Origin of the sequence: Leptolyngbya sp. PL-A3 (assembly GCF_039962325.1) — a bacterium.
Classification (GTDB): Bacteria; Cyanobacteriota; Cyanobacteriia; order Elainellales; family Elainellaceae; genus Vacuolonema.
In genome coordinates, this window is sequence record NZ_JAMPLB010000003.1 from 56,738 (window position 1) to 172,080 (window position 115,343).

At 49.7% G+C, this 115,343-nt stretch carries 89 protein-coding genes, 1 tRNA gene and 2 pseudogenes (1 of these 92 cut by a window edge); 48 read left to right on the forward strand and 44 right to left on the reverse strand.

Translation table 11 applies throughout. The features are described from left to right. The first annotated feature begins 57 nt into the window (after window positions 1–57). A complete protein-coding gene (locus tag NDI52_RS03740; protein ID WP_190773908.1) occupies window positions 58–513 on the forward strand; it encodes a hypothetical protein in 456 nt (151 codons plus the stop codon). A 209-nt stretch (window positions 514–722) separates the two neighbouring features. On the opposite strand, the gene NDI52_RS03745 is transcribed toward NDI52_RS03740, so the two are convergent. Continuing rightward, window positions 723–2,234: a UbiD family decarboxylase gene (locus NDI52_RS03745; protein ID WP_190773923.1), complete on the reverse strand. Its 1,512-nt coding sequence runs from the start codon at window positions 2,232–2,234 to the stop codon at window positions 723–725. Window positions 2,235–2,467: 233 nt separating this feature from the next. On the opposite strand from NDI52_RS03745, the gene NDI52_RS03750 reads away from it, so the two are divergent. Together NDI52_RS03750 and NDI52_RS03755 are read left to right on the forward strand one after the other, a co-directional pair. After that, entirely contained in the window at window positions 2,468–2,944 is a 477-nt protein-coding gene (locus tag NDI52_RS03750; RefSeq protein ID WP_190773907.1) for a Dps family protein, read from the forward strand. A gap of 168 nt (window positions 2,945–3,112) precedes the next feature. Further along, on the forward strand, window positions 3,113–3,856 hold the full coding sequence (locus NDI52_RS03755) for a hypothetical protein (RefSeq protein ID WP_190773906.1): 744 nt from the start codon (window positions 3,113–3,115) through the stop codon (window positions 3,854–3,856). A gap of 117 nt (window positions 3,857–3,973) precedes the next feature. Here NDI52_RS03755 and NDI52_RS03760 read toward each other — a convergent pair whose 3' ends face one another. Both NDI52_RS03760 and NDI52_RS03765 read right to left on the reverse strand, forming a co-directional pair. Continuing rightward, a complete protein-coding gene (locus tag NDI52_RS03760) occupies window positions 3,974–4,942 on the reverse strand; it encodes a glutathione S-transferase family protein (protein WP_277874455.1) in 969 nt (322 codons plus the stop codon). Between the two features lie 83 nt (window positions 4,943–5,025). Further along, the gene (locus NDI52_RS03765) at window positions 5,026–5,724 is read right to left on the reverse strand and encodes a pirin family protein (protein ID WP_190773905.1); all 699 of its coding nucleotides are present in this window, start codon (window positions 5,722–5,724) and stop codon (window positions 5,026–5,028) included. A gap of 522 nt (window positions 5,725–6,246) precedes the next feature. Here NDI52_RS03765 and NDI52_RS03770 point away from each other — a divergent pair. The 5 genes from NDI52_RS03770 to NDI52_RS03790 all read left to right on the forward strand — a co-directional run bounded on the left by NDI52_RS03770 (window position 6,247) and on the right by NDI52_RS03790 (window position 10,771). After that, a complete protein-coding gene (locus NDI52_RS03770; protein WP_190773921.1) occupies window positions 6,247–6,573 on the forward strand; it encodes a helix-turn-helix domain-containing protein in 327 nt (108 codons plus the stop codon). Then, window positions 6,570–7,364, forward strand: a complete 795-nt coding sequence (locus tag NDI52_RS03775; protein WP_347280080.1) for an SAM-dependent chlorinase/fluorinase — start codon at window positions 6,570–6,572, stop codon at window positions 7,362–7,364. Before NDI52_RS03770 ends, NDI52_RS03775 begins: the two co-directional genes overlap by 4 nt. 333 nt (window positions 7,365–7,697) lie before the next feature. Beyond that, window positions 7,698–8,357 (forward strand): DUF2301 domain-containing membrane protein, encoded by a 660-nt coding sequence (locus NDI52_RS03780; protein WP_190773904.1) that lies wholly within the window; start codon window positions 7,698–7,700, stop codon window positions 8,355–8,357. Between the two features lie 153 nt (window positions 8,358–8,510). After that, a complete protein-coding gene (locus NDI52_RS03785; protein WP_190773903.1) occupies window positions 8,511–9,731 on the forward strand; it encodes a M20 family metallopeptidase in 1,221 nt (406 codons plus the stop codon). A gap of 341 nt (window positions 9,732–10,072) precedes the next feature. Then, on the forward strand, window positions 10,073–10,771 hold the full coding sequence (locus NDI52_RS03790) for a DUF3318 domain-containing protein (RefSeq protein WP_242035954.1): 699 nt from the start codon (window positions 10,073–10,075) through the stop codon (window positions 10,769–10,771). Window positions 10,772–10,823: 52 nt separating this feature from the next. Here NDI52_RS03790 and NDI52_RS03795 read toward each other — a convergent pair whose 3' ends face one another. After that, window positions 10,824–13,211, reverse strand: coding sequence for an ATP-binding protein (locus NDI52_RS03795; protein ID WP_190773902.1), 2,388 nt, complete (start codon window positions 13,209–13,211; stop codon window positions 10,824–10,826). Between the two features lie 1,112 nt (window positions 13,212–14,323). Between NDI52_RS03795 and NDI52_RS03800 the strand changes: the two genes are divergently transcribed. The 5 genes from NDI52_RS03800 (at window position 14,324) to NDI52_RS03820 (ending at window position 18,204) form a co-directional block, all read left to right on the forward strand. Beyond that, window positions 14,324–15,658 (forward strand): hypothetical protein, encoded by a 1,335-nt coding sequence (locus NDI52_RS03800; protein ID WP_190773901.1) that lies wholly within the window; start codon window positions 14,324–14,326, stop codon window positions 15,656–15,658. 117 nt (window positions 15,659–15,775) lie between these two features. Then, window positions 15,776–16,486: a type II secretion system protein gene (locus tag NDI52_RS03805; protein WP_190773900.1), complete on the forward strand. Its 711-nt coding sequence runs from the start codon at window positions 15,776–15,778 to the stop codon at window positions 16,484–16,486. A gap of 85 nt (window positions 16,487–16,571) precedes the next feature. After that, on the forward strand, window positions 16,572–16,970 hold the full coding sequence (locus NDI52_RS03810; RefSeq protein WP_242035953.1) for a hypothetical protein: 399 nt from the start codon (window positions 16,572–16,574) through the stop codon (window positions 16,968–16,970). A 151-nt stretch (window positions 16,971–17,121) separates the two neighbouring features. Next, window positions 17,122–17,748 (forward strand): prepilin-type N-terminal cleavage/methylation domain-containing protein, encoded by a 627-nt coding sequence (locus NDI52_RS03815; RefSeq protein ID WP_190773898.1) that lies wholly within the window; start codon window positions 17,122–17,124, stop codon window positions 17,746–17,748. An 84-nt stretch (window positions 17,749–17,832) separates the two neighbouring features. Then, the gene (locus tag NDI52_RS03820) at window positions 17,833–18,204 is read left to right on the forward strand and encodes a hypothetical protein (protein WP_190773897.1); all 372 of its coding nucleotides are present in this window, start codon (window positions 17,833–17,835) and stop codon (window positions 18,202–18,204) included. A 149-nt stretch (window positions 18,205–18,353) separates the two neighbouring features. On the opposite strand, the gene NDI52_RS03825 is transcribed toward NDI52_RS03820, so the two are convergent. Further along, window positions 18,354–19,079 carry an HAD family hydrolase gene (locus NDI52_RS03825; protein WP_190789522.1) on the reverse strand — a complete coding sequence of 242 codons (726 nt, stop codon included), beginning with the start codon at window positions 19,077–19,079 and terminating at the stop codon, window positions 18,354–18,356. A 187-nt stretch (window positions 19,080–19,266) separates the two neighbouring features. Beyond that, window positions 19,267–22,950 (reverse strand): hypothetical protein, encoded by a 3,684-nt coding sequence (locus NDI52_RS03830; protein ID WP_190775105.1) that lies wholly within the window; start codon window positions 22,948–22,950, stop codon window positions 19,267–19,269. 558 nt (window positions 22,951–23,508) lie between these two features. Here NDI52_RS03830 and NDI52_RS03835 point away from each other — a divergent pair. Then, window positions 23,509–24,207: a phosphatase PAP2 family protein gene (locus tag NDI52_RS03835; RefSeq protein WP_190775104.1), complete on the forward strand. Its 699-nt coding sequence runs from the start codon at window positions 23,509–23,511 to the stop codon at window positions 24,205–24,207. A gap of 80 nt (window positions 24,208–24,287) precedes the next feature. Here NDI52_RS03835 and NDI52_RS03840 read toward each other — a convergent pair whose 3' ends face one another. The 3 genes from NDI52_RS03840 to NDI52_RS03850 form a co-directional block, all read right to left on the reverse strand. Further along, window positions 24,288–25,487 carry a BMP family ABC transporter substrate-binding protein gene (locus NDI52_RS03840; protein ID WP_190775103.1) on the reverse strand — a complete coding sequence of 400 codons (1,200 nt, stop codon included), beginning with the start codon at window positions 25,485–25,487 and terminating at the stop codon, window positions 24,288–24,290. A 387-nt stretch (window positions 25,488–25,874) separates the two neighbouring features. After that, entirely contained in the window at window positions 25,875–27,644 is a 1,770-nt protein-coding gene (locus NDI52_RS03845; RefSeq protein ID WP_190775102.1) for a macro domain-containing protein, read from the reverse strand. Beyond that, a complete protein-coding gene (locus NDI52_RS03850; protein ID WP_190775101.1) occupies window positions 27,641–28,285 on the reverse strand; it encodes a MerR family transcriptional regulator in 645 nt (214 codons plus the stop codon). Before NDI52_RS03850 ends, NDI52_RS03845 begins: the two co-directional genes overlap by 4 nt. 640 nt (window positions 28,286–28,925) lie before the next feature. Between NDI52_RS03850 and NDI52_RS03855 the strand changes: the two genes are divergently transcribed. Beyond that, window positions 28,926–30,071: a hypothetical protein gene (locus NDI52_RS03855; protein WP_190775100.1), complete on the forward strand. Its 1,146-nt coding sequence runs from the start codon at window positions 28,926–28,928 to the stop codon at window positions 30,069–30,071. Between the two features lie 984 nt (window positions 30,072–31,055). Then, entirely contained in the window at window positions 31,056–32,258 is a 1,203-nt protein-coding gene (locus NDI52_RS03860; protein ID WP_190775099.1) for a glycosyltransferase, read from the forward strand. A 221-nt stretch (window positions 32,259–32,479) separates the two neighbouring features. On the opposite strand, the gene NDI52_RS03865 is transcribed toward NDI52_RS03860, so the two are convergent. Together NDI52_RS03865 and NDI52_RS03870 are read right to left on the reverse strand one after the other, a co-directional pair. Continuing rightward, a complete protein-coding gene (locus NDI52_RS03865; protein WP_190775098.1) occupies window positions 32,480–32,656 on the reverse strand; it encodes a DUF4278 domain-containing protein in 177 nt (58 codons plus the stop codon). A gap of 277 nt (window positions 32,657–32,933) precedes the next feature. Then, entirely contained in the window at window positions 32,934–33,110 is a 177-nt protein-coding gene (locus NDI52_RS03870) for a hypothetical protein (protein ID WP_190775097.1), read from the reverse strand. A gap of 47 nt (window positions 33,111–33,157) precedes the next feature. On the opposite strand from NDI52_RS03870, the gene NDI52_RS03875 reads away from it, so the two are divergent. The 4 genes and pseudogenes from NDI52_RS03875 to NDI52_RS03890 all read left to right on the forward strand — a co-directional run bounded on the left by NDI52_RS03875 (window position 33,158) and on the right by NDI52_RS03890 (window position 38,942). Then, the gene (locus NDI52_RS03875) at window positions 33,158–34,528 is read left to right on the forward strand and encodes an AAA-like domain-containing protein (RefSeq protein WP_190775096.1); all 1,371 of its coding nucleotides are present in this window, start codon (window positions 33,158–33,160) and stop codon (window positions 34,526–34,528) included. Then, window positions 34,525–37,308: pseudogene (locus tag NDI52_RS03880) on the forward strand (PAS domain S-box protein); the annotation flags it as partial. The gene NDI52_RS03875 and the pseudogene NDI52_RS03880, both read left to right, overlap by 4 nt. Window positions 37,309–37,323: 15 nt before the next feature. Next, window positions 37,324–38,553: pseudogene (locus NDI52_RS03885) on the forward strand (AAA-like domain-containing protein); the annotation flags it as partial. An 83-nt stretch (window positions 38,554–38,636) separates the two neighbouring features. Next, window positions 38,637–38,942 carry a PadR family transcriptional regulator gene (locus NDI52_RS03890; protein ID WP_190775094.1) on the forward strand — a complete coding sequence of 102 codons (306 nt, stop codon included), beginning with the start codon at window positions 38,637–38,639 and terminating at the stop codon, window positions 38,940–38,942. A gap of 236 nt (window positions 38,943–39,178) precedes the next feature. Here NDI52_RS03890 and NDI52_RS03895 read toward each other — a convergent pair whose 3' ends face one another. Continuing rightward, window positions 39,179–40,177, reverse strand: coding sequence for a SpoIID/LytB domain-containing protein (locus tag NDI52_RS03895; protein WP_190775093.1), 999 nt, complete (start codon window positions 40,175–40,177; stop codon window positions 39,179–39,181). 710 nt (window positions 40,178–40,887) lie between these two features. Between NDI52_RS03895 and NDI52_RS03900 the strand changes: the two genes are divergently transcribed. Further along, window positions 40,888–42,087, forward strand: coding sequence for a chromate transporter (locus NDI52_RS03900; RefSeq protein ID WP_190772367.1), 1,200 nt, complete (start codon window positions 40,888–40,890; stop codon window positions 42,085–42,087). A gap of 134 nt (window positions 42,088–42,221) precedes the next feature. On the opposite strand, the gene NDI52_RS03905 is transcribed toward NDI52_RS03900, so the two are convergent. Both NDI52_RS03905 and NDI52_RS03910 read right to left on the reverse strand, forming a co-directional pair. Further along, window positions 42,222–42,689 (reverse strand): orange carotenoid protein N-terminal domain-containing protein, encoded by a 468-nt coding sequence (locus NDI52_RS03905; protein WP_190772366.1) that lies wholly within the window; start codon window positions 42,687–42,689, stop codon window positions 42,222–42,224. A gap of 435 nt (window positions 42,690–43,124) precedes the next feature. Beyond that, window positions 43,125–44,954: an ABC transporter ATP-binding protein gene (locus NDI52_RS03910; RefSeq protein WP_190772365.1), complete on the reverse strand. Its 1,830-nt coding sequence runs from the start codon at window positions 44,952–44,954 to the stop codon at window positions 43,125–43,127. 1,523 nt (window positions 44,955–46,477) lie between these two features. On the opposite strand from NDI52_RS03910, the gene NDI52_RS03915 reads away from it, so the two are divergent. Then, window positions 46,478–49,102 carry a DUF4347 domain-containing protein gene (locus NDI52_RS03915; RefSeq protein WP_190772364.1) on the forward strand — a complete coding sequence of 875 codons (2,625 nt, stop codon included), beginning with the start codon at window positions 46,478–46,480 and terminating at the stop codon, window positions 49,100–49,102. A gap of 325 nt (window positions 49,103–49,427) precedes the next feature. Here NDI52_RS03915 and NDI52_RS03920 read toward each other — a convergent pair whose 3' ends face one another. Together NDI52_RS03920 and NDI52_RS03925 are read right to left on the reverse strand one after the other, a co-directional pair. Further along, a complete protein-coding gene (locus NDI52_RS03920; protein ID WP_190772369.1) occupies window positions 49,428–50,414 on the reverse strand; it encodes a glycoside hydrolase family 43 protein in 987 nt (328 codons plus the stop codon). 151 nt (window positions 50,415–50,565) lie between these two features. Next, on the reverse strand, window positions 50,566–50,739 hold the full coding sequence (locus tag NDI52_RS03925) for a hypothetical protein (RefSeq protein ID WP_190772363.1): 174 nt from the start codon (window positions 50,737–50,739) through the stop codon (window positions 50,566–50,568). Between the two features lie 123 nt (window positions 50,740–50,862). Here NDI52_RS03925 and NDI52_RS03930 point away from each other — a divergent pair, with 123 nt between their 5' ends. Then, window positions 50,863–53,235, forward strand: coding sequence for an NACHT domain-containing NTPase (locus tag NDI52_RS03930; RefSeq protein WP_190772362.1), 2,373 nt, complete (start codon window positions 50,863–50,865; stop codon window positions 53,233–53,235). Window positions 53,236–53,301: 66 nt separating this feature from the next. On the opposite strand, the gene NDI52_RS03935 is transcribed toward NDI52_RS03930, so the two are convergent. Beyond that, a complete protein-coding gene (locus NDI52_RS03935; RefSeq protein ID WP_190772368.1) occupies window positions 53,302–53,943 on the reverse strand; it encodes a type I restriction enzyme HsdR N-terminal domain-containing protein in 642 nt (213 codons plus the stop codon). A gap of 240 nt (window positions 53,944–54,183) precedes the next feature. Between NDI52_RS03935 and ureC the strand changes: the two genes are divergently transcribed. Next, entirely contained in the window at window positions 54,184–55,893 is a 1,710-nt protein-coding gene (gene ureC / locus NDI52_RS03940; RefSeq protein WP_190772361.1) for an urease subunit alpha, read from the forward strand. Window positions 55,894–56,120: 227 nt separating this feature from the next. Here the strand turns inward: ureC and NDI52_RS03945 are convergent, their stop codons facing one another. Next, window positions 56,121–57,263, reverse strand: coding sequence for a DUF4034 domain-containing protein (locus NDI52_RS03945; protein ID WP_190772360.1), 1,143 nt, complete (start codon window positions 57,261–57,263; stop codon window positions 56,121–56,123). A gap of 315 nt (window positions 57,264–57,578) precedes the next feature. On the opposite strand from NDI52_RS03945, the gene NDI52_RS03950 reads away from it, so the two are divergent. The 9 genes from NDI52_RS03950 to NDI52_RS03990 all read left to right on the forward strand — a co-directional run bounded on the left by NDI52_RS03950 (window position 57,579) and on the right by NDI52_RS03990 (window position 67,392). Continuing rightward, window positions 57,579–58,769 carry an MFS transporter gene (locus tag NDI52_RS03950; RefSeq protein WP_190789520.1) on the forward strand — a complete coding sequence of 397 codons (1,191 nt, stop codon included), beginning with the start codon at window positions 57,579–57,581 and terminating at the stop codon, window positions 58,767–58,769. Window positions 58,770–58,919: 150 nt separating this feature from the next. Continuing rightward, a complete protein-coding gene (locus tag NDI52_RS03955; protein ID WP_190770907.1) occupies window positions 58,920–59,084 on the forward strand; it encodes a hypothetical protein in 165 nt (54 codons plus the stop codon). A 47-nt stretch (window positions 59,085–59,131) separates the two neighbouring features. Continuing rightward, entirely contained in the window at window positions 59,132–60,220 is a 1,089-nt protein-coding gene (locus tag NDI52_RS03960; RefSeq protein WP_190770908.1) for a class I SAM-dependent methyltransferase, read from the forward strand. Between the two features lie 655 nt (window positions 60,221–60,875). After that, a complete protein-coding gene (locus NDI52_RS03965) occupies window positions 60,876–61,466 on the forward strand; it encodes a hypothetical protein (RefSeq protein ID WP_190770909.1) in 591 nt (196 codons plus the stop codon). A gap of 16 nt (window positions 61,467–61,482) precedes the next feature. Beyond that, a complete protein-coding gene (locus tag NDI52_RS03970; protein WP_190770910.1) occupies window positions 61,483–62,460 on the forward strand; it encodes a leucine-rich repeat domain-containing protein in 978 nt (325 codons plus the stop codon). A gap of 202 nt (window positions 62,461–62,662) precedes the next feature. Continuing rightward, window positions 62,663–64,141, forward strand: a complete 1,479-nt coding sequence (locus NDI52_RS03975; protein ID WP_190770911.1) for a calcium-binding protein — start codon at window positions 62,663–62,665, stop codon at window positions 64,139–64,141. Between the two features lie 182 nt (window positions 64,142–64,323). After that, entirely contained in the window at window positions 64,324–66,030 is a 1,707-nt protein-coding gene (locus NDI52_RS03980; protein ID WP_190770912.1) for a hypothetical protein, read from the forward strand. Window positions 66,031–66,179: 149 nt separating this feature from the next. Next, window positions 66,180–66,656 carry a shikimate kinase gene (locus tag NDI52_RS03985; protein WP_190770913.1) on the forward strand — a complete coding sequence of 159 codons (477 nt, stop codon included), beginning with the start codon at window positions 66,180–66,182 and terminating at the stop codon, window positions 66,654–66,656. A 439-nt stretch (window positions 66,657–67,095) separates the two neighbouring features. After that, complete coding sequence (locus NDI52_RS03990) at window positions 67,096–67,392, forward strand: WGxxGxxG family protein (protein WP_190770914.1); 297 nt, start codon at window positions 67,096–67,098, stop codon at window positions 67,390–67,392. Window positions 67,393–67,591: 199 nt separating this feature from the next. Here the strand turns inward: NDI52_RS03990 and NDI52_RS03995 are convergent, their stop codons facing one another. The 4 genes from NDI52_RS03995 to NDI52_RS04010 form a co-directional block, all read right to left on the reverse strand. Then, the gene (locus tag NDI52_RS03995) at window positions 67,592–67,846 is read right to left on the reverse strand and encodes a hypothetical protein (RefSeq protein ID WP_190770915.1); all 255 of its coding nucleotides are present in this window, start codon (window positions 67,844–67,846) and stop codon (window positions 67,592–67,594) included. A 475-nt stretch (window positions 67,847–68,321) separates the two neighbouring features. Next, complete coding sequence (locus tag NDI52_RS04000; RefSeq protein ID WP_277874832.1) at window positions 68,322–68,444, reverse strand: hypothetical protein; 123 nt, start codon at window positions 68,442–68,444, stop codon at window positions 68,322–68,324. Continuing rightward, a complete protein-coding gene (locus NDI52_RS04005; RefSeq protein WP_190770916.1) occupies window positions 68,431–68,649 on the reverse strand; it encodes a hypothetical protein in 219 nt (72 codons plus the stop codon). The genes NDI52_RS04000 and NDI52_RS04005 overlap by 14 nt, the downstream gene beginning before the upstream one ends. A 695-nt stretch (window positions 68,650–69,344) precedes the next feature. After that, on the reverse strand, window positions 69,345–69,491 hold the full coding sequence (locus tag NDI52_RS04010) for a hypothetical protein (RefSeq protein ID WP_190770917.1): 147 nt from the start codon (window positions 69,489–69,491) through the stop codon (window positions 69,345–69,347). A gap of 574 nt (window positions 69,492–70,065) precedes the next feature. Here NDI52_RS04010 and NDI52_RS04015 point away from each other — a divergent pair. Continuing rightward, complete coding sequence (locus NDI52_RS04015) at window positions 70,066–70,425, forward strand: hypothetical protein (RefSeq protein WP_190770918.1); 360 nt, start codon at window positions 70,066–70,068, stop codon at window positions 70,423–70,425. A gap of 645 nt (window positions 70,426–71,070) precedes the next feature. Here NDI52_RS04015 and NDI52_RS04020 read toward each other — a convergent pair. Together NDI52_RS04020 and NDI52_RS04025 are read right to left on the reverse strand one after the other, a co-directional pair. Then, entirely contained in the window at window positions 71,071–71,289 is a 219-nt protein-coding gene (locus tag NDI52_RS04020; protein ID WP_190770919.1) for a bromodomain-containing protein, read from the reverse strand. 2,199 nt (window positions 71,290–73,488) lie between these two features. Beyond that, window positions 73,489–73,623 (reverse strand): hypothetical protein, encoded by a 135-nt coding sequence (locus NDI52_RS04025; RefSeq protein ID WP_277874833.1) that lies wholly within the window; start codon window positions 73,621–73,623, stop codon window positions 73,489–73,491. 1,642 nt (window positions 73,624–75,265) lie between these two features. On the opposite strand from NDI52_RS04025, the gene NDI52_RS04030 reads away from it, so the two are divergent. Continuing rightward, entirely contained in the window at window positions 75,266–75,481 is a 216-nt protein-coding gene (locus NDI52_RS04030) for a hypothetical protein (RefSeq protein WP_190770920.1), read from the forward strand. 362 nt (window positions 75,482–75,843) lie between these two features. Here the strand turns inward: NDI52_RS04030 and NDI52_RS04035 are convergent, their stop codons facing one another. Together NDI52_RS04035 and NDI52_RS04040 are read right to left on the reverse strand one after the other, a co-directional pair. After that, window positions 75,844–76,089, reverse strand: a complete 246-nt coding sequence (locus tag NDI52_RS04035) for a hypothetical protein (protein ID WP_190770921.1) — start codon at window positions 76,087–76,089, stop codon at window positions 75,844–75,846. Beyond that, window positions 76,086–76,709, reverse strand: coding sequence for a hypothetical protein (locus NDI52_RS04040; protein WP_190770922.1), 624 nt, complete (start codon window positions 76,707–76,709; stop codon window positions 76,086–76,088). The genes NDI52_RS04035 and NDI52_RS04040 overlap by 4 nt, the downstream gene beginning before the upstream one ends. Window positions 76,710–76,736: 27 nt before the next feature. Here NDI52_RS04040 and NDI52_RS04045 point away from each other — a divergent pair, with 27 nt between their 5' ends. Next, a complete protein-coding gene (locus tag NDI52_RS04045) occupies window positions 76,737–76,907 on the forward strand; it encodes a hypothetical protein (RefSeq protein WP_190770923.1) in 171 nt (56 codons plus the stop codon). Here NDI52_RS04045 and NDI52_RS04050 read toward each other — a convergent pair. The 4 genes from NDI52_RS04050 to NDI52_RS04065 form a co-directional block, all read right to left on the reverse strand. Next, window positions 76,872–78,206 carry a hypothetical protein gene (locus tag NDI52_RS04050; protein WP_190770924.1) on the reverse strand — a complete coding sequence of 445 codons (1,335 nt, stop codon included), beginning with the start codon at window positions 78,204–78,206 and terminating at the stop codon, window positions 76,872–76,874. The genes NDI52_RS04045 and NDI52_RS04050 overlap by 36 nt on opposite strands. Before the next feature lie 10 nt (window positions 78,207–78,216). Next, window positions 78,217–78,741: a hypothetical protein gene (locus tag NDI52_RS04055; protein ID WP_190770925.1), complete on the reverse strand. Its 525-nt coding sequence runs from the start codon at window positions 78,739–78,741 to the stop codon at window positions 78,217–78,219. Between the two features lie 100 nt (window positions 78,742–78,841). After that, window positions 78,842–79,069, reverse strand: coding sequence for a hypothetical protein (locus tag NDI52_RS04060; RefSeq protein WP_190770926.1), 228 nt, complete (start codon window positions 79,067–79,069; stop codon window positions 78,842–78,844). Between the two features lie 92 nt (window positions 79,070–79,161). Then, the gene (locus tag NDI52_RS04065) at window positions 79,162–79,761 is read right to left on the reverse strand and encodes a hypothetical protein (RefSeq protein ID WP_190770927.1); all 600 of its coding nucleotides are present in this window, start codon (window positions 79,759–79,761) and stop codon (window positions 79,162–79,164) included. Between the two features lie 184 nt (window positions 79,762–79,945). On the opposite strand from NDI52_RS04065, the gene NDI52_RS04070 reads away from it, so the two are divergent. From NDI52_RS04070 to NDI52_RS04080, 3 genes are all read left to right on the forward strand, one after another. Beyond that, window positions 79,946–80,152 (forward strand): hypothetical protein, encoded by a 207-nt coding sequence (locus NDI52_RS04070; RefSeq protein WP_190770928.1) that lies wholly within the window; start codon window positions 79,946–79,948, stop codon window positions 80,150–80,152. Between the two features lie 516 nt (window positions 80,153–80,668). After that, a complete protein-coding gene (locus NDI52_RS04075) occupies window positions 80,669–81,376 on the forward strand; it encodes a hypothetical protein (RefSeq protein ID WP_190770929.1) in 708 nt (235 codons plus the stop codon). A 406-nt stretch (window positions 81,377–81,782) separates the two neighbouring features. Then, a complete protein-coding gene (locus NDI52_RS04080; RefSeq protein WP_190770930.1) occupies window positions 81,783–82,820 on the forward strand; it encodes a hypothetical protein in 1,038 nt (345 codons plus the stop codon). A 24-nt stretch (window positions 82,821–82,844) separates the two neighbouring features. Here NDI52_RS04080 and NDI52_RS04085 read toward each other — a convergent pair whose 3' ends face one another. Beyond that, window positions 82,845–83,204: a hypothetical protein gene (locus tag NDI52_RS04085; protein ID WP_190770931.1), complete on the reverse strand. Its 360-nt coding sequence runs from the start codon at window positions 83,202–83,204 to the stop codon at window positions 82,845–82,847. 195 nt (window positions 83,205–83,399) lie between these two features. Here NDI52_RS04085 and NDI52_RS04090 point away from each other — a divergent pair, with 195 nt between their 5' ends. Beyond that, entirely contained in the window at window positions 83,400–83,795 is a 396-nt protein-coding gene (locus tag NDI52_RS04090; protein WP_348250368.1) for a hypothetical protein, read from the forward strand. A 29-nt stretch (window positions 83,796–83,824) separates the two neighbouring features. Here NDI52_RS04090 and NDI52_RS04095 read toward each other — a convergent pair whose 3' ends face one another. The 6 genes from NDI52_RS04095 to rplS all read right to left on the reverse strand — a co-directional run bounded on the left by NDI52_RS04095 (window position 83,825) and on the right by rplS (window position 90,409). Then, a complete protein-coding gene (locus NDI52_RS04095) occupies window positions 83,825–84,742 on the reverse strand; it encodes a hypothetical protein (protein WP_190770933.1) in 918 nt (305 codons plus the stop codon). 87 nt (window positions 84,743–84,829) lie between these two features. Then, window positions 84,830–87,841, reverse strand: coding sequence for a hypothetical protein (locus NDI52_RS04100; RefSeq protein WP_190770934.1), 3,012 nt, complete (start codon window positions 87,839–87,841; stop codon window positions 84,830–84,832). Window positions 87,842–87,845: 4 nt separating this feature from the next. Then, window positions 87,846–88,085, reverse strand: a complete 240-nt coding sequence (locus NDI52_RS04105) for a helix-turn-helix domain-containing protein (protein WP_190770935.1) — start codon at window positions 88,083–88,085, stop codon at window positions 87,846–87,848. Window positions 88,086–88,543: 458 nt separating this feature from the next. Then, on the reverse strand, window positions 88,544–89,722 hold the full coding sequence (locus NDI52_RS04110; protein ID WP_190770936.1) for a tyrosine-type recombinase/integrase: 1,179 nt from the start codon (window positions 89,720–89,722) through the stop codon (window positions 88,544–88,546). Window positions 89,723–89,878: 156 nt separating this feature from the next. Then, window positions 89,879–89,951 (reverse strand) — tRNA-Trp (locus NDI52_RS04115). A gap of 95 nt (window positions 89,952–90,046) precedes the next feature. Continuing rightward, window positions 90,047–90,409 (reverse strand): 50S ribosomal protein L19, encoded by a 363-nt coding sequence (gene rplS, locus NDI52_RS04120; RefSeq protein ID WP_190770937.1) that lies wholly within the window; start codon window positions 90,407–90,409, stop codon window positions 90,047–90,049. A 286-nt stretch (window positions 90,410–90,695) separates the two neighbouring features. Here rplS and NDI52_RS04125 point away from each other — a divergent pair, with 286 nt between their 5' ends. The 3 genes from NDI52_RS04125 (at window position 90,696) to ppc (ending at window position 96,364) form a co-directional block, all read left to right on the forward strand. After that, the gene (locus NDI52_RS04125) at window positions 90,696–91,613 is read left to right on the forward strand and encodes an alpha/beta fold hydrolase (protein WP_190770938.1); all 918 of its coding nucleotides are present in this window, start codon (window positions 90,696–90,698) and stop codon (window positions 91,611–91,613) included. A 118-nt stretch (window positions 91,614–91,731) separates the two neighbouring features. Next, window positions 91,732–93,168 (forward strand): TldD/PmbA family protein, encoded by a 1,437-nt coding sequence (locus NDI52_RS04130; RefSeq protein WP_190770939.1) that lies wholly within the window; start codon window positions 91,732–91,734, stop codon window positions 93,166–93,168. A 166-nt stretch (window positions 93,169–93,334) separates the two neighbouring features. After that, window positions 93,335–96,364 (forward strand): phosphoenolpyruvate carboxylase, encoded by a 3,030-nt coding sequence (gene ppc, locus NDI52_RS04135; RefSeq protein ID WP_199308020.1) that lies wholly within the window; start codon window positions 93,335–93,337, stop codon window positions 96,362–96,364. A gap of 172 nt (window positions 96,365–96,536) precedes the next feature. Here ppc and NDI52_RS04140 read toward each other — a convergent pair whose 3' ends face one another. From NDI52_RS04140 to NDI52_RS04155, 4 genes are all read right to left on the reverse strand, one after another. Beyond that, window positions 96,537–97,880, reverse strand: a complete 1,344-nt coding sequence (locus NDI52_RS04140; protein ID WP_190770941.1) for a hypothetical protein — start codon at window positions 97,878–97,880, stop codon at window positions 96,537–96,539. Between the two features lie 232 nt (window positions 97,881–98,112). Next, window positions 98,113–100,344, reverse strand: a complete 2,232-nt coding sequence (locus NDI52_RS04145; RefSeq protein ID WP_190770942.1) for a GAF domain-containing sensor histidine kinase — start codon at window positions 100,342–100,344, stop codon at window positions 98,113–98,115. Between the two features lie 753 nt (window positions 100,345–101,097). Beyond that, a complete protein-coding gene (gene glmU / locus NDI52_RS04150; RefSeq protein ID WP_190772629.1) occupies window positions 101,098–102,459 on the reverse strand; it encodes a bifunctional UDP-N-acetylglucosamine diphosphorylase/glucosamine-1-phosphate N-acetyltransferase GlmU in 1,362 nt (453 codons plus the stop codon). A gap of 148 nt (window positions 102,460–102,607) precedes the next feature. Next, the gene (locus NDI52_RS04155; protein WP_190772628.1) at window positions 102,608–103,633 is read right to left on the reverse strand and encodes an HD domain-containing phosphohydrolase; all 1,026 of its coding nucleotides are present in this window, start codon (window positions 103,631–103,633) and stop codon (window positions 102,608–102,610) included. Window positions 103,634–104,075: 442 nt separating this feature from the next. Here NDI52_RS04155 and NDI52_RS04160 point away from each other — a divergent pair, with 442 nt between their 5' ends. From NDI52_RS04160 to NDI52_RS04180, 5 genes are all read left to right on the forward strand, one after another. Next, complete coding sequence (locus NDI52_RS04160; protein WP_190772627.1) at window positions 104,076–104,948, forward strand: sulfurtransferase; 873 nt, start codon at window positions 104,076–104,078, stop codon at window positions 104,946–104,948. A gap of 443 nt (window positions 104,949–105,391) precedes the next feature. Next, entirely contained in the window at window positions 105,392–105,910 is a 519-nt protein-coding gene (locus NDI52_RS04165; RefSeq protein ID WP_190772626.1) for an NYN domain-containing protein, read from the forward strand. 396 nt (window positions 105,911–106,306) lie between these two features. Further along, window positions 106,307–107,929 (forward strand): 2-isopropylmalate synthase, encoded by a 1,623-nt coding sequence (locus NDI52_RS04170; RefSeq protein ID WP_190772625.1) that lies wholly within the window; start codon window positions 106,307–106,309, stop codon window positions 107,927–107,929. Between the two features lie 419 nt (window positions 107,930–108,348). After that, window positions 108,349–109,116: a carbohydrate ABC transporter permease gene (locus tag NDI52_RS04175; protein ID WP_242035959.1), complete on the forward strand. Its 768-nt coding sequence runs from the start codon at window positions 108,349–108,351 to the stop codon at window positions 109,114–109,116. Between the two features lie 736 nt (window positions 109,117–109,852). After that, window positions 109,853–110,377 carry a hypothetical protein gene (locus NDI52_RS04180; protein ID WP_190772623.1) on the forward strand — a complete coding sequence of 175 codons (525 nt, stop codon included), beginning with the start codon at window positions 109,853–109,855 and terminating at the stop codon, window positions 110,375–110,377. 85 nt (window positions 110,378–110,462) lie between these two features. On the opposite strand, the gene NDI52_RS04185 is transcribed toward NDI52_RS04180, so the two are convergent. The 3 genes from NDI52_RS04185 to btpA all read right to left on the reverse strand — a co-directional run. Then, entirely contained in the window at window positions 110,463–113,657 is a 3,195-nt protein-coding gene (locus tag NDI52_RS04185; protein WP_190772622.1) for a tetratricopeptide repeat protein, read from the reverse strand. 418 nt (window positions 113,658–114,075) lie between these two features. Further along, a complete protein-coding gene (locus tag NDI52_RS04190) occupies window positions 114,076–115,056 on the reverse strand; it encodes a vitamin K epoxide reductase family protein (protein WP_242045925.1) in 981 nt (326 codons plus the stop codon). A gap of 129 nt (window positions 115,057–115,185) precedes the next feature. After that, a protein-coding gene (gene btpA / locus NDI52_RS04195; RefSeq protein ID WP_190772631.1) for a photosystem I biogenesis protein BtpA crosses the window boundary here: on the reverse strand, window positions 115,186–115,343 show its 3' end. Its footprint extends 700 nt past the window's final position; only the last 158 of its 858 coding nucleotides appear in the window; the start codon falls outside the window, past its right edge; its stop codon occupies window positions 115,186–115,188.

Genomic DNA, 115,343 nt, shown 5'->3' on the forward strand with positions numbered 1-115,343 from the left:
ACCTGCCAGTGGGGAGTGGTCCCTCATCCTCAGATATAGAACACTATCCTGATTGCCATGTTGCGAGAACTCAAAGCCCGGATCCCTGACTTCTCTCTTCTAGAACTGCGTCTCCTCAAAATAGGCGCTCGATTTGAGCAAGAGATTGAAGGGGTTGAAACCTATTTCAAACAGCCGGAAGGACAGGTGTTGAAAATTGTGGAGGACAACACAGGTACCTACCTGCTGCAACTTCAAGCGCAAGATGGAGGTTTTGTGATTTTGGAAGAGCGATCGGTTTCAGATCCCTTTCCCATCAGTCTTCAGCTAACTCAGGAATATGGTATTCGCCGGATTCTGAAGAAACGCCGTCGTCTCTACCACTTCCGCCAATACACCATCGATATGAGTTTGATTGATGATGTAGGAGACTTCATTATTCTCGTCAGCGAAACCCCAATGGAAGCCGACATGGAGCAAATTCTGGGGATGTCGGATCCGGAGTATATTCGGGTGCCGTTCAGCGAGTTGTAAGTGGGATTGCTAGTAGGCTGCGGCCTAAGTTCGCAACCTATGTTTTGTGTGGGGTGCTTCGCACCCCACACAAAACATAGGTGATGGATTTCTGCCTCAGCGTACTAGTCTCGGTGGTGCTGTCCTAGACATGTGGATGGTTATGAGAAGGAACTTCGCGTCCCTTCTCATAACCACACTTTTGAAGCATGACCGTGTTCCTATTTCTGTTAACGAATGTCGTAACCAAATAGGTTGGGATCAACGTCGTCGAGTTTCAAGTCAGCCAGCCCGTATTCAGCCCAACGGCGAGTGACTAGTTCAGCCGTGGCGGGATCAGGCTTCAGTTCTTCATTCCAGGGGCGATCGGTTTCGGGATATACCTTAGTCGTGGCATCGATCCCCATCTTGCTACCCAGACCTGCTCGCTCTGTCGCAAAATCCAAACGATCGAATGGATTATCGGGCAGGATGAACACGTCTCGCGCCGGGTCTACCTTGGAGGTTACGGCCCACATGACCTGACGGGGATCACGAACGTTGATTTCCTTATCCACCACAATGACAAACTTCGTATAGGTGAACTGAGGCAGTGCACTCCAAAAGGCCATGGCTGCTCGTCGTGCCTGACCAGGATAGGCTTTGTCGATGGAGAGGATAGCGGCTTTGTAGCTCAATCCTTCCATTGGCAGGAAGAAGTCAACGATTTCGGGTACCTGTTGGCGCAGGATGGGGTTGTAGATGCGGTTGAGGGCGATCGCCATCATCGCATCCTCTTTGGGTGGCCGACCACTGAAGGTCGTCATATAAATCGGATTTTTACGGTGGGTCATGCAGTGGAAGCGGATCAACGGGGCTTCCTCGTTGACGCCACCATAGAAACCCATGTGATCCCCGGCTGGGCCATCAACAGCAGTCTCACCAGGAGTAATCGTCCCTTCCAACACGAACTCTGCATCTGCTGGGACTTCCAGATCCACCGTTTTGCACTTGGCCAGGTGAACCCCTTCGCCACCATATAACCCGGCAAAGAGCCATTCGGAGAGGTCAATGGGCAAGGGAGTAGCAGCGGCCATGATGACGAGGGGATCAACACCGATAGCCATTGCCACTTCCAATTTCTCGCCCCGCTCAGCGGCCTTACGCAAATGCCGAGTTGCCCCCCGCACAGAGAGCCACTGCACCGTCATGGTATTTTTGCTCTGCAACTGGAGGCGATACACCCCGACGTTGACAATTTTGGATTCGGGGTCTTTGGTAATCATTAGCCCCAGGGTTAGCACTCGCTCAGCATCGCCAGGGTAGACCTTGAGCAGGGGAAGCTTGGTTAAATCTACGTCGTCTCCTTTGAGGACAACTTGCTGGCAGGGTGGCAGGAAATCTCGATTGGGTTTGGCCTTGATCACGTCAAATAGCACTTTCCCCAACTCCACCGCCTGGGAAATTTTCTTAGGAGGGCGAGGTTGATACAAAATCGCCAGTTTTTTGCCCAGTCCTTCTAAATCTTCGGGCTTCTCCATGTTCATCGACCAGCAGACGCGTTCGACGGTGCCCATAACGTTGATTGCCAGAGGATGCGCTGCTCCCTTTACGTTCTCAAATAGCAGCGCTGGGCCTCCTCCCTGCATAAGCCGATTGCTGATCTCAGCAATTTCTAATTCCGGGTCTACCGGAACGGTAATGCGCCGCAATTGGCCGCGCTGTTCAAGGAGCTTGAGGAATCCCCGCAGATCTCGTGGCATGGTGAAGAACTGTAAACCATCTTTCTCATTATCGGGGATGAGGGGATGGGGTGGGGCGATCGCTTGAGCAAAACCGAAAACTCTTGTGTTCGTTGTTCGGGCGCGAAAAGTCCGAACAACGAACACAAGAGTTTTTAGAGCCCAATCCGCAAACATCTATCTAACGGTACTATCGGCAAGGGCTACTTTACCAACTAAGGTGGAATTATTATCGGACAAGGAGATACCTCAAAATGCAGGCTATGCCCATCAATATCGGAATCGAAGAGAATGCTCGTCAAGAGATTGCTCAAGGGCTCTCCCGACTCCTGGCAGATACCTATACGCTCTATTTAAAAACCCATAATTTTCACTGGAATGTGACCGGGCCGATGTTCCAAACATTGCATTTGATGTTTGAGACGCAATATACCGAACTAGCACTGGCAGTAGATCTCATAGCCGAACGAATTCGTGCCCTTGGCTTCCCGGCTCCGGGCACCTATCAAGAATTTACGAACCTCTCATCTATCAGCGAGGAGGCGGGCGTACCCCCAGCAGAGGAAATGATTCGCAAGTTGGTAGAAGGTCAGGAAGCAGTAGTTCGCACGGCACGATCCATTTTCCCAACTGTGGAGCAGGCGAACGATGAGCCGACTGCGGATTTGCTCACCCAGCGGATGCAGGTGCATGAGAAAACTGCGTGGATGCTGCGGAGCTTGTTAGGTTAAGGTTTCTATATTTCTAACTCTGCTTAGTTCCAAACCCCTGGTATTACCGGGGGTTTTAGATTTGTTAGAATAATATATGGTATTCAAAAAAGCTTTTCTCGTGTCATCACGTAAGTTATGTAAAGTGAATATAGATAAATCCGACCCAGAAATTACGAACTAGAGAAGATGTTTGAAGGCCAAGTAGTATTTCAGGGTAACTTTTCTGGATTAGTATTCGAACCAACTGAAATTCAATATCCAGACAAGGATGTTGTAGGTGTTACTATTGCATCCTCTATTGTGCAAGGACTAACTTTAATAGTCAAAATTAAAAATCAAAATAGTCGTGATTTTGCGCTTCTTAAGGCTGAAGAAGTTGCTTTTGAACTAATAAAGCTCATCGCTTTTCAATTTAGTTCGTTTCACCAAGTGACTAGAAAAGAAGTAGTAGAGTTTTCAGCGAATAAAACTTCTGAAATTGTTGCTGGGAGCTCAGAACTCAATCAACAGTTTCACACTAGAGTGATTGGAAGTTGCCTACTTTCAGCAGCAGCACTCAAGCCTCTGAGAGCACTACTGGAGAGGAGAGATAATCCTAACTACATGTATTATGACTTCTTCTACTTTGCTATTGGCCTAGAAGATCCACTCGCTCAATTCATGGCTTTATACAATATAATTCTTTCACTTAAGGGAGATAAGCAAGAGCAAGTAGACAAATTTGTTATTACTAAACAACCCAATATACATACTAACCTTCCATTCTATTCAAGAAAATCAGGTATGCCTGAAACGATTTATACGAAGTTGCGAAATCAGATAGGGCACTCCCGCTCGGGAACTACAGTTCAAAGTACTAGAGAAGCAATGAGAAAAAATTTGCCTGGATTGATTGAAGTCGTAAGAGAAGTTATTAGAACTAGCATGTAAGACTTATAAAGTTTATAGCTGAAATTGGATAATCACTTAGAGCTATACAACGTAGGTTGGAGATTAGATTTTACTTCGTCCAATTCAATCTCCAACTTACGTATTCAGAAAGAGTTGCTAATGGTAAAGGCGATCGCGCCCATGTTCACGATCCAGATCCATCACCGGACCTAGTGGAACAATTCCATGAGGATTCACGCCCGGATGGCTGCGGTAATAGTGTTGCTTGATGTGATCCAGATTGCAGGTTTCCTTAACACCAGGGGTTTGGTAAATATCCCGCAGGTAACCAGACAAATTGGGATAATCCCAAATGTGGCGCAGGTTGCATTTGAAGTGAACATAGTAGACCGGGTCAAAGCGAAGCAGCGTCGTAAACATGCAAACGTCTGCTTCCGTTAACTGGTTGCCGCAGAGGTAGCGTTGTTTGCCCAACACCTGATCCCAATGATCTAGCGCTTCAAAAAGTTCGGTAACGGCTTCTTCGTAAGCCTCTTGTTTAACAGCAAATCCGGCGCGGTAAACCCCGTTGTTAATTGGCTGGTAAATGGCATCGATGGTTTCATCAATGCTCTGGCGTAAGTCTTTGGGATACAAGTCCACATCGGGTTTTGCGAACTCGCTAAACTCGGTGTCGAAGATACGAATAATTTCGCGAGACTCGTTATTAACGATGGTGCCTGTCTGCTTGTCCCAGAGAATAGGAACGGTGACGCGCCCAGTATAACTGGGCTCTGCTTTGATGTAGAGATCACGGAGATACTGTGCTCCATTCACATCATCAGAAATGGCACCCGGATAATCTGAGAAGAACCACCCATCATCCCCCATAAACGGATCGACAATGGAAACGGTGATGATGTCGGTAAGCCCTTTAAGCGATCGCATAATCAATGTACGATGTGCCCAAGGACACGCGAGAGAAACGTAGAGGTGATAGCGATCGCGCTCCGCTTTATACCCACTTGAACCATCGGCAGTGATGTGATGACGAAAGGTTGTGGAAGGACGAACGAACCGTCCTTGTTTGTCTTCTTGTTCACGTTTGGATGTCCATTTGCCATCCACCAGCATTCCCAGGGCCATAGATCTTCTCGGCTTACATCATCTTTACAGTAGGACGGAAAGGGGGGCGATCGCCTCACCCCCCTGGTGGTTATTGGGCTCGATTATGCCAGGTCAAACAGCAACACTTCCGCATCACTATGGGCTTGCAACTCTAACAGCGTTTTATCGCTAACCGCCGCACCATCTCCGGCTTCCATGGATTGACCATTGAGGGTGATTTTGCCTTGCGCGACTTGTACCCAAGCATAACGATCGGGGCGCAGTTCAAAAGAGCGGGTTTCGCCCTCCGTCAGCACGGTCGCGTAGAGATCCACATCCTGATTGATGTGAACAGCTCCATCCGCTGGATTGTGGCCCGCCATCTGCCGCCATTGCCCTTGCTTCACTTCCGTTGGGAAGGACTTCTCGTCGTAGCTGGGGGGTAGGCCAGTGGTATCCGGCAGAATCCAAATTTGCAGGAAATGAACGGGGTCTTGATCGGAAGGATTGAACTCGCTGTGGGCGATGCCCGTACCTGCTGTGATGCGTTGCACTTCGCCCGTGGTAATGGTGGCGGCATTACCCATGCTATCTTTGTGAGCTAACGAACCAGATAGGACATAGGAAATGATTTCCATATCGCGGTGGGGATGAGTGCCAAAGCCTCGGCCAGCGGCGACGCGATCTTCGTTGATGACCCGCAGGGCACGGAAGCCCATGTGCTCAGGATCGTAATAGTTGGCGAAAGAGAAGGTGTGATAGCTATCTAGCCAACCGTGGTTAGCATGACCGCGTTCGTTAGAAGGACGGAGCGTAATCATTGAGAAAAGCCTCCTGAAGGGTTAAGGAATGATTTAAGGAATAGACTTGTGGATTGTTTAAGCAGTCGAAGATTCAAGCTGGAAGAAACAAATTGAGTCGATTAATCGAGGCGATCGCTGTCACTCAAACATCTATGAAACGACCAGTGAAATAGCATTAGACCAATTGGAAGACCTGCTGAATCAGCTCCAGACGTGTGAGGGTTTACGGGAGAAGAAACGCGGAACTTTTGACCGTCAGTCTGTAGAAATCATCAAACTATGAAGAACGAAGGTATGCACCTGAGCAGTTTGTATGTCTACGAGTGCATCACCACTGCCTGGGTGTATCGGATTGGAGTGAAGTAAATATTCATCTTTGTTCCGATGTATTTGAGTTTATAGTAAGTACATCAGATAAGGGAAGTATGCACTTAAAAGTAAGGTACTACCCAAAAAGATACTATTCGAGTTTCCTGAGGTTTTCGAGCGATGGAAAGCACCTATGAGGTTTCCGTTCAGGCTATTGGTGACCAACCGTTGATGACAGGGGGCGATCGCCTCACCTGCGCCGTCGAAACCACCCTCGACATCATTGGTGGCCGCTGGAAAGTGCTGATTCTCCACGAACTCTTCAACGGCGTGAAGCGCTTTAACGAACTGCACCGTTCCCTCAACGGCGTGACACAAAAAATGCTGACTCAGCAACTCCGCGAGTTAGAGGATGATGGCATTATTCACCGAGAGGTTTATCCCCAGGTGCCGCCTAAGGTAGAGTATTCTCTGACACCCCTGGGCCGCACTTTGGAACCGATTCTGGATGCCATGCACGCCTGGGGGCAACGATACCACCAGGAGCGAGTTGAGTGAGGCGCGGCGGATCACGACTGCTGACTTTGCTAACAGACTTTGGTTTGAAAGACGCTTATGTGGGCGTCATGAAGGGAGTGATTGCGGACATTAACCCCACGGTGCAAGTGGTTGATCTGACTCACCAGATTCCACCCCAAGATATTGCCGCTGGGCGCTTCAATCTGATGAATGCGGTGCCCTTTTTCCCGGCTGGGACGGTACATGTGGCAGTGGTGGATCCGGGGGTGGGAGGAAGGCGGCGAGCGATCGCTCTCCAAACCACCCGCAACTTCCTTGTCGGCCCCGACAATGGCCTCTTCAGCGGTGTGCTGGAACAAGAGCCCATTGTCGCAGCCGTCGAGCTAACCAATCTGTTCTATTGGCGCACCCCCGACCCCAGTGCTACCTTCCATGGGCGAGACATCTTTGCCGCGGTGGGGGCGCATCTGGCACGCGGGGTGCCGTTGGAAAACTTGGGGGAGGCGATCGCCCCCGCCAGCCTCATCCGCTTACCCATCCCTCCCTGCGAGCAGGAGGGAAATGGTTTAGTGGGCTGTATCCAATACATTGATGGCTTTGGCAATTTAATTACCAACATTCCTGCCCAACTCGTGATGAATCCCACGTGGGTTCTACAAATCCACAATCACCAGTTGCCTCGAAGCACCGCTTACAGCGCTGTTCCCGCTGGTAATCTGGTTGCACTTGTCGGTAGCCACGGATGGGTCGAAGTGGCAGTGAATGCTGGCAATGCGCAAGAACAGTTGGGAGTTGCCGTAGGAGATCCAGTGCAACTTCAATTTGGTTAGAGGAAAGACTACTAATTTATCGCTCTGGCCTAGATAGCAATATTACAGTGCTTTGCGCTTGAATTAGCCACGGTTGTTTTTGTGAGAGTCGCACTCCGCGCGGCTCTCACAAAAACAACCAGATTTTCAGCGCTTTAAAGGCGCTGAAGCCTACAGGGTTATGAAAGAAGCCGTTTGAAACGCTAGTGAAACGGCGTGTTTTCTGGGTTTTCTGGCCACGAAAAAGCGCCCTTTTCAAATGACCCCTCATGCTTCCTACTATGATGGGAGATATGACAGGATGATGCGAACGCCCATCCACCAACTCTATAAAATGCTAAGGGAAATAGCGCTATGCAAGATTCAATGACGCCAATCCCAGTGATGTATCAGGGGCAGTTTGGGGAGTTTACGATTACCGATGACGATCGCAAAGGCGTCCTCATCTATCGCTCGGCTCTGATGGTGGCAGCTTTGAGTTTTGCGATCGCCACCACCCTCGTACTCCGTCAGCCTGACTCGGAGGTAGTGCAACATGCTATCTCAGCCCTCTACACGGTGTTTACCCTGGCGTTGGGGGTGAGTTTGTTCACCATTCATATTTATATGGCGGCGTTGCACCGGGCGTTGCAAGCGTTTTGGGTGGTGGGAGTTGTGGCGGCGATCGCCATCTCTCATCTCTACCCCGAACCGTTTGCCGTCACAGTTTATGAGCATCCCATCACGATCCTGGGGATTGGTTTTACCTTTGCGGCCTTAACAGGGATCTTCTTTAAGGAAGCCTTCTGCTTCAACCGTTTGGAAACAAAGGTGTTGACGCCCGTTGTTCCCTTTTTACTGGTGGGTCACATGGTTGGCTTACTTCCCCCTTTAGCCGAGCAAATTCTCCTTTCCGTCTGGGCTATGTTGATGTTGGTATTCGCGGTACGCAAAGCCTTTCAAGACATTCCTGCCGATATTGGTGACAAGAGTGTTTTCGATTATTTGCATAAGAAACACACGAAGAACACATAACTAATTTCAGATCCCCGGTTTTTCCTAGAAAAATCGGGGATCTTCGTCTCACAATAAATCTACGGCTTTTCCAAATAGTCATCAATTTAACTTTCCGCATCGCCATCATTAAAACGCTAGATTGTATACAATCCCTTATTCACTCGTATCCTTATGGTCGCAACTACTCTGAAACCCTTGCCCATCGAAGCATCTCGTATTCGGCTTGAGATTCGTTCGTTGCAGGCACAGCTCGTGGAATGGCGGCGAGGGCTGCACCAAAAGCCAGAATTAGGGTTTAAGGAGAAATTGACTTCGGCGTTTATTTCGCAGAAGTTGCAGGAGTGGGGGATTCCTCACCAGACTGGAGTGGCAGAGACAGGGATTGTGGCGCTGATCGAAGGGAGCCAATCAGGGCCGGTGTTGGGCATTCGGGCCGATATGGATGCGCTACCGATTCACGAGGCGAATGAGGTGCCGTATCGATCGCAGCATGAGGGACGAATGCATGCCTGTGGTCATGATGGGCATGTGGCGATCGCCCTGGGTACAGCCTATTACCTGATGCAACATCGCGAGCAGTTAGCGGGTACGGTCAAATTCATCTTCCAGCCTGCGGAGGAGGGGCCAGGAGGAGCCAAGCCGATGATTGATGCGGGGGCGCTAGAGAATCCGTCGCTGGATGCTATTATTGGGCTTCATCTTTGGAATAACCTGCCTCTGGGGACGGTAGGTGTGCGAGCTGGCGCTTTGATGGCGGCAGTTGAGCAGTTTGATTTGGTGGTGCAGGGGCGGGGTGGTCACGGGGCCATGCCCCACCAGACGGTGGATGCGATCGTAGTCGCATCGCAGATTGTCAACGCCCTGCAAACCGTTGTGGCACGCAATCTGGACCCCATCCAGTCGGGTGTGGTGACAGTAGGCAAATTTAATGCGGGGAGTGCTCGCAATGTCATCGCTGATTCTGCCAGCCTTAACGGTACGGTGCGCTACTTCGACCCGAAACTGTCAACCTTCTTCGAGACGCGCATTCGGGAGCTGATCGGCGGCATCTGTCAGGGTTTTGGGGCAACGTATTCGCTGGATTATCAGAGGCTGTATCCTCCTGTTATGAATGACCGGGCGATCGCCGATCTCGTTCGCTCTGTTGCCGAGTCGGTGGTGGAAACTCCCGTGGGTGTGGTGCCAGAGTGCCAGACCATGGGGGGTGAGGATATGTCTTATTTCCTGCAAGAGGTACCAGGGTGCTACTTCTTTCTCGGCTCAGCCAATGTGGATAAGGGGTTGGCGTACCCGCACCATCATCCTCGCTTTGACTTTGATGAGACAGCCTTGGGGTTGGGGGTTGAGATGTTTATACGCTGTGTTGAAGCATTTAATCACTGCACATTTTAAGGGCCAATCCGAAAGCCCAACTTATATGGTTCTTCAACCGGATTTGATATGAGGGAGAGCGGGTGCATACGCACCTTACTCTCCCTAAATTCGGCTTTCGGATAGCTTTTAAGAAGCCATTTGTAAATCTCGTTTGGCAGGGAGCCAGTATAGATACAGAAGGGTAATCAGTACCTCAGTTGTATAGCGATTCTTGATCGTCTGGCATCTACAAATTTTCAGGACTTACGCATTTGTGTTGTGGGTGGGGTGCGAAGCACCCCACCCACAACACAAATGCGTAAGTCCTGATTTTGTGAGAGCCGGGCTCCGTGCGGCTCTCACAAAATTTGCTGTGGCCTATGCAAACGAGAAGTGCTGTAAAAGTCGATTTGGGAGATCGTAGACTTAAAACTGTAGTCTGCCGTCGCGATCGCCCATCCTCTAAAATGCCCGCCATGAATCCCGATACTGAAATGGCACACCTGATCGACCTGATGCCTGCCTCTGGTCGTATGTACTGCAAGCTGGTGAGCAAACCTGACCAGACGCAGATTATTGCAGCATCCCCGCCGCTTCCCTGGGATCGGAATCGGGCGATCGCCATTAATTTTGACCTGTGGGCCGATTTGCCTCAATCCCAGCGAGACATGTTACTGCTGCGTACTGTGGTGTGGGCAACCGCTGCTCGCTGGTTCAAGGTGGATTGGCAGCGCGGGCTGGCTTTAGTGGGGGCTCTGGGAAGTGTGGTTGAGCTAGTACAGGGGGATGCCGTGGGTGTGGTGGCAGCCGGTGCCTTGACGGGTTGGGCGGGCTGGCAGATCTGGAAGGAGAATCAAAGCTCCAAGCAGGAAATTGAAGCGGATGAAACAGCCGTTCAGTTTGCATTGCGGCGCGGTTATTCAGAGCAGGATGCAGCCCGGCATCTGATGGGAGCGATTGAATCCGTTGCACGCATTGAGAACCGCTTTCCGCTGAATTTTGTGGAGTTGTTGCGGGTACAGAATTTACGGGCGATCGCTGGCCTCTCAGCGGTTTCCATCCCTGACGATTTACGGTGATTGCTTTGAAAATTGAGTGTCCCATATCCTCTGGATGTGGAACGCTCCGGTTTCAACCCAGTTCTAAAGCCTGACGAATGGCCAGTGATAACTCATTAGCGGTAAAGGGTTTGGCCAGTATTTTGGCGATTGTGGCATCCGATATACCTGACAGATCTGGGTTAGTCACTAAGCCACTCATAATGACAAATTTGAGTGCCGGATTGAGCCTGTATAGGGATGCGATTGTCATCACGCCGTCCATTTCTGGCATCATCACATCCACTAGCACTAACCCAATGGCATCACCATATTGGGGATACAGCCGAAGTGCATCGGCTCCTGAACGGGCCGTGATGACTTGGTAGTGGCGGCTTTGCAAAGTTGAGCGGGCCATTTCGCAGATAGCGGTCTCATCATCAATAACCAAGATGAGTTCGCCCTGACCGTCGTGCAATGGCGCTGTGGGAGCGATCGCCTGCACTCCCTGCTGCGTTGCGGGTAAGTAAACCTGAAATTGAGTGCCCTGATGCAGTTGGCTGGAGACGGTGATCAGCCCCTGATGGCTTTTAACAATGCCCATGACCGTAGATAGCCCCATGCCGGTGCCTTTGCCGAAGTCTTTAGTCGTGAAGAAAGGCTCAAAAATGCGATCGAGGATGCTTGGGGGAATACCCATGCCAGTATCAGAGACAGTTACTTCCACATAAGCACCGGGCTGGAGATCGGGTTGGTGGCGAGCGTCGAGCTGCTCAATCCATAGATTTTTGGCAGCAATGGCCAGGGTGCCACCCTGAGGCATGGCATCTCGGGCATTAATGCAGAGGTTCATAAATACCTGATGCAACTGAGTCGTATCGCCTAACACGGGCCATAGGCTATCAGCAAGATCCAGGTGAATCGTCATGTCCTTGGGAAAGGTTTCATCTAGAATCTGTTTGATTTCGTGAAGCACCTCGCTCAGTTGGAGGACGATGCGATCGCCCTCTGTACCCCGGGCAAAGGCTAAAACCTGCTTAATCAGATCGGCACCTCGCTGGGCACTGCCTGCCATAATCTCAAGCCACTGTTGCGTTTCCTCATCCTGCTCTTTTTGTTTCAGAAGCTGTACCGCCATCATGATGGGGGAGAGAACATTGTTCAGGTCGTGGGCCATACCTCCGGCTAAAGTGCCAAGGCTCTCCATACGCTGAACTCGCAAGAACTGCGTCTCTAGAAGTTTTTTCTCGGTAATATCGATGCTGATGGCAATAAATTGAATGGGTTCTCGCTGATCGTCTAGCAAAGGAACGATGGTGGCATCGACCCAAAAAAGATCGCCCTGCTTCGTCCGATTGCACATTTCACCATGCCACACCTGCCCGTGCACAATTGTGGTCCACAGGTGAGCAAAAAAATCAGGGGGATGATGGCCAGAATTGATAATTTTATGGGTTTGCCCTAATAACTCGGCACGGCTGTAGTGAGAGATTTGACAAAACTTTTCGTTGACATATTGAATGATGCCATCAGCATTGGTAATAGCCACGATGGATGATGCATCCAGCGCAAACTTAAAGTCAGCGAGACGTAGGGCACTAGTATGGGCTGTTTTGGCTGCGCGATCGCTACTTTGCGCTAAATAAATGGCTAAGGCCAGTAACCAGGACAGGCTTAATCCTGATAGAAGCGAAACTGCAGGTAAATACGTTTGGGAGCGAATCCATGAAGCCCGTGTCGGAGCAACCTGTAATTGCCAGTTCAAGTTATGCAGGGTAATCGTCGTTTCTTGAAGCAAGCTTGGATTATTGACCTGCTTGCTGGTGTGGTGGCTATACAGTTGCCGATCCTGACCAAAAATCTGCACAGCATAACCTTGAACATCCCCATCATCGAGCAAGGTGCTAAATAGCGTTTGTGCCTGAAAAATGCCAACAATGTAGCCATCGATAGGGGGGGAGCATTGCTCTGGCACCAATAAAATCTGCTGTGTACAAATAGCGTTTGGTTGTGCGGGAACCCTGGGGAAACCTAGGATGGGAACAATGACAAAAAATTCATCCTGGCCGCCTATCCAATCCACATAGGGGGTGATGGCTAAGTTTCCAGTGATACGAGCTTGCTCCAGAGCCGCACTTAAGGCAGGCTCTGCGTCAAGTTTTAACGGTGGCAGTGGAGTTCTCGTTTCGGTAGTGACGGTCCAGCGAATTTGAGAAGTTGAGTCTGCCCAGGCGATCGCTTCATATCCCCGAAAGTCTTCAAGATTCAACCGGGCTTCCAGTTCCCAGTTTTCGCGGCTGAGGCCATGCTCCTGTTCCCAGTGTCGAGCCATGCGAACTAAGGCCAGAATCTTGGGCTCAATCTGTTCGGTAATTTCAGCGCTCAACGCTACTGTTTTTTGTTCAATAGATTGTTGAATGTGAGATTGTTCAGCCTCGTACAGAGCCCACCAAAGAAACAGACTACCTGTAGATAAACTCAAACCTATTGTTAGAGGAAGCGATGATACGCTGATATAATTTCGTAATTTTGAGAATGTTGGGAATATTCTAGAAGTGTTAACACGTTCTACACGGTGTATGAACTGCGTTGGGAATTTTAGTGTATTTTTATTTAAATTTAACTTAAGCTTATTCATCACCAATAGCGTATTCTCTGATATCAATAACTTCACTAAATTTTGAGAGTCTAATACTCTGGACAGTTTTTCTGAAACCCTTGATTTTGCGTGCGCGAAGCGCACGCAAAATCAAGGGTTTCAGAAAAACTGTCCGAACTAATGAATGGTGTAGGTTTGACAAGTTAAGGTTAAAGCCAATGCCTTGCTCATGAAGTGATTATCTTCAACCAATAAGATTCGCATTCAAATGACCTCATTCTCCTTTATGTGATCTCTTTCCTGGCCTTAGAAAAGGTATAGATAGTGCAAAGCGATCGCCAATACTCTTCCCAATAGCAAGAATACTAACAATCGATCCAGCAAAATTTTCGTTTTTAAGAATGCTTGAAAGGCTAATCTTTCATGCTTAGAGGGCCGAAAAGAATTGCTTTTTTGAAATTTTTCAAACATTCTTTTCAGGCTAGACAGAGCCTATTCCCTTTTCAAGGAATGATTTAAGATTCCGGAAAAAATGAATTTTTTATCTGCTATACAGCGCTTTACGCTTGAATAAAATGCAGTCATTTTTGTGAGAGCCTCGCTCTGCGAGGCTCTCACAAAAATGACTTGTACCTCATAGACTTGAAAAGTGCTGTATATAGCAAAAATTAGAATTTTTCAGAATGATTCAGGGGTTATGAGACCCCGCTACAGGCGGTGTATTAATTGTATGTGAAGGGTTGTGGCCACTCTGACATTTCTACTGTGCTTTGCTCCATCTCGCTTTCAGGAAATACAAGAGTAACTTAGGAAACTCTTTATATGTTGAATCGAGAAAATTAAGCATTGATGAAATGCCACCTAACTCTGCTTTATCTTTTGAAGTTCTTAATTATTTCGGTTTAGTCTTGTAATCGCAAGGAAAAAATCAGTCAGTGCCATCTCCCAGTCGTTAGAAGTGCAGTAGGAAAGTTTGGGCGGAGAGAAAGGTACCCATGAAAGTTTTAAAGCGAGGCTACGCAGTAGGGCGTCATTTAATTGGGAAAAATGGCGATCGCGGCTATGCCATGCCTATCGCCATAGGTTTTGGGCTGGCGATCATGATGGTTTCTGCAGCATTGTTGTTGCGATCGCAAAATGACGATGTGACCGCCAATCAACAGGAAGCCACAGGTAGCAGTCTTAACGTTGCGGAAAGTGGCTTGGCTCGCATCCAATCCTTCATCAATAACAACCGCTCCGTTTCGACCTATAACCTGAGCGCTTGGTCAAACTCGCGCGCCACTGTCAGCACTGGTAATCTATGTGGTCCAACCAGTACTACCGATATTGCGGCGTTTGCCGCTGGTGCCCGCAACTGGCAGAACGTTGATCCGGCTAGCCCCAGTAAAGGCCAGTTTCGAGTGGTGGACTATACATATCAGGCCAATGACGCAACTCGCCCTAATAGCGCACCGGGCATTGGCACATTACAGGTAGAAGGACGGTTAACCAACCGCAGCAGTATCAATAGTCTGCGAGTGACCATTCCAGTGCAATCGGGAGATATGAGCGGAGTACCCATTCCGGGTCTCTGGCTCAACAGTGGGCAAACGGGAGGAAACACCGTACAGGGAAATGTTCTGACCAATGACTGTTCGGTTCCCCTCAGTGCCTTCTCAACGACGGGTGTTGACCCAAATACCAGTGAACCGTATCGGGCCTACTACACCACGATGCAGATGCCTGCTCTGCCGACAATGCCCACCGGAAATTCACTCAATAGCTTACCCAACAACGCTTTCACTGGAAATAACAATGACGTGGTGCTGCCTCACCCAGGAGCCCAGGCCACAACCAAAACTCTGAACAACGGCCAAACGGTTCAGGTGTATGAGTATGGCATCAATAACCTGAACATTCCTCAAAATGGAAGCCTGACGATTACACCTGGTACCCGCGTCACGATTTATCTGGCAGGCAATATCAGTCGGGGTGGAGACATCATCCATAACTGTACTGGTGTTCCTACCTGCCGACCGACTAACTTCCAAATTTATGGGTATGGCGGGACTGGTAGCACTATCTGCTTAAACGGAAACAACTATATCGATATGTTTGTTCTGGCTCCCAGATATGCGGTGGGGGTTGCTGGAGCGGGCGGTTCAGGCGGTATTCGCGGTGCGGTATGGGTTAACAATTGGAGCAATAGTGGCGGTTGCGGTTCTAACACCAGCAACATTACCGTTTTGCAGACCGCTGACTGGGATCTGATGAGCGTTATGCCTCAAAACTTACCGCCCCGTTTTTCGCCCATCCAGACATGGCAGCGGCAGGATGCACAGCCTTAGGTGAGATAAGCAATGCAAAACTATACTTCTCTTTCACAACCTGCTTCTACGGCAGCATCACACCCATGCCTAATCAAACTCAATAGGCAGAAGCGCTCTAATCTCATTCAATTGTTCATGGTTTGGATGCGGGCTGCTCCAAAACCAGTAGGGACACGTGCGCTGTTACAGTCTCAAACGGCAGGATTTACTTTGATCGAGGTGATGGTCGCTATCCTGATCCTGTCTATGTTCATTGGGATTGCGATGACAAGTTTTAGCTTGTCAGCCCTGCTCAAGGTTCGCGCTCGCGTTAACACCGAAGCGACGAACTGGATTCAGCAGGATTTAGAAGCAGTGCGATCGCGCGCCTCACAAATTAATTACACTCTGGCTTCGAATGCTTTAGCGGGGGCAAACACCCTAACCTTAACGTCAGTCACTGGATTAAGTCCCGGTGAACGGATCACTATAGGCCGCAGTGTCTCGGCCTACACCATTAACACAGTGAATACGGGGACAAATACCGTTCAACTCTCCGCATCTTTGCCAGGGGCGCAAACAGCAGGAACCACAGTGTATAACGTCAGCAAGTGTACAGCTACCGCTGCTGCCAATGGCTATGCCAATATCGTGCTGCAAAATCTGCCAACGTTGCCCAACGGGGGAAGCCGTACGATTGCCGGAAAGTCTTACACCCTGACGCGCAGTGCCGTAGTACAGGCAGCAGCACCCTTTGAGGTATTGCAAATTACCTATGGGGTGCAGAGGGCAGGAGAAACAACCCCGATCATGTCAATGTATACGGAGGTGATACCCAATGTGGCGTTTCAATGCGCGCGTAACTGAGGCCGGCTTTTCGCTAATCGAAATGGTCGTGGTGGTCCTCGTTGTTGGAATCTTATCAGCCATTGCTGCCCCAGGATTTCTGGGCATGTATTCTAGAACCCGAGTCAATCAATCCTTAGTGGAAATACAAGGGGCACTTCAGGAGGCGCAACGGCAAGCGATGCGTACCAGTACTCCCTGTAATCTCTCGTTAAATACGAGTACCTCTGCTATCACGGGAGCCTGTTTAGTGACAGGAAATCGCACTTTGAGCCGTGTTGCCATTCGCTCATCTGCAACAGCTATGCGATTTAACATCAAGGGCGCTGTTTCTAATACGGACGGGAGTGCAATGACCCAGCCTGTTACGGTTGTGATTTCATCTCCCACAACGAGTCTGCAACGGTGTTTGGTGATGTCGGTGCCTCTAGGGCTAATTCGAACAGGCGTCTATAGCGGTACGGGTACCCTTGAGGCCAGTTGTGTGCCGAGTAACGGGTCGTGATTTCCATCCTTCCTGACTTCCCTGTTTTTTCTTTTCGTCTTTGAATAGTTCCCTCGATTTTCTTGAATTTTCCCTGGATACACAAACGAAGAAACTCGATTCACACCTTCGTTTGTTCCGACTCGGCTAGATACCTTGCAGGAGAACGGCCATGAAGCGGCTTTTACGATTTCTACACTACTCTCCAACAACCGCTGGATTTACCATCGTTGAGCTCATTATTGCCATGGTGGTAACCAGCATCATGATTACCCTGGCGGGTTATGGTCTCACAACCATGCTGCGGGCAAATCAACAATCAGGGTCAGAAATTTCACGGCGGGCCAACCTGAACCGCGCTCTTGACTTCATGGCTGATGAAGTACGCATGGCAAGAACCATTACCGTCCCAACCTCGACGGATGTACCCAGTCAGTCGTGCGGCCCAACGACTGGGGTGATGACCCTCGTAATGCCCGATAGTTCTCGTATTGTTTACTACGTTCATGAAATTAATGGGTGCTCTGGCAATTTATGGACCGCCACAACGATTCGCCGCCGAGTTGTAGGAGGCGCTGACACTCTGTTAGTGGATGCTCTAACGGCTCCCAGTGCAATGCCTAGCGGCTGTACGGCTACAACACAAACGCTCAGAGGTACGAATGGCTTTTATGCCTGCTTAGATAGTGCGAATACCCAATTAGTCACGTTGTTTTTATATGGCAGGCTGACGGATGCCCGAGGTAATACAACAGGTACCTACCCCGTCAGTGGCCAGGCTTCGGCTAGAAGTTTTTAGCGTGGATGGTTTGGATGCCGGCATCCAAACCATCATTTCGGTTGATTGATTTTCACTTCCCTGAACTTGATTGGAGCCCCACCGATGACGTCTTCATGGCCTACTGTGCTTGAACTCACTGATGCAGAACCTGAGTTTAATGGGATTTCGCAGGATCAGATGAGTCTGGCAAAATGGCTGATTTTTGCTATTGTAATGGCCGGTAGTAGCCTGGTGGCGATCGCCCCTACAATCCGCCCCAGCGCTGCTATTTATCTTCCTCCCACGACTGCTGAAGAATATGATTATTACCAACAACAAATTCGCCAGTACAGTGAAGCGGTTGCCCAACCCAACCATACCATTGCCGACCATCTCCGGTTAGCGGATGCGCTGGCCAATGCAGGGGAACGGGAATCCGCGAGCCGAGCCTATTTGGCTACGATGACTCACAGCCCAAAATCCCACACGCACTAATTTAAGTAGAGTGATGTTGACTGCGTGATACGCAGTCAACATCACTCTACTTTAGGGCTTACACAGTTTTTGTTGTGTGTGATGTGCGTCGTACTCTACACGCAGCAAAAATGCGTTGTATCAAATTAACGCATTCAACCTCTTATGGTTTATGTATTTAACAGGCGATCGATTAACTCTACGACGCCTGCTCCCCGCTCTGCATGAGTTACCCAGTCAACCTGAGACTGCACTTCGGGTAGCGCATTCGCGACCGCTACGGCATAGCCGCAAACGTTGAGAAAAGGCAAGTCATTCTCTGCATCCCCCACCCCCACGATCTCGGTCAATTCCACCTCTAATTCCTGCGCGGCGGCGGCCAATCCTGAGGCTTTATCGATGCCCGTTGGCAGCATCATGACAGCACCTTTGTTCAAAATAATTTGTAGATCTAATCCCATTTCCTCAATCAGCGATCGCGCTTCCACACTATGAGGCTCCCAGGTGGATACGATGATCCGGCCCTGCCCTACCAGAGGGTACGCCTTCTTGAGCCGCTGCATTTCTTCAGAGAGGGGGGCGGTGTTGGTACGAGCAGCTGTGTAGACGCGATCGCGCAACGCCTCCACAAACTCCTGTGGAGGGCCTTGGGTTAGAGGCTTTTCTGTCTGGGTAGCAGGATGATACAGCATCGCCCCATTTTCAGTGACTACCCAATCAAATGCATCAATGAATGAGCAAATCTGAAGGGTGTCTTCAAACTCACGCCCGGTGATTAGCACAAGCTTGCGACCGGCTTCACGCCATCGGTAGAGCGATCGCACAGTTGCCTCATCCACGGCCCCATGCAACGCCAGCGTTCCATCGTAATCCGAAGCCAGCACCGAGTAGGTCATGAGCTGCACCTGCACCCTTGCGACTCACCTATGTTAACCTCAGTTCGGGTTAAGGGCTTTTTCGAGTGCCGCGCTTCGCGCGGCACTCGAAAAAGCCCATTATTGCGTGCGCGTCGCGCACGCAATAATGGGCGGTTCGGCTTATCCCGAACTGACGTTATGTTACACGACATCCAATTTAAGAACATTATGCAACCACTGTAAAATCATTACGCGTTAACGCAGGTGCTTCCTGAAGGGTCGCAAACTGTCCTCCTGTGCCGAATCCTGCAGCGCTACCGTTAGCGTTGTAGAACAGGCGACCATTGGTGCGGTTATAGGCGATCGCTGCTCCCACCCGTCCTGCTGCAGCATCGCTGGTCACGCTGGCAAACTGGTTGCCATTGAGGCTGCGCCCCACCGAATTGCCGAGGAGCGTAAATGCGCGGGCTGAGAGCGTAATGCGATCCTGGCCCCGCAGGAAGTCGGTGATGCGATCCACGCCAAAATCGGCGCGGCGGAAACTGCGAGAAGAGGCGAATTGGAAGCTGTCGCGTCCGCCCCCGCCCGTCAGGGTGTCGTTGCCGGCACCGCCGTTGAGGGCATCTGCTCCCAAACCACCGAGGAGGCGATCGCTTCCCGCTCCACTCGTCAGGGTGTTATTCCCACGATTGCCTGTCATTCTGTTGTTACGAGTGTTGCCCAATCCGTTAATGTTGCCGCTTCCAGTCAGGACTAAGTTTTCTAGATGGTTGCCCAGGGTCCAGGTGATTGAGGAGCGCACGGTATCGATGCCCTGGTTGAGCCCTTCAGTGAGGCGATCGCCAACGTTATCGACGGTATACAGATCATTCCCCAGGCCACCATTGAGAGAGTCTGCCCCCAATCCGCCATTCAAAACATCATTGCCGCCCCCACCAGCCAAACTGTCGTCACCGCTGGCCCCAATTATGGTGTCATTGCCTGCACCCCCCAGCACAATATCCGCCAAGGCGCTGCCCTGTACTGTGAGCCGTCCTGCAAAGTTGCTTAAGTCGAACTGCTCAAAGTTCTGCACCGTCAGGCCATTGATGCCTTGCAACTGGTTGGTTGGTTGAGTCAGGTTAAGGGTGAGGGAATCGGTGGAGACCCCAGCGGAGAGGGTGAGGCGATCGCTGCCATCTCCACTATCCAGAACATCGTTCTGGCCGAGGTTCGCCACAGTTGCGGTGACGATATCTGCGCCTCCCCCGGCTAGAATGCGATCGAAGAGTGGGGATGCAACAAACGATTCAGCAGCGTCTGTCCCGCCCACGGACAAGTTAAACGGGGCGGTGAAGGTTAACGCTACATCCGTAGCATCGGTTGCCGTTACGGTCAGGGCAAGTTGTCCATTGGTTAGCTCGTTGTAGGTTAATGCCTGCCCATCCAGTAGTTTTAGTTGCAGTGTGTTGTTGGTGTTCACGACTTCGAAGCGGTTGTCGCTTACCGTCAACGTGTTGTTGCGGAAGGCGGCAAGGGCATCTGGATCTGTTACTGTTAGTGTGCCAATTACGGCTCCAGTTACATTCTGCGGAATGATAGTGTTGCTGAGGGCGATCGCCGTTACAGCTTCATTGGCATTGGTAACTGTAATCGTTTGAGGGATTTCAATACTGTTACCGGCTGCATCCGTTGCACGAATCCGAACGTTGTAGGTCGCTTGATCTTCAAAATCAGCGGGGACATTCAGATAAAGCTGGTTATTCTCAATCCGAAAGGCGTTGTTATTGTTGTCTCCGTCGCCATTGACAAAGCTAAACGATACGTTGCTAACATCTGTTGCCAATAGCGTTGCAACTGCTGTATTAGCTGAGCTATTTTCAAGAACGCTATTGCTACTCAGAGAGACATTCGCGGGTGCGACCGTATCAATATCAAACAGCGGAGAAACTGTAGGTGTTTCGGTTCCAGCCGCATTACGGGCGGTGATCGTAACACTCTTTCCAGTGCCCTGACCCAGGTTTGTTAAATCTGCACTGGTCAGGGTATACGTCCAGGTCGTGCCATTCACCTCGGCTGTGCGGGTTGTGCCTGCCACATTAAGGCTAACGGTGGTACCTGCATCGGTGGTGCCGCTGAAAACAATGCCAGCGCTGGCTTCTGTGGCATTAATAATATTGTCAGTGGCGATCGCCCCAATCGTGGGTGCCGCTGGCGGTTCTGTACTAATGGTGAATGATTGGGATTGGATGACAGCCGTATTGCCCGCTGCATCCGTAGCGGTGATACTGACGGTTTTTCCTGGCCCCTGTTCTAAATTTGAGAGATCAGCGTTGCTCAGCGTGTAGCTCCAGGTCGTGCCATTCACTGTAGCCGTGCGGCTTTCCCCAGCTACAATCAGCCTGATGGTCGTGCCTGTATCGGTGGTGCCACGAAGCACGACACCAGCGGTCGCTTCAGCCGCATTAATGATGTTGTCAGTGGCGATCGCCTCAACGGTGGGGGCTGACGGGGCAATTGTATCAATCGTAAAGGGTTGCGATACCTGGCTTCCGCTGACATTCCCAGCAGCATCGGTGGTGACGGCTGTAACGGTGCGACCTGACCCCTGGCCCAAATTGGCGATGTCCTGAGGGGTTAGCGTGTAGCTCCAGGTTGTACCGTTAGCGGGGACGAAATAGGTTTGGCCTGCAATGGTGAGGCTAACAGTGGCTCCGGGTTGCGTGGTGCCGCTAATGGTAGCCCCGGTCGTGGCTTCTGTGGCGTTGATAATGTTATCTGTGGCGATCGCCCCAATGGTGGGTGGCAGGGGGATGACAGAAATCGTCGCCGTTTCAAGGTTGCTGCTGTAAGCCGTATTCCCTCCGACCACCCCAAGATTAACGGTGCTGCCGTTGAGGCTACCATCGGTGCTATCCCACGCCCGGAAACCAATTGTAGCTTTACCACTAAATCCGGCGTTGGGTACAAACCGAAGGCGTGTTGCCGTCTGTACGGCCACATCTCCCAGTTCAAATTGACCACTGGCCGAGGTGGTGTTATCCCCAAAAAATACGAAGTTGGGAAAATTGTAGGGGTCGGGAATCAGGGGGTTGGAGGGTGTGAAATTGGAGTAGTCCCGCAGGGGACCCGTTAAAATTTGTGTGCCATTAGCAAACAACACATAGTTGCTGCCCACAACCTCCAGCCGATAGCTGGTTAAAACGTTTGTGTTGAAACTGACGCTTTCTGCCTGGGTAAAGAGGCCCTGAAGTTGCCCATTTGGGTTGACTGTTCTGTCATCTGACTGGGCAAAAATAAGGCCCGTATTTGGAGTGAGGGTCTGGAATGCTAACTCAATGGCTCGCGTCCCATCACTGCTGACGACAGTGACACTGAAGCCCGCGCGATTACTATTCACCAAGTTATTTAAGTTGATACGGGTCTCAAACGCCAGGCTATAGCCCTGCTGCCGATCGAGAGTAGGAAAACTGGAATTTTTGATTCCGGTTAGGCTGTAGTTGCTATAACCTGCGTATATAGCTGAATTGGCACTGGTGTCCAGGATGGTACCGTCTGTACCCGCTGTCTGCGTGGCTCCTGTAGGATTATTGTAGAACAGCCAGGATTGGGTACCGGGTGCTGGTGGCGTTCCACTCACCCCTGGCACATAAAGGGCTTGTGCCCCCAGAACCAGGGCGTTGTTACCGTTAATTCCTGTGGGAAAGTTCTGCCAATCGGTGCCACCGTTTGTGGAATACTGCCAGGTGCCGTTGGTGCTATCAGCTCCGGTGATAGCGATCGCCTCAAACCCATTATCGGCATCAGTAATCAAACTACCCGCCAGATCGAGAAGAGAGATACCGGTATTCGTTTCGCTGGAAATGTCTTGAAGAATGTTGGGTAGTGTCGGATTACCCGCTGTATTTAAAACTGGTGCCGTATTAGCCATCGCATCCAAATCAAAATTTAAGGGAACAGCACAAAATGAGTAACGACGACATGGGGAGGATTCAAAGAATGCGCCCAACCCCTTCGTGTACTGTTTGTCCTGCACTATAGCCTTGTTTTGAAATGATGACATCTAAAGAATTTATCTTTTAAATACTTCTCATAAAGGCTTTTCACAGAATTCATGTAGATCTCTTGATGCCCGTTTCTGGGGATATAGCATGGGGCGTAGAACAATGGGTTCCCGCCCTGGCACGACTGAGCCAATCGCGGGCATGAACTTATTACCCTGGCAACTTAAGAGAATACTCTGCGTGGGGCGCAACGCACCCCACGTAGAGTATTCTCTTAAATTCCTGAATTCCCTAACATTGCTGAGGCAATAGATAATAGAGTTGTCACCCAAAACTAGAGCTCCTTTTGGCATCGCACTGCGATGCCAAAAGGAGCTCTAGTTTTTCTGGCACAGCAATATAATATGTAACTTTTTCTAGAGTAAAGCCTTTTTTGAGTGCTTTAAGCTGAAGGCACTTTACATGAAGGATGCGACATTGTCGGCATGATAGAGGCTAAGTTGAAGCGGCATCTTCGTTCATTTTGGGCGGTTTCGAAAACATGGGTCATCAGCCACCGCGCTAGCTTGTTGCTTCTGCTCGTTGGTGTATTTCTGCCTCTTCAGGTGTTTGGCGAGTTGGCAGAGGATGTTTGGGAAAATGAAGGGGGCTTTTCCTGGGATGTTCCGATTCTGCTTGCCATTCATGCCAGAGCAAATCCTCAGCTTGATGCTGTGGTAACCATCTTGACCCGCTTCGGGGTGTTCTGGGGGGTCTTTCCTGCTGCCATCATTATTTCAATTTTTCTCCTGCTCCGACGCCGCTTGCACCGCTTAACCTATTTTTTGATTACCCTGCTGGGCGCTACTGTGCTCAACCGAGTTGCCAAAGCCATGCTGCATCGGGTACGGCCTCAACTATGGACATCCCCCGCTCCCGAATTGGATTATGGTTTTCCCAGCGGCCATGCCATGGCAAGTATGACGCTGGTGGTGGCTCTGATCGTTTTGACCTGGGGCAGTTATTGGTGCTGGGTTGTGGCTCTTGCTGGTGGTGCATTTGTCCTGATGATTGGATGGACCCGGCTGTATTTAGGGGTACATTACCCCAGTGATATTTTGGCGGGTTGGGCCGCTTCTATTGCCTGGGCGATCGGGGTCAAAATGCTGATTAGATTCCCGTCTCCACCGAAAATCCAGAATTAAATTTACAGCTGCTTTAGCCTATACAACAGAAAAGGGTGAGTGCTTTGCACTCACCCTTTTCTGTTGTATAGGCCTGTTGGTTAGATGGTGCCAATAACGCCTTCTACCAGGTAATTCATTTGCTCCAAAACTGGATCTTGTTGCTTCAGTTCTTGCCCGGCCGCAATGACGACATTCCCCTGGTTATCCTTAATCTCGCCCTTGTAGATCACCATGCTGCCATCCATGAACTTGGCCATGGCTTCATCCGCCTTAGCTTTCGTGTCAGAGCTAACCGCAGGGCCATAGGGGGAGAGTTTACAGAACCCTTCCTTCAGACCGCCTCGCACCAGATGGGGAATGCTTCCATCCATCAGCTTTTTGCCAGCCAACAGGTCTTCGGTAAAGCGGGAGTAAATATTCACCCAATCCCACTCGGCCCCCGTTAGATAGCCCTTAGACGCCAGGGCAGATTGGTTTGCATGATAACCCACGGAGTAAATATTGCGCTTCTCGGCAGTTTCCATCACGACTTTGGGGCTGTCTACGTGGCAGGTGACGACGTCGATGCCCTGGTCTGCCATGCTGTTGGTGGATTCCGCTTCTTTAACCGGTTCAGCCCAGTTCCCAGTAAACACGACCTGGGTCGTTACATCTGGGTTTACGCTGCGAGCCCCCATAGTGAAGCTGTTGATGTTGCGAAGTACCTGGGGAATAGGTTTGGCCGCTACAAAGCCCAGTTTGCCCGTCTTAGAAGTTAAGGCCGCTACAATTCCGGCAACATACTGTGCTTCGTCGATGTAGCCAAAGTAGCTGCCTACGTTTTTGGGGGTTTTCCCTTCTATGTATAGACCACCCGCGTGGAAGAACTGCACATCGGGGTACTCTGTCGCTATTTTGAGGATGTGGGGGTCAAAGTATCCGAAGGAGGTGGGGAAGAGGGCGATCGCACCATCAATGTCGATCATGCTTCGCATCGACTCGGTGACGGCTGTGGTTTCGGGGATGCTTGCTTCTTCCACAAGCTTGACATTGGAGAACTTGCTGGCCATTCCTGCAGCCCCCTCGGCATGGGCCTGGTTATAGCCATAGTCGTCCTTAGGCCCAACGTAAATAAAGCCAATTGTGATAGGCTCACCACTGGCCGCCGGTGATTCCCCGGCCGCAGTGACTTCTCCACCAGAACCCTTGCTAGCCGTACATCCGGTTCCCAATTTGGCCGTTACCCCAAAAGCGCTCGTTGCAAGCAGGGTACGGACAAATTGACGACGGGATAAACCAAAAATTCTGCGCTGACTCACGATGACATAGCTCCGATGATAAGAGGGGACACAGAAGGGAATGAAATACCGTAGAACTGCAAACTAAAATTTCTACTATGTGGCTTTAACGTACTCAGACCTCGTGTTTCGAGTGGTATCTATCACTACAAAACATCTTTCAAATCTCGGAGACGTATGCTCATACTCTCAAGAAGCTCACCGTTTCTTTCTGTATTAGGGGAAGGGGCGATCGCTGGAATCCTTTCTAAACCAGAATTAAGAACCGTTGTTTTCTCGTCGCTTTGCGACGGGAAAACAACGGTTCTTAATTCTGACGCAAGATACGAGTAAACCTAAAATGCTGTGTCGCCCACCTTGCGAGCAGCACAGCATTTCAGGTTTTATGTTGAACTACGCATCACCTATTTACCAACTGGAAAACCGGCTGAATTGAGCTTCATAAACCTGCAACGTGTGCTCATCAAAACAAACAAATCGTACAGTACCAATGGTGCTTCGGCTAAATAAGTAATGGCTAACTGTTTCAAATGCGATACGTGCAGCCAGTTCAACGGGAAACCCCAAAGCACCGATGCCAATGGCGGGAAAGGCGATCGAATAAATTCCTTGCCTGGATGCCAGGTCGAGGCAGGCACGATAACACTGGGCCAGCATAGCATCCTCCCGATGGTTGCCCCCGTGCCAGGGAGGACAGACGGTATGAATCACCCAGGGAGCCGCTAACTTGAATCCAGGGGTAATTTTTGCCGACCCTTCAGCACATCCATTTAATGCCTGACAAGCTTTGAGTAACTCAGGGCCAGCGGCACGATGAATTGCCCTGGCAATAGCTCCACTATCCGATAAATAACAATCTGTGGAATTGACGATCGCATCAGTCGTTTGCTGGGTAATGTCTCCCAACAGGGGACCTCGATCAAAGGCATAGAACAGGTTGCTGTGCCCTCGACTGCGTCGGCTGCCACGACTGTAGGATTGATGCGACGAGCGCTTTCGGTAGCTAGAGATCTTGCGGCTTTGAAGTTCCTGGTCCAGGTCTTCCAGAGCAGCTGCCTCGGGAACAGACATGGGGAGGTTGTAATCCAGCATTTGCTGCCGAGTCTTTTGCAAAATCTGGCTGGCTGTGTCGTAATCTCCTTTGTCTACCAGATTGACGGCCTCTTTTTTAGCACGGGCTGTCATCATCAACGCAACTTGCTGCTGCACGTCAGTATTAAGCGGAAACTCATTCAGTTGGTGATGAAGAACGACAGGAAGTTGCAACGGAATGGTGAGTTCCTGAAGTTGCTGTTCTGTATCCGTCCAGCTTAAATGAAAGACGCAGAGTGGCGCTTCCTGCGTTATGGCAGGAACCTTTAGCCGCACGACAAAATCTATGGGATTGCCAAACATCAAATTGGGCAGCTTATACTGTCCGTCGGCATCCTTATCCAGGTCATTCAGCACATCAGCAAGCACCACATCCCCCTGAGGTTTAACCGCCATGGTGACCGCTTTACCAATAGTGATGGCTAACCCCTGAAGTTCCTGCTCAAAGATGCTGGGGAGCTGTTCCGCAGCTTCGATGTAGTAGTAATTGCCATCGCCACTACGGGCCATGGCTTCTAACAAGTCTTCGTTATAGTCATCCCCCAAGCCCATAGTAGAGGTGCTAACGCCCCGTTGCGCGAGTCCATGAACATCCGTGGCGATCGCATCAGGGTTCGTCTCCCCGAGATTCGCTAACCCATCAGATAGCACAATGACGCGATTGAGTTCGGCTGTAAGCGACTGGCTCACCTGAATCCCGCCCTGTACCCATCCGGCATGGAGAGCTGTACTACCCCTCGGTTGGATCTGGTTGATCAGACGCTTAAAGCTGGTTTTGTTGTTTGCTGGAGTGTTGGGAATAAGGGTTTCCACATGGTTGTCGAAAATGGTGACGCTGAGGCGATCGCTCGGCAATAATTGCTCAATGGCGTAGCAGACTGCCTGACGAGAGTACTCAATTTTTTTGCGATGGCCCATAGAGCCTGAGCGATCGATTACAAACCCGACATTAAGGGTGGGGCGGCGGGCATCAATCGTTTCAGGCAGGTCGGGGGGGATAATGCGTACTACCAGATCAAGGGTCGTAGGGCGATCAGAGCAAACAGCAGCCCGCAGGGGGATGAGGTCAATATGCGGTTGGTTCATGAGCGGGAAGACCTCCGTTTTGAGGAAGCAAGAGATGTCAGAATGCGTAAGATATGCTGGAGCAGGTTTTGTTGCTCTTGGGATGTTGTCGGTAAAGTAAAGTCGCTGCGCACGTGCAACTCCAGGCCGGGTAAAACCTCCAGCCGAGTCCACTGTGTTGTGCTTGGGGATGGGGATGGAATGGGCGGCGGTGATACAATTGGGGGACTGAACGGGGCCTGGCGAGCTGCGTCTGGTTGCCGTTGTTGAATTTGTTGCAAAAAGGCCAGGGCCGGGTTTGCTGGAGTGACGGTGAGTTGAGCGCCGCCCTGAAGTAATGCCTCCAGGTCTGGGTCAGGTTTTGAACGCGCCAGGGTATCAATCACACTGGCTCCGTAACCTTCTGTTAGTAACCGTCGTACTAACAACACTTGCAGTAAGTGCCGGTAAGTATAACGAGCTTCTCGCCCCTCCTTCAGCGGTTCATCCAACATGCCCTGACTGGTGTAATGCCGTACAAGGCGAGGTGTGACCTCTTCCCGTACACGGGTATGAGCCTTTTCCTCCGGTAAAAACTGGGGTAGTAGTTCGTTTGCTATCTGCACCAATTCTTCCAGTGACCAGTGGGGATCTAGCTGGGCAACCTGCTGTAATGTTCTCATGCACCCATGCTAATTATGACAACTGAACTTGTCAATATCAACTCGCGCTGTAAGTTTGGATTGCTAGCAATTCTCATTATGAGCTTCAAAGCCGAGAGTTCGTGCCCTACAGGCACGAACTCTCGGCTTTGAAGCCCGAAAACCGCTCGCTTATGGCGAGCGGTTTTCGGGCTGGATTTCAAAATGAGAATTGCTGTTGGATTGCCGAATTATAGGAGTCATGAATGGGGTGTGAGAAGCTGCTTGAAAACTATTGAGAAGGTTGCTTCTTCGTGTGCGAAGGGCACGAAAAATCAACCTTCTCAAACCGGTTCTAAAAATTCGAGTCAATTCCGTCCAAGAGCCTGCTTGAAAAGTTGCGGTACGAATGTCTGACCTAAGCTGGAGGATCTCCGCTGTCCATGCTTCAATTGGAGTTCAGATGTAGCTCGCTGTGCTCTTTAACACGCGAAAGTCTCTCGAGGTGTCATTGAAACATAAACGGTTGCTTTGGATAATTCTGAATTTGTCCATTCATCTTGGGTTGATAGCCTTTGCTCAGTCGGCTACTGCGAAACCGTGGGTGCAGTCGACTGAACGTTCATCTTCAGGGAGCTCATTTCAAGAAATTATGTTGGGTGCTTTCACCCCGGCTTGTCCATTGCCACCAATACCGGTCTCGGAAGCCACCCTGAACGATTTAATGGGGTTGTCTTCTACCGTGCTGCTAGCGTTGTTAGATAGCGCGGGGGAAAGCGATCGCTCTAACATTCAAGGAAATGGTTCTGATCCTGGGTTGCATCCAGGAGTCAACGAATTATTAGCACAGGGTAATTTAGCGGCAGCGGTTGAATTTGCCAGGACTTTAGAAGATGCCTCACAACGCAACGAAAATCTCTTTGCGGTTAGTCGGGCCTTTTCCATTCAGAATCGTACAGATGAAGCTCGGGAAGTCGCGTTGACCCTGACAGAAACACCTCCAGAAAAGCCCTATGCTGCGTTTAGTGGTGCACGTTCTATCCGGGATCAGGCATTGTTTTATGTTGCTCAGGGCTACTGGAATGAGGGACAGCTAGAAACTGCATTAGAACTGGTTGGCCTAATGAATGAGGAGGCTCAGTTATCACCCCTCTTGCGAATTGCAGAGAAGTATTGGGATCAGGGACAACAGGCCGCTGCTTCGGCCACTTTGGAGCGGGCTACCGCTGTGTACAAAAATTTGGCAACCAGATCTGAGGCGGAGTATGTCTTACAGTTCTGGGCTTTGGCCAGATTAGTGGGAGTTTATATCCGGTTTGATCAGGAAGAGGGGCGATCGCAAGCCGCTGATTTAACGTCAGAATTGTTTGAGTTAGCGCAAACTTTCCCCACTCAGGAATACGGAACGCTCAGTCTTCTAACGGGTGCTGTTATTACCTATGTACGCGCCGGGCAAACAGAATCTGCCACTACAGCACTTTCTTACATCCTGAACAATGTTGACGTCGTGACAGAGCCCTATCTCAAAGCCATGATAGTGGCAGGGGCCGCAAATCAATATGCTGCTTTAGCAGAGGGTACTTCTTCGGGGGACGCATTTCACGAACGCGCTGCCGATCTCATGGCGCAAGCCGAAGATTTAGCAAACACAGAAGATGACAGTGCTCAACGTAATGTCATTGCTGCTGCCTTTTCCCTGGTGTACTACGAAATGGGCCAAGCTGACAATGCCTTACGAGTAACGAATGTAGTAGAACCTCCTGCTCTACGCGACCAGATTCAACAGGCGTTAGCCTGCGCCAACAGCTCTCAACAAAGACAGAATTAGAGAGGATAGATTTAGATTTGCTCAGATCCACTCCGATTAAAACATCCCAATTTGAAACGTAATCTCAAATTCACCCTGATTCGTAACTGACATCAAATCCGATTAAAGAATCATAGTATGCAGTGGTGCGGCGCACTATACGCCGCACCACTGCATACTAGGGTTCTTTAACTGGGCATACAGCACTATGTGCGTTGATTAAGTACAGAAGATAGTGTGTGGCGTGACGTGCCACACACTATCTTCTGTACTTAATCAACTTGGATACCGCTATATGAGTAGGATATTCTCATCAAAGAATTAAAGCCTCTAAAAATTGGGAACACTAAACCTGAATACCTCGAAGGGTTATGTGCCGCCATCTTAGGATGGCGGTTTTTTACTACGGTTCAAGACGAAAAGCGTTTTCTGTAAATATCCCAAAAGGGTTCACTACCAAAGAGAGTCCAATTTGATCCAATGGACCTTATTCCAACGGGAGCGACTTCGTTTTAAGGCTCCTGGCATGGACTTCAGTTTTTGAAAATCTGCTCAATTAAACATCAAATTGCAAAGCTATGCTGCCTACAGAATGGGTAGAGCCGCTCTTGGAGTTCGGTTAATTTTGTTCGTCTGCTTGTCAGATTTGTATACCAAGAGCAAACGTCTCAGTACAGGGTGGAACCGTAACACCCGCAAAAGAAATGTGTGCAATTCCAAAGGCTGCGCGGATTTCTAGCCAGTTACTGAGTGAATCTCATACCTAAGATACTAGACAAATTTATATTTATATTCTCCAAGTTTATATCCCCTTTATAGTTTCTATGCAAATATACTCTCCATACGTAACGAAACGATCGCCCCCACCCTTGGAACCATCAATTCCCTCAGGCCCTCTACTCAATAGAGGTTTAGAGAGAACTCATGATTCTAACGTCATAGCTGTTGCTAGATTACTGATCCAAAATACTGAAAGTACTCCTAATAAAGACAAACACCAAAGTTATGCATAGCCATAATCGGCCTACCCTGGCTTTAATACCCAACTTTAAGATCAAACTTTTACCTAATGATCAAATTATTATTACACGTAAGTTTATTGAAGCCGTTTTGATGTATGAAAGCCTGTGGAATGGGCGAGTCAAGGTTCTGATTGAAGAAGAGAAAAACGGAGTTGACGAAGTTGATCAAAAGGTCATGAACCGTCATGATTTACCTTTTGAAATGGAGTTTGTCCCCTATGATTCGCCAAACTTAATTGAGTATCTAAAAGGTTGTGTTGTTATCGGTAGCGTTGACTATCACCAAAATCACCTCAGCCAACTGTGCCGGGAGCATGGAATTCCCTGCATTTACACGGCTGAATACACCCTCAAGACTCGACAGCAAATCATTGCAGTGAGCACTACAAATCCGCTGAAACGGTTGCGGCAGAATTTATGGGCACAGCAGCAGGAAAAACGCCAACGACGGGCGATCGCCTTAGCCGACGGGCTGCAATGTAACGGTTTTCCAATTTTTGAGGAATATCGGTCTATCAATTCCCATCCTATGCTTTATCTGGATACCCGGATTACCGAGGATATGATGGCAACGCAGGATGATGTTGAGAAGCGGGCATTCTATCGATCTGACACAGAACCCCTACAACTGGTATTTTCCGGGCGCTTAAATCACATGAAGGGGGCTGATCACCTCATCGAAGTTGCCCAGCAACTGAAGCGCCTGCATGTGCCATACCATCTTTACATCAGCGGGGCCGGGGTTTTAGAAGAACCGATGAAACAACGGATCCAGCAGGAGTCGTTGGGTAATGAGATTACCATGCTAGGGGTTCCAGATTTTAAGTCTGAGTTCTTCCCCTTTGTCAAATCCAAAATGGATTTATTTATTTGTTGCCATCGGCAGGGAGACCCGTCCTGTACCTATATCGAAACCATGTCAGCCGGTGTTCCAATTGTCGGTTACGGTAATGAGGCATTCGAAAAACTGAGCAACAATTCGCATGCCGGTTGGGTTGTACCCTTAAACCGCCCCGACCTGTTGGCTCGGCAGGTTGCTAACTTGAATAAAAATCGAGAAGAAATCACCACGAAGGCAATGACTGCACAGAAATTTGCCCAGGAACACACATTTTTAGAAACCTTTCGGCGGCGGGTAGAACACGCAGAAGCCGTGTATACAGATGTAGCAGCCCGCCAAAACTAAAACTTACTGGAGGGGTTGTTTTTCGTGCACTTCGCGCATGAAAAACAACCCTTTAAAAGGCTCTCACGTTACAGCGCTTGCACCAGGATAGAGACAGGGTTGCCCTCACCTCTATCCTGGTGCAACAGACTTCCTGGGTATGATTTCACGCCATTATTTGCAAAAGAGCTGTTCGGATTCAAACAGGAACTTCGAGCCAAAGGCTTCAAGAAATCTTAACCTCATGCACGGTAGTGAATGCCACGGTATTTGAGTGACACGGGGGTGTAGTGTTGGGTAACTTTACCCTGCTGGATTTTGTAAGCTCTACCCAGGAAACGACCTTCATAGCCACTATCTATCATTTCCACCTCAGGATTCACTGATTCATGGGGGGCGCCACGATAAAACAGTTCCATTTTTGACTCCTTTAGAAAATGGGGGTTTTCTTTCAGGTCTTGGGCCAACCCCCTTTGGGGGCCTTGGCTTCCTTTGACCTTGACCTCAGTTTGCGGTTTGGCTCGCAGTTAAACCACCGATGTTTAGGGTATTAGGAGGAAGATAAGGCGCAAGGGAAGCGGAAAATGGAAGCACGGCACTCCTGCCGCCCCAGGTAAAATCTACAAAAACTAACGATTTTGAGGGTTTTTTAGCCTGATATAGGAAGCGATCGCCCTCAACCTTAGCAATAAGAAGTCAGATGAACATAGCGTTGTTTGCAATACCAAAGTAAGATTTCTCTAAGCTGAAAAAAAGTTCGGAGTTGCGGATTTTGTCCTTTTTGTAGCGGACTTGGGTGATGCCTTCGCCATAACAAACAGTTCCGGCAAGCCCTGCCATACTGTTTCTAAGGTATCCGGTGGCTTCTACCAATACATTTCCGTCGTTAGCAACCCTATTTTGCTTAGGACTGCGCCCCCATGTCTTTTTCGTCTAATCAGTTTACGACCTCGACCCAGGCCCCAAAACGACGGCGGCGGCGTGGGGTGGTTCTGACCCCACAGGGGTTTCAAAAAGTGCAGCAGGCTAAAACCGATGCCGAATTTGCTGATAACTTTGGCAATCGTTACACCCTGGAGGCATTGAGTGAACGGACAGGACTCGCAGTAGACACCTTAATGAAGGTCATGGCCTGTGAATCGGGTGTCGATAAGCAGACCTTAAAGATTTTGTTTCGGGCGTTTAACTTAACCCTGGAACCCGTTGACTTCACTCTGCCTCAAGTTTCTGTCGAAGAGATGAATGATGGGGGTGAGCCCGATGATGCTCCAGAGTTGCCGGGAGGGCAGGTACCTCTCGATTCAAGCTTCTACATCCAGCGGGCCACGACAGAAACAGAATGCTACAAAGTGGTGCTACAACCCGGTGGGTTGATTCGTATTAAGGCCCCCCGACGGATGGGCAAAACCTCGCTCATGAGCCGCATTCTGGCCCAGGTATCGCAGCGGGGTTGTCAGACCGTATCTCTGAGTTTCCAACTTGCAGACAAAGCCATCTTTCAAAACCTGGATCAATTTCTACAATGGTTCTGCGCCAATGTAGGCCTCGGGTTACAACTGCCTCGACGCATTGATGATTACTGGGATGATCTGTTTGGTAGCAAAATCAGTTGCAAAATTTACTTTGAACAGTATCTTCTGCCCGGTGCAGAGAAGCCTCTGGTGCTGGCTCTGGATGATGTCGATCGCCTATTTGACTATCCAGATCTAGCGGATGAATTTTTTGGGTTACTGCGCACCTGGCATGAAGAGGCCAAAAACCGTGACATCTGGAAACAGTTACGGATGATTGTGGCCCATTCTACAGAGGTTTACATTCCTCTCAATGTGAACCAGTCTCCCTTTAACGTGGGCTTGCCTGTTGAACTGAAGGCGTTTACTCTGGAGCAAATTCAAGATCTGGTGCAGCGCCACGGCCTCGATTGGCCCCTGGAGCAAACACAGCAATTAATGAACCTGGTGGGGGGATCACCCTATCTGATACAGACGGCGCTCTATCACATCTGGCATCAGGATGTGACGTTGGCAGAGCTTCTCGATCCGAAAACGATCCCGGTTGGCATTTACAGCGAACACCTGCAACGTCAGCATTGGGCACTACAGCAGAACCCAGATCTGGCGGCGGTATTTTCTAAAGTGGTCACGGCCTCTGAGCCGATCCCCATAGAGTTAGTGCAGGGATTCAAACTTCAGAGCTTGGGTCTGGTGCAGATGCAGGGGAATTTAGCTCGTAGCAGTTGCAATTTGTACGCTCAGTACTTCCGCGATCGCCTCCAAGGATCCACCCTATGAAGCTGCCCTCAGCCCTAAATAAGCCGTTGCGCGATCGCCTCCACCGCACGTCCCTGCGACAGGTGTTGATCATTCCCTTCGTGCTGCAACTGGCAGGGGTGGTAGGGTTAATCAGTTACCTGGCCTTTCGTAATGGTCAGGCGGCTGTCAGGGATTTGTCTTCGCAATTGCGCAATGAGGTTACTGCTCGCATTCGGCAGCAACTGGAAACCTACGTTGAAATTCCCCATGCGATTAATCGTATCAACGCCAATGGTGTATTGAGTGGGGATATTGATATTGTCAATGCTCAAGGATTTGGTCAGCTCTGGGAGCAGGCCAAAATTTATCCCAACACCAACCTGATCTATTGTGGGAGTGAGCAGGATGGCTCCCTATTGGGAGTGGGGCCACGGGAGGGCGATCACGCCCTGCAACTGGTGGTTTACAACAGAGCATCGAACTGGGTCGCCAACTACTTCACCATTGATGAAGCCGGACGTCCCGGTCCCCGGTTCAACGTGGGCAAAAACAAGTATGACGCTCGCGTACGCCCCTGGTATAGAGCAGCGAAAGCCCGCATGGGGCCTGCCTGGAGCGAGATTTACCTGGATTTTGATACCGACCTGCCAACCATTACGGCGAGCAAACCTGTTTATAACCTGAGTAACGGGAAACTGCTGGGGGTCTGTGGCACCGATTTTATTCTGCCTGCTGAGATGAGTACCTTTCTGCGCACTCTGAATGTAGGTACGCACGGCCAAACCTTTATTATGGACCGCGAAGGTACGTTGGTCGCTACGTCAACGGGGGAGACCGTTGTTTCGGGGAGTGGAGAGCGAATTAACTATCGTAAAGCCATTGAGAGTGAGGCTCCGCTGGTTCAAGGTACTGCCGTCTTTTTACAGAAATACTTCGGCAACTTTCGCAGCATTCAACGCGAGCAACAGTTGGCCTATAAAGATGGGGAGGGCGATCGCCAACTCGTCCAGGTGCTCCCCTTCCGGGATGGGCGGGGAATTGATTGGTTAATTGTGGTCGTTGTGCCCGAAGCCGACTTTATGGGCCAGATTCAGGCCAGCACCGAACAAACTCTGTTCCTGTCTCTGTTATCTTTAGCGGTTGCTGTTGGAGTGGGCGTTCTCACCGTTCGTTGGATTACTCGACCCATTCTGCGACTCAACCAGGCGGCTCGGGAACTAGCCCAGGGGTACTGGCAGGAACCTGTAGATGTAAATCGTCCGGATGAGGTGGGTGAGCTGGCCCAATCGTTCAACCAGATGGCTCGTCAGTTGCAAGACTCGATCGCAGCTCTAGAAGCGCGTAACGCCGACCTGCAAGCGACCAAAGACGATCTAGCGAAGGCAAATGAACAACTCGCTGCGGTGCTGGATGCCGTCCCTGGTCCCATTTCCTGGATTGCCGCTAATGGCACCTATTTGGGGATCAATTCCTATCTGGCTCAGAATATGCGCATTGCCCCTGAGTCTGTTGTGGGTCGTGCTGTCGGGGTGGTTGGAAATAGCCCTGACTTTGTAAGTTTCATGGTGTCGTTCTTAGCCAGTTCTATGACCTCCACATCTCAGGAGGTTTCCATTCAGGTAAATGGGCAAGAACGCAGCTACTTGATGGCGGCGCAGAAGTATCAGCAGAGCCGTGCCACCGTTGTTGTGGGGATCGATATTACAGAATGGCGCAAAACCCAATCGGCTTTGCGGAAGGCAGAAGTTGCCAACCAGGCCATTGTGAGTGCGATTCCGGATCTACTGATGCGGTTACGGCGGGACGGCACTTACCTCAGCTTCAATGCCACTAAGGCCATGAAAGTGCTGAACCAGACCATTATGCAAGCGGGTACCCACATCAGTGACTCCATGCCGCTCGATAAAGCTGCGGAGCGGATGCATTACGTGCAGCGAACCCTGGAAACTGGGGAACTGACCGTTTACGAATATGAGCTGGAAATTGAGGGGGAAGTGCATTACGAAGAGGCCCGATTGGTTCCCCTGAATAAGGACGAAGTGCTGGTGATGGTGCGCGACATGACCCAGCGGCGCCAGGCAGAGGAAGCCCTGCGGCAGAGTGAGGCCAATAATCGTGCCCTGATTGCGGCGATTCCTGACTTACTCATCCGGGTGAGCCCGAATGGTACTTACCGCGAAATTCAAGGCCGTAGCCGTGTTGCGCTCTACGATGGAGATGATTTTTTGGTAGGCACCAATGTCTACGATTCGCTGCCTCCCCTGGAAGCCCAACGGCGAATGCAGTATATCCAGAAGACTCTGCAAACGGGAGTAATGCAGGTGTATGAGCAACAACTCAACATTGATGGGCAGATGCACCACGAAGAAGTTCGCATGGTTGTGACTGGCCCCGATGAGGTGTTGATGATCATTCGGAACATCACCGAGCAGAAGCGGGCAGAGGCTGCCCTGCGCATTGCCGAAGAGAATTACCGGGGCATTTTTGAAAACGCTCTGGAGGGTATTTTCCAATCCACCCCGGCAGGCACGCTGATTCGCATTAACCCGGCAATGGCGCGAATTTATGGTTATGAATCTCCACAAGAGATGGTGGCCAACATTCAAGACCTGGCCCATCAAGTGTATGTGGACCCGAGCGATCGCCTCGAATTCCGTCGTCGTATGGACGAAGATGGCGAAGTGAAAAACTTGATTTACCAGAGTTACCGCAGAGATGGCAGCATCATCTGGGTGGAGGAAAACACCCGCGCCGTAACGGATGAGGCCGGTAATCTGCTCTACTACGAAGGCATTATTGAGGACATCACCGACCAGAAACGCCAGAAGGAAATTCTGGAGGAAAAGGTAAAAGAACGCACCCAGGAGCTTTCAGACACGCTGCAAATTCTGAAGGCAACCCAGGCAGAATTGATGATTGAAAATGCCCTGTTGCGCACCGAGGAGTCTGCCGAATCTTATGACTACCAGGTTGGGGGGAGTTTGCCGTTAGATGCGCCGACCTATGTGGTGCGGCAAGCCGATCGCCATCTCTACGCCAGCCTTAAACGGGGCGAGTTCTGCTACATTTTCAACTCCCGGCAGATGGGTAAATCCAGTTTGCGCGTGCAAATTATGCGGCGGCTTCAGGCTGAAGGGTTGGCCTGTGCTGCCATCGATATTTCTGAAATTGGTAGCCGTCGCCTCACCCCTGATCAGTGGTATGCCGGGTTTCTCTACACGCTTGCCAGCAGCTTTAATCTCGTCGATCGGGTCGACATTCGGACGTGGTGGCGCGATCGCCAACTTCTCTCCCCCGTTCAGCGGCTCAGCGAATTTTTCCAGGACGTGTTGTTGAAGGAGATCCCCGAGCGGATTATTGTTTTCATTGACGAAATCGACAGTGTTATCAACCTGGATTTTGAAATTGACGACTTCTTTGTCCTGCTACGGGCCTGCTACAACAAACGGGCCGATAATCCTGATTATCAACGTCTGACGTTTGCCCTGTTTGGTGTTGCGACTCCTTCTCAACTAATTCAGGACAAAAAACGCACGCCATTTAACATTGGTCAGGCTATCCAACTTCGCGATTTCCAACTCCACGAAGCCCAGCCCCTACTTTATGGTCTAGCGGAGCAAGTCGGTAATCCCCAGGCGGTGCTGCGGGAGGTGCTGGCCTGGACAAATGGACAACCATTCTTGACTCAAAAGGTGTGCAAACTCATTCGCAACCGTTCCGAAAGCATCCCCTTTCAACAGGAGGAGGCATGGATTACCGACCTGGTGCACACGCAAATTCTGGAGAATTGGGAGTTTAACGACGAACCAGAACATTTGCGAACCATTCGCGATCGCCTTTGCCAGGATGAGCAGCAAGCGACTCGATTGCTCGACCTCTATCATCGGGTGTGGCAACAGGAAGAAATTGTGGTGGCGGATAGCCCCGACCAGGCAGAGTTGTTGCTGTCTGGGTTAGTGATTGAGGAGGGCGATCGCCTTCGAGTGCATAACCGTATTTACGAGAAAATTTTTAATGACACCTGGATTCAACGTACACAGATGACCCTCAACGGCCAGAGATAATTTTAAGTATGGTAACTTCTCCATGCTCAAAATTCATTAAAATGCAGCAACGTTAGAGATACCGTTGTGAAACCCCTTGCTCAATGGATGGCCGCGAGTTCTATTCCAGTTTGATCCGTCTGCATGTGCTACACCATGCCGTACAGGAACCCATTTTTGGGCTTGGCATCATGGAAGAACTGGCCCGTCATGGCTACAAAATTAGCGCCGGAACCCTTTACCCCATGCTGCATGACATGGAACGTAAGGGCTATCTCTCCTCAACGGAAGAGCGCCTGGGTCGCCAAAACCGCCGGCTCTACCGTGCTACCGATCTGGGCAAAGCTACCCTGGAGGATGCCAAAGAAAAAGTTCGCGAATTATTTGGTGAACTATTCGAGGACTCGTAAATGAACTCCACCCTTACGATGGGGCGATCGCCGAAAGGGTGATTGTGTGGAAAGGGCGGGTTTAGCAAAGACGCGTTACTCAGACACAAGCATAACGACAAAACCCGCTCTAGCGATCGCCAGCATCCGTCAACGTTTGCAAGGGCGGGTTTGAGTACTATTCGCGGTTGTGTGGTTAGGATAGCGGCAAAACCTGCCCCTACAGACGATCGCCCCATCCTCTCACCACATGGCGTTTAGCTTCGTAACCGAGCCAGCATGGCTCCCGGATAGTAGTTCGCCAGAATTTGCTGATAATTGTGCCCCTGGCGGGCGAGCTCTTCTGCACCGTACTGACTCATGCCGAAACCGTCGTGGGCTTCGTCTGTGATCGCCTGGGTGGATGCATACAGTGCTTCTAAAATCTGCCCATCATAGGTTAGCACCTGGGCTGAGGTGTCTGAGACCGCTGCGTAGGTGCTGTTTGCTTCGGATTCAACGCCGTTGTATGCTTGCCAGCGCTCATTATTACCCAGGTCAAACCAGGTACTGGCGGGGCGGGAGATGTGAATCAGGGCGTAAGAACGGGCGGCGATCGCCTGAGCCCGTAGAGCATCGGGGTGCCAACTGGCAGGCATCTCTGAGCCAACAACGCTGTACAGGTATTGTTCCAGGTCAATCAGATTAACGGCTAAGAGTTCACCGTCGGCATATACCAGGCTCAAGCGGCCTCGATACCAGAGTCCGTTAACAAAAACGAACCCATCCGCGCCCGGGTCAATCATGACCCCATTTTGAAGCTGCATGGGGCCCAGTTGAATGCCTTGTGTATTCACCTGGGCTACATAACGCGACATGGGCTGCATTGTCCCTTCCTGGGAGCCGTTGAAGGTGCTGACCGTTGCCGCAGTTGAGGTCGCAATTTCGAACTGACTGGGATGATGAGCGATGCGGACACGAATTTGCATCGCTGGAGCCGGCTGCGGGTTAGCGGAATGTCGGGTGGAAGCCGTTTTCTTATCGCTCTTGGCTTGCGACAAACGCCCCGGTAATTGTTGAGTTTTGGAATCGCTAGCGTGCAAATCACCTGTGGAATTGCCAACAGTAACGGATGAAGTAGCTTGCAGTGGAAAAGAGAGGGCGTCTGCCTGCACCGAAAAGATGGGTTGCATGGCGACCGCTCCGGCAAGTCCCAGGCTAAATGCGCACAGTTGTTGGCCCAGATTATTTTTTAGGATTCTCTGAATAGAAGTCATCAACAATACAGCTCAGAACGGTGGGATACCTTTCCTATTCCAAAAGAAGTATTTCTTTAGAGATAGGTCACGAGTTCAGAGTTCCCGCTCTGATCTATTGAGAAACTATTTGTAGTGGGAGAAACACAAATTGCGCTTAATGCGGAAAAGCCATGTTTAAAAAGTTGCTTTCTTATGGGTGATATCTGTGAAAAAACAACTGCTTAACCATCGCTACTCTGCTCAATCTCCTTGAAACTATTGACTCTCTAGATGCTTTAGATAACCTGAGTTCGGTTAAGAGTATTTTTGAGTGCCATGGGTTGTGCGGTACGCGAAAACAATCCATATTTGCGTGCGAAGCACACGCAAATACGAGCACTTCAGCTTTCCCAGGCTGAGGTACACGCATAAATCAGTTCTGTCTCAAACTTGTAATGGGGTGTAGAGGAAAGGAGCCCCTTTCCTCTACACCCCATTAAGGGTTTAGAACATGACTAACTTTTTGGGATGATGCCGTGTATAAAGTACACGGCACTAACTCCTTAGGAGGTTTCTGCATAAGAATTTACCCAGAATGTTGGTGCTTTGCCCGCGAAGCGGGCAAAGCACCAACATTCTGGGGGTAATTTCATTACTGGAAATCTCCTTAAAGTTCCCTTATACAATTTCACTATCGAAATCCGATATATTGATTTGCGTAACACCCCTAAGTCAGGAGTGCGGTTGTGATGCCGAAAGCTGAAGATGACCAGCAGAATCAGGAGGCGATCGCCTATGCAGAGTTGCCCCCATACCAGCAGAAACAGCGGTTGGTAGAATTAGCGACTACATTTTTGCGGTTGGGAGCAATCGCCTTTGGCGGCCCAGCCGCCCACATTGCCATGATGGACGATGAAGTGGTGAATCGTCGTCACTGGATGAGCCGTGAAAAACTGCTGGATCTGCTGGGCGTCACGAATTTGATTCCTGGCCCTAATTCGACAGAATTGGCAATTCACATTGGCTATGAGCGGGCTGGATGGCGTGGTCTGGTTGTTGCGGGTACTTGCTTTATCCTGCCTGCCATGGCGATTGTCTGGGTACTGGCCGCGATTTATGTTCGTTATCAAACCGTTCCTCAGGTCGGTTGGTTGCTTTATGGCATCAAGCCTGTAATTATCGCGATCGTGCTGCAGGCCGTCTGGAAGCTAGGGCAAAAGTCTATCAAAGATACGCCGACTGCAGTGGCGGTGGGGGCCGCGATCGTAGGCTACTTTGCAGGCTTCAACGAAATCGTGCTGCTGGTGCTGCTGGGTGCAGTGGTCATGCTCGTTAAGAATCGCCGAACCAGTGGCAACATTGCAGGTGCTTTTCTGCTGCCTTTAACGGGGACGATAGCCCAGGTCGGGAGCACAACGGTGGCATCGGCTAGTTGGGGCAGTGTTTTCCTGTTTTTTCTAAAAATTGGATGCGTCCTGTATGGCAGCGGGTATGTGCTGCTGGCATTTTTGCAACGGGGGCTGGTGGAGCAAAACCAATGGCTGACCTCTCAGCAGCTTTTAGATGCCGTTGCGATCGGCCAATTTACCCCTGGCCCTGTCTTTACGACGGCTACCTTTGTTGGTTATTTGATTGCGGGAAATGCAGGTGCGATCGCTGGAACCCTTGGTATTTTTCTCCCTGCTTTTGTATTCGTATGGGTTGTTAATCCCTGGGTGCCAAAACTGCGCCAGTCTTCCTGGACGAGCGGTTTTCTAGATGGTATAAATGCTGCTTCTCTGGGGCTAATGGCTGGAGTGACCTACACTCTGGGAGCGGCAGCGTTAGTTGATTGGCTAACGATTACTCTGGCGGTGTTGAGTGCGATCGCTGTTTTTCGATTAAAAATTAATTCTGCCTGGCTGGTGTTAGCGGGTGGGCTAATGGGTCTAGCTGCTCACCTTCTATAGCGCTACACAGGAGTTGATTGGATGATTCACCTTTCAGAAAAATAGACACCCTTACACTGTTGCGGAGAACAGTGTAAGGGATAAGAAACGGGAAAGTGATAGTGCGAGGCACTAAAGACTGCCCAGCTTATGGCTTATTCGTGAACGTGGTAGCCCATGCGGGAAACAGCACTACGGGTAAATGTAATGCGATCTTCCAGACTCAATTTTTTGATTTGATCGGCAAACTCGCGCGTATTCTCAGGTAACTGATAGTTCTCGGGAACACCAATTACAGTACCCTCTTCGATGGCCCGAGCTAATAACAACCAAAAGTCGAGTCGGACACTGCTGAAGAAGGTGCCATAGCTGCGGCTAATGGGAGTATCAACCCCATTCACGACATCTCGCTGAGCCTGTAACTGCTCCTCGCGAGGAAGGGCTAATACTTGATCAACCAGCGCTTGAGTCAGTGTTTCAGTCTGATAAGTGGGGTCAGGATTCAATTCATTTTTGATATCCAACCATCCATACCAAAGCAGAGCCAGCTTGGTATCGGCATCGAAACTCTGAAACATTTCGAGGGGGCGGTTGATCGTTGGATTATCTGTTGTAAAAGTCATGGAGGATTCCTGAATTCAACAAGTAATCGCATGAACTAGCATGCGAGAGGATTCAATCTTTACGTAGCTTAAAGAAGCACGTTTTATATCTGAACTGTCGAATGAAATACTTTTATTTCAATATTAGCGATCGTATTTCTACCTACTGACAGTATTAGCTACGACCACTAAATTCAATTCCTATTGATGAGGTTGGATTATTGATTGAAAGCTGTTTTTAATGCCAACCAGATTTAAAGAATTCAAATATGAAAATATGGACTGTGCGAGATACCCTATGCACAGTCCATGTTGAGATTGCTTGAGAGGAAAACTTCAGTTGTCAGGTACAATGGAGCTTACCGCGCCATGAGTTCAACCTTCTAAGAGTCTTGATTCTGTGTACACATTATGTAGGCAAAATCAACACGTTCAGAAGAAGTATCCAGACTACTGTCATGCCGTTACTGGGGCATCAATGGATGCTTCTTGCAATGTGTGTAGCCGATGATAAACACCTTGCCTATTAAATAATTCATCGTGTCGGCCAACCTCGGCAATGGTACCTTGATCCAGCACCACGATCTTGTCAGCATCGCGAATGGTACTCAGCCGATGGGCAATGATGATAGTCGTACGGGTTCCTAAAATAGACTGCATCGCTTGCTGAATTGCTCGCTCTGATTCGTAATCCAGGCTAGAGGTGGCTTCGTCAAACACTAGCACGTCAGGATCAACCAGCAGTGCACGAGCGATACCCAGCCGCTGTCGTTGTCCACCTGACAGCCGTACCCCACGCTCACCAACCGTTGTGTGATAGCCTTCGGGCAATTGTTCAATGAAATCTTCAGCCTGGGCGATACGACACGCTTCCCGCACCTGTTCCATTGTTGCTGTGGGATTGCCATAGAGAAGGTTTTCTAACAGCGTTCCGTTAAATAAATCTACGTCTTGATGAACGATAGCCAAGCGGCGACGGAATGAGGCAACATCTAGCTTGCGGATGTCCTCTCCGTCAATCAGGATGCGACCGTACTCAGGCTCAAAGTAGCGGAACAGCAGTTTCACTAGCGTCGATTTACCGGAACCGGAACGGCCAACGAGTGCGACCGTTTGGCAGGGTTCAATCAGCAAATTAATGTTGTGCAGTACCCCACGTTCAGGGTTGTAACCGAAGGATAGGTTTGAAAAGTGGACTTTTCCCGTGAAACGATATTGCTGGCGATCGCACGGCAATGTTGCAATTTCCGTCGGAGCGTCACTTCCAGCAGGCTGCTGCATCAACTCATGGAATCGCAGCATGGGAATGTAACGTTTCGCCAGGGTTTCAGTGAGGTTATGAATGGGAGTTAATTCTGCATAGGCCATGTTGGCGATCGTGAAGGTGGTGATGAAGTGCCCTAAAGAAATCCGATGCTGAGCCGCTGCGAGCAGCGTAAAAGACAACACTGAGAAGACGCAACATTGCACCAGTGTATTTTGCCGACAGGTAAGCTTGACATAACCTGTATGTATGCGATGATGCAGAACTTTGTATTCGCGCTCCAGCCGCTCTGCCTGGCGTTTTAGCTCGGTAGCTTCGGTAGCAAATGCCTTGACTGTCTTGATGTTGTTGACAATTTCAGCAGTACGGCTATCGGTATCCTCGCGGTAACGTTCAACACGTTTTTCCTGTTGCACCAATTGTCGCAATCCCTTCAAGTTAATACTCAGGATCAATACAAAGGAAACTAGCAAGACAACAGCGATTCGCCACTCGATAAAGCTGACAATAATGAAAATGCCAAACAACCGACAGAGTTTTGGAATGAGTTGTCCAGCGACTTCGCCAAAGGCCCAGGTATGGTGAGTGATTCCACTCGTAATACGCCCTGATATACGCCCCGAATTATTCTCGTCGTAAAAGGCAACAGGTAACGTTAATAGTTTTTCTAGAGACTTTCGAAAGTTATCTCGTCGCGCCCGCAATGCTGTACTCCAACTGAGCCAGGAACTAATCCAGGGCTGGATAGGCGCGCGGACTACGGTTGTCATGAAAATAATACCGAGCAGCACGCTGAGGGTGAGGGTGCGATCGCTCGGCTTCTGTGTGAACCGCGCCACCGTGTTGACCAGTCTCTGCACAATTTCATCAACAGGTTGGTCGGATAGGGCATTGAGTAATTGCCCCATCGTGTAGGGAGCGACCAAATCAATAAGTTGAAAGGTGCTGATTCCTACAGTACTGAGCAACGCTACCGCCCAGTAAGGGCGATAGTACCCTGCAATATCTCGAATACTTGCCATCTCAATCTTTGCGTTACATCTATAGCAAAGTCTCAGCTAGCAAGGAACCCCCGGTCATCCGCGTATCCTCTACCTTTGGACAGATAGATAAATGAGGAAAGTGTGTTTTATTTTGTCTCTACCAGTTATCTGTTTATAAGCTTAGGCTACCCAAAAATAGCTCTAATCCTTGCCAAGAACACGATTACAACGTTCTAAGATGTGGCATGGCTACTTGTTCGCTCGATCGTAACACTTACGTTTGAGCCAAATATAGGAGTAGATTTTATAACTCTATACGTTTCATTGATACTTGCATGTCTACGTGTTCTCTTCAAATGTTTTTCTACCTTTGAAAGGTGAGTTAAATAAACTGTAATTCTTGTATAACGGTTATTGTACTTATTTAATTCGATATTCCTGCTCAATTCACAACTTATCCAATTTATAATTCCTGCTTACCTTTCATGATAAAGGTTGTTTATTCCTCGGCCAGCATGATGTATCAAAAGTAACTTGTAGTGTACGTGTAATTATTGTTGTTTTATATCTGTTTGCTGATCAATGTAGTTTCACGTAAAAGAGAATAAATTTTGGTGTTGGTTTCTAATTCGTTTAGCTTATGTAATGCGTCAATAATACTTGAGTTGCTTATATATTAGTATTGCTGCAATCTCTGTCGCAGTAATTGTGCCCGTTTATTCACTTGCTCCAGGTAATAAATGACATCTAGACTGATTAAGAAAAAGCACATATTTGTTTTTAATGTCAACTATCTAATCTTCACAATATTTTTTGGATGACCTCTTGATTTGCGATCGCAGTCGTAACCTCGTATTAAATCTGTGACCTCGCGTCAAATAAATATTTCTTCAGATGGAATATACTGCCTTTGTGAATAGATGGCCTATGCCATAGGCGGTAGATTTTACCGTATATTCGTGTCACCCATGCTCAAGGGACTGTGAAATAGGTTCCCGTATTTTTGCGGAAGTAATAGGGGTTTATATTCCAAGAAAGCTTGAAATTTGCCTGGTGAATTAAATCGCTATTCCAGGAACTTTTTGCAAACGCGAGGATTTACGGGCATTTCACTGAAATTCTGCAATACAAGTTTCCGTAATCTCACGAAACACGAATCATCACTGGGGCGGTTATCACTAGGCTGTAGAGGCGTGCTCTTACCGCGGATGAGGTCTGACTTTGGCTCATGGCAGCCAAAGGCTGACTTCGATTTTTAGCGTCTAAAACGCTTCCTGGATGTTCCTGTCGATCTCACTTCCCTGTTTTGTGCTCACCCTTCGGCCGTAGACGACTTCGAACGTTGCGTGCCGTTCGCTGAAAGGGTGCGGCTGAGTCTGCACATTCATCGTCAAACGTGTTCAAATGCTTTTCCGCAGGCAGATCGTCTCTATCTGCTTCTACGGAACTGAGCATCCTGGGCATCGACATTGCATCGCCGCCCTAGAGAGGGGCTGCAATTGCATTCCTGTTCGTCACTTTGCACGACCAACCTATTCACACTATTTCAGAGGAATTGGATTATGGCTAACCTGACTGCTGGATCTACCGGGCGGGCGATCGCCTTCATTGATGCTTCTCTGACCGATAAGAGTGGGCTTATCAGCGGCTTGAAACCTGGTACAGAAGTTATTCTGCTCAATTCTGAGCAGGATGGGCTGATGCAGATTTCTCAGGCTTTGGCTGGGCGATCGGGGGTTGGGAGCATCGAAATCTTCTCCCATGGCAGCGCGGGATTGCTGCAATTGGGGGGAAGCCAGGTCACTGTGGGCCATTTGAATGATTCGGCAGGCCAGATTAGCCAATGGGCCAATGCCCTCACAGAAACGGCTGATATTCTGCTCTATGGCTGCGATGTGGCGGCTGAAGGTAACGCCTTCATTCAACGGCTCAGCGAGCTAACTGGAGCTGACGTAGCGGCCTCCAATGACCTGACCGGAGCTGGGGGCGACTGGGATTTGGAAGTTGTAACCGGAAAAATTGAAACCCAGGTTACTCAAGTTGCGGGTTACACAGGTACGCTCAACGTTATTACAGTTACCAATACGGCTAATAGCGGGGCCGGGTCGTTGCGGGATGCGGTCTCCCGTGCCGTCTCTGGCACTGTGATTAACTTTGACCCAAGCCTTGCAAATCAGGTCATTACCCTCAGTAGCGAAATCACCATCCCGGCGGGCCGCAATATCACCATTGATGGCACTGGCGTTACTAATGTCGGCATCAGTGGCAACCGCGTCACCCGCATCTTCCACGTCCAATCCAATCAGAGCCTTCCCACCACCTTTACCATCAAGAACCTTTCCCTGGTGGATGGGTTCACCGCTGAGAACGGCGGCGCTATTCGGGGAGAACATCGAGCTTCTATCATTGTGCAAAGTGTCAGCTTCTTGCGAAACGTGGCTAACGAAGCAGGTGGAGCGATTTACAGCCCCTGGGAAAATAATCTTCGGGTATCGGGTAGCCGTTTTGAAAATAACCGGGCCGTCGCGGGAAATAATGAGCGGGGAGCGGGAGCGATCGCCTTTGCTAGCCCTGGCGCTCTCACCATTGAAAACACCTCCTTCACCGGCAACACAGGGATCAATGGTGGTGCAGTGAATAGCCTGAACGGTAAACTCACCATTACCAACAGTCGCTTTGTCAATAACAACACCCTCTCGGGCCGATTTGACTCGGGTCAGCCCAATGATTTCCTGCGAGGGTATGGCGGTGCTCTATATGTAGATCGAGCCAGTTCTACGACCCAGACCTCCGGCTTTGTGAACATTAACGGCACCGTTTTTCAAGGAAACCAGGGCCAGGGAGAAGGGGGAGCTGCCTACATCTACACGGCTGGACAGGATCGCGTAGATATTGGTACAACGTTGTTCCAGAACAACTCGGTGCGGGCTTTGACGGGCGGTGGCAGTGCTGGCAATGGGGGCGCTTTAGTGCTGATGAGCAACGAGGTGAACCGAGGGTTAAATCTCAACCGCACTTCCTTTGTCAGCAATATTGCTTCAAACCAGGGGGGTGGCCTGTGGATGATGAATGCACCAACAGCTATCACAAACAGCACCTTTTCGGCAAACCGAGCCAATGGTAACGACTACAATCGCCTGGGGGGCGGGATGGTGTTGCGTGGCAATACCACCATTGTGAATAGCACCATTGCCAACAACTATGCTGGCTGGGTAGGTGGGGGCATTCTTGCTGCAAGCGGCTATACCGTGACCGCACGCAACACCATCTTCTACCGCAATACTGCTGGCAATGGAGGCAATACCTGGAATATTCAGCAACACACAAACCGACCCCTGACTAACGGTGGTGGCAATATTCAGACAGGACGGGCTAATGATGATGTGGCTGTACAAAACATCCGTTTTGTAGATGCGAAGCTGGCGGCATTGGCGACCAATGGCCATACTTTCTTGCTGAGCCATGCACTCCTCTCTGGTAGTGCCGCCATCAACACCGGGGTTCTTACTGGTGCCCCTAATATCGACCAAAGCGGTACCACCCGTGATGCTCAGATTGATGTCGGTGCTGAAGAGTTTATTGCTAGTCCTAGCTCTAGCCCTAGCCCTAGCCCCAGCACCTCCAATGTTATTCAGGGCACCGCGGGAGCCGATCGCCTGAATGGGACCGATGGTGCTGATGTCATTTCCGGTGGGGATGGCATTGATGTGCTGCTAGGTGGTAAGGGTGGCGATACCCTAACAGGAGGGCTAGGAAGCGATCGCTTCATCTACTCAAGTACATCCTTAGCGGGGGCGTTGCAACAATCTCTGGTCGCTGCCCCCGATCGAATCACGGATTTTGCGCCGACAGCAGCCGATCGCATTCGCCTTGACTACGATAACAATCTGGGAACTCCTAATGTGCCCCAGGCCATGTTTAATCTCGGAACTGTCAGCGGTACCACACTTGCAGCCGCATCTCAGGTGGCTTTTGCCGATAAAGATTTAGCTTTAGCGGGGAGTCAGACCCTGGGGGCCTCAGAGGCCGTGATGTTTATCTGGCAGCAACGTCAGTACATCGGGGTGAACGATACGCAGGCAGGATTCCAGGCCGCTACAGATTTGATTGTAGATGTGACAGGAATTAAGATGCCCTTGGCTGATACAACAGCCTCCACGCTACCTGTATTGAATTACTTTGGTTAGAAGCTGAAATGTAATTGAGAGAACTCAAAAGATGCTTGGCGCTTAGCGCCAAGCATCTTTTTCTATCATCTATAGCCTTGGTCACGTTCATTAACCTTAATTTGGGGTAAACCAAAATGGAAATTTTTGAGTGCCGCATGCTGCGTGGCACTCGAAAATTTCCTTAACCCGAACCCAGATTAGTTGGGTGCATCCCACTTTTGTAGGTGAAGCGGACGAAGCCCGCTTCACCTACAAAAGTGGATTTCCAAATTTGCAAAAGTGGGATACACCCGATTAGTTCGAGTATCAGGAGCGACACTCAAAATAGTGGGAGTGGCGGAAATTAGCGTAATTCCTGTGGTGTCCAGGTGGGGCCGGGACAGCGGGGGCCTTCCGCTGTCCATTGCAACGGGTCAATGCACATGCGGCGGGCTTCCATGTTGACATCCCAGGCATGATAGATGATGTACTCGGTTTGACGATCGGGGCCAAGGGTAATGGAGTTGTGGCCGGGGCCGAGAACATAGCCGGGATGCGATCGCAACACCCGTGGCCCCTCCTCATTGCCTGCATCGGAATATGGCCCCATAACGTGATCTGCTACTCCATAATCAACACCGTAGCTGTCGGTTTCCCACCGTCCACCACTGTAAAAGCAGTAATAGCGCCCCTCATGTTTGCGAACGCAGGGGCCTTCTAACGTGTGCCAATCGTAGATGCCGCCATACATGGGGCGATCGCGCAGAAACCGCTGCCAGTCAGAACGTGCCCGCAGTACAACCCTACCCTCACCTGCCAATTTGGTCATGCTTTCCAGGCGATCGACCATTAACGCTGTGCCTGCCCGAATGCCGCCTTCAGCATCCAGAAAATCCTGGGCATAGAACAAATACCACTGCCCGTCATCATCCTGAAAAGCGTGGGGGTCGATGGCAAAAGGTGTGGTTTTGGGATCGACCAGGGTTACACCGCAGTCTTTGTAGGGGCCAAGGGGGCGATCGCTCGTTGCCACCCGTAACTGATGGTTCTTATCCTCATGCCCAACGGAATAGTAGAGGTAGAAACGCCCATCGCAGTAGGCCATCTCCGGAGCCCAAAAGTTGTCTCCTAGAGCTGGATCAGGCCGCTGAAGTGCCTTTCCGGCCTCATGCCAGTTGATCAAATCTTCCGATTGCAGTAGTGGGAAAACATATCGCTGACCAACTTCATCCACCTCTCCGGCGGCTTCCGCTGGCCCTGTACCGATTGCGTAATAAATCCCTTCATGCTGCCAAACGAAAGGGTCTGCGAAGTACTGGCTGTAGACGGGGTTGGTGTACGTCGTTTTCATTTGCATAGATTTGACCTGATAACCAGAAGGGGCGATCAAGGGTTGGCAGGTTCCTATGCTGGAGGAGTTCTGCGCTGAGTGGTGCGATCGCCTTCACTCACATTCCACCCTTTGACACTCCCCATTCTGAGAAGTTATTGCCCTAATCACCTCATCCAATTTCAGGATTTTGGCGTGGGTGGTTCTGCGGCTTCTCCTGCAATGCCTTAAGGATGTGAAAGCACAGCTTGAGTAGAAAGATCAGAAAGCCAGCACTGGGATTGAGCCAGGTAGCACCACTCACGACCACGAATCCGATTAATTTAATCCACTGTTTCTTGTTCATAGGAGCCTCTGCAAATCGACTCCACTAGCATCGTCAGTGTGTGCGTGAGATCTGATGCGTGAGTTGTATGAGTTGCATGAGCTAAAACTAGAACAGCAAAATTTTTGAAATTTTTGGTTTTCTATGACTGGGCGATCGCTTCGAGCATCCGCAGAGGGCATTCAAATCATCCGCAAGGCAATCAAGCGGGATGGTTGGAAGCAGGATGAGCTGAAAGACGAGCTTGGTTTGAAAACCCGTCAGCCAATTACCCGGTTGCTTCGGGGAGAAGCGATTGAGCGGGTTACGTTTGAGGAGCTTTGTCAGCTATTGGGGGTGAGGGTTGAGGATGTGGCGGTTTTAGAGGTTGAGCCATCCTCAGAAAAGCCTGATATGGATGAGATGGTGCGGGAGATGCGCGATCGCATTCGCCCTCTTATTCAAGAACGGTGTGGGACGATGCGCGTGTTGGATATGGCGCAACCGATCGGTCTGGGCGAGATCTATACCCACGCCAACATTTTGGAAAAAATCACCGCGCGTAGAGGGTTGAATCTAGAGCAATTGTTGGCACAAGTCTCACCAGAAGACTTTGAGCGGTTTAGCCTGGGAGGGGTCGCAGAAAAGCGGGTTCCGGGATTGGAAGCTGTCGAGCAGCACAACAAGCTGATGATTTTGGGTAAGCCGGGAGCCGGGAAAACCACGTTTCTAAAGCACCTGGCGATCCAGTGTATCGGAGGCCAGTTTCAGGCCGATCGCGTGCCCCTGTTTGTGACCCTCAAGGATTTTGCAGAAGCAGAGGAGCAACCAAATGTGTTGGCCTACTTGAGTACCTTGATTTCAGCAGCGGGAGAGGGGCAACCAGCCCTGTCCAAAACGGTTGTAGGTGTTGAATCTTTACAGACACTTCTGAGAGAAGGACGCGCCCTCATTCTCCTGGATGGATTGGATGAAGTGCGCGAAACGGATGCCTCGCGAGTGTTGCGCCAAATCCAACAGTTTTCTGAATATTATGCCCGTAATGCCTTTGTTATCACCTGCCGGATTGCTGCCCATGAGTACATCTTTGAACGATTTACGGAGGTGGAAGTCGCAGATTTTGATAATGACCAGATTGCGGATATTGCTGGAAAATGGTTTCGCTGTAAACAGGATGAGGTCAGAGCAGAACGGTTTTTGGCGGCGCTAAAAGCTCATCCGCCGATTCGCGAATTAGCCAGTAGCCCCTTGTTGTTGATGCTGCTTTGCCTAGCATTTGAAGACTCCAGTGAGTTTCCGGTAAACCGCGCTGAATTCTACAAGAGGGGCGTGGATGTGCTGCTAAAAAAGTGGGATGTGAAGCGCAATATTGAGCGTGATCAGGTTTACAAAAAGCTGTCTCTGCCAGGCAAGGAAAACCTACTCAGTCACATTGCCTATCACACTTTTGAAGCTGGCAGTTACTTTTTTAAGCAAAAAGACCTGGAACAGCAAATTCGGGAGTTTATTGCGCATCTGCCCGAAGCCAGCAGGGACGGGCAAACCTTGGAACTAGACAGCGAAGCTGTGTTGAAATCCATCGAAGCTCAGCATGGTTTGTTTGTAGAATGTGCCCGTGGCATTTATTCCTTTTCTCATCTCACTTTTCATGAGTACTTTGCGGCGCGAGACATCAAAGAAAAGGCAAACTTTCAGCCCTTGACCCAAAATTTGACTGAGAAACGATGGCGGGAAGTCGTCTTACTGACGGTGGGAATGGTACTCCCAGCAGACGAGTTGTTGCGACAACTCAAACAGGCTACGGATGATTTGTTAGCTAAAGATCTAGGCCTTCAAGGATTTTTAAGCTGGGTTTTTGAAAAATCATTGTCTACCCATACTTCTTACAAATCTGCGGCTGTTCGTGCCTTCTATTTCACCCTCAGTTTTGAACGTGACTACAATTACAATCTGCGTGGCTATGACTGTGCCCTTGATAATGCCCTTGACTGTGCCCTCACTCGTGATCTTACCCTCAGCTATACCCTTGTTCTCAATTTTGATATTGATTTTGACCGTGCTCTTAACCGTGCTCTTTCCGTTGCCCTTGCCTATGACAAGATTAACGAATCTACCGAAGTTGCCTATACCTATGCTATTGTCCGCACTATCGTTTGTAATTACGACTTTTCTCGTGCCTGTTATTTCCTACGCCAGTTAAACAGTAAGCAGGAGTACGTACTCCTAACTCATCTAGAAAACCTACTTGCTCAGCTACCAGATCCTAAACAGATAAGTGATATTACAGTGGAGTGGTGTCTACAGAATATACAAGCATGGGCCAGTCAACTACAAGCCGTAATGATTGAACACCGCAATATTGGCTATGACTGGCATTTTAGTGATGCTCAGAAGCAACAACTGAAGCAGTATTACGAGGCCAACAAACTGTTAGTGGCTTGCCTCAATAGCGATTGTTATGTCAGCCGGGGTGTGCGGGAAGAGATCGAGGAAACCTTATTGCTGCCGATCGCTGAAATTAAGAAACGTACCCATTGAAATCTGGGTAGTTATTTCAATGGCGATCGCCCTCCCCACAACCTTACTTCCTAAATCAGCCCAGATTTATGCAGCGGTGTTTGCGATCGCCTCTCCCAACCGCTTCAACACTTGAAATGCTGCTTGCAATTCACTTGCGACTGTATAGATCGAAAAAGCCCGCGACAAAGCGTACTGAGGTGTTGGTCGCGTCACAAGTTTGATGAACACAATGTCATCACCATTTGTGAGCACACCAAATCTAGGTTTCTCAGCATTAGGGTTTGCCATCATATAAACCAGTGCTTGCGGCAGAGCTGAGCGCGTTGAAATCATAGTCTTCTTCGATTCCAGCACCATCACCCAAAGTTGCTGCTGCAAAATCAAAATGTCAATCCGTCCCCGTAGAATTTCTTCTCCATCGCTGAGGGCAATTTCAATCGCAGCTTCCGCCTTCATCTTGAATGGCGGGTCATAAAAACCTGCTAGCTCCAAAAGCGGTGATGCAACCAGTAGAGTTACAGCCCCCTCCAACAGTTCTCCATCGGCTCTGTGATATAGCAATCGGCGGCGTATGGTGTCTAAGGCAGTCTGCTCAGTTGCGCTGATAGGCGGTAAGGCTGAACACCACTCCTCGAAAAACGATTCTTCCGCACGACTCAAGTTGAGCTTGGCTTCAGCCTCCGCAAGACTTTTGACCGCATCCGTAACAGCAAACACCTGAGCCATAGGTTCCTCATGCATCCCTGCTTTTGGGGCATCAGCAGGTATTGATTCCATTTTAGGGAAGCTACAAACCGAATCCCAGCCCAATCGCTAAATTTCCCGAAAGTCTGGAAGCTTTGCGAAAGCCCTGTGATACGCTTTGCGTTGGTTATCTATCGCACCGTTGATGGGGCCGTTGCCTGCGACAATTTGCGGTTGGTTGCCAAACAACCCGCTTAAGACTTGACGGAAGGGAGATTGACGATGAGCTATCGCATGGATCGACGCGCCTATGCCGACACCTTTGGCCCTACGGTGGGCGATCGCATCCGCCTGGCTGACACGGCTCTAATCATTGAGGTAGAGCAGGACTACACCACCTACGGGGATGAGGTAAAGTTTGGCGGCGGCAAGGTGATCCGTGATGGCATGGGGCAGTCACCCATTTCCCGTGAAGATGGTGCGGTGGATCTGGTCATTACCAATGCGCTGATTCTGGATTGGTGGGGCATCGTTAAAGCGGATGTGGGGATTAAGGACGGTAAGATTGCAGCGATCGGTAAAGCCGGAAATCCCCAGATTCAAGACAACGTAAATATTATTATTGGGCCGAGTACCGAGGCGATCGCCGGGGAAGGCATGATCCTCACGGCGGGTGGCCTGGATACCCACATTCACTTCATTTGCCCGCAGCAGATTGAGGTGGCGATCGCCTCCGGTATTACCACCATGATCGGCGGCGGCACCGGGCCAGCGGCAGGTACCAACGCAACGACCTGTACCCCCGGAGCCTGGAACATTTATCGCATGCTGGAAGCGGCGGAAGCCTTCCCGATGAACATTGGCTTTTTGGGTAAGGGCAACAGCAGCCAGGAGAAAGGACTGAACGAGCAGGTGGAAGCGGGGGCGATCGGCCTCAAGCTCCACGAAGACTGGGGGACAACTCCAGCAGCGATCGATACCTGTCTCACCGTTGCGGATCAATACGATGTGCAGGTTGCAATTCACACTGATACCCTGAACGAAGCAGGGTTTGTGGAGGATACCATCGCTGCATTCAAAGGCCGTTGTATCCACACTTACCATACGGAAGGGGCAGGTGGTGGTCACGCTCCGGACATTATCAAAGTCTGCGGTGAACTAAACGTCTTGCCTTCCTCTACCAACCCCACTCGCCCCTACACTATCAACACCCTGGAAGAACACCTGGATATGCTGATGGTCTGCCACCACCTCGATCGCAGCATCCCGGAAGATGTGGCCTTCGCAGAGTCGCGGATTCGGAGGGAGACAATCGCCGCTGAGGATATCCTGCATGACCTGGGAGCCTTTAGTATTATCTCTTCGGACTCTCAGGCCATGGGACGAATTGGGGAAGTGATTATTCGTACCTGGCAGACGGGGCACAAGATGAAGGTGCAGCGGGGAGCGCTGGCAGGGGATAGCGATCGCAACGATAACACCCGTGCCAAACGTTACGTCGCCAAGTACACCATCAACCCCGCTATTACTCACGGTATCTCTCAGTATGTTGGCTCTGTAGAAGTGGGCAAATTTGCAGATCTCTGCCTCTGGCGGCCGGCCTTCTTTGGGGTCAAACCGGAACTGGTGTTGAAGGGCGGTTTGATTGCCTGGGCGCAGATGGGAGATGCAAACGCGAGTATTCCAACTCCGCAGCCCGTACACATGCGGCCTATGTTTGCTAGCTATGGCAGTGCTATTCATCACACCTCGTTCACCTTCCTCTCCAAAGCGGCCATGGAAAACGATGTGCCCCAACAGCTCAAGCTCAAACGGCAAGCGCTTCCAGTTTCTAACATCCGGCAGCTTACAAAGAAGGACATGAAGCTGAACGATGCAACTCCCCACATCGAAGTAGATCCCGAAACTTACGAGGTTCGTGCCGATGGGGAACTGCTTACCTGTGAGCCTGCTAGCGTCCTACCCATGGCCCAGCGTTATTTCCTGTTCTAGAAAATAGGCCCGATACTGTCACGGTTTAGCCAGTAGAGCGCAAACGAGCCTTTGTGCTCTACTCATACTGTTTATTGCCATCGCCTGGTGAGTCAGAACGGAAGCTATTGAAAGCGGTGCCTATTGGGTGCGATGCATGGCTTGGAACGTAGGTTAAGCATGATCTATGGCTTGCAGTATTTAATTTGGTGAGGTACGAGAGACAGATATGGAACCCTGTCCCACATCTATCTCTCGTACCTCGCCAGATCGAAAGGGCTTATATGCTTAGCAATCTGCGAAGACTGAGATGCCCATGCTTGACAATCTGCAAACGTAGTTTTCTGCGTCCATGCTTCTAAGATGGGTTTATCGCCTATTTGATTGATCAATCGTCTCGTTGTTTCCTGATCTCCGGCTAAACATGCAAATCTAGCAAAATTATTGATATTCCATGCGCTAGGATAGCGGGCAATAATATCCTCAAAACCCAGCTTCATCTTTTCCCAACTCACACGCGAACTTCCGAATGGATTGTCTATAAAATCAGTGTTGGAATCAATCGCTCTCCAGTAAATGCGCGTATACATTCCTTGTCCTTCGCATTGACTGGTTATAGTCACAGCATCATCTGCGAAAGTTTCAGCTTCCTGATAGCTGCCACCCCACTTAGGGGATAGATTATCAAATACTGCTTGATAGGTTTCCTGATAATAAGGCTCTTTAGATAATGCCTCTCGTAATAGCTTTTTGACTTCTAGTCGGCTCCAAGACTCGGCTTGAGCGACTTTGAACATACTGACATACCATTGGGGATCGGCACTTGCAAACTCTCTAGTTTGCTGTAGATGAACTCTCGCCAATTCAACATTTTTATAAAAAGGAGCCCACGCTTCACGAGGAACTTCACGAGCATATCCGCCCCCTCTAAACTGCCAGGCGCGATCTAGTAGAAACCGACTATAAGCAATATGGGAAGCAGGCGACTGAGGATATGCCTGCATCCACTGCAATAACTGTGCTTCAAACGCTGCGATATCTTTTTTGTTGTCAGGGTGATCAAAGTCCGTACCTGCATAAAACATCTGTAGTTTCCATCGCCCCCCTGGGGTTCGGCTTGTCCTTTGTCTGTATAAGCTGTAATAATCCTCTAAAGTCTTAAAGTCGCCTGCTGCGAGAGCATTCGCTACTTCCGAGGCAATCTCTAAGCGAATAGTCATTTCCAATTGGTTAGAACTTGGAACTTCAACACAGGGTATGGTTGCAGCTGGAATACCCGATGCAATACCCGTTCTGACAATAGACACCTCATTCATGTAGTGTACGACAGAGCATCCGGGAAGAAATAATAGTAATGCTAAGAAAATAGTCCTTTGTATCTTGAACATCATGATGCAAGTACGAGTCGTTTGTATTTTTCAGTTATGAAGCAGCAAGAAGGGGCTCAACAGGTAATTTTCGCTGGGGTCTGTTCTAAAGCTTTTTTGTACGTTTCGAGCCTGAAAGAACAACTATTTTAATCAGTTCTAAAACACATCCTAGCTATAAGAAAAAGCTTCTTTAAAATGTCATAACACATGCTTAGTTGTTGTAATGCGATCGTATACAAATCTCATATAAAAAACAAAATGCTGTGCCTTCTTGAATTGCCAGGTTAATATAGGCTCGACGCAATTAGGGCACTTGAGAACCCTTTCAGGGCAGCCATGAAACTCACAATTCAATCAATGCCCATAGTGGGTTTGATGGTGGCAGAATTCCTGTCCCTGTTGGGGAATCAAATTGCAGCGGTAGCCATTCCTATTCTGGTGCTGCAATTCACCCATTCCCCTTGGGTGACGGGTATTGCCAGCACTGCCAGTATTATTCCAATCATCCTGGCGGCCGTGGTAGGAGGACGATTCATTGACCGCTTGGGAGCATGGCGAATGAGTGTTGTAGCCGATTTGCTCAGTTTCGTTTCAACGCTGGCATTGCCATTCGTATTTACGACGTTTGATCGCGTTTCTCCCGCCTTAATTTTTCTGCTAGTCCTGTTGGGAGCGCTGTTTGATCCGACGGGAGTGGCAGCACGACAAACATTAGTGGTCAACGTAGCAGCGATATCTGAACGCTCTCTCGAACGGGTTAATGCTTGGCGTGGCACCCTAGAAAATGCAGCAGATTTCATCGGGCCTATCCTTGGCGTTGGTGTTATCAGCCTGACAGGAATTGTTCCTGCATTCCTTGTGAATGCTGTTACCTTTCTCGGGTGTGCAGCTATATTTGCGATCGCAGTCCCCCACATCCGCACGACATCTCAAAAACACCCGGAAGTATCTCCCTGGCCCGGTATTGCATTTATTTTCGGGCATCCTCAACTTAAGTCTCTTGCCATTGTAGGCATCGTCACAAATGCTGCGCTTTTACCTTTTCTGAGTCTATTGCTACCCGTTTTGGCCACTCAAAAACTCAACAATATTCCCTTATTAGGTATTGCTCTATCCGTTTTTGGATTAACCGCAACCCTAAGTGCTATGGCGTTCTCCTGGCTTTCTCGGCGATGCTCCTATTCCGTTATCTATTATGGTGGTTGGCTACTGACGGGCAGTTCTATTCTTCTGTGTGCTTTTGCAACCCACCCCTATCAGGTAGTTCTTCTCACGGCATTAGCAGGATTGTTGCTGGGGGTAGGTAATCCTTTGGAGCAAACGGTTTTACAAATAGAAACGCCAGCGGCGATCGCAGGACAAGTCTTCACAGCTATGAGTGCGATCCACTTCGCCGCTGGGCCAGTTGGATTGCTGCTTATGGGAATGCTCACTGAATTGCTGTCAATCGAGACCGCACTTTTGCTAACAGGAAGTCTGCTCGTTACTGTTGCCCTGCTGAGTTGGTACCGATCGCCTTTAAGTTAGGAGGTTTCTGCATAAGAATTTACCCAGAATGTTGGTGCTTTGCCCGCTTCGCGGGCAAAGCACCAACATTCTGGGGGTATTTCATTACTGGAAATCTCCTTAATCCTCGAAGAAACACATTAGTCACCCGACTCAACTAAACAGGTTGGAATGCCTGATGTCAAACAAAATCTTGTGGAGGGGGAGGTGAGATTCGCCTGTACTCCCCTTCTCAGGATTTTAGTTCTTGGCTCAGTCCATACCTTACCTGCAAAACTCTGGAATGTTCAGGAACGGTTCGGGAACGGTTTAGGAACGGGGCGATCGCTAACTTAAGGACAGATACCAGAAAACCAACCAGGATCTACGACTTAGGAGAAGCCATGACAGCTCAAATGATTAACCCAACTGAATTCGACTCTAGTAAAGCTGAGGCATTTGCTGAACAAATGCTGAGCATTCTCAACAGTGGTGCGCTTGCCCTGATGGTCTCCATCGGACACCGCACCGAGCTATTCGACACGATGGCAGAGCTGCCACCCTCGACCAGCCAGCAAATCGCTGATGCTGCCGGGCTGAACGAACGCTACGTGCGGGAGTGGCTTGGTGCCATGGTGACCGGTCGGATGGTGGAATATGATGCGATCGCTAAAACCTACAGCCTACCCGCCGAACATGCCGCTTTCCTGACCCGTGCAGTCGCCTCTGACAATGTGGCGGTTTTTGCCCAGTACATCCCCCTGTTAGGAGGCGTAGAAGAACAAATTATTGACTGTTTCTACAAAGGTGGTGGTGTTCCCTACTCGGAGTACAAGCGCTTCCATGCAGTCATGGCAGAGGACAGTGGACAAAGCGTCGTATCTGCTCTCTTTGATCATGTATTACCGCTGATTCCCGGCCTTACTGAAGCGTTGCATCGGGGCATTGATGTGCTCGATCTGGGTTGCGGTTGCGGACGGGCATTAAACAAACTTGCGGAAGTATTTCCCAATAGCCGCTTCACGGGTTACGACTTTTCAGGGGAAGCGATCGCCACGGCCAATGCCGAAGCACGAATGCGGAAGCTGAACAATATTCAGTTTCAAGTCAAAGATGCAGCAGCCCTGGAGGAGTGCGATCGCTACGATTGGATCACGACGTTCGATGCTATTCATGACCAGGCAAAACCTGATGTGGTACTGCAAAACATCTGCAAAGCCCTGCGTCCCGATGGCGTTTACCTGATGCAGGATATTCACGCATCTACAGATGTTGCCGGGAATCTGGAACATCCGATCGCTCCCCTGCTTTATACCATTTCTTGTATGCATTGTATGACGGTTTCTCTAGCCTATGGAGGTATGGGCTTAGGGACGATGTGGGGTACAGAAAAAGCCCTGCAAATGTTGGCAGATGCTGGTTTTAAGCACGTTGAAATTAAACAGCTTGCTCATGACTTTCAGAACGATTACTACATCATTCGGAAATCCTAAACGAAGGTAAAAAGATGACCGTTGTAATGAAAGTGGTATTTCGTCCAGCAGCGCTTGGCGATGATTATGCGATCGCTCATTAACAAGTTGTAGAAAGTGATTTCTCAAAACTGAGTTGATTGTGTTTTGGCAAAATACAAGGGCACTTAACTTATATCTCCGTCATGGATTTATCGTGATGGATCGGCTCAGGTTGTTCCCCATCCACTCATTCATTACACAGGCGATATTTTACTGATGGAAGCTCCAACTCAAGCTTAATCCCAGGCATAAACTCATGTGTACGTTATGTTCGCTTGCAGCACGATTACAGCGTGCTGACAGAGATTCCTTGTCTCTCTTCTCAACTCAAAAATTTTCTGCTCGGGTACAGGATCAAGCTCAGGCTTCATCTGCATCAACGCCTACTGTCATCGGTTCCGATTTCTTGACTGGTTCCCAATCCAAAAGCAGGCTTTTGTAATATGCCCAGCTTCATTGCCCAACTTCATTTGTTGAAGCACAAGTCCAGAAACCCAGTGTTTCTGAAAAACCGGGTTCCTAAGCTTCAGCAATTTAGCCGCTCTTGTTGTGACAAAACGATGGTGATTCTTCACGGATGATGTTTTGCCATCCCATCCCCGACAAACTTTTCCATTTTCCCAGGAGATTCATCATGAAACTGCACTATGTTGCTACCCATTTTCTTGTTCTTACCCTTCTGTTAGCGGGTTGCTCCGGAAGTCTGTCCTCTACTGATGGAGGCTTGGGTTCAAGTGCGACAGCCGAAGCCAGAACCACAATCCAGACCAGTAAGGATGGAGTTGTGAAACTCACCGTACCTGATGGCTGGCAAGATATTTGGACAGAGGCAGACAAGGAACAGTGGTCGCTGCTGGTCGGCAAACGTTCGGAGCTTTTGCAACTGGGCGTGCGATCGATCGCCAAAGCCGATTTCCCCGCCATTACCCCTGAAGCCCATGCACAAGCAGCCCTGACCGCAGGCACAGCCCCCTTCTCGGAACCCGAAATTCTTGAGAATGGTAAGCAAATTACCGTGAATGGTCATCCGGCTGTTCTTTACCGCACTGTCGGTACAGTCTCGGGGCAACGCTTAGCAACCTATTCGTTATCCGTGGAAACGCCTGGCTATTACCATGGCATTTTTGTAGCGGGTCCCGAACAGACCTTTGTCGAGCATGAAGCTGAAGTAGAGCACATTATTCAAAGCTTACAGGAAGCACAAGAAACGGTATCAACCCAGTAATTCAGACCAACTTATCATGAAGTTCCATCGATTTCTGGGGCTTCTGGCTATTACTCTGACGCTCATAATCATGCTTGCCAATGCCGATCGCTCGCGGGCTGTTCCAGAGGCAGGAATACGCCCTACGACTTTTGAACAATGGTGCCTTCGCAAAGACATCCTCTCCCCGCCAGCAAGACATACTGTTGAGTTGCTATTAGATATTGGGGCTAGAACTTCAAATTGCACTCAAGCTAACGATATTCTGGTCCATCTAACAGAACTGGATCTCAGCAATCGTGACGTAGAGGATATCCAGCCACTCTCCACCTTGCCCAACCTGGTTGTTCTTAATTTAAACGGCAATCTGATTGAAAATTTGCGTCCACTGGCAGCCTTAACCCAGCTCGAAACGCTCTTTCTCAGCTACAACCGCATTTGTGACATTCGCCCTCTGGCAGGGCTATCTCATCTAAAGCTTTTAGCTTTGAGTGAACAACCCATCGCTGACCTGCGTCCCCTGGCCTCCTTAACCCAGTTAGAAACCCTCAGCCTGTATAGCGCTCGTGTGAGTGCGATCGCTCCCCTCACAGCGTTGCCCCACCTGACCCGTCTCGACTTAGCCGATAACCCCCTGCGCGATCTTCGGCCCCTGGCAACTCTTACCGGTTTGACGTACCTCGATCTGTCACAGCTACACCTGCGTCATATCCTGTTTCTATCCGCACTGACAAATCTGGCCTATCTGCGCTTAGACGATAACCAGATTCAGGATGTGAAAGGATTATCTTCTCTAACGCACCTGATTGATCTGGGTCTCAATCGCAATCGCATTGTAGATGTGCGTCCCCTAACGACCTTAATCAATCTAAAAGGGCTCAATCTTGAAGCGAATCAAATTCGTGATGCCAGCGCCCTCGCCGCATTACGCAATCTGGTTCAACTAAACCTGGCATCGAATCCGCTACGCGATCGCACGTGCCCCCTACAGCCCCCATCTATTTGCACCTTTTGATGCTGAGCCCCCGCTCATTCGTCCTGTAAGGGCTTTCCTTCCCATGTCTTCCCACTTACGGCATCGTGCCCTGCGCACAGTCTTTGTACAAGCGTGCCTTTCGGATGTATCTGACCGCAGAGGCTGCTTTAACAATAGTTTTCTCGTGCCTTTTCCACGGGCTTATCACTTTACTATTCACAACTCCAGGAGAAATTGAATCATGGCCAATGCAATTCTTGATGCACTGCTGAATCCCCAAACCACAGTTCGTGAACGGGAACAAAACAATGTTCTATCAACTCGCAATGGTTCTTTGAGAACCGCAGAAGCATTACTTGGTAATAACCCTAATGGCAATGTTGGTATTGTCGGCAGAGTTAACGGTACGAACAACATCAACCCAAATGATGGAATCGATGTATTCTCGTTCACAGTCGATCGCCCAATGCGGTTTGATGCCCGAATGCTATCTAACAATGAACAGAACATATCATTTCGTCTAATCCGTGATTTCAATAATGATGGCCGGACGAATTCAGCTATCAATGCAGGAGCCAGTATTGATGATTTGCTCAGCTCCTCATTTGAGCCTGGGGCGGATGACATCCAGTTTGATCGTCTGGAACCAGGTACCTATTTCCTGGAAGTTGTTAAACGGGTTGATACCTCGGCGATCGACTACACGCTGATTCCCAAAGCCTCTGTGATTAATAGTGCCCGATTGACCATTGAAATTGAGCGCATTATTCCCCTCAATAGCTCTGGCACCATCATTGTGCAGGCTGAGATCGATGGGCAAGTTCAAGAAACGCGCCCCTTTAGCCCCACTCCCAATCAGGGTATCTTCCTGAGTGCTGCTGTCGACCCAGATCAGCGCAATGTAGATGTGAAATTAACAGCGTTCAAAGTGTTACCCAATGAAGAGCGATCGCCCCTCGACTTGAGCCGTAAAACCGGCACCACAGCCCTGGAATTCACTTACGATACTCTCACCCGTGATGTGCGTGGAGAGACGGGCTTCGGGTTCTTTGGCAAAGAAAATGCGGTCATTCGTCAAACCATTCGTGATGACGGAGAAGGTACCCACAATGGCATCCGCGTCAGCTATGACACGTTTGCCGCCGCTCCCCAAATTCGGGGTAATCAATCTGCTATTCTGCGGGCCAATGACATTCCTGTCGTGCGTGGCAGCAACGGCAACGACCCAATGCAGGGTGGTGCCAAAAATGGAATTTTGATAGCACAAGGTGGCCGCGATCGCGCCAACGGTGGTGCAGGGGATGACATTATCGACGGTGGCGCGGGTGGAGACGTGCTCCTGGGCGGAACCGGAGATGACATTCTGATTGGTGGCGTCGGTAACGATCGCCTATTGGGTAATGCGGGGGCTGATTTGCTCGATGGTGGTGCGGGACGCGATCGCCTGACAGGTGGTATTGGCAGTGACACCTTTGTTCTGGGTAATGGCTTTGACATCATCACGGATTTTCGCAACGGGCAGGACTTTATTGGGCTTAGAGGGAACCTCTCCCTTGGTGCCTTGCAATTTGTTCAGCAAGGCAACAGCACAGTGATTCAAGCCAATGGTCAACAGCTTGCCCTGCTACAAGGCGTCAGCGTTTCTCAGCTGAACACCCCTGACTTCAAGACCATGTCGACGCTTTTGGTGGCGGGTGTCAACGTTCCCGTCGTGGTTTAGTTACGCCAACTATCAGGCGATCGCCCCCTTTCCTTTGCCAATTCAAGAACGATTACGGAACGCTTTAGAAGCGCCATCTTATCTACATTCATGACATTGCCCGCAGAGGAAGCCATCCCGTTTCGATCGCTTCCTCTGCCCCCCAATCCCATCATTTCTTAATGCGTTAGAGGACAACCCCCATGATCTATTCATCCAAGCTCTATCCCCTGTTACTCGCAGCAACCCTATTCACGACCACAGCATGGTCAGGAACAACCCTGGCTCATACACCATCCACCTCAACTGAGGCAGCCTTAACGGCAGCCGATGCTTCCCAATCCACCACGCCCACAGTCCCTCTATTCGATAACCTCGGCAACTACAGCCATCCCATTTCGGCTCGCAACCCTCTAACCCAGCGCTATTTTGATCAGGGGCTGATGCTGGCCTATGGCTTTAACCACGCTGAAGCGTTCCGCTCCTTTCAGCAGGCGGCTGAGCTCGATCCAACCTGCGCGATGTGCTATTGGGGTATGGCTTATGTTCTGGGACCGAATATCAACGCGGCCATGGAGGACGGTGCTGTGCCAACGGCCTGGGAAGCACTCCAGGCGGCTCGTGAGCGAAGCCCCTACGCCAGTGAGCAGGAGAATGCTTACATTGAAGCCCTGGCTCAACGCTATACTCCTGAACCGGTGGGCGATCGCACAGCCCTGAACCTGGCCTACGCCAACGCCATGCGGCAAGTAGCCCAGCGCTATCCCCATGACCCCGAGGCCGTAACCCTATTTGCTGAAGCCCTCATGGACACAATGCCCTGGGATTACTGGCAGGAAGATGGGGAGCCTAAGCCTGAAGGCGCTGAAATCATCGCTACCCTGGAGTCTCTTCTACAGCGGTATCCTGACCATGCAGGAGCCCTCCACCTCTACATTCATGCAGTGGAGTCCAAACGTCCTGACCTTGCTGCTGATGCGGCCGATCGCCTGCGAGATCTGAACATCAACACGGGGCACTTGATTCACATGCCTGGGCACATTTACATCCGTGTTGGGCGCTATAACGACGCGGTAGTTGCTAATCAATTGGCTGCAGCTGCGGATGCCGCATACGTGCAACAACACAATCCCGATAGTGCTTATCCCTTTACCTATGTGCCCCACAACCACCACTTCCTCTGGTATGCGGCTGTCATGTCAGGCCAGCGGGATGTAGCTTTGCAAGCGGCTCAAGATACAGCGGCTCTGGTCAATCAAGATTTGCTGCGGCAGCCGGGATTTGGTACCTTGCAGCACTATTCAGCAATTCCGCTCTACACCTATGTCCGGTTTGAAATGTGGGATGAAATTCTTGCCACCCCTGCTCCCGCCACTGATCTGGCTTACGTTACTGGTGTCTGGCATTTTGCTCGAGGTATGGCTTTGACCGCAAAAGGTCAGCTTCAAGAAGCGGCTCAAGAATTGGAAACTGTGCAGGCGATCGCCACTAACCCCACTCTGGACGGCATCACCATTTGGGACATCAACACCACCGCTCATCTTCTGCAGATTGGTTCTGCTGTATTAGCAGGAGAACTGGCTGCTAAGCAGGGGGATTATGAGGGGGCGATCGCCCATCTCCAACAGGGCATTGAGTTGGAAGATAACCTCAAGTACGATGAACCTTCTCCCTGGTATGCTCCTGTGCGGCAAATTCTAGGCTCAGTGCTACTCCAAGCGAATCGCCCTATGGAAGCGGAACAAGTCTATCGGGAGGATTTAGTGAAGTATCCCGACAATGGTTGGTCGCTGTATGGTTTGACGCAAAGCTTACAGGCTCAGGGCAGAACCCAAGAGGCCCGAGAAGCGCAAGCTCAATTTGAGCAGGCTTGGCGCTACGCCGATATCTCATTAACGGCTTCACGTTAATCGTTTGCCTAACTCTAGTGGGTGACAAGAAGTCGCAGTTCTTGTGGAACTGCGACTTCTGAGGTGGGACATAACGACTGGTTTAAACTGAGCGTGCTATTACAGAAATTTTCCAGGCCAGGTAAACACTGGTATCGGAGGCAGAACTTATGAGCCAAATTCTATATATGCTAATCGGCCCGAAAGGCGCAGGAAAAACATACATTGGAACGCTCATTGGTCGATGTACGACAATTCAATTTATTCGGGTTGAACCTATCTGGCTAAGTTTACAACCCGGTGAGAATGGATGGCAGAAGGTTGCACAAATCATTGATGAGACATTCAAGAATTATCCTCAAGTGATGATTGAGAGCCTGGGAGCAGGTGAAGAATTTGAAAGGTTCCGCACTGTCCTGGCAAAGAAATATACACTCAAAATGATTCGGATTTATGCAGATCTTGAAACCTGTCTCACACGAGTTAAAAATCGTGATAGCGCGGATCACATCCCAGTTTCAGATGACAAGGTTGAACAGTACAACCGCATTGCTGCAAATGTTGTATACGACTGGGACCTAGAGATTAATAACGACGTACCAGCAACTGAAGACGCAATTTTGGCCGCTATACAAACCCTGCTCTAGTTCTCTCACAACAACCATCAATACTCTGGACAGTTTTTCTGAAACCTTTGATTTTGCGTGCGCGAAGCGCACGTAAAATCAAAGGTTTCAGAAAAACTGTCCGAACTAATGAACTATATCCAGAACACGACTCAAAACTTAGAATCCTGATTCTGCTGTTGCTTTGAGGCAGTATCAGAATTCTGGAAATAGGAGAAACATCACGGCTCAACTGGGTTTTATGTCCCTATGTTCCTGAAGTAAGTACCTAGAACTTAGCGTAGCTCTGCCTTAGTGAGCAGAAGGATATGAACCTTAGCAGGATTAAAGAAGCGGTGCATTCGGAATATAACAAACCTATAAGACATCGATCGCCCGTTTAGCTTTGGCTGATGCAGCCATGGCTGATCCAGTTTGATAGTAGCGATTCAAGTAGCGATTCAAATAGAAGGAGCCGACTATGAAATCCACGAATTTGCGTAAGTTTTTGAGTGTAGGTGTAATTGCCCTGAGCGTTACTGCTGGCGCAGTAACCCTTCCTGCCCTGAATGCGAAAGCAGCTGCTCCCGATGCAGATACCACAACTACTGTAGATACCGATACCGACGATAATGATGGAGCCTGGGATTGGCTGGGTCTACTGGGTTTGGCCGGTTTGGCTGGTTTAGCTGGTAAGAAGAAGCATGACAACGATACCTCTGTTTATCGTGAGCCCACTGTAACCACTTCTCGCGACCCTAATCGCACGAACTACTAATCATAAACTCGGCTTGAGCCCTCAAGCCTAAACACGGAACGTGCGCGATGCAGAGCACCGCGTACGTTCTAATATAGGAACGCTATTTCATATCAAATGGACGTATAGAATGGGCGGAAAGCATAGCTTTCCGCCCATTCTAATTTCCTTCCATCAGGAAGGTTTTGGTACAAGATTTGAGTTTCTTGTTAGCAAATATTTATACGCCAGCGGCCATAGGAGAAGGCTTCATACCCCTATTCATAAAGCTGAACTCGCTCATTAAATTCCCTTTTACGTAAAGATAGAAAACCCGACACTGGGAACCCGATGCCATCCATTCGTTGCGCAGGGCGAGCAAGCCATCTGCAACTTCTTGAGTCGGGGCATCAATCATGAGGGTGGATTCAGTTTTGCATAGGTCGCAACGGGATAATAAGGCCTTATGTAAATCAGATAAAACAAGATTTGACATCACCTTTTCCCTCCTCATCGCTAAAAATCATGGTCTTAACAGGTGTGCTTGGCCTTCCCGTGAAGGTTGTTCACATCCTCGCATCGAGGTCTTGTTTACCCCAACAGCAGGAACACGGTAGTTATTTAGTACTGCCTCAGTCCCTCGGTGAGCTTGCGGAGAGAGGCGATCGCACTGTAACGAACCTCTACATCCGTACTACGGATATCCGGTCATGTTTCGAACATAGTCACTTCGTGCCTCTTCTGCCACACTCCCTTCGCCTATCTAGAACACTACTGGATGTTCGATTAAGCCGCTGAATCTCGGGACGTTACTTTTTGCTTTTAGTTCCAAAAACAATTGTCTCAATCCGTTCTGAGAAAGGTACAAGCGTGGCTGATTCAAGCACAAAGTGCTTTAAACAGGTGAAGAAGCAACGGAAAGCCGCCCAGGCAACAGCAAAGGCGGCAGGAATGCAGTAGCTTGGCTACGACTAACATTGTGTTACCCACAGTTTTGCAGTGATCACCCTGTCTGTCTTGCCAATGTGCCCAGAGAAAAATGGCAGATACAACCGTAATTCTGTTAGAAGGGCGATCGCCTCAATTACCGCCATCAATGCTTACTTCCTGATCACAAGAAATTTGGCGTTTGCGAAATTGAGTCGTGATTGAAATCTCCTTCGCTTCATTCCATCCCCTCATGTAAGCATCATCATTTGGAAGACGGGGGGTATCACTCAAAATTAAATCAAAGTCGACATATCCAACAGCTTCTCGAGCTGCGGGAGGCAAAACAATCAACCACATCAGATCTTCCACAGTCCAACTCCTAGACAGTAAAGAAGGGACAAAGCTTGAAACACCATCACAAAGCGAAAAACCTGAATGATATCTATGCATGAATCTTAATCTAGTGAAAAACCTCTATGTTACGTCTTAAGAGGTATATTTTTGAGGTCGCTTTCGACACATTCAGATTTACCATTATTGTTTGGTAAGAGTGGTAAAACACACCCGTTTAACAGGAACGCACTCGATAGAACAGATTTCTGTAAGCCCTGAAACGAGTGGGTTGTACCCATTCAAATTGATTTAATTTCTCTGCATCCGTTCCTGCTGGATAGATTGCCAGGAACCAATGAGTTTTTGTAGGTGAGGGTCATGCGTCGGCTGGTGGGCAACATAGCGGGCGATCGCAGTGGAAGCCTCGTAATGCCGATTAAACTATCGCACTAAGGCAATACGCTGAGTGTGTTGAAAACGATTCATGAGTTTGCATTTTCATGGGACCACAAGACGGGCTGCGTTGAAGGAGCAACAGCATCGATAAGGCACTGGTTGAGATGTAAATTTTCACGTGTAGTAAACACGAAAAACTACCATTTCAAACATTCACTAGAGATGTAGCTGTAGAAATTGAAATTGTGGCTTTACAGATAGATCCTGTTTTAGTTGTTCTTTTGTGTGTGTGAAGCACATAAAAACAACTTTTATAGCCAGCTTTAAAACATGCTCTAGGACAGTGGAACGGATGCTGTAAATTTAGAGCGATCTAACGGATTAGAGTGAGGGGTGGGTTGCTTTAACTTCAACGGGTTTTGAAGTATACCCGGAATGATGCTCCATACATACTCAGTAGCGGGAAGGCGATCGCGGCTCATAGGTTACCTGGAATTGCAATGCAGTAATTCTAGGTCGCAAGCTGTGAGGATCTTGTGTGGATGAACAAGAAAATGAGCTATGCGCTAATTTGAAGAGCAGTTGCTTTTATGCCAAATGGTGTAAAAGCTATTACAAAAAAACAGATATTGTGAGGTAGGGATTTTTATCTTTGTCCTTCTAAAAACAAATAAAACTTAAACTGTGGTTTCTTTATGGCATAACCCTCTCCCATCTGAAAAATACACAACTCATTTAGTAGTTGTCTGTTTCTACAGTGGCAGATGGATCCCAATCATGTTTTACCCTTTGAGTGCTGCTATTGAGTTGCACCAGAAAGCAAAATCCTTGGGGCAAGAGCTGTTCATCTTTCCCCCTAGTAAAAATTTGCTCAAGGAGCTAGAGGTTATAACGTGAAACCAAATGGAATAACCTTCTCCTAACCGTTCAATTTTCAAAACAAGCTTAAGCCCCTAGACAGCAGACCAAAAGATGGAGGATTGAACAGTACCTTTTGTGCACAGTTCAATCATTCGGCTCAAAGTGCTCCTGAACAAATAGGTAAGGGTTCGCATTATGGAGAGCGACGATAAACCATCTTCTCAAATAGCCCCTATCAACGTTCGGTTTTGGGATATTGGTCTTATCAAGCTTCTGCTCCTGCCTCTTATTGCCACTACAAGTTTTCTTTTGTTTCCGGGTAAACACCCAATCATTACTCTAAATGAGTACAACCGTATTCAATCAGGGATGACAGTAAATCAGGTGGATACGATTGTTGGGGAGCCTGGAGGCGAGTTAGAGAAGCGAGATCCGTCGGCTCCAGGTATCTCCAATCTGCGAATATTTCAGTGGCAAAATGGTAGTGGTTCCCATGCTCTGATTTGGTTTCAAGATGGAAAGGTAGTTCTAAAAATCAACATTGACTTGAAGTAACATCCAAGTGAATCACTGAAATATGGGATATTAAAACGCATTGTGCCACGCTATTTCCTAAAGCACAGCTTGCTTATCTCTTTTGGCACTTAGAGGATATCCCTTGTGGCTGAAGCGGGCACAGCATCAATAAGCAATACTAGAAATGTAGAGGCTGCTTATGACTATCACAGGGTCGCCCATAAAGATCCTGGCTATATATTTTCTCAAAATGCTCGTCCTTGTTTGAGGACGGGCATTTATACTTTAATGCCTAAATGCTCTCCCCGCTGTAGAGGGGGAGGGAAAGGATTTCATAATGGATGTGAAGCAGTTATATTTAGGTTGTAATGTAGCGCGATCGCCAACATTGCAGCACTTGATGTGACGCCAATAAAAAACCGCAGGACGAACTGCGGCATTAGTACGCTCTTAAGCTGACGATGTCTGTAGTGTCGCAGCGATCGCCCAACCAAAACATCTTCCTAAAAGTAGAGTTCGGCTTATGTTTTCACAAAAAGCTCAAACCCCCCTTTGGGAACTTGCAAAACTGAACATACTCGTTTAGTAGACCTACCCAAACCTGGAAATTAGAACTCTTTCTTTCCGCTCTGTAGCGATAGCAAATTGAGCTTTAGGCTTTGGTGCTAATAGGTGTTTACGAAGTTAGCCAATCTCTTCTTCTGGCGGAGCAGCGTGTGGCAGAGGTGGGATATCAGCATCGGCTGTTTGAACAGGAACGTTAAGATGCTTTCTTGCCATATCTTCAGCCATTCGATGATCTTCCGAAGTTGCAAACTGGCTTTCATCCAGTAGATTGCCATCCTGGGCAGCTTGGTCACGACTGGGAGGCGCACCATTTTTCCATCGGTACTTGAAGTCCATTGTTAAAAGCCGTGGATCACGGCTGCTATTCAGTTTCTCTAGCCTAAAAGAGACCATCTACATCGACGTCTATCCCTGGTTACCTTGCAGTGGTAGATTCACAGCCAATCGAGTTAGAACAAAAAGGGAGAATAGATGCGGCGCACTTGTTCTCATTGCTTTAGAAGCGATCGGAAACGGTGATAGCGATCACAACATTATGTGATGAGATTCACTTAATCCTGGGTAGGTAAATCACAAGGCTTATCAAGCGAACCTGGGATTATGAGTACAGTCGACCACAGGCCAAACCAACAAGCCCCACTCACTGTTACTGTTACCAAGGATGAACCGATGAACCTGCCCTACCGTGGCGTTGTCTACCCACCTGCTTCCCCAGGATCGTTCCCTTAAACATTGCGGTACCCATGACAACACTCAATTGACTTGCCTGCCCCCTCCCCCTAAACCTAAAGTTTCATACGCTTTCCTACACCAGTACTTCCTACAGAGTTCTCCCTCGATACATTGCAACTGTCTAACCAGGTCTCCTTGACCTTGCAATCGTGCGCAGGGAAAACTTCACCCCCATTGTTCTTGGCGGGATGCCTTCAAGAAACTCTCGCCCGCCATAGTGTCCAGTATCGGCTCCTGAAAATCGCACTTCTCCTCACGGACTCAAATGGTCAAAGAAAAACCAACACAAGCCAGAGGTTAGCCTCTGGCTTTTTATTTCTATTCCAGAGCGGTCCTCAAACTCAGGTAGTTTTCAGACGTATGGATAAGATGTGGTGAAAGGGGTACGAAGTGCTCCTTTCACCACATCTCATCCAACACTTGCAACATGACCCCAGACAAAAACCCGCATCCAATGCGGCTAGATGCAGGGGGAGGAGGTTTGCAATGTTCAGATTTTGCAATTTGTGAGTAGACCTACGGTTCCATCAAGGGTGGTGAGCTCATGAGTCCTAGCACTTTCTGCCTCCTGCGACTTTTAGAATCTATCCTGGAGAGTAAGAAAAAAACTTGGAACGAAGCCGGGTCTTGGAATAGAGGCGATCGACAAAGACTGAAGAAGTGCAGCCCCTTATCCCATCAACATCTAACCCTACCAGGAGTGAAGGCATGAGCTTGATGGGAAGAGTATTAGACATCTCCAGAGCATGTTTGAAAGCTGCCTGGAAAAATTATTGTTTCGGGCACGAAGTACGCAGGAAAAATAATCTTTGAAACAGCTTCTAGTAGGCTGCGGCCTAAGTTCGCAACCTATGTTTTGTGTGGGGTGCTTCGCACCCCACACAAAACATAGGTGATGGATTTCTGCCTCAGCGTACTAGTATGAATGATGCAAGGCATAGAAGCCATAGCCACCAACAATGGTAAAGAAAATAAGGACGGCAGCTAGCAGGATATAGGCAACTGGCGGTGGACTCATAATTCTGTTGGCATATTCGCCGCAAATGTTTTTCTCTTATTACCGTAGGATTTTTGTGCGATCGCGGCTTCACCCTATAGCACGACCCTTCCAACACTACGCCCTTTTCAACTTTCAAAACCTATCTAGGGCTGTTTATTCAGTTTGTTAAAATAGAAAAAACCGCATTGCAGTGAGTGCAAGGCGGGTTAAATGCTAGTCGCTGGTATTCTGCCACGGGAAGCTCTAGCGATGAGTCTATCGAGGGTGTGACGTCAAAGGAAAAACCCTGCATCGGTCGAGGAAGATGCAGGGAAAGTTGACGGACGTAGTTCAAAAAAATCATGCCATGTAGGGGAAAGTGAGCATTCTACCCTAAGGCAAGCTCTACATTTCTCACTACATTTATGTCTGTGGTTGCAATTTAATCCATCTTCCGACTGTTGTGTAACACGAGAACATCTCAGCCTAGAAGCTGTATGGAAAACCCAATTTTTTTTAGTAGGGTTTCACCCTACTAAACCTCAGTTTGAGTGAAGGGCGTTTTCGAGTGCCGCGCATTGCGCGGCACTCGAAAACGCTCATTTTGGCGTGCGCTTTGCGCACGCCAAAATGAGCACTTCAGCTTATCCCGAACTGAGGTTACTAACAAAAAATTTGACCCTTTTAGCCATCTGTATCCTGTACACGGAAAAACCCGCTCTGGATACCAGAGCGGGTCAACAGGAGAGAATCATGTTTCCATGAAATCGGTTGAGGTGGGAGCCGTAGGAGCAATCTCCAAACCGCAATCGGGTACCCGACCTCTAATTGCTGTTATTAATGCTGTAGGCGTGGGATAAGTCAGGAAAGACTTGAATCAACTTGAACTTATATTCCCACTCAATCTCCTGGTACTCCACAGCAGAATTGCCAAAACAAATAGTCGCGACCGATGGCATAAATCAGGGGAGTTGCGGATGAGCGATCGCAACAGAAACTAAGAGTTGAGCTTACTCGCACGAGGTCAGACCAGTTTTGGAACGCTTTCCTCCATGAGGCTTCCCAAAACTAACTTTCCTGCTTCGAAACATGCAGTGTTACAGCGCTTTGCGCTTGAATCAGCCACAGTTGTTTTTGTGAGAGCTGTGCTCCGCGCTCTCAAAAAACAACCAGATTTTAAGCGCTTAAAAAGCGCTGTATATAAAAGGCTCTTACGTTGCGGAGTGTCATACTCAGGTTCATGAACGAGTTCCTTCCCCAGCAATACGATCCCCAAACAGAAGGGGAACTCTTGATAGCGATAGTCGTCATAGGCAACCCTGATCAGGGCAGCTTTTTTTAGCTAGTTGTGCGCTTCAGGCGCAGAAATAGTCTTTTGAGCAGACGATCCAAATTTTATACCATGACCTTACAGAATCTGATTAGGACAGTATATTTTTTAGAAGCTGCACTCTGGGCAGCTTCTAAAAAATATACTGTCTGGTTCTAAGCACGCAGCGCTACAGAAAGCGGGGTGTTGAGCAGTGTGGTATCAACCATAGAAAACCACCCAAAGCGATATCGCGGGTGGCAAAAAAAGGAATGCAGTGATTGGTTAAGACTGACATTGTGTTGTATAAGCAGTCTTGCAGCGATCGCCCTCACTGTCCTGCCAATGTGCCTGAAGAAAAACGTATGCGCGGCTAATATCTTTTCAATATGGAGCGGCGTCTAATATTATGAGCGCTGTCTAGAACGACAGACCCGTGGATGCTACTGGTAGCAAAACAGCCTGCCAGCAAAAAACGCGTGGAGGTGCCCGCGAATGGACAGATCCATTGCTCAAAGAACAGCTTTATCCTTTCGGATTGGAGCATTCACGATGATTCTTGCGCATGCTCCAATCTGGCTGCCTGTCGTGTTGCTTGTAGGCAGCATTACCGGAACCTTATTAGGGATGGAGCCGCAAAAGGGCGATCGCTAACACCAGCAGCGCCAGGTCTGAACTGCTCAAAAAAATGCTTTGACAGCCTGCAGTTAACATAGCCAGCACATCCACAAGCCGTTTGCAATAAGCTGCAGCAGGAGGCACTTATCTCAAAAGGAGAGAGGCAGGGTTTCGCCCCGCCTCTCTCCTTTTAAGATGAGCTTTGTGGTGATAACTGTAGAAGTCATAGAAAGACAACCTTCACAGTAATTTTACCTTTTTAGTAGATAATGGATGCGCTCTTAGCCTGAAAAATTTCCATGTCCCTTGAAAAAGAACAGGAACAGATAGTTAAAGCTCTCCAAAAACGCTTGGATGAAGCAATCTCAGAGAAACTGCCACCTGAAACACTGGCAACCTTAAGCAAGGCTGTTAGAGAAGCAGCAGAGGCCCTCAGAAGCTTGAAGTATGGCTGAATGAGGCCGCGAAGAATCTACATTCCCAAGATAATGCAGGCAAAAAGCAAAGTTGATCCAACTCGCAGCATAGGTAACGGCTGTGAAGAATCTACGAAAAAGTATAGTTGTTTTTTTTGATACATTATGCCTATTCTTCGAAGACTACAAAAATCTACAGTTTCAAGATCTACTAAGTAAAAACTATGCTTGAACTATCGTTAAAATTTATACCCTGCGATGGAAGAGTTGTTGTGGCTGATTGTGCTGCCTCCTGAAGGACGAGAGGCAGTTGGATTCGTTGACTATGATATCGCTCTCAGTGCAGAGCCTCGGCTTCCTCAGGACGAAGCTTATATGAGAGGTTGGAGCGAGGCCCAAGGACTAGCTATCAAAATTCAAACGATCAAAGCATCACGCCAAGCTGCAGGCTTATTAATAGAACGGTATCAATAGATGCGCGCTAGATGCATAGCGATGAATTTAAGGGTGTGGCGATTGCGACACAGCGCAATTTTATACTTGGGGTTGGACTAAGGATTTGTCGTACGTATAGCCGCTGCGGGGTAGTTTGTACCAAAAGAAGAGAGGCGGAGTGAAACCCCGCCTCTCTTCTCTCACAAATTAGTACAGGATGGCTGAATTTTGTACGCGCCCTGGAGGACTCGAACCCCCGACATCAGGTTTTGGAGTCCTGTAGACTGGATAGCGAGAAACACGATAGAGACAGGATCCTAGCGATTGGTTATGAAGCGATTCTCACTTAACTCCAGAGAATGTCAATTTTTGGCTTTTTGGGCAGTTTGGATGGGGATCTGCTATCGCCCTCCGGTCAGTCGGTAGGCTTTCCCGATCAGACCAATTGTAAAGATTAATGTACCCGCCGCCAGTAGGAGCCAACCTAATATATCTGCCAGAAAAGGTAACACCACACCCAACCCCGCCAGAAGGGCACCCATGATAGGGGAGTAGGGGGAGCGGGCGATTGTACCCATGAAGGCGATCGCCATTCTCCATAGGGGAACCTCTAACGTGTTCAACTCATCCTCTGGTATCCGCTTCATTTCTTTTTCGCCTTTAGGGTGTCTCGAAGTTTGGAGGATACGGGGGAAGCGGCGGGGTTACTGGCGGCGATCGCTGGAGTTTGTTTCTCAGCACTCCGAAGCCCTTCCCAAAAAACTCGGGTGTTGAGCTGTCCAGTTTTGCCGATCGCGTGGAGTAAGTGGGCCAACACGGCAGAAATTTCGCCGCCGAAGACAAGGGCCACGGTAGCTATGCGGCGGGGTTCAGGATTAGCAATTCCTAGTGCTCCCGTAGTACTGATCCAATCGGTTCGGTAGATGAACCATGTAAGCAAAAAAGCCCCGATTAGGAGAACCCATTTTATAGCTGTAGGCACCCATCGGGGGAACCCTGGTGGCGGCTCCAGTTGAGAAGGAAGAAAAGTTAGGGGTAATTCGTCCGGGCTTAACAAGATGCTAATCAAAGCAGATTCATAGACCGCTATCAGAATAGAAATTGCCCATGTTCCAAGATAGGCAGCATTACCCGCCGTTCCCTGTATTTGTTGTGCAAAATACCTTTCAGTGAAGTAGACATTTACTGCTGACAAGAAAAAGCCAATACCGACACAAGCATAGGCTAAAGCTCTAACCTTTTCGGGCGGGGTTCTTAATAGCGTCATAGGTCATTACTCCAGGTTGGAAAGTTGTTGGGTAGACCGTTGGGTATCTGGTGGATGTCTGGTTGGTGGATGCCCCGATCGCCCCAACAGCCCAACGGGTGTTGGATGGCCCCCAACCTTTGTTGGGTAGAGGTTGGGGGCGTTTTGTTGGGTGTTGAGTTTTTAGGGGTTGGGGGCGTAGGTGATGCCGCTTCCTAACCCATCCGTTTTGCCTCGCCCCATCCGTTCAAGACTTAGAAATACCGCTCGAATTTGGTCAGCGCTATATCCATCCAGGTCAGGTAATCTTGCCTGTTGAATATCACGGGCAGATACGGGGCGATTTCTTTTTTTAGCGGCGGTGTAGACCGCTTCTAAAACTTCACGGGGGAATTCTGGAGAACTGGCATCTGGTGAAGGCGATCGCCCTTCCTGTAGCTCTGGAAAAAATTCCAGGAGATGATCGGCATGAAACCAATCGGGTAAGACGAATTCAAGCGGGGCTTCTGATAGTCCGGTGATCCGAATGAGCGGGTTAGGCGATCGCCGCCCTGTCTTGCTCATTTGACAAGATCTCTCGACAATAATTAGCCCCTGCTGTCTCATTTGGGCGGTTCCATTCGCCCCGCCTAATGTGGCGTTTGTGATGCCGTGGGATAAGCCAATCACAAACTTTTCGTGCTTTTGGCTCTCACTGAGGAAAGACAGCATAAGGCGATCGGCTCCCTCCAGTTCGGCGGCGGCATAGCTGGTGAGTTCATCGAAAAGCAGGGATATGGGGGAGCGATCGCCCTGCCCTATGCGGTCAAAATAAGCATGGATCCGATCCTGTACTCCCTCTAGTTCCCGCCATACTCCAAAGGAGGGTGGGAATGTATCGTGCTGGTGTGGGGTTGCCACTTCCGCTCCATAGCCCAATAGCACCTGGCGGGTGAGTGCCAGGGCCACGGCAAAGGATGTTTTCCCGCTCCTTTGTGGGCCAACCGCCAGGATCGGGGTTGCCTCCAGCAGTTGCAGCACAGCGGGTAGTTCTTCCTCCAGCAGTTGCCAGAGGGCGGCTTTTCGCTCTTCCCACGGGGCGATCGCCGTGAGGGTGGATCCTTTAGCCTTTTGTTTTGTCAGTTGATTGGGTTGTGTGTTAGATGCTGACACAACAGATCCAGAGGAAGGGGGAACGGGTGGCAGGAGAGCGGCCACATTGGCGGCGGTGGCTGGCTCCAGTTTCTTAAGATCATGGCGGATCCCAAGGTAGGCGGCCACACTAGCGATCGCCCACACCAGATAATCTCCAGGGTTGAAGCCCGTGTTCATCGGCTGATAGGCAGGCGGTTGGATGGGGGCGGCGGGTTGTTGTGGCCCTTGCCCTGATGGTTGGAGGATAGCACCGGGGGGCGGTAGTGGCGGAACGGCAACGGGGCGGGGTTGGGTAATGTTTTCCCATGCAAGCATGATTAGAACCCCAATACCGAAGCCGATCGCCGCATCCCGAATCAGGAGCGGAACATTAAAGTCTTTCATGGCTCCCCCCTTAAAACTGCTGGTATTGCTGCATGGGGCGGGGCGGTAGCGAAAAGCGTTCTACCCAATAGCTGTAGAGGGCGGTGATAAAGACAGCCGTAAAGAGGGCGATTGAGACTTTTAGGATCAGGTCTTCATCGCCGCTTCCCCCTGTGGTTTGGGTGCTGGTGTGGTGTTTGCGATTGTGGCTGTTATGGGTGCTGGAGTCCGTAATGAAAATGTTGGTGTGCTGGGAATTGTCGATGAAAGTGAAGGGCTGATAGTTCAGGGTTGTGGTGTGGGTGCTGTTGTCTACCCGGTTATCTGTGACCTGAACCAGATACAGGTTTTGCACCTCCAGCAGGGTTTCATATTCGCCCCCCTCCGCCAGGTCTTGAAGCTCCTGGAATAGTTCGGGGTAGCGATCGCCCACGGGTATCAGTTCATAGGTTTCTCTGGCAAGCTGGATCGATTCTTCGGAACTAAGGACAATTTCACCGCCCTTTTGGTCGGTGGTTAGGTCTGGTTGGATCGTTTTTCCGTCCGTTTGTTGCATGATTGTGATGTCTCCTTATGTGGGGGACAAGGGGCGATCGCCGTGGCTACCAACTTCGAGCGATCGCCGCCCTATCAATTTTTTTCAGCAGGAATCTGGTTCAGGTTCCCAAGGTTTGCAAATCCGCCAGGGTGAGAAATTCGGGGCGGGCGGTTGTGTCTTCGATGGCTCCCTCCAGAAATCTGCTAACGGCGATATGGGGAACCCCGTTGATCTCGATTAGACGATCGCCCCAATCGGGGCGGAAGTATAAACCGCTTTCCGCTTTCCAGCCGAAGGGAGCGGTTTGATCCTCGTGGGCAGGGTAATGGGTGAATTCTTGGGACATTTAGCCTATGCCCTCCTTTGTGGGTGTGGGGTGTATAGGTTGGGGCGGGAACGTGGCAAGGGCGGCGATCGCCCCCAAGGTCAGCAGGGCGATCAGGATTGCGGCGATGGTTCGACAGCGGGCTTTCCCAAGGTGTTGAGTTCGGCGGCGATGTCTTCTACTTCCTCCAGGTCAGCGTTTTGGAGAAGCGCCATTAAATCGGATTTGATTCGGTACTCGTCTACACGGCGGCGGAATTGCCCCAACCGCTTTTGGGCTGTCTGTTTAATTTCACGGGTCTGGAGCAATTCCGCTTCCTGGGCTTTTTCGGCGGCATCAATACCCGTTTCGATTTGATCCAGGAACCCGTTCAGGTTGGTCATAAATTCTTTAGGGTTCGCCAGTTGTTGACGGATGCGATCGGTTCGGAATTGCTCCAGGCTTGTGGATGTTGCTCCAACCTGGAGCGTTTTTTCGGCGGCATGGTTGCCCATTTCGACGGTGAAGCGGGGGGCGGGGTTGGTTGCCCGAAGGGGCTTTTCTCCTGCATAGGCAATCAGCTTTTTTCGCTCCCCATCGTCGAAGAACCGAGTTCCACTGATGAGTTCTCCCAGTTCTCCATGCTCGTCTTTTGCCCGCTGATACCAGGCTTGGACGGTACGCTTATCCCGCCCCATGCTTTCCGAGATTGACCGAAATGTGTGATTCCGCATAGCTTGTAGCTCCTTCGTATGTGGTTCGTATGGCGATCGCTATGAATTTCATAGCGGCTTCGTACGTGGGCACATCATAGTCAAGGTGTGCACACTTTAGCAACACTAAATTACTGGAATAAAACTACTATGGGAACACTTAGGGGTAGGAATGGCCCTATCGTTTACCCTGAGAGGTATTGTTATGAGCGTATTTGGCGACGTGGCAACGGACAAAGCCCGAATTGTGGCCTATTGCAGCCAGGAAATGAAGCAAAAGCTGGAGAGGTTGGCCGATCTACGGTTCAGGAGCTTGTCCAACCTTGTTGAAGCCGTATTGGCCGAAGAGATCGCACGGGCGGAAGCTAGCGGGGAATTGCCTTCAGAGAACCCCGAAAAGGGGAAGGAGTGATAGGGCCATTGACAAATGGCATACTACAGCAGCGGCATAGAAGGAGACTTAACTGTACGTGGGATGTGTCAGCTCGGATAGATTGAAACCCATAAAATCTCGTTATTTTCTGAGCTAGATGATATTTAACCTAAAATCCCTAGAAGCTTTACCTACAAAGCTTCTAGGGATTTTTCTTGATCGCTAATGAGTAACCAGGCAAGCTAGGCGAGATGGCTAGCTGTTTTTTGTAAAGGCTTTGTGCATCTTATTTTTTCTCTGAGGGACAGAGAATGTCTTGTCCTAATATAGGGATATTCCCTTAACTTTCTAAAACGATGGACAAAGTCCCATCTGATAAAGGTTCTAGTAGCTCTGATAAGAGCCGTAGGGAGCCTGAAAAACATAACCCTTCTAAACCTCAAATTAGAGTTACGTATAACGGAACCCCTTATATGCGGCCAGTAGACATCTATAGAAGTCAAGCTGGACAGTCCGAAATCAAGAAAAATTTGCGTGATAAGTAGAGGAAGCTAGGTGCTTGGGCTAAATGAACTATTTTTGCCCTTGTTGGGAGGTTACATCCTTGTAACTCAATGGTTCGTCACCCGATACTTAGCTCGGCAATGGTCGGGCTATCGTCTATTTTTTAACTCAGCTATTGCAGGAATTGTTTTGCTTGCAGTAGCTATTTTTTTGGCTCAATCGATAAAACTTGCCTTCCCACCTATTCAACAATTACTCGATGCTAGCCCATTGTCTAGTTATCCATATTTGAATGTTTCACTATTAGCTTTTTTGCTAGGTAGTGTATGTGGCAGAATCTTAAACGTCTTTCAAACTGATAAGGAATCTTTAGCCATTGACTATGCTAGGAAGTTTGGCGGCCCGCTCCAGGTTCTCTTAGCCAAAGCATTTATTGAAACCAAACAAGTGTCTATTACTTTACGTAGTGGAAAAGTCTATATTGGCTTTGTAACAAAACTGAATGATAGCCAAGATCAGGAAGAATTTATACTAATTTGGCCTCAGTTTTCTGGCTATCGGAAAGTAGAAACTAAACAACTTGAAATAACGACAGAGTATACCTCTGTATATAAACAAATTGAAGAAAATCCTGAGCAATTTGAAGGCATTAGTATTGATGATTTTCAGGTTGTTCTTCCTACTTCCGAAATTGAATCAGTTAGTATTTACGACAAGCGAGTTTTTGACTCTTTTCTAAACAAAGGGGATATAAGCTGAAACTAGCATCTACGGTGCCCACGGGCCAACAACAAGTTCCTCAAGTCCTTCTTTAGCCGCTAGTTCCAAGTTTAAGGCAAGAAGCTTTTCAATAACGTCGGCTTGAGAGGTAAAGCCGTAGGCTTGCATCACAAGGTCATCCAGCTTCTTATGAAGTTTGTAAAGTTGGCTTGCTGGCTCATAAAGATAGGCGTTGTAGAGTTAGATGATACTCCACTGCTTTTGCTCCAGTTCTTTGCTGCGATATTCATGGAGGGCGATCGCCGCGAGGGTATTTGGGGGCATACTACGGATCAGTCCGGAAGTTGACTGCAAGTAGGTGCAGTGTGTAATCAGTAGAAGCGGAAAATCTATTGGTTTAGGAAATCTCTCAACATCAAACTTAAAACATTCTCCGTAAAACCCAATGGCTAAGAAAGAATGGGCAACAAAGGACGAAATTTCTGATTTTTGCCATAAGCATAATTTGCTCTTAAGGGAAAGCTATGAAAAAGCATTTAAGGATGGCAAGCTTCCTAAAAATTTTCCTGCGAAACCTTCTCAAGCTTTAGGAACAACATGGGGTGAAATACTGTGGGTATCAGTTCCGGACTTTAAAGAATATTGTAAAAAGCATGGAATAACCAGCCTTAAACAGTATCAGGAATTACTGGAAACTGGACAACTTCCTTCCAGATTTCCACCTAAACCCTCTAATGCTTATAACTGCACACTTGAGCATCTTGGATGGGCAAGAACTGACATCAAAAAGGGTAAAAAGAAATCAGAAAACGAGGTTCGTAAAACTTTTGAGAGAATTTTGGGTGAAAAATTTAGCACATCTAGACCAAAATGGCTGGTAGTAGAAGGTAATAGGCTTGAATTAGATGGATACAGTAAAGAGCTACTGCTTGCGTTTGAGTATCAAGGTGAATATCACTATCAGGAAGTCGAAATTCATCACAAACATAGAACACTTGAGGAAGTTCAACTTAATGATGCTCTTAAATATGAAATCTGTAAAAAGCACGGTATTGATTTGATTTGTATTCCTTATACAGAGCGGGATAATGAGGAATACATAATAGCTTCATTGAGGGGATTAAACCGTCCTGAAGTCAATGAAAAATTAGACTACTATCTGGCGAATAGATCTGAAATTATTCATCAACAAATTCAGAGAGAACTTGCAGAAAATGCGAAGAATCTGAGGAAGGGACATTTTCGCTTAAAACTTGATCAAATTGAGCATTGGATGGGAGTTTACAATGATTATGGCTATGAATTTGCTATGCAATTAGTTGAACAAATAGAAAAGGGAGAGGTAGAGGTAGTAGAGGAATTAAATTTCCAGCCTGTTAAGAAGTGGGAAGTCGTGAGATTTATAGAGTTTTTGAAACAACTTAAACAGATGGGGAGGGATACGTTGAGAGTTTGTGTGCATCTTATAGATGATGATGCATAATGCAAAATTCTTATTTGTAGCTTATCAAGCTTGTTTTAGGGGAACTTCTAACCCGTAACGAGCGGCCAACAACCGTAGATCTGCTAAGTGACAATTAACCTCCAATAATTCCGATTCCTTCTGCTCCAGGTCTTGCCAGAGGACGATCGCCGCCGTTGCTTCCGCTACTTGCTCCCCCCGTAAGGTCTTACAGCCCTTTTTGCCACCTTCACCGGGCTTAAACCACCGTAGGCGGCTGTAGCTCCTTTTGCCCGCCCGATCCTTCACAGAATCCAGCCAGCACCCACGGTAGGCTTCCCCGTTGTATTGCTCCAGGTCTTGCTTAAAAGTTGCGATCGCTCCCTCTAACTCAGCTTTTCGGGCAGCGGCGGTGGCGTAATCCATAAGGATCAGAGTGTTGTGTCACTACTTTTCAAGTATGGTTTTTGCTGACACAACACGTCAATAGATGAGACTGGCTAGAGCTTGCAGCATCAAAACGAGGTCTGCTGATTTTCCCCCTTTTGTCGCTCTGCCTACGTAAGTTGAGATTTTTCAGGTTATAAGTGTTGAAAAGTCCCGCTAGACTTTTCAACACTTATGAGTAAAGGGCATGGAAAACTCCAGCGTAAGGTGCTGGAGTTTATGGGTGACAACCACGAGAAATGGTTTAAGGGAGAAGCTTTTGTGTTCCAGGAACCGGGGCAGCCTGATCAAGTTCTTTTCCACTATCCAGAATGGCATGATTTCCGAGATGTAGGAGAGTATGTGTTTGGTCTGGAAATTACTCGTTCTGAGAATATCTCCCTACACCGTGCAATCAGAAAGCTTGAAAAAGAAGGGTTGATAGAGCCACGCTACGCTTTAGACACGCCTTCCTCGTTCTGGGGCAAGGGTTCTTCCCCTCCTGGCTTTAGATATAAAAAAATTCGGCTTACACCTGAAGGTGTAGTGGTTGCCCAACGTTATCGCTCGCAAGTAAATGAAATTCACTGACAGCGATCGCCCCCTTGATTCACCAACCTCTAGTTCTCAGAAGGGGCAATTTTACCAAACGAACCCAGAAAACCCTTATTTTTCCGTTCCTGAAGTTCATCCAGTCGATCAATAGCCTCGTACAGATCCCGGTTAATAGCCTGCTGGTATCGAAGATACAGGTTCGGGTTCTGGATGCCCTGGCTCATTGTTTGTGCCTGCTGAATGCCCTCTTCTAAAGCCGCTAGGTCTTTCAACCGTTGCAAAATCTCAGAGATTCGCACCCGTGCCAGTTCGACCAATCGGGTAGCACGGGCGATCGCTTCCTGAAAATCTGCAACACGACCATTCCGCTTCTGGTTCCAAGCATTTTCTAACCATGCTTCAAAGGAGTCCTGATAGCTCCAGACCGCTGCCGCCCGATCCTCGTGGAAGTAGTTGTATTTAAGAGATTCCCGAAAAGCTGCCAGGGTCTTTTTCTCCCCTAATTTCTCGCTTTCCTCCAGGGCATTGCTCAAAGCCTTAATCAACCTTGCCAGGGTGTTAGCTTCCTTCCGCAACACAACATTGATGGGTGTGCGCTTCTCTGAGAAAGCAGCTAAATCTGCTGAGAGATCCACATCTGGAGAAGTAACGTGATCAGGAAACTGTAAAGCCTTTTGAGCTTTTAGAATTTCGATGTTAGCGATCGCCGCTTCTACAGCCCACAAGCGATGCTGCTTCAACATCCCCATTGCTGTTTGCTGAATCAAAAAATGCTCGATTGGGCTTTCTGGCTGATAGTGGTCTACCAAGCCCTGAACCAATCCTTCAAAGCTGGATAGGTCTTCCGTTACCAATAGCGGCGGTTTACGGGCTAATAACCCATGAGTCGTGGCATTTTTTGAGGCAATCATCTTTCCCCGTTCTGTCACGGGGCCACAGGATAATGCTCCATTGCGGCGGCTAATTTCAGCACGATCGGTCATAGGTGATCCTCTCTTTTTGTTCGTTGGGTAACTGGCGGCGGTAACATCCAGAACACTGGTTGAACCACCGCCAAGAGGTTAGAGAAATCAGCAGGGTAAGGTTGGCTTATCCCTATCGGCTTTTCTCAACATTCGGATGGGGATAGGACGGATTTCGTTATGGCGCTCCAGATGAACGGCTGCCCTGTCATCCTCTAGAAGATCTGCTATGACTCCAAAACCTGATGGGGTTATGACATATTCCCCAACCTCATAAAGCGGCCTAGACTGGGTAGCTTTTGAAGCATCATAAGCGTCACTAGCATCATTAACCTCTTGAAACCCTTGCTCAGAGAGGATTCCAAGTTGTGATGCTATTTCCGGATTAGGTGACGCTTCGATAAGTGGCTGAGAAATAGAGTCACCGTTGGGTGACGCTTCAGGGGGGGCGGAAGAAATAGCATCACTACTCCGGGAATTAGCATCACTAGCAGAAACGCTTTCAGGGCAAGCATTTTTACCCTTTGGTGACGCTTGTGACGCTTGTGACGCTACTTTTCCCTTTCCGTCTATCCAGCGAATCTCTATCGGGCGGCCTTTCCCAATTTTGGGATGTGACACAACCTCAATTCCCGCGTCTCTAAGGGCGGGTGTATAACGGGGGAGACTACGGCTGAGAACGTGAGCCGCTTTCGGAAAACCTACTTTACTTCCATCACCCGCCAGTTCCTTAAATAGGTCTTTCGCTAACCCGTACCATTTATCACGTCCATCCATCAGTTCCCGGATCGCCGTGGCTACTGGCGACGCTTCCAGCGATAGCTCTGTCGCTTCATTCTGATTGCCTTGATACGCCTTTAGAAAAGAACCTGGCTCCAGCCCCAATGCAGGTTCAGCAGCCACAGCAAAACGAGCAAAATCTGCCATTCGGGGCAACCGCTCTAGGGATATGGAAGGCAACCGCCCCAATGTTTGGGAAAGGGCCGTGAAGACAGCACCTAACAAACGGGGTAGAGCAGCGGCGATCGCCTTCTCCCTCTCTTCCTCTGTTTGCCGCCGCTCCTCAGAGATACGAGGTAAGTTCACCAATAGGGAGCGATCGAGTAGGTCTGGACGGTTGGCTAAGGAATCAATCCCAGTCAGAATTAGTGGGCGTAGGAATTCGGAAACGGTTTCTTCGTCGTCAGCGTAAAGGGTTCGGGTAGAAAAGCCGCCCCCCGTAGCAATACGACAAAGGGCATCCGAGCTTTCAGGCGATAGGCCACTTAGGTTATCGAATGCCAGCACCCAACGGTTTCGACATTGGATAGCCAGATCCCGTAAATCTGCAATCTTCGGCATGAGGGGAGCTTTTCCGGGATCCACAAGACGCTTCAAAAATTTGGCGGTGCTAGTTTTTCCTGCTCCCTGTTCCCCATGACAGATCAGGATTGGGTGAGAGTAAAGGGGGAAGTAGGCATATAAGAGCCATGAGGCAACCAGCACCCACGGTTCCCCCTCTAACCCTAAAAATTCCCGCAATTCCTCCAGGTTCCCGCCCCGTTCAGGAATTGGGCATTCCAGCAGGGTATCGGGGCGAATAAATCGCACGGGGCAATCCTTTGAGTCAATTAGCCCCCAGCCGCCAGGGCTAATTTCTACGGTTTTCCAATCCGACCGCCCCAAGTCAAAGTAAATTAGCCCTTCGTGTTTAGCCAATCTCAAAGCAACCTCACGGTGATCGCCCTTCGAGATAGCTTTCCACTCCAGCACCGATAACACCTGATTCAAGGTTTCTGAACCAACTACCCGCTTGTGTGTGTCATACAAAGAACCTAAAAGCCAGGTTTTGAAAGGCTTTTTTCGGATTGGTAACGTTTGCCGAACATCACGGATCAGCACATCAGCGTAAACAGTTCGATCAGGAGAAACCCAATACTCTGCACAGGTAGCCAGGTCTATCAAAAGGTTCGCTACTGGCGGGGCTTTCCCATTGACAGATTCATGTTCCTTGGATTCAGGGCGATCGCCTTCATCTTCCCCAGTATTCTGGTTAGCACCTGGCGGCGCGTGGTCTGGGAGACTAACCCCCGCATCCCTGGCTAATTCCTCAACTAAAGCAACGAATTTCGGCCCCCGTGGCTTTCCATCACCAGCTTGAATGCGATCGCGATACTCCAGGGCAGTACCGCCGAACCCACAGGACGGGCAACGCCACACCCAAATGCCGTCTTTCAGATCTGTGTAAAAAGCGGTTCCTGATTTAGATTCATGCCACGGGCAACAACCTCGAAGCTTGCCTTTAGCCTTATCACCTTGCCAGTTGTGGCCGCTCCAGGTAAACGCCTGTTCAGGGGATAAGCGGGGAAGAATTTGTTCCCGTAACATTTGCGATAGATGCGTTTTAGGATGATGGGCAGTTGCCGTTTCTATGGTTGTCCGTGCTGGAATGAGCGATCGCAATTCCTCAAAACGATAGCGGGCTTCAGATTGGTGGAAGATGTCACAGCGTGTAGGCTCTAAACCTTCCTCTAAATGCCAACTTCCAGCCAACCGCATTAATCGGCACGGTTCCTTAATAGTTTGGTCAGAACCAAGATAAGCATTAAGGTCTTCCTGGAAATCCTCCCAATCCTTTGGATCACAACTACCATCCAACGCATAGAAGGTATGGACAGAATGCCGAGTTTTGATCTGTAAGGAGGGTTCTGGCAAGCCAAATTCCCTCCAAACTAGAAATTGATCTTCAGGTGGGCGATCGTCAAACTCAAAGAAAACAGCTTTCGGATGAGCCACATCTTTTTTACTGTGGCCGCCGCCGTTTACAACAAAGTAGATGCCTCTGTAAGGGTCTTGAATGGATGGCAAGGTACTGATCGTTGCCTCAAGATTCTGAGGATATACCCCTAATTCTTTTGCTCGTGTATCCGTCATTCGCTTCCGTTTGAGCTTCCGCAAAAAGACCGTTTCATCATCCGAGTAACCTAAAAGCTTCAGTTGGATACGGGCTTGTTCCAAATCAATTGGCAGAACACTTGAATCTTGAGGAATAACAGCAGGGCGGGATACACTTAAATCAAGAGATTTTTCATTCTTTGAGTTGACCGCCCCCGCCAGGGCGGTTTTGTTTTGTGTGGGCATGGGGCTAGGCTCCCTTGATTTCGAGATTTTTCAGGTATTCATCGATCCGGGCTTCGTGCAATTCTGGGCAGTTGCGAGTAGCAAGCCAGTGTTCAAAAAGGTCTTGATCGAAAAGCACGACACGGGAACCCAACCGCCGCCAGTGAACTCCCTCGATCAGTTCCCCCTCCAGCCGTAACCGCTTAAGGGTTTCTCGACTAACCCCCGCCAGGGCCGCCGCTTGTTTGGTCTTGATAAATCTCATGGGGAAATCCCTCAATTTGGCGAGGGGAGGGTTCCCACGGGTTAGAACTAGACGGTTGAGAATTGGTAGTAATAGAGATTTGAAGTTTCTAACTAAGTTAGAATTTGCTTCACACAACTCAATTGCTCCAACGTGCAAATGGGAAATAGTCAATCGTTGACTATTTAGGTTCCACACCTTTCTAAATATTTGAAAGAGAGCGATCGCCGTATTTATAGCTTTGGCACCTCTGGTAGAAGGCGATCGCTGAAAGCCTATAAAGCTAGGTAACGGAAGTTTCCAATAATTGGAAGTTTGAACAATCGAAGTAGCATTACCAGAGGTGTAATGCTTGTTTTTAGCTCCGCCACCTCCAGCAAGAAACGATTGCCGGAAACCTTTAAAGCTAGGTAACGCAAACGTGCAGTTACTGAACGTTTGAAGAACTGAAAGAGAATGACCAAAGCTGCAATTGCTGTTCATAGCTCTGGCACCTCCGGTAGAGGGCGATCGCCGTGGTAATGCTTCAATCCCACGGCTGCATCATGGCCTAACAAACGAGCAATATCATCTGGAGGCAAGCCCGATTCTCGAAGGGCTGTCCATGTGGTGTGGCGAATGTTATTTAAGGGCAACACCCGCGATATTTCACTCCGCTTCATTAGATCTCGAAGAACTGGGTTCCACACCCGCCGATTGAAATTAGCGGTATTAATGGCGGTTCCTAACTTGAAGCTGAAAACCGGGCTTTCCGGGTTGGGTGTGCGATCGCCCCGAATCTCCGCAATAACGGCGGATAGCTGTCCATTAATTGGAAAACGGCGGGGCGTATGAGTCTTAATGCTTTTCCGAATCCGCAGATCCGAAGGTAACGCTTCACAGAAATGGATGTGCTTTTCAGTGATATGTTTCCACTGAAGCCCCGCCAGTTCTTCAGGGCGGCATCCTGTTAGAAAAGCAAACTCGATCATAGGAGCATACTTTGGGTGATGTTCCCGAAAAGCTGTCATGATCGCCGCCCGTTCTCTGTTGGTGAAAGCCTGTTGAGTTCGAGCGCTTTCCCGTTTGGTTGGCTTAATGGATTGGGCGATCGCTTGAAACGGATTAAAACCCGCCAGTTCCCGTGATACAGCCCACTTGAAACAACCAGAGAGAGCTTCTAGAACTCGTTTTGAAATCTCTGTGCTGTAGTTCTCCAGAAGCCATAATTCAACCTCACGGGGCGTATCCACTTCAACGGGTATTTTTGCCAGGATTCGAGCGATCCGCCCATAATCCCGCTGGATGGTGGATGCCTCCAGGGTCTTCGCTTTGAAATGGGTGTATTCCTCCCAAAGGGCAGCCAGTTCGGGTAGTTGGCGGCGTTTTACCCGCTCCACTTCCTCCGGTGTTACCCCTGCCAGTAGTAGCTTATAAATCTGAAGGGTTGGATCAAACTCCTGGTAAGCCAAATCCCGTTGAATCCGCTCGGCTACCCTTTCCGCTTTCCGCCGATTGTGGAGTGTGTCTTGCATTCCACATTGGAGCCAGTAGCGGCGATGATACAGCCCGCCTGATGGGCTTACTTCCTGGCGGGTAAAGGTAATTCGTAGAACTCCCTTGTTGGCCCCAACGGAAACATTACCCCGCCGTTTTGGCTTTTTAACTTTGTAGGTCATCACAGAAACCTCTTAGCGATTAATTCGCCGTGATGGTTCCCGTCTCACTTATTTCTCACAGGAAATGACCCAACCCGTTCTAAAACGCGCCAAAAAACAAAAGCTATCCCATGCTTGAATCCCTTTAGAATCAAGATGGAATAGCTGTAATCTAAACGCGCCCTGGAGGACTCGAACCCCCGACATCAGGTTTTGGAGACCTGCGTTCTACCAACTGAACTAAGAGCGCCTGCGTAACCGAACTTTATGTAGTGTACCAGGTAAGTGCAGCCTTCTGGAAGTTTTCTAAAAAATACCCGAAGGCTTTGCACGTTCCTAGTCGCATTAGAGGGCGCGGTCGAAGCGCTGCTTCAGGCGGGTTGCCTTGCCCACGCGGTCGCGCAGGTAGTAAAGCTTGGCGCGACGGGCTTTGCCTCGGCGGAGAACTTGGATGCTGGCAACTCGGGGAGAGTGAAGTAGGAAGACCCGCTCAACTCCAACACCCTGGAAGATTCGACGAACGGTGATAGTTTCATTGATCCCACCATTGCGCATGGCAATGACCGTCCCCTCGTAGGGCTGAACCCGCTCTTTGCCGCCTTCCTGAATCACCACGCCAACCTTTACGGTGTCACCTACGTAGATGACTGGCAGATCCGTCTTTAACTGCTCCGCCTCGATAGAGCGGATGATTTCCTCGGCTTTCATGGCTACTTTTCAAAACTCACAATCACTAATCATATAGCAATCTCAGGTAATTTACGAAAGATCGAGTGAGACAGTTTTTCGGATAAGCCATAAAGGTGAAACAGTCCTTTGATAGGGCTTCATTCAAGTTCAAGCCAGACTGCCCAGGTGCTATAACCCTATGGCTTCGGGTAAGACGATAAAATCGTCTTGTTTTGACAACCTGTACCTACCTGCTGGCGTTTTACCCAGGGGGTAGCTACAGACGATCGCCCGACACAAGAGCGAAGATTCATTGGACGCAGGTATGGAAACTGAAGCACCGTTACAAGAATTTGAGTCATGTCCATTGCCCGTTGAGGGTCTATCAGAGCCGACTTCAATGGCGATCGCCCAACAACTTCAGCGGGTTTCTCTGCTCACCCCACTTCACCCGAATCCAATCGCCACGACTTTTATCCGTCAGGGGCAGGGCTCCGTACCAGTGCTACTACTCCACGGCTTTGATAGCTCGGTGTTCGAGTTTCGCCGCTTAATCCCCCAACTTGCAGCGCAGCATACTACCTGGGCTGTTGATCTGTTGGGTTTTGGCTTCACCGAACGTAAATCCGATGTGCCGATTACCCCGGAGGCTATCAATCAACATCTCTATGCTTTTTGGAAAACGTTGATTGCTCAGCCTGCCGTGCTGGTTGGGGCCTCGATGGGTGGGGCAGCGGCGATCGCCTTTGCTCTCAACCACCCCGAAGCCGTTTCAAAATTAGTCCTTCTAGATAGTGCTGGCTACACCGTAGGCCCGGCTCTGGGTCAGTTTTTGATGCCACCCCTGGGGAACTGGGCTACAGCGTTTCTCCGGAGCCCTAAAGTTCGCCAGGACATTGCTGTAAAGGCTTATCACGATCCGGTTTGGGCCTCCGAAGACGCCGCCCGTTGTGCCGCCCTGCACCTGTCAGCCCCCGGATGGCAGCAAGCTCTTATTTCGTTCACCCGCAGCGGGGGTTACCGCTCCTACCGAACTCGTCTGGCAGAACTGAAGCAACCTACCCTGATCCTTTGGGGCCGCTCTGATCGCATTCTAGGGATTCGAGACGCTGAGAAGTTTGCAGGGGCGATCGCTCACAGCCGTCTGGTCTGGGTTGACGCTTCTGGTCACGTCCCCCACCTGGAACAACCTCACTTTACCGCCAACCAAATTCACCAATTCATTACGGCCCGTTCAGATTAAAAATAACTTTTGAGGGCAGGATGAAACGCTGCCCTCAAAAGTGGTGCAAACTTGCCCCGAAACACTGAAGTGGAAGAATTTCCGTTACTATCGTCGCATTAGCGTTTTGTGGAATCCAATGATTTCAGACCTCCAACGTGCGCTCTCTGCTGTTACTCTACCCGCCGATTGGGTTGGAATTCGGGCCGTGCGCCAGCAGTCTACTTACCGATCAGTGCGAGATGGTCTCCCTCAGGGAAATAGCCGCTCCTTGAATCAGGGAGCCATGGTGGAGGTCATGGCAGGTGGCCAGATTGGGTATGGTGCGGTCAACTCTCTCGACCCGGATGCGATTCAGGAGGCCGCTAGGATTGCCTATGAGCAGGCGATCGCAGCTCAAGCCTGGGCCATTCATTCTCTGACCCCATCGGTGCGGCCTCCCGTGGTTGGGCAGTATGTTTCGCCGGTTGAGAAGCCGTTAGATGTGCTGTCTGTGGGCGATATTAACGATATTCTGGTGCGGCTTTGCAACACCTTGAAGGTGGACGATCGCATTGTTCAAACCTCTGCTATGGCTACGACCGAAGAGGTTGAAACCTGGTTTGTTAGCAGTAATGGCTCTGATGCTTACCAAAAGTTGGTGCTGCTACAAACGCATTATGGTGCCACTGCCCAGGATGGTGCTGTTGTTCAACAGCGCACCGACAATGGCCCTCTGGCCCATTGCTATCAGGGGGGATGGGAACTGTTTCTAACCCAACATTTATGGGATCGCGCCCATCAGATTGGGGAACAGGCAGTAGAATTGCTCACTGCTGAAGAATGTCCCACCGAGCGTACCACCCTGGTGCTGGCTCCCGATCAGATGATGCTGCAAATCCATGAGAGTGTTGGGCATCCGCTGGAACTCGATCGCATCCTGGGGGATGAGCGTAATTACGCAGGAGGCAGCTTTGTGAAGCCAGAGGATTTTGGTTCTCTATCCTATGGCGCGCCCCTGATGAACATCACCTTTAACCCCAATGTGCCCGGAGAATTTGCCAGCTACCGGTTTGATGACACGGGCGCTACCGCTAGCAAGGAATACTTGATTCAAGAAGGGCGGCTTCTGCGAGGGTTGGGTAGCCTGGAGAGCCAGCAGCGTTTAGGGGTACCTGGTGTAGCTTGTGCCCGAGCTTCTTCCTGGAATCGACCTCCGATTGATCGAATGGCTAACTTGAATTTAGAAGCGGGAACTGAATCCCTGGAAGAGTTGATTGGCAACATTGAATCTGGGGTATATATGGAAGCCAATCGTTCCTGGTCGATTGATGATCAGCGCTACAAGTTTCAATTTGGTTGCGAGTATGCCCGTAAGATTGAACAGGGTAAGCTGACGCAACCACTGCGCAATCCCAACTATCGGGGAACCACACCAGAGTTTTGGCACAGTCTTATGAAAGTTGGTCGCCCCGACACGTGGGAGATGTATGGCACGCCCTACTGCGGTAAAGGAGAACCTAACCAGGCCATTCGTGTGGGTCATGGCTCTCCTGTGTGCGCTTTTGATGGAGTGGAAGTCTTTGGTGGTGGTTAAGCGAGCTTAGCTGGGCTGCCGACAAAATTTTCCTGTCTTCCCCTCAAAAAGCCGCACCCGGTACTGAAGTTAGGGTAAAAAACCCTAGAATTATCAAATAATTTAAGACTGACTCTAAATTATGAGTTCAATCCTCCACTCATCTGATGATGCACCCCGTGGACCTATGGCCACTGAATCAACCTCTAACTCGGAAATGGCGATCGCATCCACCAATGATCTCTTTCTGAGGCATCGTCTCCGCATCGTGGAGGACCTGCTTGAGGCAGTTTTGTATCAGGAATGTGGGCAGCAATTGGTGGATCTGCTGCGGCAGCTACGTACTATGTCGTCCCCAGAGGGGCAGGCTCCTGAAGCGGAGAATCTGGCTGTTGTCGACATCATCGAAAAGCTCGATTTAAACGAAGCAATTCGAGCGGCCCGAGCTTTTGCGCTGTATTTTCAACTTATTAATATTGTTGAGCAGCATTACGAGCAACGGGGGCAGCAGCAACAGTACCGGGCTATTTACGAAGAGGTGAATGTTGATTCCCCCCTCCAGCAGGCAGAAGGTGAATCAGCCAATGGGTTGCATACCTCATTTCTGGAGCGTACCCTCAACGACTTTCCCAGCCTTAACCGCAGCAAAACCTTTCAGGTGTTGTTCCCCTGGCTGCTTAACCTTAACGTTCCACCCCAGCAGGTGCAACGTCTGATCAATAAACTCGACATCCGGCTGGTTTTTACGGCTCACCCAACGGAAATTGTACGGCACACCATCCGCCACAAACAGCGACGTATTGCCCGTATCCTGCGCCAACTGGACTTACTGGAAGATAACGGTATGGAGAAACCTGGCATCTCCTCTTCTCTGGAAGCTCAGTTGTTGCGGGAGCAACTGATGGAAGAAATTCGCCTCTGGTGGCGTACCGATGAGCTTCACCAGTTCAAGCCCACCGTGCTGGATGAAGTAGAGTACACCTTGCATTACTTCCAGGAGGGGCTGTTTGATGTGGCTCCTCAACTCTACCGGCGTCTTCAGCAAGGGCTTCAAGGAAGTTTTCCCAGCCTAAAGCCACCCCAGTTTAACTTCTGCAAGTTTGGTTCCTGGGTCGGTTCAGATCGCGATGGCAACCCCTCCGTGACCCCTGATATTACCTGGAAGACTGCCTGCTATCAGCGGAATATGGTGCTGGAGAAGTACATCCAGTCCGTGAAGCACTTGACTAATCTACTCAGCCTCTCCCTGCACTGGAGTGATGTACTGCCCGAGTTGCTCGACTCCCTGGAGCAAGACCAGATCCAACTGCCTGACATCTATGAGCAACTGGCGATTCGCTATCGTCAGGAACCATACCGATTGAAGCTGTCTTACATCCAGAAGCGCTTGGAAAATACCCTGGAGCGTAGCGTCAAGCTTTACGAGGGGGATTACTTCCAGAGCGAAATTCCTGATATTAATCCGGCGATTCTCTATGCTTCTGGGCAAGATCTTCTGCGGGAATTAGAGCTGATTCGCCGGAGCTTGCAAGAGACCGGCTTGGAATGCCGAGATCTGGAGAGTCTGATCTGTCAGGTTGAGATCTATGGCTTTAACCTGGCTCAACTGGACATTCGTCAGGAAAGCTCGCGGCACTCTGACACCATCAACGAAATTCTAGAGTATTTGCAACTCCTACCCACTTCCTATGCCGAGATGTCTGAGGAGGAGCGGGTTGCGTGGCTGTCGACAGAGCTGAAGACTCGCCGTCCGCTGATCCCAACAGAATTACCCTTCTCAGAAAAGGCCAACGAAATTATTGCCACATTCCGCATGGTTCGGCAACTGCACCAGGAATTTGGCCCTTCTATCTGCCAGACTTACATCATCAGCATGAGCCACCACGTGAGTGACCTGCTGGAGGTGCTACTGCTGGCGAAGGAGGCTGGGCTTTATGATCCTGCGACTGGAGCCGGTAGCCTTTACGTAGTGCCGCTGTTTGAGACAGTGGAGGATTTGCTGCGGGCTCCTGCTGTGATGAAAGAATTGTTCGAAATGCCACTTTACCGGGCATTTCTGGCAGGGGGCTATGCTGCGATGGTTGAAGCTACCCAAACCGAAGGGGCGTTGGTACCTGGCCTGCAAGAAATTATGCTGGGTTACTCCGATAGCAACAAGGATTCTGGCTTCCTCAGCAGCAACTGGGAGATCCATAAAGCCCAGCAATCTCTGCAGCGGATTGGTGAAGATTATGATATTGCCTTACGGATCTTCCACGGTCGGGGTGGTTCGGTCGGTCGGGGTGGCGGCCCTGCCTATGAGGCGATCCTAGCCCAGCCAGGACGTAGCATTGATGGCCGCATCAAGATTACGGAGCAGGGTGAGGTGCTGGCTTCTAAGTACAACCTGCCCGAACTGGCGCTGTATAACCTGGAAACCATTGCAACTGCGGTGATTCAGGCTAGCCTATTACGGAATGGATTTGATGATATTCAGCCCTGGCACGAGATTATGGAGGAGCTGGCGGCGCGATCGCGCGCCCACTACCGTGCCCTGATTTACGAACAGCCAGATTTCGTTGAATTTTTCCACCATGTCACTCCAATTGAGGAAATTAGCCAACTCCAGATCAGCTCTCGTCCTGCTCGTCGAGGCGGTAAGCGTGACCTGAGCAGCCTGCGAGCCATCCCCTGGGTGTTTAGCTGGACTCAAACCCGCTTTCTGCTGCCCTCCTGGTATGGAGTGGGGACGGCTTTGAAAGAATTCCTCGACGAGGAACCGGAGGAGAACTTGAAGCTGCTGCGCTACTTCTACTACAAGTGGCCTTTCTTCAAGATGGTGATTTCTAAGTGCGAGATGACTCTGGCTAAAGTGGATTTGCAGATTGCTCACCACTTTGTGCGAGAGTTGTCGCCGGGGGATCAGCGCGATCGCTTCCAACAACTCTTCGAGCAGATTTCGAGTGAGTATTACCTGACTCGTGAGTTAGTCCTGAAGATTACGGGCCATAAGAAACTGCTGGATGGTGACCCCGATCTGCAACGCTCGGTTCAGTTGCGAAATGGCACCATCGTACCTCTCGGTTTCTTGCAGGTGTCCCTACTGAAGCGCTTGCGGCAACATAAGAGTAATGCAGCTTCTGGAGTCATCCGTTCGCGTTACAGCCGGGGTGAGCTGCTGCGGGGAGCGTTGCTCACGATTAACGGTATTGCTGCGGGAATGCGGAATACGGGTTGATTGCTTCAATCGATTGAGTGGACAAAATCATAAAGCTCTTTGCAAAAAGGGATGGGCGCTCAGCGTCCATCCCTTTTTGCAAAGAGCTATCGGAACTAGAGCATTTGTGTTGTGGATGGTGTGCTTCGCACACCATCCACAACACAAATGCGTAAGTCCTGCCCAAGTGAGATTATCGGAGAATCAGTGGGGGCGGTGGGATGTTAACATCCATGTTCAAATTTGCCCAGTTAACGGGAGTTTGATAGGACCGTTCTGGAGGAGGCTCTGGGTTATCGGGAATGCCGATTTGGAGGCGATCGCCCAACTCCCGAGGAATTCCTCCATAAGCTGCTAACAGGCGTCGAGCCTCAAGCCCGGCTTGGGTTTCGGGAGAAATTTGGTGCAGGCGATTAATGGCCGTATCCCAGATTGTCCAAACCTTTTCCCAGTCCGTTGCTGTAACGGCTTTCGCATGCTTGTTCTGGGCTTGCTGAATTTCTTGCCGCGCAATGAACAATTCCTCCTGGCCAACTGCTTCGAGGGCTCGTTGTTCTTTTGCGAGGGCTAATTTAGGGCGGTAAAGTTCGAGCTTTCGTTCCGCAAAAGCGTACAGGGGGCTATCGGGGGGAATAGCCTCAAGTTTGTCGATGGTATCCTGCCACAGCAGCTGAATGGTAGCCCAGCTCTCAAGTTGGTTGATAAAGTTCTCGCTTTTATCCCAGGCGGTAATAGCGAGCCTAGCCGCCGCCATAGCCTGCTCCAACTGCTTGGTCTGTTCCCGGTAGTTCGCGGATAACGTGCGAGCTTCGGGCGATCGCCCTGACCATGGGGGAATGGTCTCCAACAAGCTCACGGCTCCCGTCAGATAGTCCTGAGCTTCTTTGAGATCATCGTAGTTTTGAGCTACGGCTAAGCGTTGTTGGAACTCTTGACCCAGAGTCTGAGCGGTTTGTAACTGAGGGCAAGCGCCACCTACACAAGGTTGGCTCACCAGATAACCACTCAGGGCCATGCCCATCACGGCAGTTACTGCCAGGGAGTTTTCAATACCATTAACCCAGGCCCAGTTTCCCCGGTTATGGACGACTTCCCAATCTACAACGTGAATTTCAGGCGCTAATAATGCTCCCCGAGGTTGCAAGTCCTCACTGAAGGGAGTAGCCTTATCGGCGGCTATATCCTCCAGCCATGCGGTGATTTGCACGGGCTCGGTAAGCTCCTCAGGCACAACAAACTCGCGTTGGTCATCAACTAAGAAGTGGCAACGGGCGTAGGGGAGGGGCCGTCCCAGCACTCGTAAGTAAAGCCGCACTCGCCGGGTAAAGGCCAATCGAAACGATGCGACAAGATTCTGGAGCGACTGCAAAACCTGCACGGGTTCCAGAATGACCTCTGGTGGGTGAAATCCCACAATGATGAGACGGCCATCCTGAAACCCGCAGCGAATGCCAACAGGGATATTGCGCTCCTGAAGCAGTGTTTCTAAATGGTTTCCCAGGCTCCTTAATTCCGCTTCTGTAATGGTCGCGTCCATAGCCGTTGCCCCCAGCTGAAGGATGTACCTGCGATCGCCAGTCAGTTCTATACCTTTCCTATTGTTCTAACGGCAGAGGCAGAATCAGGAAAAACTCGGGAAACATCAGCCTTGTAGCAACCAACGGATGCATCTATCGACGGATGTATCCGATATTACATCTGCTATTTTTCAAAGCTGAAGCTTTGTCGCTGGGCGGCAGCAAAGTCCAGTTCTGAAACAAGGTCAGGCGCTATAGAACAGGGATGCTGAGGGTAAAACAGGTTTGTTGCATCCTGCTATTGACGGCGAGGCTTCCCCCTAGACGCCGGGTCAATTTTTGTACCAGAGCCAGCCCTAAGCCCGTACCGCTATGTTGCCAGGGATTCTCATTCGGTAAGCGATAAAACTTGTCAAAGATATGGGGTAACTCACCTATAGGTATTTCAACCCCAACATTGACGATGCTGATCTCAACTTCTACGGGATGATAATCAGCCCCAAGTAATGGTTGCACGCGAACCGCGATCGCACCATCGGCCGGTGTGTATTTGCAGGCGTTGTCCAGCAACTCCGATACAATCCGCTCCAGAATTCGCAGATCTGTGTTCAAAGGGGGAAGTTTCGCGGCGAGTAGCAGGTCGAACTGCTGGCCTGCGGTTTTGGCACGCTCGGCGAAAGGTTGTACCAGTTGGGGGAACCAGAGGTTGAGATCGAGGGCAGTACGCTGCAACGGCTTTGGATCCGTTTCAAGCTGGGATAAATCTAACAAGTCATTAATCAGATTTGTTTCCCGCTGGCATTGAGTATTCAAAATTTCGAAGTAGCGGTGAATGGGAGTGCCACTCTCCAGGCAGCCCATGCGCTCCAGGTTGATCCCCAGCATTTGAATGGCCATCTTGATGCTGGCCATGGGGGTGCGTAACTCGTGGCTGACTGTGCTGAGAAAATCATCCTTCAATCGATTTAAGCGCTCCAGTTGCATCACCTGAGCCTGAGCCGCTTGGAACAACCGGGACTGTCGCAGGGCGATCGCACATTGATTAGACACCAGCTCCACCAGCCGCAAGTCCTGATCGCGGAAGGTTGAGTACTGCTGAGTAATGAGCCAGAGGTCTCCCAATACCCCCAGGTCATCCTGAATGGGGCAGGCAAACATCGCCACCCGACCCCGTACTGGGTTAGGAAAGATTGAGCAAAACTGAAAGCAAAGGCCGTTTAAGAGCTGACCATAAATCTCCGGAAACGCCTGCATATCAGCCACATGCCCTTCAAACGGAACTCCCAGGGTAATGTGCTCGTAGCGAATGGTTGAGGTACCCCGTTCCAGATCATAAAGGGCTGCATTACAAGACTGAACCCCCAGGGCGATCGCTAACTCCTGCACAGCCGTTTGCAAAATTTGATGCTCATCCAGAGAGTCTCGTACCTTGTCGGTGATGCGCTTAAGGGTGGCTTCGAAATCGGCAGCTAACTCCAACTGCGCACTGTGGGCTTGCACCTGCCGTTCTAGCTCAGCAATGCGGCGGTAAAGCTGACGACAAACTTCAGCCTCTTGAATCGCAATCGCCAGATGCAGTGCCATCGTGTGGAGCAGGTCCCTCGGTAGTTCTCGGTTGCGCTGGGTTTGCACGTATAAAGCACCCCATAAAGCTGTCCCTCCAGCTTCATCCGGGCTATCTGGTAACCCCACCAACCACTCCCCTCGGCCCCCATCGATTGGAAGCCCCAATTCGCTCAGACTCAGGCTCTCCAGGGAAATAGGAGTAGTGGAAAGGCGGGCTTGCAGGCGATCGCCCGGGTCCGCAAAGATGGGAGGAAAAATACATCCTGACCCTTCTTGCTGGCCTGCCATGGCTACAACCGTCCAAGTTTTTTGAACTGAAGAGTAGTGCAGCACAATAGCACGGGTAACCGATAAGTGCCGGGCGATCGCTTGAACACCTCGATTCAAAAGCACTTTCAAATCAACCGCTGGGTGCAGAGCCTCGATAAACTGGCTTAACGTCCTATCCATCTCCGCTGCCGAGATTGCAACGGGTAGAGTGTTCTCAGAGGGGTGTGGAGATTTTGTGATGGGCGTTAATTGGGAGAATACCAGCAGCGCGTGTTCAGGACTAATCGGTTGAAAGGCAATGGAAACTTCGGTCAGCCCGATCTTTAGCTCCAAACAGAACTGCTCCTGTTGGCTATGTTTCCCTTCTTTTACTCGCCGTTGAAGTCTTTTACGTTCTTTTGGCGTCTTGCAATACTCCATCAGTAAGGGAGGATCGCTCTCTCCTACTTCTGGCCAGTCAACCAAATTCCAGAAGGCTGTGTTACCGAGGTAAAGCTGAGTGGTATGGCGATCGCATAAAACAGCCGCTAGAGGAATCACAGCCAGTAACTCCTGAGCCTTAAGCAGGGCGGCTTCAGCAACACTAACACTCAAGGGTGCCTCATCGTCGGGCACTTCGGGAACAGGGCTTATGGCAGGATAACCCATATACACTCAACGGATGGGGAGCAGAGGAACTGGGAGCCGCGCAGAACTGGTGAGAAGGAAAATACTCTGGATTTATCAGGGAAACCCAGGATAGACGCAGCTTGATAGGAACTCTGGAGCTGTTGTTAACACAAACCGGCACTGAGGGTGCTCATGGATCAGCATCCCTATGGCCAGGCCAGCATAAGGGTCAGTACAGGTTAGAGAGGGATTGACTCGATTAAAGTTCAGGATGATGCCCTTAGTAGCAAGTGTTCCTGTAACTTCCCTGCTTTTCTACCTCCTCATCATGCCCAAAAAAAGGTGTCGGTCATCACCAATGAGACTTTAGGAGGTTTCTGCATAAGAATTTACCCAGAATGTTGGTGCTTTGCCCGCGAAGCGGGCAAAGCACCAACATTCTGGGGGTAATTTCATTACTGGAAATCTCCTTAGATGGAAGTGGGTTTTGTGAGCTGAGAGGCTGAATCAAGCTAGTTTTTCAGCTCACTACATCTAAAATTTTCGTTACGTTATAAAACGCTTTCTTAGAGCCTATTTGAACGACCAATATGGGGAGGGTGGAGTGCGTACGCACCCCACCCTCCCCATATTGGTATGTTTGAAGGTAGGGGTGCAAAGCACCCCTACCTTCATGAGCCGACTTAAGCCATCGAGTATTCGGGTTTACTTTAAAAGTAATTTTTTGTGCGCTTTGTGCACAAAAAATTACCCTTTCAGCCAGCTTTAAAGCACTCTCTAGTTCTACTGATATTAGGGAAGTGGAGCGGAGCGAAGCCGCCACCCAGGTTTGATGGTTTGACGGGCGCGAGCGATCGCCAACGCATCATCGGGCACATCCTCGGTAATGACCGAACCAGCCGCGATAGTGACGTCAGCCCCCACCGTAACCGGAGCTACCAGCACACTATTGGAGCCGGTTTTGGTCCGATCGCCAATCACAGTCCGATGCTTCTTATACCCATCGTAGTTAGCTGTGATGGTTCCTGCACCGACGTTGACACGATTCCCCAGAGTGGCATCTCCCAGGTAAGACAGATGTGCTACGTTGACGCGATCGCCCAGGGTCGTATTCTTCAACTCAACAAAGTTACCGATGCGGCACCCTTCGCCAACTTCCACATGACCCCGTAAGTGGGTGTAAGGGCCAATTCGGCTATTCGCCTTGACGACGCTGTCACTAACCACTGAAAACATAACGGTTGAGTTGTCGCCAATTTCGCTGTTTTCAATTAAGCTGCCAGGACCGATGTGGGAGCCGGTATGAATGAGCGATCGCCCTCGCAAATGGGTCTGAGGCTCAATAATCACATCGGGCTCCAACACCACCTCGCTGTCGATGGTAATGCTGGCGGGATCCACTAGGGTTACGCCCGCGGTCATCCAACGGTCTTTAATACGGTCTTGCAAAATGTCGTAGGCGGTTGCCAATTGGAGGCGATCGTTGATCCCCAGAATTTCCTGGTAATCCTCGACATCAACTGCCATGACGGGTTCCATAAACCGCACCACGTCGGTCAGGTAATATTCTTTCTGATCGTTGTCGTTAGTGAGTTTTGGCAATACTTGAGCCAAATCTGCCCAACGGAAACAATAAACCCCTGCATTAATGCGGCGATTTTGCTTCTGAGCCGCAGTGCAATCGCGATCTTCTACGATCTGGGTGACGACATTGTTACCATCACAGAAGATCCGGCCATATCCCTTGGGATCGGGCAGGTGAGCTGCGAGCAGTGTTACTGCATTGCCTTCCTGCCGATGGGTCTCCAGTAGGTTCGCCAGGGTTTCAGGCCGCAGGAGTGGAACGTCGCCATTCAGCACCAGCAGGTCACCCTCATATCCTTGTAAGGCCGGGAGCAACTGCTGAACAGCATGGCCTGTACCCAACTGTTCCGTTTGTTCAACAAATTCTAATGTGGTGTCTGCACCCAGGCGTTCCCTGACCTGATCTGCCCCAAACCCCACAATCAATAACCGTCGTTCCGGTTGGATGCTGGCCAGGCTTTCTAAAACCCGTTCTACCAGCGATCGCCCCCCCAGAGGATGGAGCACCTTGGGCAGATGCGACTTCATACGAGTTCCACGCCCTGCCGCCAGAATTGCTACCGCTACCATGTTGTCTTCCAAAGATTCCAAAGGGGAGTATATCGTGCTTCCGGTTGCGCTATAGCGTCCCTACGCGATTTGTGAAATGGTTTTTGGCAAGAGAGTAGGCTGACCCACCCCCTTGCCAAAAACCATTTGGCTTAGCTCATACTTAACGCTATGTCCGCGTAGAAGCAACCAAATTCGGCTGTGGTGCTGGTTCTGTAGCAGATTGTGGTGTGCCCTGCAGAATGAAGGCAGCAAATTTTTCCATCAACTCAGGGTTACGCCAGCCCCGCTGGGTTTCCTCCCGCATGACTTGAAGGGAGGCTGCCGGTTCCAGTGCAGCTTTATAGGGGCGTTCGCTGGTCAAAGCGTCGTAGATGTCGATCATCTGGAATACCTGAGCCAGGAATGGAATACTATTTCCTGACAGCCCATCAGGATAGCCTGATCCATCCCATCGCTCGTGATGGTGACGGATAATGGGCACAACCCCTCGCATCGTGCGGAGTGGCTCGCAGATGCGCTCGCCAATCAGGACGTGCTGCCGCATGATCTCCCACTCCTCCGGTGTCAGCTTCTCCGTTTTCAGCAGAACATGGTCTGGAATGCCAACTTTGCCGATGTCGTGAAGATAGCTTCCCCAGACCAAATCGCGAATCTCGGCCCGCGACAGGTTGAGAAATTCCCCAAAGGATTGGCCCAGGTTTACCAACCGTTCGCAGTGATCGCCTGTATTGGGATCGCGGCTCTCAATCGTGCGAGCAATGGAAAATAAGACCTGCCCTGCGTGGTCCAAATCTTCGTTGAGCCGCTTCTGTCGGACCAGAGACTTAACTCGGGCAGACAGCTCAAGCTGGTCAAAGGGTTTGGAGAGGAAGTCATCGCCGCCTGCTTCGATCCCTCGCAATCGCGCTCTCCGATCGTTCAGAGCGGTGACAAACACGACGGGGATAAGCCGTGTTTGCTCATCCTGCTTGAGCCGTCGACAGACTTCATAGCCGTCCATCCCGGGCATCATAACGTCAAGCAGGATTAAGTCTGGATTTATCTCAATGACGGATTCCAGGGCTGCCAGACCATTCTCGGCCTCTAGCACGTCATAACCTTCAACGGAAAGCAAGGCAACCGCTGTCATCCGGCTAGAGGGATGATCATCAACAACCAGAACTTTAGGATTGTCAGAGTCTCGACCGCTCACTAGAAAAAGTCTCTCTCGAACGACTGTGTTCTTAACGCTGGTTTGGAGAATATCAAAACCGATTCAGTCGGTTCACGAAGGGCGTGGATGGATTCTCTCAGTATCTGCAATGGAAGGGATTCCGGAAATCAGGTTTTTTACGGAGATTTACTGGGTTATTTCCCGGAGCTAGGATGAGAAAACGAAGTCTTATCTACGGGGATACTCCTTATAAAGTAGTATTCCCCACAGTTAGATATTTTGAACGAACGTGTATTTTACACTTTTGTTAAGCTGAGAAATCGTTCGGAGGTTTACTGATCGGAGATTTGTTGAGTAGCCGCGCTCACTCCGCTCAGCGTTTGATAAATGAGGGCTTCAAAATTTTCTGAAGGAACAGAAGAATAAAATCCTTCCTGTTCTTCAAGTGTTTCTAAATTCAATGATATCGTCAGGTTTCGTTATGGCTAGCAGTCCAACACCTTACTTTCCAGGGGATACGTCAACCCTTGTTTCCGCGACCTGGTTGAAAGACCATATCAGCGAACCTAACCTTATCATTGTGGATTGCCGCTTTTCTTTGGACAATCCTGCTCTAGGAAGAATTCAATATGAAGAGGGTCACATACCGGGTGCTGTGTATTTTGACCTGAATCAGGATTTGTCGAGCGTGCCACAAAAACATGGTGGCCGGCATCCCCTTCCCGATCTTGCAGACTTGGTTAATAAACTTGCAGCCGCAGGCATTTCTTCAGAAGACACAGATCATCCCAGCCATGTTGTTGTCTATGATGACTCGCGGTTCGCGTTTGCAGCCCGGTTCTGGTGGCTGTTGCGTTACCTCGGCCATGAGCGAGTATCCTTGTTGGACGGTGGATTTCAAGGGTGGCAAAAAGCCGGATTCCCGATGACGACAGACCTGCCGACGTCATCAGTGGGGCAGTTTCGACCCCGTATTCAGCAGGATTGGGTGGTGGATCGAGAGCAGGTGCAAATGGCTCAGACACACTCCTCAGTCGTGCTTGTAGATTCGCGGACGGGCGATCGCTACCGAGGTGAATTTGAACCGATTGACCCAATTGCGGGGCATATCCCTGGCGCTGTTAACTATTCCTGGTTAGAGGTGACCGATGAGCAGGGGTATGGGCGATCGCCTGAGGAACAACAGCAACGCTGGGCTGGTCTACCAGAGGAATCTGATCTGATTGTGTACTGTGGTTCTGGGGTTACAGCCTGCGTCAATCTATTGTCATTGCAGTTGGCTGGACGACCAGAAGGCCGACTTTATGCAGGCAGCTGGAGTGATTGGTGTTCTTACCTGATATCACCTCTGTGAAGCTATAAGAACAGCTAAAGTCCTCTAAATTAGAACAAAAATGAGGTCAAAGTCTCCACCTTCTGACCCTAAAACTCTCGCCCCAGTTCCAGCCAAAATCTTGATTCTGCTGCTACTTTGTAATGGCAGAATTTAGGTTTAGGGCGTTGATGGAAACTATGAAAGTATATAGAAAATGAAGATATGCCTTAAGAGGTATTGCAATGGAGTAAATTCTGCAAAGCTGCTTCTAAAGGCAGTTCCACCCCTTATCCTGAGTTGTATAGTTGAGTTTAGGAACTCAAACTAAAGACTGCTATGAGGTGAAAGCGACATTCTTTGCAAGCTTAAGCTAACATTACGATACGTGTATTTTTGGGATCGCAAGGTCTGAAATTCTAAAAGCCATTACTTGGCTGTCATTGCTTAATTGAACTCTACGTACGCTTAACTATAAGGTTTATATGCCCTTAATGAACCGTCTTTCCATTTTTGTGGACGGCAACAATATGTTCTATGCTCAGCAAAAGAATGGGTGGTTTTTTGATCCCAAACGAGTTCTGAGCTTTTTCCAGAATGAACAACCAGAAACAACGCTAATTAATGCATTTTGGTACACGGGTCTCAAAGACCCTCAAGACCAACGAGGATTTCGAGATGCTTTAATTAGTTTGGGTTACACAGTTCGAACGAAGATCTTGAAAGAGTACTACGACGACACGTCGGGTAAGTATTCGCAAAAGGCCAATCTCGATATTGAGATTGTGGTTGATATGTTTAACACGGTCGAGCAATATGACCGGGTTGTTTTGTTTAGTGGCGATGGGGATTTTGAACGAGCGATTGAGTTGTTGCGCTCAAAAAATACCCATATTACCGTTGTGTCGACTGAGGGTATGATTGCTCGGGAACTACGGAATGCAACAGACCGTTATATTGATCTCAACGACATCCGGATGTCTATTGAAAAGCTAGACAACTAATTTATACCGGTTAGCCCAAGTCTAATAAGCATAGCTTATTTTTCTCAAGCTTTGTGTTCTGTTGTGATAGATGTTCAGAGAGGCTTGTCAGGGCTTGGTAACTCGGAGAATATTTAGAGTCCTTGAAAGGATTGATCCTCCGTATGCGCTGCACACGGAGGATCAAGTTTTCAAACACCCTCTGAATTAGCCAGGTCGAGCCTTAGAATAGCGATAGTCTCATTTGGGAATGTGGGGTTTAGGGCTCAGGGGATTGCTTCAAAATCACCCGATGCCTTGCATCCTCTAGCTCTGTCAGGGGAGGAGCGGCTTTTCTTTTCCTGGCTATGATACTGAGATTCGCCGGGGTTCCCGTACTCATTTATCGTTTTTGACTTTTTAAGGTCATACCTGATCATGAACACTCAATCGAAGCCAGAACGGATCATCATTTTCGATACCACTCTCCGTGATGGAGAACAGTCTCCTGGTGCAACGCTCAATGTGGACGAAAAACTGGCGATCGCCCGTCAACTGGCTCGACTGGGTGTGGATGTCATCGAAGCCGGGTTTCCCTTTGCGAGTCCGGGCGATTTTGAAGCCGTCCAAAAAATTGCGGAGCAAGTGGGTACTCCCGATGGCCCTACCATTTGTGGCCTAGCCCGGGCAACCCAGCAGGACATTGAAACGGCTGCTCGTGCTCTGAAACCTGCGGCGAAAGCTCGGATTCATACCTTTATCGCGACCTCTGATATTCACCTAGAATACAAACTCCGCAAGAGCCGTAAGGAAGTGCTGGAGATTGCTCCAGAAATGGTGGCTTATGCCAAATCCTTTGTGGATGATGTAGAGTTTTCGCCGGAAGATGCAGGCCGTTCTGATCCCGAGTTTTTGTATCAGGTGTTGGAGCGGGCGATCGCCGCTGGAGCTACCACGATCAATATCCCTGACACAGTCGGCTACCTGACACCGAGCGAGTTTGGAGCTTTGATTAAGGGGATTAAGGAGAACGTTCCCAATATTGATCAGGCGATTATCTCGGTGCATGGTCACAATGATTTGGGGCTGGCGGTTGCCAATTTTCTAGAGGCCGTTAAGAATGGCGCTCGACAGTTGGAATGCACGATTAATGGTATTGGTGAGCGGGCCGGAAACGCGGCTCTCGAAGAGCTGGTGATGGCTCTGCATGTTCGCCGTAAATACTACAACCCCTTCCTGGGGCGGCCTGAGGATTCTGAGGAGCCGCTGACCAACATTGATACACGCCAGCTCTACAAAACCTCACGCATGGTTTCGAATCTGACGGGGATGTTGGTGCAGCCTAACAAGGCTATCGTGGGAGCGAATGCTTTTGCCCATGAATCGGGGATTCACCAGGATGGTGTGCTGAAGCACAAGCTGACCTATGAGATTATGGACGCCCAATCCATTGGCTTGAACGATAACCTGATTGTTCTGGGTAAGCACTCTGGTCGAAATGCCTTCCGCACCCGTCTGCGGGAGTTGGGCTATGACCTGGGTGAGCAGGAGTTGAATCGAGCATTCCTGCGGTTTAAAGAACTGGCGGACAAAAAGAAGGAAATCTCAGATTGGGATCTGGAGGCGATCGTCAATGACGAGATCCAGCAGGTACCCGAGCTGTTTAAGCTGGAGCACGTGCAGGTGTCCTGTGGTGATCATGCCCGTCCCACTGCAACGGTTACCGTGCGTCTCCCCGATGGTCAAGAATTAACGGATGCTGCCATTGGCACAGGCCCCGTGGATGCGATCTACAAAGCCATTAATCGAGTTGTCGATATTCCCAACCAGTTGATTGAGTACTCGGTGCAATCGGTAACAGCAGGGATTGATGCGATCGGGGAAGTCACGATTCGTCTGAAGCATGAGGATCGCATGTTCTCGGGCCATGGAGCCAGCACCGATATTATTGTGGCGTCGTCTCAGGCTTACATGAATGCCCTGAATCGGCTCTATACAACTCTGCAAAACGGTAAGGCACTACACCCTCAGCACGATTCTGTGCTGCCGTCAGTTAATTAATACCGATTTTCTCGTCTACACAGCGTCAGGGGTGTTGCGCAACGCGATGCCCTCTGACTGCATCTGATGAGGTTCTGTGCGAGGATGATGCCATTGTTCCATCCAGGCTGGCGTCTATAGCAATGTGCAAGTGCGTTAAGTACAGTAACGGTGGTGTGGGGCATGAAGTGCCCTATACCACCGTACTTAATCACGTGCACAGCGCTATATTCTTTTAGGAAATTGCTAGCCTGGATGGAATCTTTGAGTAACGATCAAAAGGATAACGGGGAATGACGGGAGAATCTTCAATCCAGAATGAGGCTCGGGCGCGCGATCGCTCCTCTTCGACTTCAGCCTCCCAATCTGGACTGGCTCCCAAGCGAGAGCTTTGGGTGAAAGTTGGGCTTTATGTGCTTCTGGTGGCGATCGCCCTCGGTATGTTGTTGCCGCTTATCTGGCTCGTCAGCACTGCTTTCAAAGCGCCTACGGAAGATATCTTTCAATTTCCGCCCCGATTTATTCCCGAAACGCCAACTCTAACGAACTTTGTTAAGGTCTGGCAGACGAATCCGTTTGGGCGTTACCTGTGGAACAGTACCCTGGTCGCCGTGTTGACGGTTACCCTCAATCTTCTTTTCTGCTCCCTGGCCGCCTATCCCTTAGCGAGGCTACAGTTTCGTGGGCGGGAGGCAATTTTTACCCTGGTGGTTGCGACCATTCTGATCCCATTTCAGATCGTGATGATTCCGCTGTATATCTTGACAGTGCAGCTGGGGTTGCGGAATACGTATTTGGGAGTTGTGTTTCCGGCGATCGCCTCGGCTTTTGGCATCTTTCTCTTACGGCAAGCATTTCAGGGGGTTCCTAAAGAGCTGGAAGAGGCCGCTCGTATGGATGGCTGCTCAGAGTTAGGGATCTGGTGGCACGTCATGCTGCCATCTGTAAGGCCTGCCCTGGTGACCCTGGCGATTTTCGTTTTCATCGGTTCCTGGAGCGACTTTCTGTGGCCATTGATTGTACTTGACCAGCCAGAGCGTTACACGCTGCCCCTAGGGGTTGCCAAACTAGCCGGTTCTCTTTCAGGAGATGACTGGCGGCTTATTGCAGCAGGTTCTGTAATCTCGATTGCCCCGATTTTGCTGTTATTTATTATTGCCCAACGTTATATTGTGCCGACTGACACGGGCAGTGGTGTAAAGGGTTAGGGCTTGCTTTCAAAGGTTTTCTCGTGCGCCTCGCGCACGAGAAAACCTTTGAAAGACGCCTCGGCAAAAAATTACTTCTACTGCAAACAAGGCTTCTGATTTCTTAAGGGGTATGCTTCTGATTTTGCCTTGTATAAACAAAAGAGGTGAAAATTGAGTAAAAATTAATCTCATGGAAACTATTTCGTTCTGGCAGAATTTACATTTCTAGCCTCAAATAACTGGTCTGCATATTGTTTTTCTATTTTTAGTCGTAAAATCTTCCATTTTGCGGAATAGGGTACAGCAAAGCTGTATCTTTTGAAGATTCCGTGTGCTGCGAAGCAAAATTTCAATCTCACCTATCTTTTTCTGCTAAATATTTGAGGCTCCTCCATAGCAATGGATTGAGGGTTTCTATCGAATTTTTGTCGGACTTATGAATCTAATATCCTGGTAGTGCGGAGTATCTTCTTTTGCGACTCCGTACAATTGCGTAATTTCTCTTGGTTTAACCTTAAAGTTATAGTGAAGAACTGGTCAAATATAATGAGGCTGTTATACTAGGATGAATCTTCAGTCTCCCATTGTTTCCCTGTAATTACGTAGCTATAGCTCGGCTCACGTCACAAGTGGCGGACTCAAGATACCTGGGCAGAATTGCAAAAATTCTTCCTTGGGTCTGCTTTCTCCAGAATGGCCACTTATAGGCTTCTGGAATATTGCCCGAATTGCTGAAAGAGAGAGCGAAAGGATTATGCGAGATAAGAGCGATCGCTATCAAGTGCAGGTCAACAACTCTCCCAGAAAACCCAAGCGCTTAGGTGGATATTTGCTGGAAGCAGGGTTGTTGACCACCGACCAAGTGGATGTTGCTTTAAACGATCAACAGGCTACAGGGATGCGGTTTGGTGAGGTTCTAGTGGCTCGGGGTTGGCTTAAAGAGCAAACCATTGAATGGGTGATGCGGCGTATTATCATGCCTGAGCGCGAAGCCTATACACGTTGGGAGAAAAGTCAGCAAACCCTTGTGCAAGAACGAACGGTGCTTCAACCCCGCTTGGCTGCCAAGCAAGCCATGAGTAAGATGGCTCAAGCAGCCTCTCAGCCCGCATTGGAGCCCAAAACCAAACCTGCACCAGTCAATAAGGCTCCGACTACGACCTTTGGTCCGTCAACCACTACGTCATCTGTAAATGGCCTCGGGCGTCGAGAAGTTCCCATCGCTAAACCACTTCCTCCTGTGAATTCTTCTGATAGCGATGTGAGTTGGGTTGGTTGATCTCTCATCTTGGCTGTAAGAACGAAGCAGGCTGTTGGTCTTCATAGAAAGACTAAAGCAGTGGCTTGGGTTTCTGTCCCTCCTGCTAAAACTGGCTGCAAAAGTCCGATAGCGTACCCAGTTCCCCTTCTTCCGAATGGGCTTCTTCTACTGCGCGGTGACCATTGCTTGAGCCATTTTCTGCCATTTCCAGGTTTGGGACCATCTCTTCCGATGCCGCTACCAAGGTAGCGGGTTCCGGTGATTCCCATTGGAATGGGTTTAGTTCCTCGGCATCATTTAGGTCTTCCAGGAAGTTGGACAGGGTGAGTGTCGAGGGATCGGGAGCGCCCTGAATGTGGAGAGATGGACTGCCGTTCAGGATGAGCGGTAGGTTTTCCCCAAGGGAGCCATTCGGCCCTACGGAGGCGATCGCTCTAGGTTCCTCTTTGATCGCTTCTTTTGAGGGGGTGGGTTCCTGTACAAGTTCAGGCAACTCATCCTCTTCCGATTCTTCATCATCGAAGAGGGAGGCGAGGGTTTGCATAGAGGCAAACGCGAATGAGGTGCTATCGTCTGGGTCGGCAGCTACTTCTGGCTGAGGGGCAGCTTCATCAGCAGGGGGAGCGTCTGGTGCGATCGCCTCTTCAACCGGGGTAACTTGGGGCAGGCTCGCCTGAGGGGGTTCGGCTACCAAGTTTTCGGATGGGGCAGGTTCGGCACCTGGATGTGCACTCGCACCTGAGGGCTTTGGGTCGTTTACGAGCGGCTCCTGTGTCGTGGGGGGCTCTACGGGAGTGGGCATAGATTGCTCTAACTGTTGCAGGTAATTGAAAACCTTGCGGGCGTTGATCTCATTGCCACGCTTTGTAAACAGCTCGAGGGCTTTGTTCAGGTCGGCGATCGCCCCATCATAATCTCCTTTCTTGGGCCGAGCTAGGCCCCGGTAATAGTAGAGGATGGCCGAGTCTGGGGTGAGCCGAAGGGCTTCGGTGTAGTCAGCGATCGCCCCTTCTAGTTCACCAAACTTCTGGCAGGCCATGCCTCGCAGGAAATAGGTAACAGCCGACTGTTCATCAATGCGTAGGGCTGCACTGTAGTCAGCGATCGCACCCAACTGATCCCCTAATTCTGAGCGGATGTAGCCCCGGTTGCAATAGGCTGCCGTTTGTTGAGGATTGACCTGAAGGGATTGATTGAAATCGGCAATAGCGTTCTGGCGATCGCCCATGTCATAGCGGATGATACCCCGGAAGTTAAGAGCAAAAATATCATCAGGGGTGACAGCGAGAATCTGGTCACAGTCTTCCAGCGCTCCCTGGCGATCGCCCAGATCGAACCGAGTGTAGGCACGGTTCCAGTGAGCCGCCGCATCATTAAGCCGCAACACCGGGTTATCAAATCGCTGGATAAACTGTTGGATCGCTTCGTCGTCCGTAGTCCGTAGCTTTAGCTCTACTTCGGGCAGGTTTGTCGCCCCGACCATGGCTTCCTCCAGCCCCAGCACAGCGTACTCGCGATCGGATACCAGGAAGTTCTCCCGTGTGCCCAGAATCTTGAATTGCAGCACTTGAGGGTATGTCCGCTTCAAATGGAGCAACTTTTGCAGCGTTGTTTGCAGGTCATCCTGTATGTCTGAGTGGAGTTGCCAGCGTTGGTGAATTGGCTTGAGCAGGCGCTCCTGAGTGCGATCGGCCTGGTGGCACCAACCGATATCCAGCCGACGGTTTTTCTGCAGGAATGCCTCCATACGACCCATCAGGTCGTCATCCAAAGATACCTGGCTGGACCATGGAAGAATGACGATCAAGCGCTCCTGGGATCGCTCCAACGCCTGCTCTAAAACCGAACGGCTATTATGAAGCTCATCTTGCCCTGGGCTTCCTGAACTACCCTCAGCTCCTGCTAGGGCCTTCAGATCCAGAATAAATTCATACTGCGGTCCTTCGGGATAGCTCTGAAGCTGGCGGTTTACCTCCAATAATTCCTGCCGTAACACGGCCTCTACCTGGGCTTGGAACTCAGAACCATCAGTGGGCAGACTGCTGAGTTGTTGGCTAATTTGAGCCATCTCCTGATGCAGCATTGCTTCCAGACGCGACTGGAATTCTTGTTGAGCTGGAGGAGTGGCAGGGCCTGTACTGCGTGAGCCAGCATCTCCATCGACCATCAAGTTCTGCAGTTGGTCGTTGAGGGCTTGCAATTCTGCCCGCAAGGTTTGCTCTACCCGTGTTTGGAATTCTTGCTGCTGTTGCAGGGCTTTCACCTGAGCAACCAGACCTCCAAAATCCCGTTTGGGCACCATATCAGACACGACCTTCAGCAATTTAGCCACTTCCCGCTTGAGGGAGGTGGGATCAAACGGCGGTGGTAATTTCTGGAACTGCCGATTGAGATGGTTGATCTGATTTTGCAGGGAGGTCAGGCTGGACTTGGTGGGGCGTGTCTGAAGCTGCTGACTAATTTCCTGTAATTTACGCCGCAATCCTTCTTCTGCTTCAGATTGCGATTCCTGCTGTTTCTGAAGAGACTGCAACTCCGTAACCAGGGTACTCCAATCCCGCTTGGGTACCAGGTCGGCCACCACACGCACTAGCTCGGTGACTTCTTGCTTGAGGGCTGTGGAATCAAACGGTGGCGGCAGCTTCTGGAACTGGCGATTGAGATGGTTGATCTGATCTTGTAGGGAGGTCAGGGTGGGCTTAGTCTGGTCGGCCAGGCTCTGAAGGTTACCCTGGAGCCGCTGGCTGTCAGATTGAAGTTGGGCGATCGCCCGCTCTAAATCCTTAAACTTGCCTGCTGCTGACAATTGCTGGAACTGGGCCGTTAAATTGGCAACCCCATCATTCAGGTTGCTGTACTGATCTCGCAGGCCATCCAGATCCTCACGGACAGTACCGAGATTGAGCTGCTCAATCACTTGCAGCACCGATTGAACTCCCTCTTGCAGGGTTCTAATTTCCCCGGCCAGGCGCTCAGCCAATTCCCGGTTCTTCACCAACATCGATTTCCGCAGGCTACCAATGGCTTCAGGCGTTGGCAACGTTTGAATCTGTTGCTGTAGCAACTCCAGGTTTCTGGAGACTCGCTGGTCAATATCCTCTAGGGACTTATTTGTATTCTGCTCGGCCACCTGCTCCATCCGGTTGCGGTTGGCCAGATTGAGCAGAATTAATAGCGAGAGTGGAGCCGAAGAGTAGAAAAACTGTGAGGATGCGAACGAAACAACGGATCCTAAGCCTAACCCCAAGAGGGTGGCGTACTCTGCAATATCTAACCAGTGGTGCTGCTTCTTCTTCAAGGTGATATGCCCCAGATGTAATGCGCCGTGAGACCCTGAGAGAAGCCCCTCCCGGCATAGTGTGAGGTAAATCCACCACCGCAGTTCTCTGTCTAGACTGTCAGAAAATATCCGGGGAAACAGCCGAGATGTGAGGTGGATTTATTCATTTATTCCGTCCTTTTTCTGGGGTATCAGGAAACAAGTTTAATTATCAATTCCAGTTCAGGAACCAAAGTATGAAATATGTGCTAGCGTGCCCGTCCTGTTGTATGTGGGACTGGCATATTTTTGTTGTAACAAGATTTTGTGAAGTAACCGTTTGTTCATTTGGGTGAACAGAACTATAAAAAGAGGGCAGGTACTTCGTACCTGCCCTCTTCTGAATAAAAAGAGGGCAGGTACTTCGTACCTGCCCTCTTCTGAAATAGCTATTTGCCTAACCACCCAATGTGTTTTGGAAATTGGTTGGCCCCGTGTATCCAGAGAGTTCCGCTAACCGCTGTAAGCTCTGACGTCCGGAGTAATATTGTCCGTTGATTTCCCAGGAGGGATAGCCCTGAACTTCAGGAATGGAGCGGCAGAGGTCGGTCTGGGAGTTGGCTCCCTCGGGATCGCACTCCACGTAGTTAATTTTGGCGAAGGCTTGCCGCCCAAACAATTCTTTCTGTTCATGGCAGTGGGGGCACCAGTAGGCCCCAAACATCCGGGCACCCGTCTTAGTCAAATGCTCAGCCAGTGCCATTTCGGCGTCGCCAGATATATTAATTGTTGGTGGCCCTACCTGCCCATCGGGAGCAGCGGCCGTGTTTCCACTGTTGTAGATGCCCAGGGTGCCTACCAGAACGACAACGCTAACGAGCGCTCCTGTAAAAAAGAGCTGACCTACATCGTCCCAAACTCGACCTAACAGAGTCAGGACGAACATGGCAGTAGCGCAGATGGCAGAGGCCAGACAGTAGTAACAAAGCCCTTCTGCTCCATACTTAGCCACAAATTCCGAAAACATGATGTACATCAAATAGCCGCTGAACACCAGCATGGCTGTTGATCCCAGGAACAAAAACGTCCAGGTGGTGTTTTCCAGGTCGCTTCGCAGCTTTTTGTTGGTATCGGGGTTCACCAGAAGCGGCCCCAGGGCAAAAATGGCCATTGCCGTGTAAGCCAGTAGCCCAAACAGGGCTAAAGGTTGGCCAAACATCTCGGCATAGCGACTAGATAGCACCTGCTCACAACCACTGGTGGGGCAAATGGCTTCCCCGCCCAGTAGCTTCGTGTAAGTGAGGTAGCCCGTGTTCACGATGCCTAGAATGGCGATCGCCCCAATAATAGGACGCGCCCAACGTTGAATCCACGGGGTTTGACGTCGGCGGATCATAAACCCAGATGAGATAGATTTTTCTACCCTATTCTGACGCATGATGCGAGCCTCGAACGAAATTTCCAGAAAGCTCCAGAAAACTCCAGATGCGAACGATGGGGCCGAATTTGTAAAGATAAAAAAAGAGTGGGAACATTAGCCCCCACTCTTTTTTTAAGTTTTTAAGCTTTAAAGTGTTTCTGAAACGGGGAAGGTTGGCATCGGCGGAGTTAAGCGGGGATCTGCATTAATGGAGCGTTCCATTGCTTCCACAAACTGGCTTACCCGAATTGGATCAATCGGCTGTTCAATCTGTCCGCGTCGTTTCAGCGAGCTTGACACGATTA

Coding starts and splice junctions, on each gene's coding strand:
- NDI52_RS03740 (WP_190773908.1), top strand. CDS start 58: ATGTTGCGAGAACTCAAAGCCCGGATCCCTGACTTCTCTCTTCTAGAA.
- NDI52_RS03745 (WP_190773923.1), bottom strand. CDS start 2,234: ATGCCACGAGATCTGCGGGGATTCCTCAAGCTCCTTGAACAGCGCGGC.
- NDI52_RS03750 (WP_190773907.1), top strand. CDS start 2,468: ATGCAGGCTATGCCCATCAATATCGGAATCGAAGAGAATGCTCGTCAA.
- NDI52_RS03755 (WP_190773906.1), top strand. CDS start 3,113: ATGTTTGAAGGCCAAGTAGTATTTCAGGGTAACTTTTCTGGATTAGTA.
- NDI52_RS03760 (WP_277874455.1), bottom strand. CDS start 4,942: ATGGCCCTGGGAATGCTGGTGGATGGCAAATGGACATCCAAACGTGAA.
- NDI52_RS03765 (WP_190773905.1), bottom strand. CDS start 5,724: ATGATTACGCTCCGTCCTTCTAACGAACGCGGTCATGCTAACCACGGT.
- NDI52_RS03770 (WP_190773921.1), top strand. CDS start 6,247: ATGACAGGGGGCGATCGCCTCACCTGCGCCGTCGAAACCACCCTCGAC.
- NDI52_RS03780 (WP_190773904.1), top strand. CDS start 7,698: ATGCAAGATTCAATGACGCCAATCCCAGTGATGTATCAGGGGCAGTTT.
- NDI52_RS03785 (WP_190773903.1), top strand. CDS start 8,511: ATGGTCGCAACTACTCTGAAACCCTTGCCCATCGAAGCATCTCGTATT.
- NDI52_RS03790 (WP_242035954.1), top strand. CDS start 10,073: ATGCAAACGAGAAGTGCTGTAAAAGTCGATTTGGGAGATCGTAGACTT.
- NDI52_RS03800 (WP_190773901.1), top strand. CDS start 14,324: ATGAAAGTTTTAAAGCGAGGCTACGCAGTAGGGCGTCATTTAATTGGG.
- NDI52_RS03805 (WP_190773900.1), top strand. CDS start 15,776: ATGGTTTGGATGCGGGCTGCTCCAAAACCAGTAGGGACACGTGCGCTG.
- NDI52_RS03810 (WP_242035953.1), top strand. CDS start 16,572: ATGTATTCTAGAACCCGAGTCAATCAATCCTTAGTGGAAATACAAGGG.
- NDI52_RS03815 (WP_190773898.1), top strand. CDS start 17,122: ATGAAGCGGCTTTTACGATTTCTACACTACTCTCCAACAACCGCTGGA.
- NDI52_RS03820 (WP_190773897.1), top strand. CDS start 17,833: ATGACGTCTTCATGGCCTACTGTGCTTGAACTCACTGATGCAGAACCT.
- NDI52_RS03825 (WP_190789522.1), bottom strand. CDS start 19,079: ATGACCTACTCGGTGCTGGCTTCGGATTACGATGGAACGCTGGCGTTG.
- NDI52_RS03830 (WP_190775105.1), bottom strand. CDS start 22,950: ATGGCTAATACGGCACCAGTTTTAAATACAGCGGGTAATCCGACACTA.
- NDI52_RS03835 (WP_190775104.1), top strand. CDS start 23,509: ATGATAGAGGCTAAGTTGAAGCGGCATCTTCGTTCATTTTGGGCGGTT.
- NDI52_RS03845 (WP_190775102.1), bottom strand. CDS start 27,644: ATGAACCAACCGCATATTGACCTCATCCCCCTGCGGGCTGCTGTTTGC.
- NDI52_RS03850 (WP_190775101.1), bottom strand. CDS start 28,285: ATGAGAACATTACAGCAGGTTGCCCAGCTAGATCCCCACTGGTCACTG.
- NDI52_RS03860 (WP_190775099.1), top strand. CDS start 31,056: ATGCATAGCCATAATCGGCCTACCCTGGCTTTAATACCCAACTTTAAG.
- NDI52_RS03865 (WP_190775098.1), bottom strand. CDS start 32,656: ATGGAACTGTTTTATCGTGGCGCCCCCCATGAATCAGTGAATCCTGAG.
- NDI52_RS03875 (WP_190775096.1), top strand. CDS start 33,158: ATGTCTTTTTCGTCTAATCAGTTTACGACCTCGACCCAGGCCCCAAAA.
- NDI52_RS03890 (WP_190775094.1), top strand. CDS start 38,637: ATGGATGGCCGCGAGTTCTATTCCAGTTTGATCCGTCTGCATGTGCTA.
- NDI52_RS03895 (WP_190775093.1), bottom strand. CDS start 40,177: ATGACTTCTATTCAGAGAATCCTAAAAAATAATCTGGGCCAACAACTG.
- NDI52_RS03900 (WP_190772367.1), top strand. CDS start 40,888: ATGCCGAAAGCTGAAGATGACCAGCAGAATCAGGAGGCGATCGCCTAT.
- NDI52_RS03905 (WP_190772366.1), bottom strand. CDS start 42,689: ATGACTTTTACAACAGATAATCCAACGATCAACCGCCCCCTCGAAATG.
- NDI52_RS03910 (WP_190772365.1), bottom strand. CDS start 44,954: ATGGCAAGTATTCGAGATATTGCAGGGTACTATCGCCCTTACTGGGCG.
- NDI52_RS03915 (WP_190772364.1), top strand. CDS start 46,478: ATGGCTAACCTGACTGCTGGATCTACCGGGCGGGCGATCGCCTTCATT.
- NDI52_RS03920 (WP_190772369.1), bottom strand. CDS start 50,414: ATGAAAACGACGTACACCAACCCCGTCTACAGCCAGTACTTCGCAGAC.
- NDI52_RS03925 (WP_190772363.1), bottom strand. CDS start 50,739: ATGAACAAGAAACAGTGGATTAAATTAATCGGATTCGTGGTCGTGAGT.
- NDI52_RS03930 (WP_190772362.1), top strand. CDS start 50,863: ATGACTGGGCGATCGCTTCGAGCATCCGCAGAGGGCATTCAAATCATC.
- NDI52_RS03935 (WP_190772368.1), bottom strand. CDS start 53,943: ATGGCTCAGGTGTTTGCTGTTACGGATGCGGTCAAAAGTCTTGCGGAG.
- ureC (WP_190772361.1), top strand. CDS start 54,184: ATGAGCTATCGCATGGATCGACGCGCCTATGCCGACACCTTTGGCCCT.
- NDI52_RS03945 (WP_190772360.1), bottom strand. CDS start 57,263: ATGATGTTCAAGATACAAAGGACTATTTTCTTAGCATTACTATTATTT.
- NDI52_RS03950 (WP_190789520.1), top strand. CDS start 57,579: ATGAAACTCACAATTCAATCAATGCCCATAGTGGGTTTGATGGTGGCA.
- NDI52_RS03955 (WP_190770907.1), top strand. CDS start 58,920: ATGCCTGATGTCAAACAAAATCTTGTGGAGGGGGAGGTGAGATTCGCC.
- NDI52_RS03960 (WP_190770908.1), top strand. CDS start 59,132: ATGACAGCTCAAATGATTAACCCAACTGAATTCGACTCTAGTAAAGCT.
- NDI52_RS03965 (WP_190770909.1), top strand. CDS start 60,876: ATGAAACTGCACTATGTTGCTACCCATTTTCTTGTTCTTACCCTTCTG.
- NDI52_RS03970 (WP_190770910.1), top strand. CDS start 61,483: ATGAAGTTCCATCGATTTCTGGGGCTTCTGGCTATTACTCTGACGCTC.
- NDI52_RS03975 (WP_190770911.1), top strand. CDS start 62,663: ATGGCCAATGCAATTCTTGATGCACTGCTGAATCCCCAAACCACAGTT.
- NDI52_RS03980 (WP_190770912.1), top strand. CDS start 64,324: ATGATCTATTCATCCAAGCTCTATCCCCTGTTACTCGCAGCAACCCTA.
- NDI52_RS03985 (WP_190770913.1), top strand. CDS start 66,180: ATGAGCCAAATTCTATATATGCTAATCGGCCCGAAAGGCGCAGGAAAA.
- NDI52_RS03990 (WP_190770914.1), top strand. CDS start 67,096: ATGAAATCCACGAATTTGCGTAAGTTTTTGAGTGTAGGTGTAATTGCC.
- NDI52_RS03995 (WP_190770915.1), bottom strand. CDS start 67,846: ATGTCAAATCTTGTTTTATCTGATTTACATAAGGCCTTATTATCCCGT.
- NDI52_RS04000 (WP_277874832.1), bottom strand. CDS start 68,444: ATGGCGGTAATTGAGGCGATCGCCCTTCTAACAGAATTACGGTTGTAT.
- NDI52_RS04010 (WP_190770917.1), bottom strand. CDS start 69,491: ATGAGCCGCGATCGCCTTCCCGCTACTGAGTATGTATGGAGCATCATT.
- NDI52_RS04015 (WP_190770918.1), top strand. CDS start 70,066: ATGGAGAGCGACGATAAACCATCTTCTCAAATAGCCCCTATCAACGTT.
- NDI52_RS04020 (WP_190770919.1), bottom strand. CDS start 71,289: ATGGACTTCAAGTACCGATGGAAAAATGGTGCGCCTCCCAGTCGTGAC.
- NDI52_RS04025 (WP_277874833.1), bottom strand. CDS start 73,623: ATGCCATCGGTCGCGACTATTTGTTTTGGCAATTCTGCTGTGGAGTAC.
- NDI52_RS04030 (WP_190770920.1), top strand. CDS start 75,266: ATGGAAGAGTTGTTGTGGCTGATTGTGCTGCCTCCTGAAGGACGAGAG.
- NDI52_RS04035 (WP_190770921.1), bottom strand. CDS start 76,089: ATGAAGCGGATACCAGAGGATGAGTTGAACACGTTAGAGGTTCCCCTA.
- NDI52_RS04040 (WP_190770922.1), bottom strand. CDS start 76,709: ATGACGCTATTAAGAACCCCGCCCGAAAAGGTTAGAGCTTTAGCCTAT.
- NDI52_RS04050 (WP_190770924.1), bottom strand. CDS start 78,206: ATGAAAGACTTTAATGTTCCGCTCCTGATTCGGGATGCGGCGATCGGC.
- NDI52_RS04055 (WP_190770925.1), bottom strand. CDS start 78,741: ATGCAACAAACGGACGGAAAAACGATCCAACCAGACCTAACCACCGAC.
- NDI52_RS04060 (WP_190770926.1), bottom strand. CDS start 79,069: ATGTCCCAAGAATTCACCCATTACCCTGCCCACGAGGATCAAACCGCT.
- NDI52_RS04065 (WP_190770927.1), bottom strand. CDS start 79,761: ATGCGGAATCACACATTTCGGTCAATCTCGGAAAGCATGGGGCGGGAT.
- NDI52_RS04070 (WP_190770928.1), top strand. CDS start 79,946: ATGAGCGTATTTGGCGACGTGGCAACGGACAAAGCCCGAATTGTGGCC.
- NDI52_RS04080 (WP_190770930.1), top strand. CDS start 81,783: ATGGCTAAGAAAGAATGGGCAACAAAGGACGAAATTTCTGATTTTTGC.
- NDI52_RS04085 (WP_190770931.1), bottom strand. CDS start 83,204: ATGGATTACGCCACCGCCGCTGCCCGAAAAGCTGAGTTAGAGGGAGCG.
- NDI52_RS04090 (WP_348250368.1), top strand. CDS start 83,400: ATGAGTAAAGGGCATGGAAAACTCCAGCGTAAGGTGCTGGAGTTTATG.
- NDI52_RS04095 (WP_190770933.1), bottom strand. CDS start 84,742: ATGACCGATCGTGCTGAAATTAGCCGCCGCAATGGAGCATTATCCTGT.
- NDI52_RS04100 (WP_190770934.1), bottom strand. CDS start 87,841: ATGCCCACACAAAACAAAACCGCCCTGGCGGGGGCGGTCAACTCAAAG.
- NDI52_RS04105 (WP_190770935.1), bottom strand. CDS start 88,085: ATGAGATTTATCAAGACCAAACAAGCGGCGGCCCTGGCGGGGGTTAGT.
- NDI52_RS04110 (WP_190770936.1), bottom strand. CDS start 89,722: ATGACCTACAAAGTTAAAAAGCCAAAACGGCGGGGTAATGTTTCCGTT.
- rplS (WP_190770937.1), bottom strand. CDS start 90,409: ATGAAAGCCGAGGAAATCATCCGCTCTATCGAGGCGGAGCAGTTAAAG.
- NDI52_RS04125 (WP_190770938.1), top strand. CDS start 90,696: ATGGAAACTGAAGCACCGTTACAAGAATTTGAGTCATGTCCATTGCCC.
- NDI52_RS04130 (WP_190770939.1), top strand. CDS start 91,732: ATGATTTCAGACCTCCAACGTGCGCTCTCTGCTGTTACTCTACCCGCC.
- ppc (WP_199308020.1), top strand. CDS start 93,335: ATGGCCACTGAATCAACCTCTAACTCGGAAATGGCGATCGCATCCACC.
- NDI52_RS04140 (WP_190770941.1), bottom strand. CDS start 97,880: ATGGACGCGACCATTACAGAAGCGGAATTAAGGAGCCTGGGAAACCAT.
- NDI52_RS04145 (WP_190770942.1), bottom strand. CDS start 100,344: ATGGGTTATCCTGCCATAAGCCCTGTTCCCGAAGTGCCCGACGATGAG.
- glmU (WP_190772629.1), bottom strand. CDS start 102,459: ATGGTAGCGGTAGCAATTCTGGCGGCAGGGCGTGGAACTCGTATGAAG.
- NDI52_RS04160 (WP_190772627.1), top strand. CDS start 104,076: ATGGCTAGCAGTCCAACACCTTACTTTCCAGGGGATACGTCAACCCTT.
- NDI52_RS04165 (WP_190772626.1), top strand. CDS start 105,392: ATGCCCTTAATGAACCGTCTTTCCATTTTTGTGGACGGCAACAATATG.
- NDI52_RS04170 (WP_190772625.1), top strand. CDS start 106,307: ATGAACACTCAATCGAAGCCAGAACGGATCATCATTTTCGATACCACT.
- NDI52_RS04175 (WP_242035959.1), top strand. CDS start 108,349: ATGTTGTTGCCGCTTATCTGGCTCGTCAGCACTGCTTTCAAAGCGCCT.
- NDI52_RS04180 (WP_190772623.1), top strand. CDS start 109,853: ATGCGAGATAAGAGCGATCGCTATCAAGTGCAGGTCAACAACTCTCCC.
- NDI52_RS04190 (WP_242045925.1), bottom strand. CDS start 115,056: ATGCGTCAGAATAGGGTAGAAAAATCTATCTCATCTGGGTTTATGATC.